The sequence below is a fragment of the Streptomyces sp. NPDC012508 genome (assembly GCF_042902595.1).
Lineage (GTDB): Bacteria > Actinomycetota > Actinomycetes > Streptomycetales > Streptomycetaceae > Streptomyces.
The window spans coordinates 715,879-815,269 of record NZ_JBIBEO010000003.1 but is presented as its reverse complement, the minus strand read 5'-3'; the positions used below and the strand labels follow the sequence as shown (position 1 = coordinate 815,269).

Here is a 99,391-nt window from a genome sequence, read left to right as displayed (position 1 = left end):
GACCTCGCCGAGGACGGCATGACGATGATCGTCGTCACCCACGAGATGGGCTTCGCCCGCGAGGTCGGCGACAACCTCGTCTTCATGGACGGCGGCGTGGTGGTCGAGTCCGGCCACCCGCGCGACGTCCTGGGCAACCCGCAGCACGACCGGACGAAGGCATTCCTGTCCAAGGTGCTGTAGTCCGCAGGCAAGGGGAAGGGGCGGTACGGGGATCCCGTACCGCCCCTTCCGCGCACGCGCTACTTCACGGCCAGCACGAGGGTGTCCGAGGGCGAGGCCCAGACCGGCCGGGCCTCGGCGAAGCCGGCGGCGCGGAGGATCTCGGCGTGGCGGCGGGAGGACGGCATGTCGCCGTCGGCGTGCTCGCCGTAGATCTCGAAGCGGCGGGCGGTCGGTTCGGCCAGGACCGGGTCCTGGGCGGCGACGGCCCACCACGAGGCCCAGTCGAGGGCGCCGGCGGCCTTGGCACGGTCCATGGCGGCGTGGCGGTGGGCGCGCTCGGCGGCGTTGATCCGGGGGGTGGTCTCGTCGATCATGTGGTCGGCGTTCATGAAGACACCGCCGTCCCGGACGAGGCCGGCGAGCTGTCCGTAGAGCGCGGTGAGCGGTTCGGTGTGCAGCCAGTGCAGCGCGGTGGCGGTGAGCACGGCGTCGTACGAGTCGTGCGGAAGCGTCGTGACCCACTCGGGGTCCTTGAGGTCGGCGGTCACGAAGGTGACGCGCTCGTCGCCCTCGAAGTACCCCTCGGCGATGGCGAGGAGGGCGGGGTCGAGGTCGACGCCGACGCTGGTCGCCTTCGGGAACCGCTTGAGCAGCCGATCCGTAATACTCCCTGTACCGCACGCCAGGTCCAGGACGCGGGGCTCCGGCCCCACCACGGCCTCGACCATGTCGAGCATCACGCGGAACCGCTCCTCGCGGTCCGGCATGTACCACTCCTGCTGACGGTCCCAGCTCTCCTGCCAGGCCGCCCAGTCGGTTCCGGTCGTCGCCGCGTCCGTCATCCCTCGACCTCACCCTCTTCGTAATACCCTCGGAGGGGGAACATCCATTACCCCCTCCGCACCCGACACTAGACCTCCGCCGTAAGGACTACAAGTGGAACTGGCCTATTACTCGGATTACGCCGTGCGTCTGGTCAACACCGAGGAGCCGGCCCGCAGCAAGGACGCCCTCACGTCGGTCGAGGCGGTCCGGGAGCTCTTCGGCACGGCCTCGCAGATGGCCCGGCGGGTGACGGACGCCGATGTGACGCGGTTCCGTTCGGTACGGGCCCGGCTGCGCGCGGTCTTCGCCGCGGCGGACGAGGGCGACCACACCCAGGCGGTGGACCTGCTGAACTCGCTGCTCCTGGAGTTCCCGGTCAGCCCGCAGATCTCGGGCCACGACTATCTGGACGAGGAGGGTCATCCGCGCTGGCACATGCATCTCGCCGACCACCCCTCGAACGCGACCTCGGGTTACGCGGCGATCGCGGCGATGGGGCTGGCCTTCCACCTCACGGAGTTCGGCGCCGACCGGCTCGGTCTCTGCCAGGCGTCACCGTGCCGCAACGCCTACCTCGACACCTCGACCAACCGCTCCCGGCGCTACTGCTCGGACCGGTGCGCGACACGCGCCAACGTGGCCGCCTACCGGGCCCGCAAGCGCTTGGAGGCCGAACGGTCGGACCGGACGGGCCTCAGCGCGGAGAACAGCCAGGCGAGCACCACCGGGACCGACCGCTGACGCCCGGGCGTGACGGGCCGGTACCGCGCCCGTACCCGCCCGAGGACCAGCTCGGCCGGTACGGCGCCGAAGACGCGGCTGTCGCCCTCGGCGTCCGGGTTGTCCCCGAGCACCCACCAGCCGGCGGCCTGTCGCTCGATCAGACGCTTCACGATGAGCAGATCCTGCTGGAGGGGGTGACGCAGCACGGCCACACTCCCGGGCCGCAGCCGCCCGCCGTAGTGCACGAGGAGCTGGTCGCCGTGGAGCAACGTGGGCACCATGGACACCCCCGTCACCTCGGCGATCCCGAACAGGGGCCCGGCCCCCCGCCCCGGCTCCCGCCCCACGTCCGTCATTCCGGCACCTCCTGATCCGATCGTCCACTCGTACACGAGTCGCATGGTGACCCTGGACTTTTGTCCTAAGCCCTAGGGGGCGCTCGCGAAAACAGCCTTCTCGGGGAGTAATCTCCCACCTGAGAAGACGATCACGAGGAAGGACAGCTCAATGCTCTCCCGCCTGTTTGCCCCCAAGGTGAAGGTCAGCGCCCACTGCGACCTCCCCTGCGGTGTCTACGACCCGGCCCAGGCCCGGATCGAGGCCGAGTCGGTCAAGGCCGTCCAGGAGAAGTACCAGGCCAACGAGGACGCGCACTTCCGCGCGCGTGCCACGGTCATCAAGGAGCAGCGCGCGGAGCTCGCCAAGCACCACATCTCGGTGCTGTGGAGCGACTACTTCAAGCCTCCGCACTTCGAGAAGCACCCGGAGCTGCACCAGCTCATCAACGACACCCTGAAGGCCCTCTCGGCCGCCAAGGCGTCGACGGACCCGAAGACGGGCGAGAAGGCGCTGGAGCTCATCGCCGAGGTCGACCGCATTTTCTGGGAGACGAAGAAGGCCTGACCTCCGGTCACGCCCTCGGACCTGCGGCCCCCCTCGGCCGCCGGGTCTCCTGCCCGCACCCGGCCCGCAGGCCGCCGAACACGGCGACCCTGACGGTCCGGGTGCGGTCTTTTTCACCGAGTGCCCCTCAGCGGGGGCCGCTCGGCTCCGGCGGACGCGGTACAGCCGGTGCCGGCAGGTCGAGCGCGCGGGCGAGAGCCGCGCACACGGGGGCGGCGAGGCCGGGCAGGTGCGCGGGCGCCCAGGCGGTGGCCAGGTGGAGGAAGTCGGTCAGGTCCCGTTCGGCGTCGGCGAGCAGGCGGCGCAGATCGGGGACGGGAAGCTCGATCACCGGGCTGTCCGGCCGCTCGGTGTCCACGGTCAGGCGCACCACGTCGCCGACGCGTTCGGCGAGCGGGGAGGGGTCGTGACCGAAGGAGGCCCAACCGTCCCCGTCGAGCACGTCGCGCCAGTCACGGCGTTCGTCCAGCCCGTTGCAGCAGCCCGGCACCAGCACGACACCCGTCGCCGTGTCGGTCACGCGCAGGCCGCCGGCGGCGAAGAGGGTGTCCATCGTGAGCAGGCCGTGGAGGAAGCTCCCCAGCGGGTCGGCGGGCCGCGGCGGGCCACCGTCCTCCGGCTCCACGTCGTTGCACTCGACGACCCGCATGACGGCCGTGCCGACCTCGGCAGCGCTGAGTGCGCCGCTCAGCGCCATGAATCCGTGCGCACCGCACGCGGCCACCGGCCACAGACCGAAGCCGTCGGTGGCACTGGTCTCCAGGACGGGCTCCAGAACGATCACCCGGAGAGTCTGCGGCATCGCCCCCCGGCGGCGCACGGCCATATTCGCGGCGCGGGGCGCACCGTGCGCGCCCGAGGTCGCGTGGTCAGTCCTCGAACGGCTCCGGGGACCAGCGGAACCAGGCTTCGGGGCCCTCGATGTGGAGCAGGAACTCAGGGACCGGGACGCCGTCCGGGGACTCCAGGGTGACGGCGGATCTCACGGCGTCGTAGGCGGACTCCCAGGCTTCCGTCGCCGCATCGTCGTCGGGCCCTTCGAGGATCGGTTCGAGCAGGGCCAGTTCGCGCACGAAGAGGTCCTTCACCGTGTCGTACGCCGGCCCCTGCGTGAAGTGGCCGTGGAGCCACGGGAAGTCGCCGCCGGTCACCGTGATCTCGCCGACGAGGCCAGCGGCGGTGCGGGCGCGCCACAGGGTCATCGGGCGGGCTCCACCGGGAGGGTGTAGCGGAGTTTCGGTTTCGCCGTGGCGCCCAGGCGGTCGTAGAAGCGGATCGCGCCCTCGTTCCAGGCCGGCGTCTGCCACTGGATCTCCGTCAGGCCGAGTGCCCGGGCCTCGGTCCGCAGGGCGGTCATGAAGAGCGGGCCGAGGCCCAGGCCGCGTTCCGTCGGGGCGAGGTAGAGGCAGTCCATGTGGAGGTACTCGGCGCCGTCCCACGTGGAGAGCTCCGGGGCACAGGTGGCGTAGCCGGCCAGGCGGCCGTCGGGGAGTTCGGCCACCAGGCAGCGCAGGCGGGGCGGTTCCGGACCGAAGAGGAGACGGCTCAGGCGTTCCGCGAGGCCCGGGGCGGGTGGGGCGGCCTTCTCGTACGCGGCGTGTTCCGCTGCCAGTTCGGCCACCCGGTCGAGGTCCTCGGGCCGCGCGTGCCGCACGCGTGCGGCGGTCGACCGGGGGGTCGGGCCGTGGCCGGTCGCCTCTGGTGCGCTGCCTCCGTGATCCGTCATGCCGTCATCATGCCCGCCCCCACTGACATCCCGTGCCGGCGGAGCCACTGGCGGTACGGAGAGGCGCGTAGGGCCGCCTCGCGGTAGGCCGCCGTGAGGTCGGCGTACAGGGGGTCCAGGAGGGCCTCCTCCCGGGCGTACAGGAGGAGACGTACGGCCAGGGGGTCGTCGCGCAGGGGGCGGATCGCCATGTCCTCGCGCGGCAACGATGTCGGCTGGCAGGGCGCCACCGCCTCGCCGAGGGCGATCAGCGACGCCGCCGTGTGGTAGTCGCCGTGGAGCAGCGGCGGGTCGATGCCGGCCTCGCTCAGGACGCGCCGCAGCCCGTCCCATTCGCCGTCCACCGTCGGGTCGACCATCCAGCGGTCCTCCGCGAGGTCGGTCAGTTCCACCACCGGCAGCGCTGCGGCCGGATGGTCGCGGGCCAGCGCCACGAACTGCGGCTCCCGTTCGACCAGGACGCGCACCAGGAGGCCGTCCGGTACCCGCAGCGGACAGCCCTCGACCTCGTGGACGAAGGCCACGTCCAGCTGGCCCACCGCGACCGACCGCAGCAGCGCGTTGGCGGAGACGTCCATGTGGAGCGCGATGTCCGTGCCGACGAGACCCTGGCGCAGTCGGCGCAGCCAGCCCGGCAGGGCCCTGCTCGCCGTCGATCCGACCCGCAGCCGCGGTCCGTCGCTGCGCGCCGCCGCGGCCCGGGCCTCGGTGATCAGCGTGGCCATCTGGTCGACCAGCGGACGGGCCCTGCTGAGCACCGAGCGGCCGAGCGGTGTGGGCCGGCAGCCGGTGCGCCCACGCGTGAAGAGCTCCGCGCCGAGGGAGTTCTCGATCCGCCGCAGCTGGGTCGTCAACGAGGGCTGGCTCATGCCCAGTTGCCGCGCCGCCTTGTGCAGGCTGCCCGTCTCCGCGATGGCGCAGAGTACGCGCAGATGCCTCACCTCCAGCTCCATGCCCCGAGGGTAGGGCGGCACCCTGCGCCGCACCAGACACCCACATCACTCCAATTACCCTTCAATCACAGGGAGTTGGTACCTATCCCTTGGCCCAGTCCCTGCGCGGCGGTGATGCGTTCGCGTTATCCCCTGCTGCCATCATCCGCACCCGCCCCGGCTCCCCCGACACTCTCCCCAACCGACCAGGAGGAGCCCCCCCCATGAGACACCCCAAGGTCCTCACCGCCTCGCTCGCCGCCACCCTCGGCCTCGGACTCGCCGCCGCGCTCGGTGCCGCACCCGTCGCCTCCGCCGCACCCGTAACCTCCGCCGCGCCGACCGGCTACGCGGCCTACGCCGGGTCCGCCGAGGACGCCAAGGCGACCAAGGCCTTCCACGAAGCCGTGATGAAGTCCGTGGCGAAGAAGCGGGCCGCCAACCCCGGCGTGGCCGCCGTCACCGTCGTCTACAGCGCCTCCAACGCCCCGAGCTTCCGTACGCAGATCTCCCGCAGCACCCAGATATGGAACAGCTCGGTGGTCAACGTACGGCTGGTGGAGGGCAGCAACCCGGACTTCCGCTACTACGAGGGCAATGACCCGCGTGGCTCGTACGCCAGCACCGACGGCCACGGCAACGGCTACATCTTCCTCGACTACCGGCAGAACCAGCAGTACAACTCCACCCGCGTCACCGCTCACGAGACCGGGCACGTCCTCGGCCTCCCCGACCACTACTCGGGCCCGTGCAGCGAGCTGATGTCCGGCGGCGGTCCGGGCACCTCCTGCCAGAACGCCCAGCCCAACGCCCAGGAGCGGGCGCGCGTCGACCAGCTCTGGCGCAACGGCCTCGCTACGGCCTTCAAGGCGTTCTGAGCCCTCTGGCATCCGAACCGGGACCCGCGCCTCGGCGGGGCGGACGGCAGCGGCCGCCGTTCGCCCCGCCGAGAGCGAACATCCTTGGATCCCGGGGATGTTGTGTGAAAGCTGGGAGGACACATCCCGGATCCCGGAGGCGTTCATGACCGCCGAGCACACGAACACCCTGTACGAGGCCGTGGGCGGTGCCGACGCGCTGCGCCGGCTCTCCGAGACGTTCTACGAAGGGGTCCTGGCCGACCCCCTCCTCGCGCCCGTCTTCGCCGACTTCACCGCCGCCCACGTGCAGCACGTCGCCGTCTGGCTGGCGGAGGTCTTCTCGGGGCCCGCCGAGTTCACGGCGGAGCTCGGGGGGCATCAGGCTCTGCTCCGCGCCCATCTCGGCCTCGGCATCACGGAGGAACAGCGTCTGCGCTGGATGGAGTTGATGACGGCGGCCGTGGAGAAGGAGCTGCCGGACGACGCCCTGCTGCGCAGCCGGGTGGTGGAGTACTTCGACTGGGGGACGCGGATCGCCAAGGACGTGTCGGCCTCGGCACCGGGCACGGATCTCGGCGAACCCGGCCCCACCCCGCGCTGGGGCTGGGACGGTCTCGCCTGACGACCGCCTGACGACCGCCCCACCAGGTGGTGGTGTCCCATGAACCTGCCACGGGGCGCCTGCCACGGGAGCCGGGGTACGGCCGCGCTCGCGTTCAGGGCAGGAACGCCGGCGCCCCCGGCATCAGCTCCCCGGACTTCGGACCCACCGTCGCGGATCCTTCCGGAGCGGCCGTCGGCCCGCGGTCAGGCCGTCTGGAGCAGGCGGCGGCCGAACGCCGCGCCGTCCGGCAGTTGGCGCCTCACCCGGTCGAGCGCCTCCTCGAAGTCGCCGCCCGCGATGCCCGACTCGTAGGCCGTACCGCCGTAGTGCAGCGTCAGGCTCAGGTCCGTTCGCTCGCCGAGGGTCAGCAGGCAGCCGAGCGTGGCCTGCTGGGCGACGCCGTCCACGACGACGGGGAGCGGCAGGTCCCACTCCAGGACGCAACCGGTGAGGACCTGGCCGCCCTTCTCCGCCGCGCTCAGGGCGGCGAAGCTCGCGCCCGTGTACTCGACTCCCCTGATGCGGGCGGACACCTGCCGTCCGTCCACCGTGATCACGATCGCTTCCGCGCCGCTGCGGTCCCGGTACCAGCCGGTCCAGACTTCCGTCGACTCCGATGACATGCGCGGACTGTAGCGGTCTGACCGGCTCCTTCGCGCGGCCGGTCACCCTGTGGCCGGACTTCTCCCGGTCTCGCCGTTCTTGCCGGTCACGTGCGGGGTAGCGGCTTCCGTGCCGCCCTCGGGGGCTCCCGCCGGGGTCCCGTTCGCGGCCGCTCCCGCGGTCTCCGCCGCGGCACCGCCCGCCTCCCGGCCCTCCCCGTCGGCGTGATCAGGCCGGACGTAGAGCGCGCACCGCGGGTTACGGCACGGCTGCACTTCCCACTCCGGCACCCAGGCCCCCAGGACCTTGTGCCGCTTCGCGACGATACCGAGGGGCTGTCCGCAGGCCGCACACGAGGGCGTGGCCTGCGGGTCCCGTACCGTACGCGGGGTTTCGCTGCCCATACCTCCCAGGGTAGGGCGCGCCCCTGGTCACCGCTTCCTGGTGTACGTACGGACGAGCACGCCGTTGTCGAAGGTGCGCACCTCGCCCAGTTCGAAGTCGCGGGGCTCGAAGCCGGCACCGAACATCGGCATGCCGGAGCCGTAGACCTGCGGGTACGTCTTGATGACCAGCTCGTCGATCTCCTCGATGAGCTCGCCGGCGATCTGCGAACCGCCGCAGAGCCAGATGCCGAGCGGGCTGTCCTCGGCCTTGAGCTCGCGGACCCGGCCGACCAGGTCGTCGGAGATCAGCTCGACGTTCGCGTCGGGCGACTCGGTCAGCGAGCGGGTCGCGACGATCTCCCGCAGGTGGGCGAAGGGGCTGGTGACGCCGACGTCGAGGGCGACCTTGTAGGACTTCAGGCCCTGGATGACGGTGTCGAAACGCTTGTTCTCGGAGTCGATCCCGAGGGCCTCACGCCCTTGCGTCGAGATCGTCTCGGCGTACTCGCCCTTCAGGAACTCCAGGAACGGCGCGTCCACGAACTGGTACATGGAGGCGGCGTCACCATCGGGGTCGCCGATGAAGCCGTCGATGGAGCAGGCGATGAAATAGGTGAGCTTGCGCAAACCGGTCCTTTTCGTCTTCCGAGAGGTGAGCTGCGATCGCAACCACGACGGTTATAGTGCTTCACCTGTAGTGGTTACGCAAGAGCTATCTTCCGAAGAAATCCGAAAAGAAGCGGAACCAGGAGGTCCGGTGGCCAGGAACCAGGAACGCCGTACGACCCTGCTCGACGCGGCGATCGAGGTGCTCGGGGACGAAGGCGCCCGAGGGCTCACCTTCCGGGCGGTCGACGCCCGGGCCGGCGTCCCCACGGGCACCTCGTCCAACTACTTCCCCGACCGGGACCAGCTGCTCTCTCAGGTCGCGGACCGGATCTTCGTCCGCATGACCCCGGAGCCGGACTCGCTGGTCGCGGCCATGCGGCCGAAGCCCAGCCGTGAGCTCGTCGTCGAGCTGATGCGCTGGCTCGCCCGGCGGATGGCCGCCGAGCGCACCTGCTATCTGGGCCTCTTCGAACTCCGGCTGGAGGCCACGCGACGCCCGGAGCTGCGCAAGCAGCTCACGAAGGTGCTGCGCGCCGATCTCGACTACAACATGCGCACGCACGTCGAGAGCGGAATGCCGGGCGACGCGGACACGGTCCGGCTGCTCTACTTCGCCCTGACCGGACTGCTCTTCGATCACTTCACGGTTCCCGGGCTCCACGACGACCGCGAACTGGACGCCCTCATCGAGACCGTGGTCCGCCGGATCGTCCCGGAGGGCTGACCGGTCAGCGCGTCCGGCGCGTGACGAACTCCGCCAGGGCGAGCAGGTCCCCGGCCGCGGCGAGATCGGGGACCGCCCGGGAGAGCTGCTGCACCGCCCGGGCCATCCGGTCGGCCGCCTGGGCCTGCGCCCAGTCCCGGCCGCCCGCCCGCTCGACCGCGTCCGCCGCCGCCCGTACGGCCGGGGCGTCCAGTTCCTTACGGGAGTACAGCTCGGCCAGCTCCTTCCCCGCCGCTGTCCCCGAGGCGAGCGCCGCCACCACCGGCAGCGACTTCTTGCGGGCGACAAGATCCGCTCCGGCGGGCTTGCCCGTCCGCTCCGGGTCGCCCCAGATACCGATCAGGTCGTCGATGAGCTGGAACGCGAGGCCGGCCTCGCGACCGAACGCGTCCATCGCCGCGACCTCCTCCTCACCCGCCCCCGCGTACAGCGCACCGAGGGCACAGGCACAGCCGAGCAGGGCGCCCGTCTTGGCGGTGGCCATCGCCACGCACTCGTCCAGGGTGATCTCGTGCGGGGCGCGCCGCTCGAAGGCGCAGTCCATCTGCTGCCCGGCGCAGAGCTCGATGACACATGCGGCGAGCCGGGCCGAGGCGGCGGCCGCGACCGGGTGTCCGTCCTCGGCGAGCAGCCGCAGCGCGAGGGCGAGCACGGCGTCGCCCGCGATCAGCGCTTCGGGGATGCCGAACACCGTCCAGGCCGTGGGCCGGTGCCGGCGGGTCGGGTCCTCGTCCACGATGTCGTCGTGGAGCAGGCTGAAGTTGTGCGCGAGCTCCACCGCGGCGGCGGCCCGCACGGCGGGCGCCGGGTCACCGCCGAGCGCGCGGGCGGCGGCGAGCACCAGGGCGGGCCGGATGGCCTTGCCCGCCTGCCCGTCGGCCGGGGAGCCGTCGGCCTGCTCCCAGCCGAAGTGGTACATCGCGACTCTCCGTATGGAGCCCGGTAACGCCTCGATGGTGGTCCGCAGTTGGGGATCGACGACGCTCCGCGTCTGGTCGAGGAGCGCCACGGCGTCCTGGGGGTCGGCCACGGCGTCCGCCCGGGTGATGGTCACAGTTCCCTCTCTCGTCAGGGGTCGGTGCTCCTACGGCGGTCGTGACGGGGGCCCGGTCGGCACGGCCCCCCGTCACGGTCATCGGGGCCGGCGCGTCAGCGCCAGCGGCTGACCTCCACGTTCTCCAAAACTCCCAGGGCGTCGGGCACGAGGATCGCCGCCGAGTAGTAGGCCGTGACCAGGTAGGAGATGATCGCCTGCTCGTCGATGCCCATGAAGCGGACGGAGAGGCTCGGCTCGATCTCGTCCGGGATGCCCGTCTGGTGCAGCCCGATCACACCCTGGTCGGACTCGCCCGTACGCATACAGATGATCGACGTGGTCCGGGCGTCCGAGACCGGGATCTTGTTGCACGGGTAGATCGGCACGCCGCGCCAGGTCGGGATCCGGTTGCCGTTGATCTCGATGGACTCGGGGACGAGTCCGCGCCGGTTGCACTCGCGCCCGAAGGCGGCGATGGCGCGCGGGTGGGCGAGGAACATCTTGGAGCCCCGGCGGCGGGAGAGGAGCTCGTCCATGTCGTCCGGGCTGGGCACGCCGTCGTGGGGCTGGAGGCGCTGTCCGTAGTCGCAGTTGGAGAGCAGACCGAACTCGCGGTTGTTGATCAGCTCGTGCTCCTGGCGCTCGCGCAGCGCCTCGACCGTGAGCCGCAACTGCTGCTCGGTCTGGTTCATCGGCTGGTTGTAGAGGTCGGCGACCCGGCTGTGGACCTTCAGGACGGTCTGCGCGACCGACAGTTCGTACTCACGCGGCGCGGCGTCGTAGTCCACGTACGTGTGCGGGACGGTCGCCTCGCCGACATGGCCGGCGGAGAGGTCGATCTCGGCCTCGCCGTATTTGTTGGTGCGCTGGTGGGGCAGTGCGGCGATGCTCGCGAGGTGGTCGGCGAGGGAGGTGGCCCGCTCGGCCAGGTTGCGCACGTCGTCACGGGTCAGTTCGAGGACGGTGCAGGCGGTGGCCGCGCGGGCGGTCCACTCCCAGGTGGCGTCCGCGTGGGTCAGCGCGCTGTCACCGAAGTACGAACCGTCGGCGAGGACTCCGAGGATCGCCTCGTCGCCGTACGGCCCCTCGCCGATCTGCTCGATCTTGCCGTGCGCCAGGAGGTGGACGCGGTCGGCGGCCTCGCCGGCGGTGGCGATCACCTGACCCGCCGCGTACTCCCGCTGGCTGCACCGCGAGGCGAGCTCGGCGAGGGCCTCCTCGTCCTCGTAGCCTCGCAGCGCGGGGAGTTCGCCGAGTTCGGCGGGGATCACCGCGACACGCTCTCCGGTCTGCACGAAGGTGACGCGACCGTCACCCACGGAGTAGCTGAGCCTCCGGTTCACCCGGTACGTACCGCCCTGGACCTGCACCCACGGCAGCATGCGGAGCAGCCACCGCGAGGTGATCTCCTGCATCTGGGGCGCGGACTTGGTGGTGGTAGCCAGGTTCCGCGCGGCGGCGGTACCGAGACTCTGCTGCGGCGCTGTCTGTTCCGCGCGGACCTCGTCGCCAACCGAACCAACGGACATGGAACTCCCTCTCGATGTGAATGACCTGCGAGAGGAAGCCTTTCAGCACGGAGAGTGTCCGCGCCATTACACAAATGAGTGGGAGTGATCGGCTTCCGGCTGGGCATGCCACTCGGTTTCCACTCGAACAGCGCAGCCCCGCCCGCCCCATGGCCCGGTGTCCGGATCGGCTCGCACGCGGTCCGAACGGATGGCCGCGGAGTCGCTCGCTCCGGTACTCCGTTGTCCGGGGCGCTTCGCTCCCCGTCCCGTTCCGCTCATCCCGAAGGAGGCGGTCATGGCCCCACCCATGTCGGCGAGCAGATTCCTCGAAGCCCTCCGCGCCGAGGGCCTCTCGGTCGTCCAGGTCGGCGCGTGGCGTACGCACAACCGCAACCACAAGGGCCCCTGGGGCCCGGTCCATGGCGTGATGATCCATCACACGGTCACCCGGGGCACCGCGAACACCGTCCGGATCTGCCGGGACGGCCACGCCGGCCTGCCCGGGCCGCTCTGCCACGGCGTGATCGCCAAGGACGGCACGGTCCATCTGGTCGGCTACGGCCGCGCCAACCACGCGGGGGCCGGTGACGACGACGTCCTGCGGGCGGTCATCGCCGAGCAGGGCCTCCCGCCGGACAACGAGGCGAACAGGGACGGCAACCGGCACTTCTACGGGTTCGAGTGCGAGAACCTCGGGGACGGCGAGGACCCCTGGCCGAAGGTCCAGCTGGAGGCCATCGAGAAGGCCGCGGCGGCGGTCTGCCGGGTGCACGGCTGGACCCAGCACTCGGTGATCGGCCACCTGGAGTGGCAGCCGGGGAAGGTCGATCCGCGCGGCTTCACGATGGCCTCGATGCGCGAACGGATCGGCGAGCGCCTGCGCTAGACGGGGCGGCCCGCCAGCGCGGGGCGGTCCGGCCGCACGGGGGTCCGGCCGCACGGGACGGCCGCAGGTGACCGGGACGGCCGCAGGTGACCGGGGCGGCCGCAGGTGACCGGGACGGCCGCACGGGACGGCCAAGGCGGCGGCAGCGCGCCCTGGCCACCCCGGCGGCGACAATGGCCGGGTGAACGCGTTCGACCTCTCCCGCCTGCGGCCCCGGCTCCCTTCCCCCCTGGAGCCGGTCGAGGACGAGCGCTTCACCCGGCGCGGCCTGCGCCTGCTGCTCAAGCGTGACGACCTGATCCATCCGGATCTGCCGGGCAACAAGTGGCGCAAGCTGGCGCTCAACCTCCGGGCGGCCGACGGCCGTCCCGTCCTCACCTTCGGCGGCGCGTACTCCAACCATCTGCGCGCGACGGCCGCCGCCGGCCGGCTGCTCGGCTTCGACACCATCGGGGTCGTACGCGGGCAGGAGCTGGCCGACCGCCCCCTGAACCCCTCGCTGGCCCGGTGCGCGGCGGACGGGATGCGGCTGGTGTTCGTGGACAGGGCCACGTACCGCGCCAAGTCGGAACCCGAGGTGCTGGCAGGCCTGCTCGCACAGTCACCTACGGGGACGTACGTGGTCCCGGAGGGCGGCAGCAACGCGCTCGCCGTCGAGGGCTGTGCGGAGCTAGGTCGCGAGCTGCGCGGGGCGGCCGACGTGGTCGCCGTCGCCTGCGGCACAGGGGGCACGCTCGCGGGCCTGGCGGGCGGTCTGGGCCCCGGGCAGAGGGTGCTCGGTGTCCCGGTCCTCAAGGGCGGCTTCCTGGGCGAGGAGATACGCGCCCTGCAGCGCGCCGCGTTCGGCGGCCCCCGGGGCGAGTGGAGCCTCGACGAGCGCTTCCACGGAGGCGGTTACGCCCGTACGACACCGGCTCTCGACGCGTTCGCCCGGGAGTTCGAGGCCTGGCACGGACTCGCCGTCGAGCGGCTGTATGTCGCCAAAATGCTCTACGGACTTTTCGCCCTGGCCGAGGAGGGCGCGTTCGCCCCGGGCACGACCGTCGCCGCGGTGATCACCGGCGCCCCGCAGTGACAGCCCGTCGGGACCCCGCTCCCCGCCTCAGGGCGTCCCCTCCCGGTACGCCGCCGCCTCCTCCAGGTCGAGGCGGCGCAGCAGCGTCCGCAGCATCTCGTCGTCGATGCGGCGCTCGTCCCTGAGGCGGACGAACACCTCGCGCTCGGCTTCGATCATCTCGCGGGCGAGCCGGCGGTAGGTGTCGTCGGCCGTCTCCCCCGTGACCGCGTTGACCGCGCCGAGGCGCTCCCACACCGCGTTGCGGCGCCGTTCGAGGACCGTGCGGAGCCGGTCGGCCAGCGGCTGCGGCAGAGCGTTGCGTTCGTCGCTCAGCAGGGCGTCCAGACGCTCCTCCGCGGCCTGGGAGGCCTCGCTCTGGGCCTGCGCCTCGGCCAGGGTCTCCGCGTACGTGTCGCGACCGGGCAGCTTCAGGAGGCGGATCAGCGGCGGCAGGGTGAGGCCCTGGACCACGAGCGTCCCGATGACGGTGGTGAAGGTGAGGAAGAGGACGAGGTTGCGGGCGGGGAACTCCACGCCGTGGGTCATCACCGGGATGGAGAAGGCGATGGCCAGCGAGACCACGCCCCGCATGCCGGCCCAGCCGACGATCAGCGGCGCCCTCCAGTCCACCCCCGGCTCCCGTTCCCTGATCCGCTCCGACATCCAGCGCGGCAGGAAGGTGGCGGGGTAGACCCAGATGAAGCGGACGACGACCACGGCCACGAAGACCCCGAGGGCGTATCCGATCGCGTCGCCGATCCCGTACCGCCCGAGGCCCTGGACGACGTACGGCAGCTGCAGGCCGATGAGGGCGAAGACGGCGGACTCCAGGATGAAGGCGACCATCTTCCACACGGCCTCCTCCTGGAGGCGGGTCGCGAAGTCCACCTGCCAGTTGCGGTGCCCGAGGAAGAGGCCGACGACGACCACGGCGAGGACACCGGAGGCGCCGACCTCCTCGGCGGCCGCGTAGGCGATGAAGGGGATCAGGAGCGAGAGGGTGTTCTGGAGCAGCGCCTCGCCGAGCCGACAGCGGAGCCAGTGGATGGGGGCCATCAGGACCAGCCCCACGCCGATGCCGCCGATCGCCGCGAGCGCGAACTCGCCGATGCCGCCCGCCCAGCTGATGCCCTCGCCGACCGCGGCGGCGAGCGCGACCTTGAAGGCCGTGATGGCGGTGGCGTCGTTCACCAGGGACTCGCCCTGGAGGATGGTGGTGATCCGGTTCGGCAGGCCCAGCTTGCGGGCGATCGCCGTCGCGGCGACCGCGTCCGGCGGCGCGACGACCGCGCCGAGCACGAGCGCGGCGGTCAGCGGCAGGTCCGGGACGAGGACGTACGCGAGCCAGCCGACCGCCACGGTGGCGAAGAGGACGTATCCGACCGAGAGCAGGGCGACGGGCCGGATGTTGGCCCGCAGATCGAGGTACGAGGAGTCCACCGCCGCCGTGTAGAGGAGCGGGGGCAGGATGAGCGGCAGGATGATGTGCGGGTCGAGCGTGTAGTCCGGGACGCCGGGCACGTACGAGGCGGCGAGGCCGGCGGCCACCAGGAGCAGCGGCGCCGGTACCGGTGTCCTGCGGGCCACTCCCGCCACCACGGCACTTCCCGCGACGAGTGCCACCAGCTGCAGTGCGTCCATCCCTCGGTCCCCGTCCCCGGCTCGTTCGTCCACGTAACCTGGCCATCATGAGCGAGTGCCCTCACGTTGCCGAAATGCCGCGCCCCGAACCGGTGCCGCTGACCGACACCTGCCCTGAATGCCTGACCGACGGCACGCACCCCGTCCAACTGCGGCTCTGCCTCAGCTGTGGGCACGTGGGATGCTGTGACTCCTCGGCGGGGCGCCACGCCACCGGGCACTTCTCGACCACCGGCCACCCGGTGATGCGGACCTTCGAACCGAACGAGCGCTGGCGGTGGTGTTTCGTGGACGGTTCGATCGTCTGAGGGGTGGGTACGACAATCCTCCGCCGGTCGCTCGCAATTGGGCCCCGCAGACCTCTAGCCACTGTCCGTACTCATGGCCTTACCATGAGTGACAGATGGGGGCAGGGTCCCGACCGGGGCCCCCGGCGACACGGCAGCATGGATCGCGATAGCGTCACGGCGGATTGCGCAACCGACTGCGTACCGCCCGGTTCGGGGGGCTTTCTCCCCCGGACCCCGAATGAGCTTGTGCCACCTTGGAGGTGAGGGTGTCCCAGATCGCAGGCGAGCCCGGGTCCCAGGACTTCGTGGAAGTCCGGCTGCCCGCTGCGGGTGCCTACCTGTCCGTGCTGCGTACGGCCACGGCCGGCCTCGCGGCGCGCTTGGACTTCACCCTCGACGAGATCGAGGACTTGCGGATCGCGGTCGACGAGGCGTGCGCCATCCTGCTCCAGCAGGCCGTACCGGGCTCCGTCCTCAGCTGTGTCTTCCGGCTTGTGGACGACTCGCTCGACGTGACGGTCTCGGCGCCGACGACGGACGGGCGGGCTCCCGAGCGGGACACCTTCGCCTGGACGGTGCTCTCCGCGCTGGCCGGGAAGGTCGAGTCGTCCGTGGCGGACGACAAGACCGTCTCCATCAGCCTGTACAAACAGCGCGGCGCGGGGCCAGGCCCGGCGTGAGGAGCGGGGACGCGACGGCCGGCATCCCTGAGCAGCAGGCGCGGCCGCATCCGGAGGTCGGGGTCGAGGTCGCTACGGAGCAGGCGGTCCAGATGAGCGAGCACGAGCAGCACAACGAGGTCCTCAAGGACGCCGAGAACGCGGAGCACGCCGAGGTCTCCGGGGCCACGGCTGTCTCCGGGGCCACGGAGGTTCCTGAGACCGCCGAGGTCTCCGGGGCCGGCGAGGTCTCCGAGGTTCATGAGGCTTCCAAGGACTCCGAGGTCCACGAGGTCTCCGAGTCGCACGAGGCCCCGGATCCGCACGACCGGAGCGCGGCGCGCGGGCTCTTCGTCCAGCTGCGCAAGCTTCCGGAGGGTTCCCCGGAGAAGGCGGAGCTGCGCAATCAGCTGGTACGGATGCACCTGCCGCTGGTCGAGCACCTGGCCCGGCGGTTCCGGAACCGGGGCGAGCCGCTCGACGACCTGACGCAGGTCGCGACGATCGGTCTGATCAAGTCGGTGGACCGCTTCGACCCGGAGCGGGGTGTCGAGTTCTCGACGTACGCGACTCCGACGGTCGTCGGCGAGATCAAGCGGCACTTCCGGGACAAGGGCTGGGCGGTGCGCGTGCCGCGCCGGCTGCAGGAGCTGCGGCTCTCGCTGACGACGGCGACGGCGGAGCTCTCCCAGCTGCACGGCCGGTCGCCGACGGTGCACGAGCTCGCGGAGCGGCTCGGGATCTCGGAGGAGGAGGTCCTCGAGGGCCTGGAGTCGGCGAACGCCTACTCGACGCTCTCCCTGGACGTGCCGGACACGGACGACGAGTCCCCGGCTGTCGCGGACACGCTCGGCGCCGAGGACGAGGCCCTGGAGGGGGTCGAGTACCGGGAGTCGCTCAAGCCGCTCCTGGAGGACCTGCCGCCCCGGGAGAAGCGCATCCTGCTGCTGCGGTTCTTCGGGAACATGACCCAGTCGCAGATCGCGCAGGAGGTCGGCATCTCGCAGATGCACGTCTCCCGCCTGCTGGCGCGCACGCTGGCCCAGCTCCGGGAGAAGCTGCTCGTCGAGGAGTAGGAGCCGTCACGCCTCGCCGCGGCGACCGATGCCCAGGGCTTCGGTCGTCGCGGGGTTGACGAGGAGGACCAGGCCGCTGACGGCGAGGGCGGCAAGGGCGATGCCGGCCGGGATCATGGCGCTGTTCGCCTGGAGGAGCTGCCAGGCGACCGGCAGCGCCAGGATCTGGGTGATGATCGCCGGCCCACGGCTCCAGCTCCGCCGCAGCAGAAGACCGCGTGCCGCGACCCCCGGGATCAGGCCGAGCGCGATCAGCGTCGCGCCGCCCATCAGCGCCTGCGTCAGGCCGTCCGGGTCGCCGGTGAAGGCCGTCACGAGCACGTACACGCCCCCGATCACCAGCGCGAGGGCTTCGATTCCGGCCACCGCCGCCGCCGCGGTCAACCGGGCGGGGCGGGGAGTCTGCTCCGTACTGCTCATACCAGGCAGGGTAGCCGGGCCCTGGGTGCGCTCCGTGGCCCAGGGGCCGTCCCGCGGGGGCGTCCGCCTGATGGCCACGACTGGGATCGGTACCGCCGGGTAGGTACGCTGGCGGCCATGCGCGCACTTCTTGTGGTCAATCCGGCAGCCACCACCACCAGTGCCCGCACGCGTGACGTCCTCATCCACGCCCTCGCGAGCGAGATGAAGCTGGAGGCCGTCACCACCGAGTACCGCGGGCACGCCCGGGACCTCGGTCGCCGGGCCGCCGAGTCCGAGGACATCGAGATGGTCGTCGCTCTCGGTGGCGACGGGACGGTGAACGAGGTCGTCAACGGACTCCTTCACGGTGGTCCGGATCCGGACAGGCTTCCGGGGCTCGCGGTCGTCCCGGGCGGCTCGACCAATGTCTTCGCCCGGGCGCTCGGACTGCCCAACGACGCCGTGGAGGCGACCGGCGCTCTGCTCGACGCGCTCCGTGAGCGCCGTGCACGCACAGTGAGCCTCGGGCTCGCGTCCGGTACGCCCGGGACGGAGGACGAAGGGGTCCCGTCCCGCTGGTTCACGTTCTGCGCCGGATTCGGTTTCGACGCGAGTGTCATCGGGCGAGTCGAACAGCAACGGGAACGCGGCAAGAGATCCACGCACGCGCTGTACCTCCGGCAGGTGTTCCGTCAGTTCCTTGAGGAGCCCAACCGCCGGCACGGAACGATCACCCTGTCCCGCCCCGGCGAGGCGCCGGTCGAGGACCTGGTCCTGTCCATAATCTGCAACACCTCCCCCTGGACCTACCTGGGCAATCGTCCGGTGTACGCGTCTCCGGAGGCATCGTTCGAGACGGCCCTCGACGTGCTCGGACTGAGCCGGCTCTCGGCCCCCGCGGTGGCCCGGTACGCCACTCAGCTGCTCACTTCCAGCCCCGAGCGCGGCCCGCACGGCAAGCACGCCCTGACTCTTCACGACCTCACCGACTTCACCTTGCATTCGAAGGTTCCACTCCCCCTCCAGATGGACGGAGACCACCTCGGACTGCGTACGAGCGTGACGTTCACAGGCGTTCGCCGTGCACTGCGTGTGATTGTGTGAGTGGAAGGGCCTAAAGTCCTTTCACTCGAACGTTTAGGCTGCCATCCACCCCTTAGAAGTACGGCTGTGACCTAGTCGACACCGAGGAATCAAAAAAAACTTTCCGGAAGGGGTTGTATCCGCTGCCGAGGTTTGCGAGTCTCTTCTTGGCGATCGGGACGGCCCGCAAGACCGGCCTCCACTGAGAGCCAGAACCCCTCCTCAGTCCAAGGACCACACCAGTTCATCTGGCAGTCGGCCCTTCACTTACGGGGGGATTCGTGAAAGCGTTCACATTCACAAGCAACCAGCTTGTAACACTCAGAGAGGTAGCAGCCATGGACTGGCGTCACAACGCCGTTTGTCGTGAGGAAGACCCCGAGCTGTTCTTCCCCATCGGCAACACCGGTCCTGCGCTGCTGCAGATCGAGGAAGCCAAGGCCGTCTGCCGCCGCTGCCCCGTCATGGAGCAGTGCCTGCAGTGGGCGCTCGAGTCCGGCCAGGACTCCGGCGTCTGGGGTGGCCTCAGCGAGGACGAGCGCCGCGCGATGAAGCGCCGTGCCGCTCGTAACCGGGCGCGCAACGCCAGCGCCTGAGCACCCTGAAGAGCCTGAGGCAGGCGGCGCGTACATCGCGTACGCAATCACCGCTCCCGAGCCGCAGCGCGCAGAAGTAACCCACAGCATTCGAGCCCCGGACCGTTCCCTCGGTCCGGGGCTCGCTGCTGTGCGCCTGCTCATCGGGTGGTAGACGCCGCGGCGTTCGATGGCGTGCGCCAGGCGGCTCGGCTACTTCTGGGAACGTACGGGGATGTCGAGGACCACCCTGGTCCCGCGCTCCGCGCCCGGCTGCATGTCGAACGTGCCGCCCAACTCCCCCTCCACCAGGGTCCGTACGATCTGCAGGCCCAGGTTGCCGGCGCGCTGCGGGTCGAAGCCCTCGGGCAGACCGCGGCCGTCGTCCTTGACCGTGATCAGCAGCCGGGCGTCGGCGCGGGGTTCGCCGCGGACGGCCGTGACCTCGACGGTGCCGTGCTCACCCTGCGCGAAGGCGTGCTCCAGGGCGTTCTGGAGAATCTCGGTGAGGACCATGGAGAGGGGGGTGGCGACCTCGGCGTCGAGGATGCCGAAGCGGCCGTTGCGCCGGCAGGTCACCTTGCCCGGGGAGATCTCGGCGACCATCGCGATCACCCGGTCGGCGATCTCGTCGAACTCCACCCGCTCGTCCAGGTTCTGAGACAGGGTCTCGTGCACGATGGCGATCGAACCGACCCTGCGTACAGCCTCGTTGAGAGCCTCGCGCCCGCGGTCGGAGTCCATCCGGCGCGCCTGGAGGCGCAGCAGCGCGGCGACGGTCTGGAGGTTGTTCTTCACCCGGTGGTGGATCTCCCGGATGGTGGCGTCCTTGGTGATCAACTCTCGCTCGCGGCGGCGCAGTTCGGTGACGTCGCGGAGCAGGACGAGCGAGCCGATGCGGGTGCCCTTGGGCTTGAGCGGGATCGCGCGGAGCTGGATCACGCCCCCGTTGCCCTCGACCTCGGCCTCGCGCGGGGCGTAGCCGGAGGCCAGTTTGACCAGGGCCTCGTCGACGGGGCCGCGGGAGGGGGCGAGTTCGGCGGTGATCTGGCCGAGGTGCTGGCCGACGAGGTCGGCGGCGAGGCCGAGCCGGTGGTACGCGGAGAGGGCGTTGGGCGAGGCGTACTGGACGATGCCGTCGGCGTCGAGCCGGATCAGTCCGTCGCCGGCCCGCGGCGAGGAGTCCATGTCGCTCGCCTCCCCGGGGAAGGGGAAGGTGCCGGCGGCGATCATCTGGGCAAGGTCGGAGGCGGACTGGAGGTAGGTGAGCTCCAGACGGGAGGGGGTCCGCACGGTGAGCAGGTTGGTGTTGCGGGCGATGACACCGAGGACGCGGCCCTCGCGGCGTACGGGGATGGACTCGACCCGCACGGGAACCTCCTCACGCCACTCCGGGTCGCCCTCGCGCACGATCCGGCCCTCATCGAGGGCGGCGTCGAGCAGCGGGCGGCGGCCGCGCGGAACCAGATGGCCGACCATGTCGTCCTGGTAGGAGGTCGGGCCGGTGTTGGGCCGCATCTGGGCGACGGAGACGTAGCGCGTGCCGTCCAGGGTGGGGACCCAGAGAACGAGGTCGGCGAAGGAGAGGTCGGAGAGCAGCTGCCACTCCGAGACCAGCAGGTGGAGCCACTCGAGGTCGGACTCACTCAGAGCGGTGTGCTGGCGGACGAGGTCGTTCATGGAGGGCACATGAGCGAGCGTACCTGCGGAATCGATGGGCGATGAACCTGGATCTCGCGGCCTTCGTGTTGGAGGATGGACCGGGAACGCAGCCTTGCCGATGGATGGACAGACGAGAATGGTCTAGTCCACAATGGCGAGGCAGCATTCTTTCGATACCTCCGCCCTCCCCGCACAGGAGGGCGGACGAGGTGATCGGCGCTCTCTGCCCTGACTGCGCCGAGACCTCCCATCACGGCCGTGGGACCGCACATCCTCGGCCGGGCAACTCCGGGCTGCGGTGCCGGACGGGTTGAGGGTCCCGTCGGGCGCCGTAGCCCGCGGGTGTTTTCGGGGCCTGTGGGTACTGCCGGGCCGACTTCCGGGGCTGTGTGCCGCCGGGACTGTGGGGACCTACGGGACTGCAGGGGCCTACGGAGGCCCGGAGGGCTCAGCTCGCGGCCGGGGCGGCCGGCCAGGCCAGCATCGCCGCCTCCGCGACCGCCTCCAGCTCTGCCCTGGTGGCACCGTCCCTGGACTGCTGGGACATGCCCTGGAGGACCGCTCCGTACAGCCGGGCCAGCGCGCCCGCGTCGGTGTCCGCCGGGAGCTCGCCCGCGTCGACACCCTGCCGGATCCGCTCCTCGAACGACGCCAGGTTGCTGTTGCGCCGATCGCGCAGGGCCTCCTCGACCTCCGGGGTCGAGCAGTTGGTGGCGGCGGAGATCATCAGACAGCCGCGCGGATGGGACGGGTCGGTGAAGACGTCCGCCGCCTCCACGAGCATCCGGCCGAGCGCGCCACGCGCCGTCGGCTCCTCCTCGAACGCCTGGCCGCCATACGCGCCGTAACTGACGGCGTACGCCTCCACGACCTCCTCGAACAGGGCCTTCTTGTCGCCGAAGGCCGCGTAGAGGCTCGGGGCGCTGATGCCCATGGCGCGGGTGAGGTCGGAGACGGAGGTGGTCTCGTAGCCGTGCTCCCAGAACGCCATCGTGGCCTGCTCCAGCGCCGTCAGGCGGTCGAAGGAGCGGGGGCGGCCGCGCTGTTTCGTCGTCATGGCGCCAATTCTATAGCGGGCATTACGAAAGGGTGCTACGGTTCTTTCTGTAACGACCACTACGGAAGTGAGGGGGGCGTCCGATGGGTGCGCTCACGGGGAAGACGGCGCTGGTCACGGGCGGAAGCCGGGGCATCGGGCGGGGCATCGCCGAGCGGCTCGGGCGGGACGGCGCGCGGGTCGCGGTGCACTACGGGACCAATGAGACGGCCGCGAAGGAGACCGTCGCGGCGATCGAGGAGGCGGGCGGCGAGGCCTTCGCGATCGGCCAGGAGCTGGGGGTACAGGGGGACGCGGCTGCGCTCTGGGAGCGGTTCGACGATCTGGCCGACGGGCTGGACATCCTCGTCAACAACGCCGGGATCGGGACCTCGCGGCCGTTCGCCACCATCGACGAGGCGGAGTACGACCGGGTCTTCGCGGTGAACACCAAGGCCGCGTTCTTCCTGGCGCAGCGGGGGGCCGAGCGGCTGCGCGACGGGGGACGGATCATCAACATCTCCACCGGGCTGAGCCACGCGGCGATCATGCCGGAGCTGATCGCGTACGCGATGTCCAAGAGCGCCCTGGACACCTTCACGCGCTATCTGTCCAAGGTGCTGGGCGGCCGGGGCATCACGGTCAACGCGGTGGCGCCGGGGATCGTGGACACGGACGTCAACGCGGACTGGCTGCGGGGGAACGAGGAGGCGTGGGCGGGCGCGGCGGCGCTGTCGACACTCGGGAAGGTCGGCACTCCCGCGGACATAGCCGATGTGGTGGCCTTCCTGGCCTCGAACGACGGGCGCTGGGTGACGGGTCAGTGGATCGACGCCACGGGAGGCTCGATCGCCTGACGGAGGGGGGAGGGCTCGGGTGGCTGCGTGGGGCGCGCCGTTCGACCATGGGGAGGGCACCCGCCGGCATCGTCCGCGGGTCGGAAGGGCCTGAGCGAACGGCCATCGCTCTGCTAGATTGAACTTTGATTGGTCTATACCACCAGGCCCCTCACCAGCCCCTCACCAGATCGGCAGGCAAAGCGTGGAAGTTGTCATCGTCCCGGACGCCAGGGCAGGCGGAGAGCTCATCGCGGACGGCATCGCCGGCCTCCTGCGCCGCAAGCCCGACGCGCTGCTCGGCGTTGCCACCGGCTCGACTCCGCTGCCCATCTACGAGGCCCTGATCGCCCAGGTCAAGGCCGGTTCCGTGGACGCCTCGCGCGCCCGGATCGCTCAGCTGGACGAGTACGTCGGGCTGCCCACCGGGCACCCGGAGTCGTACCGCTCCACCGTGCTGCGCCAGGTCGTCGAGCCGCTCGGGCTCTCCGCGGGCGCCTTCATGGGCCCCGACGGCTCGGCCGACGACGTGCAGGCGGCCTGCGAGGCGTACGACCAGGCCCTGCGCGACGCGGGCGGGGTCGACCTCCAGATCCTCGGCATCGGGACCGACGGCCACATCGGCTTCAACGAGCCCTGCTCGTCTCTCGCGTCGCGGACGCGGATCAAGACGCTCACCGAGCAGACCCGTGTCGACAACGCGCGCTTCTTCGACAACGACATCGAGCAGGTGCCGCACCACGTCATCACCCAGGGCATCGGCACGATCCTGGAGGCCCGTCACCTGGTGCTCCTGGCCACCGGCGAGGGCAAGGCCGACGCCGTGGCCCAGACCGTCGAGGGTCCGGTCGCCGCGCTCGTACCGGCGTCCGCGCTGCAGCTGCACCCGCACGCCACGGTCGTCGTGGACGAGGCCGCCGCGTCCAAGCTGAAGCTCGCGGACTACTTCCGCCACACCTTCGCCAACAAGCCCTCCTGGCAGGGCATCTGAAGGCCGGTACGGCGAGAGGGGCCCGGCACCTGGATCCAGGTGCCGGGCCCCTCCGCGTACGCCGCTCATAAGCCGGTCTCAGACCCCGGCGATGACCTCCGCCGCCGCGCGGCCGCAGACCCGGGCGGCGCCGTGCGTGGCGATGTGCAGTGCGCCCCGGGGCTCGGCCTGGTTCAGGCCCATCTCCACCACGACCGTGTCCGGTCGGGCCGCGAGAAGGGCGTCGAGGGCCTCGGTCATCCACGCGTGCCGGTGGGCGTCCCGTACGACCGCGACGATCCGGCGCTCCCCCGCGGCGGCGAGCACGGCGTCCACCGAGGGCTCGTCGTACGCGCCGGTCTCGGTGCCGGGCAGCAGCCGCTCCAGCTCCGCCGCGACCCCCCAGGGCGTCTCGTCGCCCACGGCGAAGTTGGCGACCGGGGTGAAGGCGGCGACGTAGGGGGCGCTGGTGACCGGGGTGTACGGCCCCTCCCCCGTCGTGACCGCCAGGGCCCGGCGGGCCGCGACGAGTCCGATCTCGGTGCCGGGCGCGGTCCCCTCCTGCACTGCCGCGCCCGGCCCCGATACAGCCCCCCTGGCCCGGTGCGCCTGGGTCCAGGCCGCCAGGGCGCGTACGCGCGCCGCGGCGTCGGCCAGCCGCTCCTCGGGCAGTTCACCGGTCCGTACCGCTGTGACCAGCGCGTCGCGCAGCCGCAGTACGGTGTCCTCGTCGGCCAGCCCGCCGCCGACGCAGATCGCGTCGGCGCCCGCGGCGATCGCGAGGACGGATCCGCGCTCGATGCCGTACGTCGACGCGATGGCCTGCATCTCCATGCCGTCGGTGACGATCAGCCCCTCGAAGCCCAGCTCCTGGCGCAGCAGACCGGTGAGGATCTGCGGGCTCAGGGTCGCCGGGCGGTCCGGGTCGAGCGCGGAGAGCAGGATATGCGCGGTCATGACTGCTTTGGTACCCGCGGCGATCGCGGCGCGGAAAGGTACCAGCTCACGGGCGTGCAGTGTGGCGAGGCCCACATCGATCCGGGGCATCGCGTGGTGCGAGTCCACGTTCGTGTCGCCGTGCCCGGGGAAGTGCTTGGTGCAGGCGGCGACACCGACGGCCTGGAGGCCCTCGACGTACGCCACGGTGTGCCGGGCGACCAGGTCGGGGCCGGCGCCGAAGGAGCGGACGCCGATGACCGGGTTGTCGGCGTTGGAGTTGACGTCGGCCGACGGCGCCCAGTTGAGGTCGACCCCGCAGGCGGCGAGCCGACGGCCGAGCTCCTCGGCGACGGCCCGGGTGAGGTCGACGTCGTCGACCGCGCCGAGAGCGTAGCTGCCGGGGAAGGAGGAGCCGTTCCGGACCTCCAGGCGCGTGACGTCCCCGCCCTCCTCGTCGATGGCGACCAGGACGTCGTCGCGCTCGGACCGCAGCCGCGCGGTGAGGGCGGCGAGCTGCTCGGGGGAGGCGATGTTCCGGCCGAAGAGCCCGACGGAGGAGAGGCCTTCACCGATCCTGCGGAGCAGCCAGTCGGGCGCGGTGGTGCCGAGGAAGCCGGGCTGGAGGACCGTGAGCGCGTCCCGGGTCAGGGTGTCCGAGGCGGTTGCGACTGTGGTCATGGGCGGCGTCATCCCTTCACCGCGCCGGCCGTCAGGCCCGCGGCCATCTTGCGCTGGACGAGGAGGAAGAGGATCACGATGGGAACGGCCATCATCGTGGAGCCCGCCATCATCGGGGCGTACTCGGTGCCGTTCTTCGTGATGAAGTTGCCGAGCCAGACGGTGGCCGTCTGGTTCTGCTGGCTCATCAGCATCAGCGCGTAGAGGTACTCGTTCCACGCCTGGATGAAGCCGTAGACGGAGGTGGCGACCATGCCGGGGGCGAGCAGCGGGAAGACGACCCGGACGAACGCGCCGGTGCGGGTGCAGCCGTCGACCTGGGCGGCTTCCTCCAGCTCCTTGGGGATGTTGACGATGAAGCCGCGCAGCGTCCACACCGTGAAGGGGAGGATGAACGTCAGGTACGTGATGATCAGGCCGCTGATCTTGTCGTACTGGCCCAGGTCGTTGAGCATCAGGAAGACCGGGATGATCATCGCGACGAGCGGGACCATCTGGACGGCGAGGATGCCGACGATCACGATCTTGCGGCCGCGGAAGGCGAAGCGGGATATGGCGAGCGCCGCCAGCATGCCCACGATGATGCCGATGACGACGACCACGGACGAGACGATGAGGCTGCGGGTGACCGGGCCCCAGAAGTCGGCGATGTCCAGCGCGCGCTTGAAGTTCTCCAGCGTGAAGGTGGAGGGGAAGAAGTGCGGGTCGGGGTCGATGGCGTCCTTGGCCGGCTTGAAGGCCGTGTTGACCATCCAGTAGACCGGGAAGCCGATCGTCACGAAGACGAGGAGCCCGACGAGGTTCCAGCCGAGCTTGGACTTGCGTCGCCGGGTGACGGGGCGCGGGGCCACGGCGGGGGCGGCCGCGGGGACGGCGGGAGCAGCGGTGTCCGTGGTCACTCCACTTCTCCGATCTTGAGCATCTGACGCATGTACACGGCGACCACGCCGAGCAGCAGGACGACGGTGACGAGCGCGATCGCGGAGCCGGTGCCGTAGTCGTTGACGACGAAGGCCTTGTCGAACGAGTACGTGGTGAGCAGCTGGAACTCCGCCTCGGGGTGGCCGTTGCGCATCACGTAGACCTGCGGGAAGACGCCCATGTCCCAGATCACCGAGAGCGTCGTCAGCATGACGATGATCGGCTTGAGGATGGGCAGCGTGACGAAGCGGAAGACGCCCCAGGCTCCGGCGCCGTCGAGGCGGGCGGCCTCCTCCAGCTCCTTGGGGACCTGGGTCAGGCCGGCGCTGAGCGTGATGACGACGAAGGGAACGGCGCCCCAGACGACGAGCAGCATGATCACGGCCAGGCCCTGGGGGCCGTTGGCGAACCAGTTGTGGCCGATCATGTCGACGCCGGGCACCTTGCTGAGCAGCCAGTTGAGGACGCCGTAGTCGGCGTCGAAGAGCCACTTGAAGATGGCGGTGGCGACGATGATGGGCATGCCCCAGCTCGCCACGAGCACGATGTTGATGAGCGCCTTGACCCAGCCGGAGACCCGCTGGAGCAGCAGCGCGATCAACATGCCGAGGACCATCGTGAGGACGACGCAGCCGCCCGCGAAGATCACGGTGCGCAGGACGACGGCCCAGAACTCGCCGTCACCGAGGATCTTGGTGAAGTTCTCGACACCCGACCACTCCGCCTCCTGGAAGCCCCAGAGCTGGGGCTGTCCGAAGGCCTGGAAGGAGAGGGTGACCAGGCGTACGAGCGGATAGCCGAGCACCAGGAGCAGGACGAGCAGGCAGGGCGCGAGCAACAGCCAGGGGATCCCACCCCCGCCCACGGTCGGCTTCTTCCCGGGCTTCGGGGTACCGGCCCCGGAGCCGGATGGTGGCGATTGCCGCGCCGGCGGCACCTTCGCGGTGGTTGTGTCTGCGGCACTCATCCCGTGCTCCTCAGCGATCCCTCTCGTGGTACGGGCAGCAGGGCCCCGTCGTCGTGACGGGGCCCTGCCCATAGGTCACTTGGTGTTGATGACCTTGTCGATCGCGGCGTCCGCGTCCTTCGCGGCGGCGTCGACCGACTTCTTGCCGTTGGCGATCTCGATGAGCATCGTCTTGAGGATCTGGGCCTTCTCGACCTGGCCCCAGCCCGGGGCGGTCGGCACGAACCAGCTGGACTCGGCGGCGGTGGCCGGGACCGTGGTGGCCGGGTCGGCCTTCAGCGGGGCGAGGTCCTTCTTGTTGTTGGGCAGGTTGCCCTTGGCGGCGAGACCCTTCTGGCCCTCGGCACCGGTGAAGGCGGCGATCCACTCGGCCGCGACGCCCTGCGCCTTGGACTTGACCGGGATGGCCAGGTCCGAGCCGCCGAGGAAGACCGGGAGGGCCTTGCCGGACGGGCCGGGCATGACGAAGTTCTCGACCTTGTCGGCCAGGCCGCCGACCTTGTCGTTCTCGGGGGTGGCGGAGGTGGCACCCTCCCAGCCGGCGGCGAACATCGTCGCGGCGTTGCCCTGGCCGAAGACGACGGGACGGTCGGACTCGTCCTTCGTCTTGTCGCCGTGCATGTACTTGTCGAGGATGCCCTTGTACTCGTTGAGGCCCTTGAGGGACTCGGGCGAGGACAGGTTCGCCTTCCAGGTCTCGCCTTCCTGCTTGGCGATGGAGCCGCCGGCGCCGTAGACGAAGGCCATCGCGCCGTACCAGTCCGGTGCCGGCTGGTACCAGGCGCTGAACTTGTCGCCCTTCTTCTTCTGGATGGCGTCGAGCGCGGCCGTCAGCTCGGCCCAGGTCTTCGGGGCGGCCTTGACGCCCACCTCGGCGGCGATGTCCTTGCGCCAGGTGCCCACACGGCCACCGGCGTAGTAGGGGACGCCGTAGGTCTTGCCGTTGTAGGTGACCGACTCCTTGAGGGCGTCGAGCCACTGGTCCGAGTTCTCGAACTTGGAGGCGTCGACCTCGGCGAAAGCACCCTTGGCCATGTAGCTGATCATCTCGGAGTTGCCCATCTCGACAACGTCCGGGGCCTTGTCCGTTGCGAGCACCGCGTCGAGCTTGGTGTTCTTGTCCGGCCAGCCGTAGTACTCGTGCTTGATCTTGATGCCCGGGTGCTTCTTGGTCACCGCGTCGTCGGCGGCCTTGACCAGCTCCGGCCAGTTGTTCTGGGCGTCGACCGTCAGCCAGACGGTCAGCTCCTTGGCGTCGCCGCCGGCGTTGTCCCCGCTCTTGTCGTTCCCACCACACGCCGCGATGGAGACCATGATGCCCGCGACGCCGATCGCCGCGATGAGCTTGCGCTTCACGCCACCCTCCTCAGGGATGCCTGCAACCCCCCCACCGCGCGAAGACATACGTCGAGTAGTGCTCGTGGGGCTGGGACCTGGTCTTTAATGGTTTAGACCAGTACCCGGAGCTTGGCCTAGACCTTTAGGGGTGTCAAGGGTGTATAAGAAGGGCAGTCGGGTCCGTTATCGGACCGACACCTGAGGGAGGGCGACGACCCGTGACCGGTCCGTGCCACCATGTGAGCCGCGACAGACGGAGGAGCCGGTGACGGCAGCAGCACAGGAGTCGGGAAGGCAGGCCATGGCCACGGACGCGGGCAGCACGGAGAAAGAGGGCGGGGTCGCCACCCGCACCGCCCGCGTGCCCAAGTACTACCGACTGAAGCGGCATTTGCTCGACATGACGGAGACCCTGCCGCCCGGCACTCCCGTCCCGCCGGAGCGCACACTCGCCGCGGAGTTCGACACCTCGCGCACCACCGTGCGCCAGGCCCTGCAGGAGCTGGTCGTCGAGGGCCGGCTCGAAAGGATCCAGGGCAAGGGCACGTTCGTCGCCAAGCCCAAGGTCTCGCAGGCGCTCCAGCTCACCTCGTACACCGAGGACATGCGGGCACAGGGCCTCGAGCCCACCTCGCAGCTGCTGGACATCGGGTACGTGACGGCCGACGACACCCTCGCCGGGCTGCTCGACATCTCGCCCGGCGGACGCGTGCTGCGGATCGAGCGGCTGCGGCTGGCGAGCGGTGAGCCGATGGCGATCGAGACCACGCACCTTTCGGCCAAGCGCTTCCCGGCGCTCCGCCGTTCCCTGGTGAAGTACACCTCGCTCTACACGGCGCTGGCCGAGGTCTACGACGTGCACCTCGCCGAGGCCGAGGAGACCATCGAGACCTCGCTGGCGACCCCGCGCGAGGCGGGCCTGCTCGGTACGGACGTGGGCCTGCCGATGCTGATGCTCTCCCGCCACTCGCTGGACGCCCAGGGCGAGCCGGTCGAGTGGGTGCGCTCGGTGTACCGCGGCGACCGGTACAAGTTCGTGGCCAGGCTCCAGCGACCCAACGGCTGAGCGGAACACGCCATTTCGGCGTGAACCGATGCCCCGGCACATCCGTGAGGAGTGTCGGGGCTTTGTCGTGTCCGCAGGGCCGCAGAGATCGACACCCGTCCGTTATTCGGACGGGGGTTCCAGGGAACGAAACAGTCCCCTAGATTTCACGCGCATTACGCAGGTGATCCATGCGATCCATGGTGTTCAGCGAGGGGACGGAGTCGCCGTATGTCTGAAGTGACACAAGGGAAACAACCGGTCGTCACACCGGTCCGCGTGGTGGTGGCGCTCTGTCTGATCGCGCCATTCGTGGCGATGCTCTGGGTGAGCTCGTACGCGAAGGTCGAACCGACCTTCGCCGGCATCCCGTTCTTCTACTGGTACCAGATGGCCTGGGTCGTCATCTCGACCGTGCTGACCATGATCGCTTACAAGCTGTGGCAGCGTGACCAGCGCGCCCGCAAGGAAGGTGCGTCGAAGTGAAGGACGGCGTGAACGGCGTAGCGCTCGCCGTCTTCATCTTCTTCTTCCTGGCCGTCACGGTCATGGGCTTCCTGGCCTCGCGCTGGCGCAGAGCCGAGAACGAGAACAGCCTCGACGAATGGGGTCTCGGCGGCCGCTCGTTCGGCACCTGGGTGACCTGGTTCCTGCTCGGCGGCGACCTGTACACCGCGTACACCTTCGTCGCCGTCCCCGCGGCGATCTACGCGGCGGGCGCGGCGGGCTTCTTCGCCGTGCCGTACACGATCCTGGTCTACCCGCTGATCTTCACCTTCCTGCCCCGCCTCTGGTCGGTGTCGCACAAGCACGGATACGTCACCACCTCGGACTTCGTCCGTGGCCGGTTCGGCTCCAAGGGCCTCTCGCTCGCGGTCGCCGTCACCGGCATCCTCGCGACCATGCCGTACATCGCGCTCCAGCTGGTCGGCATCCAGGCCGTCCTGGACGTGATGGGCGTGGGCGGCGGCGAGACCACGCACTGGTTCATCAAGGACCTGCCGCTGCTCATCGCCTTCGGTGTCCTCGCGGCGTACACCTACTCCTCGGGTCTGCGCGCCCCGGCGCTCATCGCCTTCGTGAAGGACACGCTGATCTACATCGTCATCGCGGTGGCGATCATCTACATCCCGATCAAGCTGGGCGGCTTCGACGAGATCTTCGCCAAGGCCGGCGAGGCGTACGCGACGATCAACCCGGCGACCGAGAAGCCGCGCGGCGCGCTGGTCCCCGGCGAGATGGGCCAGTGGGGCTACGCGACGCTCGCGCTCGGCTCGGCGCTCGCGCTCTTCATGTACCCGCACTCGATCACGGCGACGCTCTCCTCGCGCAGCCGTGACGTGATCCGCCGCAACACCACGATCCTGCCGCTCTACTCGCTGATGCTGGGCCTGCTGGCGCTGCTCGGCTTCATGGCGATCGCCGCCGGGGTCAAGGTCTCCAACGGCCAGCTGGCGATCCCGCAGCTCTTCGAGAACATGTTCCCGGACTGGTTCGCGGGTGTGGCCTTCGCCGCCATCGGCATCGGCGCGCTGGTGCCGGCCGCGATCATGTCGATCGCCGCCGCCAACCTCTTCACCCGCAACATCTACAAGGACTTCCTGAAGCCGGACGCCACGCCGGAGCAGGAGACCAAGGTGTCCAAGCTGGTGTCGCTGCTGGTGAAGGTCGGCGCGCTCGCCTTCGTCCTCACCATGGACAAGACGGTCGCGATCAACTTCCAGCTGCTCGGCGGCATCTGGATCCTGCAGACCCTCCCGGCGCTGGTCGGCGGTCTGTTCACCCGCTGGTTCCACCGCTGGGCGCTGCTCGCCGGCTGGGCCGTCGGCATGGTCTACGGCACGGCGGCGGCGTACGGCGTGGCCAGCCCGACCCAGAAGCACTTCGGCGGCTCGTCCGCCGAGATCCCGGGCATCGGCGAGATCGGCTACATCGGCCTCACCGCCTTCGTGATCAACGTGATCGTCACCGTCGTCCTGACCTTCGTCCTGAGGGCCGTCAAGGCGCCGGACGGCGTGGACGAGACCTCGCCGTCGGACTACACGGCGGACGCGGGCGACGCGGGCGTCAAGCCGCTGCCGAAGGTCGGCGCCGGTCACTGACCGTTCCGGTACGCGCGAGGGCCCGGGATCTCCGAGAGGAAATCCCGGGCCCTTCGCCGTACCCGCGAGGCAGACTGCGCCCATGGACCTCACCATCAGGGCGGTACGGCCCGAGGAGCACGAAGCCCTCGGCGACATCACCGCGCGCGCCTATCTCGACGACGGACACCTCGACTTCGGCGAGGACGACGACTACCTCCATCTGCTGCGGGACGTCACCCGGCGGGTCGCGGAGGCGGAGGTGCTCGTCGCCGTGGACGGCGCCGGCGCCGTGCTCGGCGGGGTGACCTTCGCCCGGGGCGGCGAGGAGTGGGCCGACATCGCGGGCGAGGGCGAGGCCGAGTTCCGGATGCTCGCCGCGGCGAAGGACGCGCGGGGCCGGGGTGTCGGCGAGGCGCTCGTACGGGCCTGTGTGGAGCGTGCGCGGGAGAGCGGGGGCTGCCGTCGCGTGGTGCTCTCCACGCAGCCCCGGATGGCCTCGGCGCACCGGATCTACGAGCGGATGGGCTTCGTCCGCACGCCCGGCCGGGACTGGACACCCGTGCCCGACATGGACCCGCTGCTCACCTATGCCCTGGAGCTCTGACTCCCCAACGACACAACATGTGGGGGGTGCTTCGAGGAGCGCCCCCCACATGTATGCTCATGCTCGCTGTCCTCGCAGGGGAATCCGGTGGAAATCCGGAACTGTCCCGCAACGGTGTGGTTTCTGCGTGCTTGTGCGCGCGGGCCGAGTCCGAAGACCTGTGGGCAGCGCGCCCGGTCCGTCCGTTCCGGGTGCCACAGACGTCCGGGCCTCGCGGAGTGGGCCGTGGCGCGGCCCTCCCCTGTCTACGGGTTGGCCGCCGCCCGCCTCCCTCCGCCGGCCCCGAGCCGAGCGAGGAGAGCCCCCACGTGACCATCGCGCCCGCCGATCCGGCCGCAGCGATCGAGAGCGACGGCAACGAGAGCGACGGACCCGGGACCGTGCTTCTGCGGACCCTGACCGACCTCACCGCCGACCTCACCGACACCGACCCGGGCAAGGTCGCCGCCGCCGCGCTGCGGGGCCGCAACGCCGGTTCGGACGAGGCGGAGCTGCGCGAACTGGCCACGGAGGCGGCCGCGGGTCTGATCGCCGAGGACCCGGCGTACTCCCGGCTCGCCGCCCGGCTGCTCACGATCACGATCGCCGACGAGGCGGCCTCGCAGGGCTCGGTCACCTTCTCCGCCTCCGTCACGGTCGGTCACCGCGAGGGCCTGATCGCCGACCGTACGGCCGAGTTCGTCCGGCTGCATGCCGAGCGGCTCGACGCGCTCATCGACGCGGCCGCGGACGACCGCTTCGGCTACTTCGGTCTGCGGACCCTCTACTCCCGCTACCTCCTGCGCCACCCGATCACCCGCCAGGTGATCGAGACCCCGCAGCACTTCATGCTGCGCGTCGCCTGCGGCCTCGCCGAGGACGACTCCACGCGCGCGCTGGACGAGGTCGCCGCGCTCTACGGGCTGATGAGCCGGCTGGACTACCTGCCCTCCTCCCCCACGCTCTTCAACTCCGGCACCCGCCACCCGCAGATGTCGTCCTGCTACCTCCTCGACTCCCCGCTGGACGAGCTGGACTCCATCTACGACCGGTACCACCAGGTCGCGCGGCTCTCCAAGCACGCGGGCGGCATCGGGCTCTCGTACTCCCGCATCCGCGCGCGCGGTTCGCTCATCCGCGGCACCAACGGGCACTCCAACGGCATCGTGCCGTTCCTGAAGACGCTGGACGCCTCGGTGGCGGCCGTGAACCAGGGCGGGCGGCGCAAGGGCGCGGCCGCGGTCTACCTGGAGACCTGGCACGCGGACATCGAGGAGTTCCTGGAGCTGCGCGACAACACCGGCGAGGACGCCCGGCGTACGCACAACCTGAACCTGGCCCACTGGATCCCGGACGAGTTCATGCGCCGGGTCAACGCGGACGCCGAGTGGTCGCTCTTCTCCCCGGCCGACGTGCCCGAGCTGGTCGACCTGTGGGGCGACGAGTTCGACGCCGCCTACCGGGCCGCCGAGGCGAAGGGCCTGGCCCGCAAGACCATGCCGGCCCGTGATCTGTACGGCCGGATGATGCGGACCCTGGCCCAGACCGGCAACGGCTGGATGACCTTCAAGGACGCCTCGAACCGTACGGCCAACCAGACCGCGGAGCCGGGCCACACGGTCCACTCCTCCAACCTCTGCACGGAGATCCTGGAGGTCACGGACGACGGCGAGACCGCCGTCTGCAACCTGGGGTCCGTCAACCTCGGCGCTTTCGTCGTCGGTTCGGACATCGACTGGGAGCGGCTCGACGCGACCGTCCGTACGGCCGTCACCTTCCTCGACCGGGTCGTGGACATCAACTTCTACCCGACCGAGCAGGCGGGCCGCTCCAACGCCCGCTGGCGGCCGGTGGGCCTGGGCGCGATGGGCCTCCAGGACGTCTTCTTCCAGCTGAAGCTGCCCTTCGACTCCGCCGAGGCGCGGGCGCTGTCGACCCGTATCGCGGAGCGGATCATGCTCGCCGCGTACGAGGCATCCACCGACCTCGCCGAGCGCAACGGGCCGCTGCCGGCCTGGGACAAGACCCGCGCGGCCCGCGGTGTCCTGCACCCCGACCACTACGACGTGGAGCTGAACTGGCCCGAGCGCTGGGCGGCCCTGCGCGAGCGGATCGCCGCGGTCGGCATGCGCAACAGCCTGCTGCTCGCCATCGCGCCGACGGCGACGATCGCCTCGATCGCGGGCGTGTACGAGTGCATCGAGCCGCAGGTCTCCAACCTGTTCAAGCGCGAGACGCTCTCGGGTGAGTTCCTCCAGGTCAACTCGTACCTGGTGGAGGAGCTCAAGAGGCTCGGCGTGTGGGACGCGCAGACCCGTGAGGCGCTGCGCGAGTCCAACGGCTCGGTGGCCGGCTTCACCTGGGTCCCTGCCGAGGTGCGCGAGCTGTACCGGACGGCGTGGGAGATCCCGCAGCGCGGTCTGATCGACATGGCGGCGGCCCGTACGCCGTTCCTGGACCAGTCGCAGTCCCTGAACCTGTTCCTGGAGACGCCGACGATCGGCAAGCTGTCGTCGATGTACGCGTACGCCTGGAAGCAGGGCCTGAAGACGACGTACTACCTGCGCTCCCGTCCGGCGACCCGGATCGCCCGCGCGGCCCAGGCCAGCGCCCCCATCCCCGTACAGGCGACCCCCGAAGAGGCCGTCGCCTGCTCTCTCGAGAACCCCGAGTCCTGCGAGGCCTGCCAGTAATGAGCTCCAACGAACAGAAGAACCTGCTGGACCCGGGCTTCGAGCTGACCCTGCGTCCGATGCGCTACCCGGACTTCTACGAGCGCTACCGGGACGCGATCAAGAACACCTGGACGGTGGAGGAGGTCGACCTCCACTCCGACGTCGCCGACCTCGCCAAGCTGACGCCGGGTGAGCAGCACATGATCGGCCGGCTGGTGGCGTTCTTCGCGACCGGCGACTCGATCGTCGCCAACAACCTCGTGCTGACGCTGTACAAGCACATCAACTCCCCCGAGGCGCGGCTGTACCTCTCGCGCCAGCTGTTCGAGGAGGCCGTGCACGTCCAGTTCTATCTGACGCTGCTCGACACCTACCTGCCCGACCCGGAGGACCGCGCGGCGGCCTTCGACGCGGTGGAGAACATCCCCTCCATCCGCGAGAAGGCGCAGTTCTGCTTCAAGTGGATGGACTCGGTCGAGAAGATCGACCGCCTGGAGACGCAGGCCGACCGCCGTCGCTTCCTGCTGAACCTGATCTGCTTCGCCGCGTGCATCGAGGGCCTGTTCTTCTACGGCGCCTTCGCCTACGTGTACTGGTTCCGGTCCCGCGGTCTGCTGCACGGCCTCGCGACCGGCACCAACTGGGTGTTCCGCGACGAGACGATGCACATGAACTTCGCCTTCGAGGTCGTGGACACCGTCCGCAAGGAGGAGCCGGAGCTCTTCGACGACGCGCTCCAGCAGCAGGTCACCGACATGCTGAAGGAGGCCGTCGAGGCCGAGCTGCAGTTCGGCCGTGACCTGTGCGGCGACGGACTGCCGGGCATGAACACCGAGTCGATGCGCGAGTACCTCCAGTGCGTCGCCGACCAGCGCCTCCAGCGGCTGGGCTTCGCCCCGGTGTACGGCTCCGAGAACCCGTTCGCGTTCATGGAGCTCCAGGGCGTCCAGGAGCTGACGAACTTCTTCGAGCGCCGTCCGTCCGCCTACCAGGTGGCGGTCGAGGGCTCGGTGGACCTGGACGAGGACTTCTAGTCCCGCCGGCACGGCGAAGGGCCCCGCTCCGGGGGGAGCGGGGCCCTTCGCCGTACGCCGAGGTCAGTCGTTGGGGACCGTCTCGTAGCGCGGGGTGCCCTCTTCCATCTGGCGCAGGGCGTCCTTGCGGTCGCGCTTGGAGAGCTTGTCGATGTACAGGAAGCCGTACAGGTGGTCCGTCTCGTGCTGGAGGCAGCGCGCGAAGTAGCCGGTGCCCCGGACCTTGATCGGGTTGCCCTGGGCGTCCTGTCCGTGGACCTCGGCGTAGTCCGGGCGGGCCAGCGAGGCGTACGCGGTCGGGACCGAGAGGCAGCCCTCGTTGGAGTCGTCCAGATTGCGACGGTCGGCCGGCAGGTCCTGGAGCACCGGGTTGACGACGACGCCGGTGTGGCGGACGCCCTCGTCGTCGGGGCAGTCGTAGACGAAGACCTTCAGGTCGACGCCGATCTGGTTCGCGGCCAGGCCCACGCCCTCGGCGGCCTTCTGGCTGGCGAACATGTCGTCGATCAGCGCCGCGAGCGTGTCGTCGAACTCCGTGACGTCCTTGCACTCCCGGTGGAGCACCGGGTTGCCGACGACCGTGATCGGGCGCGCCGTACCGCGCTCGCGGTACGCGAGCTCGCGCGCCTCGCAGTCCTCCGTGTCGACGACGAAACCGTCGTTGATCTGCTCGTCAGTCTCCTGCTGCGCCATTCCGCCGCACGCCTTCCTCAGAACCCCAGTCGATGGTCCCGTACAGCCTAAGGGCAGGATCCGGGCAGTTCAGCAGACCTCTTCGAGATCCCGCCACTCACGGCTGTCGGGGCTGTCCGCCACCCAGCCGTCCAGCAGGCCGCGGACCAGACCCACGGGCGCGGCGATCCCGCACTCCCGTTCGGGGACCCAGAGCTCGCCGGGCGAGCGGTGGCCGAGCGGGCCGGGGTGGCCCGGCTCGCTGTGGTCGTGCGGGTCAAGGTGCTCGCCCTCTCCCTCGGCGCTGGGCATCGTCGACTCCGAGCAGGCGCGGCAGAGCAGCCGGACCGACGAGGACCAGTCCTCCGCGGCGAAACCGGCGTCGGCGGCGAGCTGCTCCAGGGCGTCCCGGTCGGCCTCGGTGGCGGCCTCCAGGAGGACCACCCAGGTGGGGACGGGCGAGGGCGCCCAGAGCTCGATCTCGTCGAAGACGGGATACGACGGGCCGGCGCTGGTCGTGCGCTCGCCGTTGGGCACGCCGTCGTGGAGGACGACCTCGCCCCAGCGGCGGCCGGAGGACGGCAGCGGGATGGAGAGGACCTCGATACGGGCCGGGTCCAGCCTGCGGCCCCACACGACCTCGGCCTCGCCCTCCGGCGAGAGCCGGACGGCCGCGCTGCCCAGCTCCATCCCGGCGGGCTCACCTGTCCCGGCGGAGGCTCCGGGCACCTTCAGGCCGTACGCCTGCCAGGCGCGGCGGGCCAGCGGCCAGTCCTGGAGCGCGGTGGCGGCGATACCGACGTTCCACCAGTCGGGGGCGCCGGTCTCCTTGTCGAGGAGCGCGACGGCGCGCAGCCCGGCGGCCCGCGCCTGCTCCCAGTCGTGGCGGAACTTGTGCAGCAGCGCCAGGTTGAACCAGGACTCCGAGAGCCAGGGCTCCAGGTCCGCCGCGCGCGTCAGGAGCGCGCCCGCGTCCTCGTACCGGCCGTCGCCGATCAGCGTGAACGCGCGGTCGGTGGCCTGCCGCCACGAGGCGGAGGGCCGATGCCGTACCTTCCCGAAGATCCTCACGATTCCCGCCTGCCGGTCGCTTCACCCTCTTGTTCGCATCCAACCATGCCCGGTTGGACGCGCGCTCATTACCCATGGGTTACCCAGGAGGGGCGGGGGCGATGCCCCCGGTCACACCGCCTCGCGCGAGGACCCTGGCGAGGGATTCGACGACCTCGGGATGGTGGTCGCGGGCGGTGGAGAAGCGGAGTCGTTCGAGGGCGGCGAGCGACCCGGCGGCCCCGGCGTCGGCGCCCGTGAGGTCGTCGTAGGCGTTGACGGTCCGGACGATCCGGGCGGGCAGGGGCTGGTCGCGGTACGGGTCGGCCTGGCGCTCCACGACGACGGCGACGGCCGCGGGGACGCCGGTCTGGCGGACGACGGCGCCCCCGAGGAGGGCGATCCGGCGCTGCTCCTCGGCCGGGAGGAGGGCGGTGGCGCCGTCGGGGACGGGGTCGACGAGGGAGAGCTGCCCGATGTCGTGCATGAGGGCGGCGTACTCCAGGACGGTCAGGTCGGGCCCGGAGAGGCCCAGCTCGCGGCCGACGGCGCCGCTGAGCGCGGCGACACGGCGGGCGTGCCCCGGTGAGGTGCAGCCGGCGATCTCGGTGGCGCGGGCGAGCGAGGCGATGGTCTGCCGGTTGGTGGCGCGTACGGCCTCGTACCGCCGGAAGGAGACCTGGGTGAGCAGCAGCGGCACGCAGAAGACGGGGAGGGCCCAGAGCCCGGCGGCGGCCACGCCGAGGGCCATGACGGCACCGGTGGCGCAGACGGCGGAGCCGATGCCGATCAGGGCGCGGAGCTCGTCGCGGAGCAGGGGACCGTACGGGAAGCCGGTGCGGGCGCGGAGCATCAGGGCGGCGAGGACGGCGCCGCACAGGGCGGTGAGGACGAGGAGGAGCGCGAGGAAGAGGGCGTAGGCGGGGCCGTGGCCGAGGCGGGCGGTGACCTCGCCGGAGTTGTAGAGCGGCTGGAAGCAGAGGGCGGCGAAGCCGACGGTGAGGATGCGGCGGGCCTGGTGGTCGAGGTCGGGTTCCTTGCCGCGGGCGATGTGCGGGACGGTCCCGACGAGCCCGCCGGCGACGACGACGGCGATGATCTGGAGGACGCCGTGGGCGGTGGCGTGCCCGGCCTGTTCGCCGAGGAGGGCGTACGCGAAAGCTCCGGCGGCGGCGAGCGGCGCGGGCTCGCGTCCCCGCGTCTCGCCGAGCCCGGGGGATGCCCCGCCCCCCGGCGGGGCGCCCCAGCGGGTGAGCTCGCCGACGGCGATGAGGACGCCGAACGCGAGGGCGTTCCCCGGATCGCTGACCCCGTTCCAGAGCGTGAAACCGAAGCCGGCGCCGGTGAGCACGAGCGCGGCGCCGTGGACCGCGCCGAGGGTGAGTCGTCCGGGCCGGCTCACGCACGGCCGCCGGGGGGCACGCGCGCGTGGGGCGCGACGCGGGCGCCGGGGCGCCGTGCCGGGAGCGCCGCGCGGCCGCCGGGGGCGGCGCCCCCGTCGGGCGCGGGCGGCGGTCCGGCCTCCGCCCGAGGCGCCCGCACGGTCTTCGGCGCCGCGACGGGGAGACGCGCGGGCGGAACGTTTCCGGGCGGGCCGCCGGGAGCGGTGACGCCGTGCGCCCGCGCGGCGGCGGCCGCGGCCCCTGCGCGGGCCGGGGACGGGCTCGCGCTCGGTGCGGGCCTGCGCGACGGTGGGGCGGCCGTGCCCGCCGGGTCGGGCTCGTCGGCCGTGACCGTCGTCTGCCAGCCGTGCCGGTCGAGCGCGCGGACCAGCGCACCCACCATCCGGGGGTCGAAGTGCGTACCCGCGCACCGTTCCAGCTCCGCCACCGCCGTCGCCACCGGACGGGCGCGGCTGTAGGACCGGGTCGAGGTCATCGCGTCGAAGGCGTCGGCGACCGCCACCACCCGGGCGAACTCGGGGATCTGGCTCCCGCTGAGCCCGTACGGGTATCCGCTGCCGTCCATCCGCTCGTGGTGGTGCAGGATCGCCGCCCGCGCCTCTCCGAGGAAGCCGATGCCCCGGACCATCTCGTGTCCGTACTCCGGATGCAGTTCGATGATCCGGCGCTCCTCCGGGGTCAGCGGCCCGTCCTTCCGCAGCACCCGGGTCGGTACCCCGAGCTTGCCCACGTCGTGCAGGATCCCCGCGAAGCGGAGGATCTCCAGGCGCTCCTCCGCCATGCCCAGTTCATGGGCGATCAGCGCCGACGCCCGGCCGACCCGTTCGCTGTGCCCGCGGGTGTACTTGTCCTTGATGTCGACGGCCTGCACGAGGGCGCGGATCGTCGCCTGGTGCGCGCCGCGTTCGCGGTGGTACTGGGCGAAGACCCAGCAGGAGATGTGCATCGGCAGCAGGACGAAGAGCGCGGCGACGGGGCCGTACGTGCTGCGCCAGAGCACCGCCATCATCAGCCCGGCGAGGCCGTGCACCGCGTACGGGGCGAGCGCGCGGCCGAGCTGCCCCCGCCAGGCCGTGCGCGGCGGGATCCTTTCGGCGGCGATCCGGATCCCGCCGTCGAGGGCCGTGAGGACCAGGCAGAAGGTGAGCGCGGAGGCCGCGGCCGGGAACAGGGCGTACGGGAAGTCGGGGGTGTGCGTTCCCTTTCCGAGGGCCTCGTCCCGGCCCAGGGTCTCCGCGACGAGCGCGGCGGTCCAGACGGCGATCAGGAGCTGGGACGTCCGCCAGATCCGGCGTACCCCGGCCGGCCGCTGCTCGACGCGGGCGACCAGCGCTCCGGGCAGCGCGGTGAGCGCGGCGGCGGAGGGCGGGAGGAGCAGCGCCGAGGCGAGCAGGACGGGGAAGAAGGAGCCGGCGCCCATGGACCCTGTGGCGCCACCGAGCAGCCGGCCGAGGATCGGGCAGCGGGCGGGGAGCTCGCACAGGGCGTACAGCCCGGCGAGGAGCGCGACGGCGCTCCAGGGGGTGGGCGTGCCGGGGCGCAGCGCGGGCAGCGCGCAGCCGACGGCGCCGACGAGGGCGCAGCCGATGTACACGCGTGCCGCTCGCGGAATCACCATCAGGCCCATCACGCCTGTCACGCTAGCGAGTTGAGCGGGGCGCGCGGGGCCACGGCGGCCGATTCGCACCATCGGGTGATACAAGCTGATGTATGCGCGAGGGCCGCCGTGATCACTTCACGGCGGCCCTTCGTCGACGCGCGGGGCTACTCCTGAGCGGTCGCCGTGACGTCCTGAGCGGTCGCCGTGACGTCCTGCTCGGGCACGGCCTGGCCCGAGCGGATCAGGTCGATGCGGCCCATCACCTTGGCCCGCAGATCGGTGGGCACGTCGTCACTGCCGCAGCAGCGCTTGACGAGCTTCTTCACCGCCTGCTCCAGGCCGTACTTCTCCAGGCACGGGGAGCACTCCTCGAAGTGCACCTCGAACTTCGTGCAATCACTGTCGGGCATCTCTCGGTCGAGGAACTCGTAGAGATGATCCAGGACCTCTGAGCAATCCGTCTCGTGCGGCTCTCCGCAGCTCATGAGCCCGAGCCTTTCAGATCGTTCGACGACTCTCCGGCGCCCGCGGGAACGAGCCCGCGGTCGCGGGCGTAGTCCTCGAGCATGCCGCGCAACTGGCGGCGGCCCCGGTGCAGTCGGGACATCACCGTACCGATGGGTGTCCCCATGATGTCCGCGATCTCCTTGTACGCAAAGCCCTCGACATCCGCGAGATAGACGGCGATGCGGAATTCCTCGGGGATCGCCTGAAGCGCTTCCTTGACGTCGGAGTCCGGCAGGTGGTCGAGGGCCTGCGACTCGGCGGAGCGCAGTCCGGTCGACATGTGCGACTCGGCTCGGGCGAGCTGCCAGTCCTCGATCTCCTCGGCGGCGCTGCGCTGGGGCTCGCGCTGCTTCTTGCGGTACGAGTTGATGAAGGTGTTGGTGAGGATGCGGTACAGCCACGCCTTCAGATTCGTACCCTCGCGGAACTGGTGGAACGAGCCGTACGCCTTGGCGTACGTCTCCTGCACCAGGTCCTCGGCGTCCGCGGGATTGCGCGTCATGCGCAGCGCGGCGGAGTACATCTGGTCGAGGAATCCGAGGGCGTCCCGCTCGAAGCGCGCGTTGCGCTCCGCGGTCGTCTCCTCGGGGCCGTCGTCGGTCCCTGTGTCGGTCCCAGTGACCGGACCCACCTCCTCCAGCGCTGCGGCGAATCCGAACGCGGACCCGCTCGATTCGGAGGATAGACGAGGAACCGCTCCGCCCGCCGCCCGAATAGGGGCGGTCTTGGGAGCGGGCAGCACTGTCCAGTCGAGGTCAGCGGCCTGCGCGCGCTCGGGGCAGATGGTCGAACCCATGCGACGGACTCCCTCTTCCTTGCTCTCACACCGACATGGGGCACAACCGTGGTCGCACGCTCAGCATTCCCGCCCTCAGGAGCGGAGTGACGCGACCCACGAAGTGACCTCGTCGACGATGAGCGCGAGGGTCCCTTCCGGTGTCACGGGGGCGCGCTTGGCGGTGGCGAAGCCGTGATCGCCGTACGGCACCTCGACGAGCCGGTACGGCCCTTCGGGGAATTCCCCGGGCTTCCCGAAGGAGTCGTTGCCGCCCTGGACGACGAGGGTGGGCAGGCCGGTCCCGAGCAGTTCGGCGGCCCGGGACTTCTCGGGCCTGCCCGGCGGATGCAGTGGGAAGCTCAGCGCCAGGACGGCGGCGGCGCCGAGCTCCTTCCCGGTCCGGCAGGCGACCCGCGCCCCGGCGCTGCGGCCGCCGGCGATCACGGGGAGGCCGGGCCCGGCGAGAGCGGGCCAGATCCCGCGCCAGCCGGTGTCCAGGGTCTTCGGCGCCGGCGCCACCTTCTTCCCGGCGACCCGCCACGGCTGCTCGACGAGCGCGACGGTCACTCCCTGCCCGGGCAGCGCCCCCGCCAGGGCCTGGAGGTCGCGCGCCTCGATCCCGCCCCCGGCCCCATGGCTGAGGGCGAGCACCGCCCATGGCTTCTTCCCGGGGTACCAGGTGATCCGGGCGTCCCCGGCGTCGGTCGGAACGATCTCGCTCTTGGTCACGCCCCCATCCTGCCGCGCGGGGACGTCCCCGGCCGTGCTCAGAACAGCGTGCCGACCTCCGGGCCGTCCAGTTCCTTCAAGAGCTCAGGCCCGTTGTTGCGGACGTTGCTCACCGCCGTCGCGACCGGGAACGCCCGCATCAGCCCCTCGCGCGGTGCGTCGAGGAGCCCCTTGAGCTCCTCGATGTCCGTGCGCCGCGGGTCCAGCCAGGCGTCCCAGCGGTCCGGGGTGAGCATGAGCGGCATCCGGGGGTGGATGGCGGCCAGCGAGTGGGGGCCCTCCTCGGGGGCCACGCCGAGCGGTCCCTGCTCCGCCTCCGTCGTGACGACCGAGCACGTCACCCACCAGGCCGCCGGATGGTCGTCGGGCAGGGTGCGGTCGCGCCAGAACTCGTACAGGCCCGCCATGGCGAAGACGGATCCGTCCGCGGGGGTGACGAAGTACGGCTGCTTCCGCGTCCGCTTCTTCTTCCCCTCGACCTCCAGCTCGCGCTCCCCTGCCCCGGTGACCCACTCGTAGTAGCCGTCAGCGGGCAGGATGCACCGGCGCGCGGCGAAGGCCCGCTTGAAGGACGGCTTCTCGGCGATCGTCTCCGCCCGCGCGTTGATCATCCGGGCGGCGCCCTCCGGCGTCTTCGACCAGGAGGGCACGAGGCCCCACTTCAGTGTCCGCAGCTGGCGAACCGGCCGCGGCGAATCCGCGTCTTTGAGAGGACGCTCCAGTACCGCGTGGACCTCCTTGGTCGGGGCCACGTTCCAGTCGGGAGCCAGGGTCTCCTCGGGCTCCCACTTCTCGACCTCGAAGATCCGCACCAGGTCCTCGGGCCGACGACTCGCTGCATACCGTCCGCACATACGTGCCACACTGCCACGACCCCGATCCCGTCCGAGGAGCCAGTCCAGAAATGACCGAAGTCCTCGGTACACAGCCCGCCCCGGAAGAGTGGCTGGTGATCGTCACCGGCGTGGCCGCGCTCCTCGCCACCGTCCCCCGCGCGATATGGCGGCTCTCGCGGAACGCCGTCACCATCGCCCACGAGGGCGGCCACGGTCTGATCGCGCTCCTCACCGGCCGCCGGCTCCAGTCCATCCGGCTCCACTCGGACACCAGCGGGCTGACCGTCTCGCGCGGCCGCCCCACCGGCATCGGCATGATCCTCACCGCCGCCGCCGGCTACACCGCCGCCCCGCTGCTCGGCCTGGGCGGCGCCTGGCTCCTCGCCGACCACCGGATCACCCTGCTCCTCTGGGTGGCGACCGCGCTGCTCCTGGCCATGCTGGTGATGGTCCGGAACGCGTACGGGATCTTCACCGTCCTGCTGACGGGCGCCGCGTTCCTGCTGGTCTCCTGGCTCACCGGTCCGGACGTCCAGTCGGCGTTCGCGTACTCCGTCGTCTGGTTCCTGCTCCTCGGCGGGGTGCGCCCGGTCTTCGAGTTGCAGGGCAAGCGGCGCCACGGCGGGGCTCCGGACTCGGACGCCGACCAGCTCGCGCGGCTCACCCATGTCCACCCGGCGCTCTGGCTCTTCTTCTTCCACGCGGTCGCGATCTGCTCCCTGATCGGCGGAGGCCGCTGGCTGCTGGGGCTGTAGCCGCCGCGTGCCCCACTAAAGTGAGGGCATGACCGATACCTCCCCGCACTCCGACCTGCACACCGACCTCTGGCCCGCCCCCTATGCGAGCGGTGCCGTCGACGCGACCGTCACCGTGCCCGGATCGAAGTCGGTCACCAACCGCGGTCTGGTCCTCGCCGCGCTCGCCGCCGAGCCGGGCTGGCTGCGCCGCCCGCTGCGCTCCCGCGACACGCTCCTCATGGCGGAGGCCCTGCGCACGCTGGGCGTGAAGATCGAGGAGGGCGTGGGCCCGGACGGTACGGGCGAGGCCTGGCGGATCATCCCGGCCGGGCTGCACGGCCCGGCGACCGTGGACGTCGGCAACGCCGGCACGGTCATGCGCTTCCTGCCGCCGGTCGCGGCCCTCGCCGACGGCCCGGTGCACTTCGACGGCGACGCGCGGTCCCACGAGCGTCCGCTGCACGGGGTGATCGACGCGCTGCGCGTGCTCGGAGCCCGGATCGACGACGACGGGCGTGGCGCGCTGCCGATGACCGTGCACGGCGGCGGGGCGCTGGACGGCGGCCCGGTGGAGATCGACGCCTCCTCGTCCTCCCAGTTCGTCAGCGCCCTGCTGCTCTCGGCGCCCCGCTTCAACCAGGGGGTGGAGGTACGTCATGTGGGCGCGAAGCTCCCCTCCCTCCCGCACATCCGGATGACCGTCGACATGCTCCGGGTGGTCGGCGCCCAGGTCGACGAGCCGGAGACCGGCGGCGAGCCGAACGTCTGGCGGGTCTCCCCCTCCGCCCTGCTCGGCCGTGACCTGACCGTCGAGCCCGATCTGTCGAACGCTCAGCCGTTCCTGGCCGCGGCCCTGGTCACCGGAGGCCGGGTGACGGTCCCCGACTGGCCGTCCAGGACCACCCAGCCCGGTGACGCGCTGCGGGAGATCTTCACCGAGATGGGTGGCTCCTGCGAGCTGACCGAGGCGGGGCTCACCTTCACCGGCACCGGCCGGATCCACGGCATCGACGTGGACCTGAGCGAGGTCGGCGAGCTGACGCCCGGCATCGCGGCGGTCGCGGCGCTCGCCGATTCGCCCTCGACGCTGCGCGGCGTCGCGCATCTGCGGCTCCACGAGACGGACCGGCTGGCCGCGCTCACCAAGGAGATCAACGAGCTCGGCGGCGATGTGACGGAGACCGAGGACGGGCTGCTCATCCGCCCGCGCCCGCTGCACGGCGGGGTCTTCCACACGTACCACGACCACCGGATGGCGACCGCGGGCGCGATCATCGGCCTCGCGGTCGAGGGTGTGGAGATCGAGAACGTGGCGACGACGGCCAAGACCTTGCCCGACTTCCCCAGGATGTGGACCGAAATGCTCGGAGTCTGAGCCATGCGGCGCTACGGCAAGCACACCGACGAGGACGACATCCGCCAGCGGCCCAACCGCAAGGGCAACCGCCCCCGTACCAGCATCCGTCCCAAGCACGAGGACGCGGTCGAGGGCATGGTCCTCACCGTGGACCGCGGCCGGCTCACGTGTCTCGTCGACGACCGGATCGTCCTGGCGATGAAGGCGCGCGAGCTGGGCCGCAAGGCCGCGGTCGTCGGCGACCGGGTCTCGATCGTGGGCGATCTGTCCGGCGAGAAGGACACGCTGGCCCGGATCGTACGGATCGGTGAGCGCAGCTCCGTGCTCCGCCGCACGGCCGACGACGACGACCCGTTCGAGCGGGTGGTCGTCGCCAACGCCGACCAGCTGGCGATCGTCACCGCGCTCGCCGACCCCGAGCCGCGCCCCCGGCTGATCGACCGCTGTCTGGTCGCCGCGTACGACGGCGGGCTCACCCCGCTCCTGGTCCTGACGAAGTCGGACCTGGCGAAGCCCGACGAACTCCTGGAGATGTACGGCGCGCTGGGTGTGCCGTACGTGGTCACCACGCGCGACGAGTTCGTGGACGGGGTCGCGGCCGAGCGGGTGCACGAGCACCTCAAGGGGCGGACCACCGCGTTCGTCGGGCACTCCGGTGTCGGCAAGACGACCCTGGTCAACGCCCTGGTCCCGGAGGACCGGCGGCGGAGCACCGGCCATGTCAACGCGGTGACGGGGCGCGGCCGGCACACCACGACCTCGGCGCTGGCCCTCCCGCTCAACGACAAGGAGGGCGGCTGGGTGATCGACACCCCGGGCGTGCGCTCCTTCGGCCTCCACCACGTCGACCCGTCCCGGGTGATCCTCGCCTTCCCCGATCTCGTACCCGGCACGGAGAACTGTCCGCGGGCCTGCAGCCACGACGAGCCGGACTGCGCGCTGGACGCGTGGGTGGCCGAGGGGCACGCGGACCCGGCGCGGCTGTACTCGCTGCGGCGGCTGCTCGCGACCCGGGAGCGACGCGAGGGTGACTGACTCGCGCACGTTTGCTCCCCACCGCCGCCGGTAAGTGCATAATCGCACCAAGTGCGACGAAGCAGTCACCTACGGCGTGGGAGGCACTGACAATGGCGTGGCTGCTCGTGGTGGTCGCCGGATTCCTGGAAACGGGATTCGCGGTCTGCCTGAAGCTCTCGCACGGGTTCACCCGGCTGTGGCCGACGATCGCGTTCGCCTGTTTCGCCCTGGGCAGCTTCGGACTTCTGACGCTGGCGCTGCGGAAGCTGGACGTGGGTCCCGCGTACGCGGTGTGGACCGGCATCGGCGCGGCCGGGACCGCGATCTACGGGATGGTCTTCCTCGGTGACGTCGTGTCGACCCTGAAGATCGTGTCGATCACGCTGGTGATCGTCGGTGTCGTCGGACTCCAGCTCTCGGGATCGGCGCACTGACCCTCCCCGCAGACGGGCGCCGGGGCGACGACGTAGGAGAGCGCGAGCCGCAGGACGATCTCGCAGGAGTTCCGCACGTCTCCGTCACGGTCCTGGAGCGCCGCCGCGGCGCGGTCGCGGGCGAGGCCGAGGAGGTCGGTGGGGGACGGTACGCCCGCGTCGGCACGGCGTTGCGCGGGCACGGCGGAGGCGCGTGATCCGGCCCTGGCCGGGCGGGGCACGGGGAGCCGCTCCCCCCAGCAGCCGGTGAGCAGGGCCCGCAGAACGGGCCGGGTGAAGGCCTGGGTGACGGTCCACTCGGCGACGGCGGCGAGGTTGCGCCGGGGCGACGGGGGTCCCCCCGGAGATCCGGGGGAGGGTGCGGCCAGGACCCGTTCGACGCCTTGGAGGTACGCGTCGGCCTCGCGCCGTACCAGCGCGCGGGCCAGGCCCTCCTTGCTGCCGAACTCGTTGTAGAGGGTCTGCCGGGAGACGCCCGCGGCGGAGGCGACGTCGACCATCCGGACCGCGGACCAGGGCAGCCCCGAGAGCGACGCGAGGGCGGCATCCAGCAGGGCCTCACGGGCAGTCGGCATCGTCGCCTCCCGGCCAGAACGGTTCTGCGCTCAGAGTTGACGGGCCGCCACGCACTGTCAAGGGCTCCCGTGGGGCCACGTCCCTTCGAGGGATAGAGTTTCGACCATGGCCGACTACCACGACGATCTGCGTCTCGCCCATGTCCTCGCGGATGCCGCCGACGCGGCCACCATGGACCGGTTCAAGGCGCTCGACCTGAAGGTCGAGACGAAGCCGGACATGACGCCGGTGAGCGAGGCGGACAAGGCCGCCGAGGAGCTGATCCGCGGTCAGCTGCAGCGGGCGCGGCCGCGCGACGCGATCCTCGGCGAGGAGTACGGCGTGGAGGGCACGGGCCCGCGCCGCTGGGTGATCGACCCGATCGACGGCACGAAGAACTACGTGCGCGGGGTGCCGGTCTGGGCGACCCTGATCGCGCTGATGGAGGCCGGCGACACCGGCTTCCAGCCGGTGGTGGGCGTGGTGTCGGCACCGGCGCTCGGGCGCCGCTGGTGGGCGGCGAAGGGCGCGGGGGCGTACACGGGCCGCAGCCTGACCTCGGCGACACGGCTCCAGGTCTCGAAGGTCGCCGACCTCGGTGACGCCTCGTTCGCGTACTCCTCGCTCAGCGGCTGGGAGGAGCGGGGCCGCCTGGACGGCTTCCTCGACCTCACGCGCGCGTGCTGGCGGACCCGGGCGTACGGCGACTTCTGGCCGTACATGATGGTCGCCGAGGGCGCCGTGGACCTCTGCGCCGAGCCGGAGCTGTCGCTCTGGGACATGGCGGCGACGGCGATCGTGGTCCAGGAGGCGGGCGGCACGTTCACCGGCCTCGACGGCCGGCACGGTCCGCACAGCGGCAACGCGGCGGCGTCGAACGGTCTGCTCCACGGCGAACTGCTGAGCTACCTCAACCAGAAGAGCTGACGCACCCGGCCGGCCCGAGGGGGCGCCTCGCGGCACCTCGCGCACCCCCTCAGGCCGCCTCGCGCGCCCCCTTGTCAGGCCCTCGGCCCGCTGCGACTCTGAGAGTCCCCCCACTTGTGAACTTGTGAATTCGTTCTCGTTGAAAGCGGGAACGAATCACCGAGGAGGTGGCTCCCTTCATGCTCGTCCGTGACGCCATGAGCACGGTGGTCCTGACCATCGGCCCCGCCCACACCCTCCGCCAGGCCGCTCGGCTGATGTCGGCGCGCCGCGTCGGCGCGGCGGTCGTCCACGACACCGATGCCGGCGGGTTCGGAATCCTCACCGAACGCGACATCCTCAACTCGATCGGCGCAGGCCAGAACCCCGACCACGAGACCGCGGGCTTCCACACCACCACCGACGTCGTCTTCGCCGCCCCCACCTGGACCCTGGAGGAGGCGGCCGCCGCGATGACCCACGGGGGCTTCCGCCACCTCGTCGTCCTCGACGGACACGGGCCGGTGGGCATCGTCTCCGTACGCGACATCATCCGCTGCTGGACCCCGGCACACCGCCACGCGACGACCATGGCCAGCTGACACGAGAGAGGACCGGGACGCGATCGCGTCCCGGTCCTCTCCCTCTTCACCGACAAGCGCACCCTCGGCCACGCAGGGCCTGGACCGCGGCCTCCAGCCGCTTGCCGGTCGATCCCATGATAGACAATGTCTAAGTCAAGCAGGCATCCAAAGTCACACCCGTTCGGGATCTTGGACCCCCGCTGTTACTCTGGCTCCTATGAGTGACCTGTTGGAACGTCTGCGCGGCCGCGGCTGGCGAATGACCGCGCAGCGGCGCGTCGTGGCCGAGGTCCTCGACGGAGATCATGTCCATCTGACCGCCGACGAGGTCCACGCCCGTGCCGTGGAGCGGCTGCCGGAGATCTCCCGGGCGACCGTCTACAACACGCTGGGCGAGATGGTCACGCTCGGCGAGGTGATGGAGGTCGCGACGGACGGTCGCGCCAAGCGGTACGACCCGAACGCCCATCGCCCGCACCAGCACCTGGTCTGCGGCGGTTGCGGCGCGATCCGTGACGTCCATCCCTCCGGCAACCCGCTGGCGGACCTCCCGGACTCGGAGCGCTTCGGCTTCACGATCTCCGACGTCGAGGTCACCTACCGGGGCCTCTGCCCGAACTGCGCCACGATCGCCTGAGTACGACGCGCCACTGAAGCCCCTCACCTCGGTGGGGGGCTTCTTCGTGCGCCCGCCGGCTGCCGGGGTGAACGCGCACACGACGAAGGCCCGGATCCAGTGACTGGATCCGGGCCTTCGCTGTTACTGAGTAGCGGGGACAGGATTTGAACCTGCGACCTCTGGGTTATGAGCCCAGCGAGCTACCGAGCTGCTCCACCCCGCGTCGGTGAACACAACCCTACGGGACGGCCACGACCAGCGCAAATCCCTTAAGCGGTGAGCTCCTGGTGCAGCGCCTCGCTCAGACGCGCGGCCCGCTCGGCCACCTCCGCCGGACCGAGTTCCACGGCCCGCGCGCACCAGCGCCGGCCCTCCGTCAGCTCTCCACGCCGTGCGGCGAGCAGCGCGAGCCGCAGCGCGGCACGGCCGTGCCCGGCACGGGCGGCGCGGGTCCACCACAGAGACGCCTCGCGCTCGCTGCCCTCGCGGGCCAGGAGCAGACCGAGGTTGAAGGCGCCGTTGCGGCTGCCCGCCTCCGCGGCCTCCCGGTACCAGTGGGCCGCCTCCGCCACGTCACCGCGGGCCGCGGCCAGCATGCCCACCCGCACCTGGGCGCGCCGGTGCCCCTGCTGGGCGGCGCGCTCGTACCACTCCTCGCACTCGGTCTTCTCCTCGCGCGGGGCGCCGAGCGCGGGCGGGCCGGGCTCGGGGCGACGAGCGTCGAGCACGCTCGCGAGCCGGAACGCCGCCTCGGCGCTGCCGCCGCCCGCGGCGCACCGCAGATGGCGCTCGGCGGTCTGCTCGTCGCCGTCGCGCAGGCTGGCGATGCCGACCTGGAGGGCGGCCTCGGTGTGCCCGGCCGCCGCCGCGCGCTCGTACCAGCTCAGCGCCGTACGGTCGTCGTCGCGACCCGCGTAGAGGATGCCGAGGTTGAAGGCGGCGTCGACGCTGCCGGCCTCGGCGGCCTTGGAGAACCAGGGCTCGGCGCCGTTCGCGTCGCCGGCCTGGAGGAGGAGCACGGCGAGCGCGTTGGCGGCCTCGCGGTGCCCCGCGTAGGCGGCGCGGCGGTACCACTGCTCGGCCTGCTGGTTGCGGTCCTGGGCGGCGCAGAGCAGCCCGAGGTTGTACGCCCCGTTGACGTCGCCCGCGTCCATGGCGGCGCGGTACCAGCGCTCCGCGGTCTGCTGCTCGCCGCGGGCGGCATGCAGGGCGCCGAGCGCGTTGGCGGCGTTGCCGTCGCCGTCCTGGGCGGCGCGCAGCCACCACACGGCGGCGCTCTCCTCGTCCCCGGCGTCACGCAGCAGGAAGCCGAGCGCGCAGGCGGCCTTGGCCTCGCCCTCCTTGGCCGAGCTCAGGTACCAGCGGCCCGCCTCCTTCAGTTCGCCGCGCTTCTCCAGGATCGCGCCGAGGTGCAGCGCGGCCCGGCGGTGCCCCCGGGCGGCCGCCTGCCGGAACCACTGCTCGGCCTCGCCGAGCTCGCCGGCGGGCGGGGCGGAGGCACCGGCCGCGGGGGCGTTCGCCGTACCGGCGCTCGTGCCGCGGGCGGCATCGCCACGGGAGGCCGCGCCTGCGGCCGCAGCGGACGCAGCGGGCGCCGGGGCCGTGCCGGGGCCCGTGGCCGGGGCCGTAGCCCCTGCCGTGCCGCTCAGGCGGGCCGGGCTGTCGGTCTCCGTCGCGCGCCGCTCCAGGGCCAGGGCGAGGCGGTACGCGGCCTCGCGGTGGCCCTGTTCGGCGGCGGCGCGGAGCCAGCGCTCGGCGCCGACGTCGCTGCGGTGCTCCAGGAGGTCGGCGAGGGCGTACGCGCCCAGGGCGTGGCCCTGCTCGGCGGACTGGCGCAGCCAGTACTCGGCGGCGGGCTCGTCGCCACGCTCGCGGTGGTGGCGGCCGAGTGCGTGGGCGGCGGGAGCGGAGCCCGCGACGGCGGCGACCCGCCACCAGCCGGCGGCCTCCTCCGCGTAGCCGCGCTGGTGCAGCAGGACGCCCAGGTTGTTGGCGGCGGCGCGGTCCCCCGCGGCCGTCGCGCCGCGCAGATAGGGCTCGGCGCCGTCGAGGTCGCCCCGGCGCAGCAGCAGCGCGCCGAGCACGCTCATGGACGCGGCATCGCCGTTCTCGGCGGCGCGACGGTGGCGTGCCTCGGTCTCCGTGTCGCTCTCGGTCTCCGTGTCGGCGGTGGTGTCGACGGCGGCATCGACGGCCACCGCGGCCTCGATGATGTCATCCGCGGCACGTCGCGCGTGCCGCTGCACAAACCGCCCTGTCTCCAACAGAGTTGCCCTGTCCCCCATAAAAACCATCGTCGCACCACCCGCAACGCGCGTACACCTGGTATACCGCAGCCAGTGAGGTCACTTCAGCGTTTTGTCGACATGCCCACAGAGAGATAAGTCAAACACGACTCACCCCAACTCGCCCCATCCCCACCGCTCTTCGGGGCGTCGCGCGCCCCCTCGGGGAGGCACGACAAGGGCCCGGATCCTGAAGGATCCGGGCCCTAATCTTCAGTAGCGGGGACAGGATTTGAACCTGCGACCTCTGGGTTATGAGCCCAGCGAGCTACCGAGCTGCTCCACCCCGCGTCGTTGTTCCTCAAAGGTATCACGACGCGGGGTGGCTCCCGACCACGGCGATCAGCCGGCCGGTGGGCTCGCGCTCGAGGACGGCGTCGGCTCGGTCGACGGGGTCGCCCCCGGCTTCGGCTCCGTTCCGCCCGGCTTCTGGTCCGTCGAGGGCAGCTTCGCGCCCGCCTCCGCGGCCCGCTGGAGGGCGTCCTGCAGGGCGTCCTGGGCCTTGCCGTAGGCGGTCCAGTCCCCCTTCTGCAGAGCCGCCTCACCGTCGTCCATCGCCTTCTGCGCATCGGCGATGGCCTGCTTCAGCGCCGCGTCGTTCGTGGTCGGCGTCGTCGGCGGCTTGGTACCCGGCTCCTCGGGCTGCTCGGGCGGTGTGGCGCCGTCCACCCCGAAGACCGCATTCAGGGCGGCGGTGAGGTTGTCCTCGAACACCGTGGTGTCCTTGGTCGTGTCACCGTCCGGCTGGTCCGCGTCCACGTACGACACCGCGACCTTCTTCAGCAGCGGGTAGTGCGCGTTGCGGCCCTGGGCGTAGACCGGTTCGACGTACAGGAAGCCGCCGTCGAGCGGCACCGTGAGCAGGTTGCCGTACTGGATGTCGGAGTCGGCGCCCTTCATGTCCCGGACGAAAGTCGCCACCGACGGGAGGCTGTTGAGCTTGTTCTGCACCTGCTCGGGTCCTGGGACCTCGGAGGTGACTCTCAACAGCCTTATGCGGCCGTAGTCCTTGCTGCCCGCGTCGGCGTCGACCGCCATGAAGCCGCCCAGGTTGGGCCGCCCGTTCGGGGTGAACGTCGTCGTGAGCGAGAACTGCTGCTGCTTGTCCCCGGGCATCTTCATGCTCAGGTAGTACGGCGGGACCGCGTTGCCGTCCTTGTTGGTCGGGTCGTCCGGCACCTGCCAGGCGTCCGAACCGCTGTAGAACTGCGCCGGGTCCTTCACGTGGTACCGGGTGAGCAGTTCGCGCTGGACCTTGAACATGTCCTGCGGGTACCGCAGATGCTGCATCAAGTCGGGCTTGATCGCCGCACGCGGCTGCACGGTGTCCGGGAACGCCTTCATCCACGTCTTGAGGACCGGGTCCTCCGTGTCCCACTGGTAGAGGGTCACCGTGCCGTCGTAGGCGTCGACGGTGGCCTTCACCGAGTTGCGGATGTAGTTGACCTGGTTCTGCTGGGCCACCACCGCGCGCTGCTGGTTGCCCACGGTCAGGGAGTCCGCCGTGGTGTCGCCGAGCGTGGTGCGCGAGGCGTACGGGTAGCCGTTGGTGGTCGTGTACGCGTCGACGATCCACTGGATCTTGCCGCCGACGACGGCCGGGTAGGCGTCGCCGTCGATGGTCAGCCAGGGTGCGACCGCCTCGACGCGCTCCTTGGGCGTGCGGTTGTAGAGAATCCGCGAGCCCTCGCCGATGGCCCCCGAGTAGAGGATCTGCGGCTCGCTGAAGGCGACCGCGTACGCGGCGCGGTTGAAGGTGTTGGAGAGGTTGACCCCGCTCTTGCCCTCGTAGCTGGTGGTCTTCTCGCCGTTCTCCTCGTAGTCCAGCTCCTTCTGCGGCCCGCCGACGATCGAGTACTGGTCGGTCTTCTCGCCGTAGTAGATCCGCTGCTGGTACGGGCCGAGCATGCCCGTGGTCGGCAGGCCGGCCTCGGTGAAGACCGGGGAGCCGTTGGCGTCCGTCTGCGTGCCCGCGGCCATGATCGCGCCATAGCCGTGGGTGTACGTGAAGTGGTCGTTGATCCAGTTCCGCTTCGGGATGCCCTTGATGTTGAGCTCACGCAGGCCGACGACGGTGTCCTGGCCCTTGTAGCGGTCGACGTCGAGGGTCGTCGGGAACTGGTAGTACTTCCGCTTCTGCTCCAGCTGCTGGAACGTCGGCGAGACGATGTTCGGGTCGATCAGCCGGTAGCTGGCCGCCGTGTCGGAGTTCGCCCGGAGCTGGTCCTTGGCCTTGACCGTGGACTTGCCCGAGTAGTTCTCCGGCTCGGTGGAGTCGATGGCGTACGCCTTGCGCGTGGCATCGATGTTCTTCTGGATGTACGGCGCTTCCTTGGCCTGCTCGTTCGGCTGGACCTGGAACTTCTGCACGATGGCCGGGTACAGGCCGCCGATCAGGATCGCCGACAGGACCATGAGGCCGAAGCCGATCACCGGCAGCTGCCAGGTGCGGCGCCACAGGGTCGCGAAGAAGAGCACGGCGCAGATCACGGCGATGCAGAACAGGATCGTCTTCGCCGGGAGGTACGCGTTGGCGTCGACGTACCGCAGACCCGTCCAGTTGCCGGCGGCCTTGAAGTCGCTGGACTTCACGGCGAGGCCGTACCGGTCGAGCCAGTACGCCACGGCCTTGAGGGAGACGAAGACGCCGAGGAGCACCGACAGGTGGCCCGTCGCGGCGGCGGTGGCACGGGCACCGGGGCTGGTGACGCGCAGGCCGCCGTACAGGTAGTGCGTCAGGGCGGCGGCCACCAGCGACAGGATGGCGGCGGCGAAGCCGAACGCCAGCATGGAGCGGTACCAGGGCAGGTCGAAGGCGTAGAACGACACGTCCAGCTGGAACTGGGGGTCCTTCTGGCCGAAGGGCACGCCGTTGACCCACATGAGCCAGGTCCGCCACTGGCCGGAGGCCGAGGCGCCGGCGATCAGGCCCACAAGTGCGGTGATCGCGAGGAGCACCCACTTCTTGTAGGGCGCCAGACCCATCCGGTACCGGTCGAGGCTCTGCTGCTCCAGCGACATCGCGCTCAGCGGCGGCCGGAGGCGGTACGCCAGCCAGATGTTGAACCCGACGGCGAGCGCCATGAGCAGACCGAAGACGGCGAACAGGCCGATCTTGGTCCACAGCGTGGTGGTGAACACGGACGAGTAGTGGACGGAGCGGTACCAGAGCCAGTCCGTCCAGAACCCGGCGAACATGACGAACGCCATGGCCAGGACGGCCAGCACACCCAGGGTCATGAGCAGCGTGCGGGCCCGCCGGGACGGCCGGCCGACTCTGATCCTTGGCCCGGACGGACCTCCGCCGCCTCCGCGGTCCGGCATCTGGAAAGCCAACGTGCGCCCCTCGAGGTTGATGCGTCGATAAAGCAGGCCCCGCGATCGTAGAGCCCACTGGTGCAACTTACTGAGGCTTTACCTAGTTCCCGTCTTCGGGGGAAGAGGAGGCAGGATGTTGTCCATGTCCAACGTTTCCCCCTCCGGCACCCCCATGGCCGCGAGCCCCCTCACCCGCGCGGTGCTCGAGATCGACGAGTACGCCTCCGGCCTCGGCTGGGACCGTCCGGCCCGGCTCTTCGCCCTGGTCGACACCGCCCGACTGCGTGCCCAGGAGCCGGGACTCGCCTCCCAGCTCGGCCTCGAGAACGACGAGGCGGCCGCCGCCTACACCCCCATCGAGCAGGAGGAACTGCCGAAGGGGAAGCCTCTCGACGAGTTCCTCGGCACCATCGCCTGGCCGGACGCCGTGGTCGGCTGCGCACTGACCGTGGAGCGGCTGATGCTCCCGCCGTCGGCCGAGGCCTCCGTGCCGGAGGGCCTGAACGAGGCCGCTCTGGCGAAGTGGGTGGCCCGGCACCCCGACCGCCAGGAGGTCCGGATGACCGTGGCCGTGCTCCGTAACGGCGCGCGGGAGGCGGCGATCCGGCTGCGCGAGAAGGACTCGCCGAACGAAGTGCTGACCGGCGCGGACCTGGTGCCGGGGCTCGCGGAGGCCCTGGCGGCGACCTTCGAGGGCTGAGGCCGGCCGCGTACGCGTGACGAAGGGGGCGCCCCGGTCCGTGACCGGGGCGCCCCCCTTCGTCCGTACGGACCGTCCTAGCTCTTCGAGCAGCTGGGCAGGTTCTTCGTGTCGCCGTTGCGGAGCTTCTCCAGCGACTTCGTCGCGTCGTCGATGGTGTTCACCTTGATCAGGGTGAGGCCGTCGGGGATGTCGGAGGCGGCGGTCGCGCAGTTGTCGGCCGGGGTGAGGAAGTACTCGGCTCCGGCGTTGCGGGCGCCGACGAGCTTCATCTCGATGCCGCCGATCGGGCCGACCTGGCCCTTCTCGTCGATGGTCCCGGTTCCGGCGACGAACTTGCCGTCGGTGAGGCTCTCGGGCGTCAGCTTGTCGACGATGCCGAGCGCGAACATCAGTCCGGCGCTGGGGCCGCCGACGTCGGCGAGCTTGATGTCGATCGTGAACGGGAAGACGTGGTCGGTTCCGGCCTGGATGCCGACGATCGCCCGGTCGCCCTCCTGGGACTTCACCGTCGTGACGGTGACCTTCTCGGTGGCGGTGGGCTCCTTGCCCGCCTTCTCCGCCGCCTCGGCCTCCTTGGTGGGGACGATCGTGAACACGACCTTCTCGCCCGGCTGGTGCGTGGTCACCTGCTTGGCGACGTCTCCGGGCTCCTTCACCGGCACACCGTCCACGGCCTTGATGACGTCCCCGGCATGCAGCTGCCCCTGGGCGGGGCTGTCCTTGACGACGGAGGCGACGACGACCCGGGTGGTCACCGGGATGCCCAGCTCACCGAGGGCGGCGACCTTGGCGCTCTCCTGGGACTGGCTGAACTCCTCGGCGTTCTCCTGGGTCGACTCCTCCTCGGTCTTGCCGTCCGGGTAGAGGGTCTCCTTGGGGACGACCACGTTGTCGTGGGCGAGCCAGCCATAGACGGCCTCGACCACGTTCATCCGGTAGTCCGCGCTCGTGACGCGGACGGTCGTCATGTTGAGATGCCCGTCGGTCGGGTACGTCTTGCGACCCGAGATCTGCAGGACGGGTTCGCCCGCGGCCTCCCCGAGGGTGTTGACCGTCGGGCCGGGGCTCATCTCCGCGTACGGCACCGGTACAAGGACGCCCACACAGAGCAGGGTGATCAGGACCAGAGTGGAGGCGAGCATCGTCGCAGTGCGGCGTGGCATGGAACGACAGTACGGGACCGGCCTGTGAGTGCACCCGTGGGGCGGGTCCGTACGAGGCGGTCGGCGGGGGGAACTCAGCCGGAGACGTGACTACTGCGAACGGGGGACGAGGGTGCGGCCGGAGCCAGATCGCGTTCGGCGACTTCGAGGCCCGCGTGGGTCCGCTCCATGGCGTCCCTGAACCGTGCGTAGCCGGCGAGCTCGGCGACGTCTCCGATGGTCTTGTTCCGCTGGGCCCAGCTTCCCCATATCGCCGCGCCGACGACTGCGAAAAGCGGAATCAGCAACCAGGCGAGCGCTGCCATCCCGACCTCCCATCCCCAAATGAGCGACCGCAACCGACCGTGACCGGTCGATCAGCAGACTAACGATCTGCAGCATCAACGCTGCTGCCGGGGGGCCGGTTACGCAAATCGGGGCGTTCGGCTACGGGACGTCGGCGCGGCGCCTTGCACAGCCCGCCTGTGCCCGAGGCTCAGCAGGCGCCCACCCTCCCCCAGACTCCGTCCGGGGGGGCCCAGGCCTGTGCGCGAGGCTCAGCAGGCCCCGACCCACTCCTCAGTGCCGTCGGAGAACTTCTGGTGCTTCCAGATGGGGACCTCGTGCTTGAGGTCGTCGATGAGCTTGCGGCAGGCCTCGAAGGCCTCGCCGCGGTGCGGGCAGGAGACCGCGACGACGACCGCGAGATCGCCGACCGTCAGATCGCCCACACGGTGGACGGCGGCCAGCGCGCGGACCGGATAGTCGGCGACGACCTTCTCGGCGACCCGGCGCATCTCGTCCTCGGCGGAGGGGTGGCAGGAGTACCCGAGCGCGTCGACGTCCGCGCCGCCGTCGTGGTTGCGCACCGTGCCGACGAAGAGCGTCATGCCGCCCGCCGCGTCGTCGCCGACGGCCCGGAAGACCTCGTCGACCGAGAGCGGGGTGTCACGGATCGCGAGGAGCTTGATCGGGTCCGCCGCGGTCTGCTCGCCGGGGTGGTCATGGGTGCGTGCCATGCGCCCATGGTGCCGTACCGCACGGACATCGCGGAATAGCGCTTTCCACCGGTGGACCCGAGCCTCCGTAGGAGGGTCCTACATGCCGCGCCGCTTCCGCATCTGGCGTACCAGCGCCGCCGTGCCGAGCAGCGCCACCGTCGCACCGGCCGCTCCCGCCGCCGTCGCGTCCTTGCGGCCGAGCCGGCGGCCCGCGACGGTGTGCCGGCCCTGGACCTCCTCCAGGAGCGCGGCGAGCACCTCCTCGTTGGTCCATGTCGGCCGCCAGCCCGCGTCGTGCAGCCGTCCGACGCTGACCACCCACGGGTGCATCGTGTACGCGAGGTCCCCGGCCGGGGACGGGGTGAGCCCGATCCGGTGCAGCCGGGCCGCCGCACCGAGGGCGACCGCCGAGGGCAGCTCCATGCGCCGGATCCCGGAGAGCTCCTCGACCTCCTCCTGCTCCAGCCAGCCGTCGCAGCCGACCGCGAACTCCCCGTCGACCTTCTCGAGCGCCGCGTACTCCAGCGCGCTGACCAGGTCCTCGACGTGGCAGAACTGCCAGGTGGGGCGGGAGCCGGCCACGACGAGCAGGCGGGGCGACTCGAAGTAGCGGGTCAGGGCCGTGTCCGTGCCGCCCACCAGGACCGCCGGCCTGACGACCGTGACCTGGAGGCCGGGGTGGGCGCGGGGCGCGCGGCGGCCGAGCCGCTCGATCTCCAGCATGTCGCCGACGCCGGTGGCCTCGGCGGTCGCCCGCAGCTCGGCGTCCTCGGAGAGCGGGATGTCGTTGTCGGGCAGTGCGCCGTAGACCATCGCGGAGGTGCAGAGCACCACCCGGCGCACGCCCGCGGCCGCGGCCGCCGTGAGGACGGTCTGCGCGCCGCGCACGTTGTAGGCCGTTCGGGCGGCCGCGTCGGATTCCAGGTCGAGGTCGACGGCGAGGTGCACGACCACGTCGGCGCCGCGCAGCTTCTCGGCGATCGCCGGGTCGCGGACGTCGAGGATGTGCCACTGCGCCTCGGAGACCTCGCCGCGGCGCTCGTCGATCGCGATGACCTGCTTGATCTCATCGGACGCGGCGAGGCGCCTGGTCAGCAGGTCGCCGACCCCGGAGGCGGCGCCCGTGACCGCGACCACGGGGCCGCGCCCGGCGGGCCGGGTCGAGATGTTTCGCGCTGCGCGAACCTGAGGATCTGGGGAACTCACCGGGCGTCTCCAGCGGTTGTCTTCAGTACGTACCCGAATGACGCGTACGTACCAGGTGGCGTCCATCCTGCCGCAGGCCACGGCCCGGCGGAGCACCGAGCCCAGATCCGGCCCGGATGTCTACGCTGGTGGTGTGCAGCCGGGCATCGAGCCGAGCCAGGAAAGCCGCCGTCGGAAGGAATCCGGCGGCCCTACGAGCCGAGGAAACCTGTGAGTGACTCCCCATTCGGATTCGGCCTTCCGCCGGAGGAGCCGGAAGACGGCGACGAGGGCAAGAAGAAGGACCCCGCCGGAGGTGGCCAGGGGTCCGGTGGCCAGGGTGGCGGCAACCCGTTCGGGGCCAATCCGTTCGGCTTCGGCGGTCTGCCGGGTATGGGCGGTCCGGGTGGCGCGGACAACCCGTTCGCGGCGATGTTCGGCTCGCTGAACCCGAACGACCTGGGCGCCGCCTTCCAGCAGCTCGGCCAGATGCTCTCGTACGAGGGCGGTCCGGTGAACTGGGACATGGCCAAGCAGATCGCGCGCCAGGTGGTCGCCCAGGGCACGGCCGACGGCACCAAGGACGCCAGCGTGGGTCCGGCGGAGAAGGCCGCGGTCGAGGAGGCCGTGCGCCTGGCCGACCTGTGGCTCGACGGTGTGACGTCGCTGCCTTCCGGGGCGAACACGGCCGTGGCGTGGAGCCGCGCGGAGTGGGTCGAGGCGACGCTGCCGGCCTGGCAGCAGCTGGTCGACCCGGTCGCCGAGCGGGTCGGCACGGCGATGGGCGATGTGCTGCCCGAGGAGATGCAGGCCATGGCGGGCCCGCTGATCGGCATGATGCGGTCGATGGGCGGCGCCATGTTCGGCCAGCAGATCGGGCAGGCCGTCGGCGCGCTCGCGGGTGAGGTCGTCGGCTCGACGGATGTCGGTCTGCCCCTGGGCCCGGCCGGCAAGGCGGCGCTGCTGCCGCTGAACATCGAGACGTTCGGCAAGGACCTGGGCGTCCCGAAGGACGAGGTCCGGCTCTACCTGGCCCTGCGCGAGGCCGCCCACCAGCGGCTCTTCGCCCATGTGCCGTGGCTGCGCTCGCATCTGTTCGGCGCGGTCGAGGGCTACGCCCGTGGGATCAAGGTCGACACGTCGAAGCTGGAGGAGGCGGTGGGTCAGCTCGACCCGACGCACCCGGAGCAGCTTCAGGAGGCGCTCCAGCAGGGCATGTTCCAGCCCGAGGACACGCCGGAGCAGAAGGCCGCGCTGGCCCGCCTTGAGACGGCGCTCGCGCTGGTCGAGGGCTGGGTGGACGCGGTGGTCCACGAGGCCGCGAAGTCCCGGCTGACCTCGGCGGACGCGCTGCGCGAGACGCTGCGCCGGCGCCGGGCGAGCGGGGGCCCCGCCGAGCAGACCTTCGCCACGCTGATCGGTCTCGAACTGCGTCCGCGACGGCTGCGGGACGCCTCGCGCCTGTGGGCCTCGCTCACGGACGCGCGCGGGGTCGACGGCCGTGACGACCTCTGGGAACACCCGGACATGCTGCCGACGGCGTCCGACCTGGACGACCCGGACGGCTTCGTCCACCGCGAGCACCTCGACTTCTCGGAGATCGACAAGATGCTCGGCGAGGCCGCCCGCGGGGACGGCGACGACGAGGGCAAGGACGACAGCGCCAAGTGAGCCTGCACGACGACGCCGTTCTCGTACTGAAGTCGTACGAGAGCCAGGACGAGCTGCGCGAGCTCTATCTGGACCATCTCGCGGCGCATGAGGACGGCATGTGGAAGGCGTGCGAGGCCGGGCATCTGACGGCCAGCGCGCTGGTGGTGGACCCGGAGCGCGGGCGGGTTCTTCTGACGCTGCACAAGAAGCTCGGCATGTGGCTCCAGATGGGTGGCCACTGCGAGCCGGGAGACGCGACGCTGGCGGAGGCGGCGCTCCGGGAGGCGACGGAGGAGTCCGGGATTCCGGGTCTGACGCTGCTGAGGGGCGGGCCTGTGCGGCTCGACCGGCATCCGATCCCGGCGCCGTGCCACTGGCATCTGGACGTGCAGTACGCGGCGCTGGCGCCCGCCGGTGCGGTGGCGGCGATCAGCGAGGAGTCGCTGGACCTGCGCTGGTTCGCGTACGACGAGGTGGCCGCGGTGGCCGACGCCTCGGTGGTGCGGCTCCTGGAGGGCACTCTCGCCCGCCTGTAGGCGCGCGTGACGAACGGCAGACATGCGTAAGGGGCGGCCTCCTTGGAGACCGCCCCTTACGTCTGCTTCCGCTCCCAGTGCGTCAGTTCCAGGCGTTGTTCTGGTTCTGGGCGCGGGAGCCGTGCTGGCCGGCGCCGAACTGGGCGGCGATGCCCTGCCCGATGGCGGCGTTCTGCGGCGGCATGACCTCGCTGGGCTGGACGAGGGCGAAGCCCTGTCCGAGGAAGCTGAGCTCCCAGCCCTCACCCGTGTCGCCACGGCGGCGGCGGATGTTCGAGTTGTGCGTCTGCGCCTGCATCTGCACTCGCAGCCCGGTGGACCAGGCGACGATCGCGTCCGCGTCGACGTTGACGTACTTGTCCGGCGTGACGTGCATCATCAGCGGCTGACCGGAGGTCATCAGGGCGACCTTGCCGCGGCCGGAGATGTTGAGCTGGTACTTGCCGGTGCCGGAGACGCCGTACTGGCTGTCCACGGCGATGACCTCGGTGTGCAGCGTCGAGTCCAGCGCCAGCACGTAGGCGCTGTCGACGGTCATGCCCTCCTGCTCGACGTCCACGACGTGGATGTACTGGGCGAGGTTGGCGAGGTAGACCGTGCCCTGGCCGGAACAGCGCATGAGGTCGAGGCCCTCACCGGTCCTGGCCTGGGCGCGCCGCTGGCTGGGGGTCTTGTACTCGCCGTCGAAGTCGACAAGTCCCTGGTAGGCGACCATGGCGCCCTTGCGGGCGAGGACGTCGTCCGAGCCGGTCAGCGAGACCCGCAGCATCTGCGGGTTCTGGATGACGTACCGTTCCTGGCTCTGCTGCTCGGCGTAGTTGAAAAGCGGGCTCTGCATGGTGTGTTCTCGCTCCCCCTCAGCCCCGGACCCGCAGGCGGTCGGTGCTGTCCTCGCTCGGCTGTACGACGACGATGCCCTGGCCGGAGAAGGCCATCTGGAACGCCTCGCCGCTGCCCCGCCCGATCAGGGAAGAGGCCTTGAAGCTGCGCTTGCCCTTGACCTTGAGCGCCGGCGACCAGGCGACGAGCGCGTCCGGGTCGACGTACGTCTCGTCCTCGCCGCGGCCGCAGTCGACGACGATCGGCGTGCCGCGCGAGGTGATCGCGACCCATCCGGTGCCGGCGATCTCGACGTTGAACAGGCCCTGGCCGGCGAACTTGGCGAGGCCCTTGACCTTCTCGACGCCCCACTGGAGGTGGGCGTCGAAGGCCAGCAGGTTGGTGCCGTTGACCGAGAGCGAGTCGTTGTTGAGGTTGATCACGACGACGTCCGCGCCGTAGTCGGCGAGGTAGAGCAGACCGTCACCGGAGCACTTCATGATGGGCGCGCCCTCGCCGGTGATCCACTGCTGGGCGACCTGGCGGGCGGCCGGCGGGTTGGGCTCGTAGGTGACGAAGCCCTCGTAGGCGACCATCGAGCCGGTGCGCGCGTACAGGTCGTGACCGGACGCCATGGCGACCTTGAGCATGGTGCGGCCGTGGTTCTCCATCCGGGCCGCCATCGGGGTCGGGGCGTAGCCCGCGAGTTGCTGGTTCATTCTTCGGGCTCCCTCAGACCTCGTACGGCTGGACGACGATGAAGTTGCCGGGAGCGCCCCGGAACTGGAGGTTGACGGTCTCTCCGCTGTGTCCGGGGTACGCGTTGCGGCGCAGCCTGACCTGGCTGGAGAGGATCACCTGGGACGCGGACGACCAGGCGATGACCGCGTTGCAGTCGGCGAAGGTGGTCGGCGTGACGGGCAGGACGACGGGGACGCCGTGCGTCTTCACGACGACGGTGCCGGTGCCCTGGAACTGCATCGTGAACAGGGCTCCGCCGGGGATGCCGTGACCCTCGATCCTCCGTACTTCGTACTGGAGGGACTCGTCGAAGGCGAGCACGTTCTCGGCGGAGACGCAGATGCCGTCGCCCTGGAGCTCGATCGGGTGCAGGTGGGCGCCTTCCTCTGCGAGGAAGACCTGACCGCGACCGGTGCAGCGCATGAGCTGCATCTCCTGGCCCGTGGCGTTGCCGACGATCCGGCCGGTGAAGCCGGCGCCCTTGTGGCTGAAGTCGACCTTGCCCTGGTACATGACCATGCTGCCCTGGCGGGCGAGGACGGGGACGCCGCCCATCTGCAGGTCGACCCGCATGAGCTGCTGGTTCTGCGGGGCCCAGCGGGCGCCGGTCGCGGTCTCCTTGAAGGGCTGGAGCGCGGCGGCGAGCCCGGCGCCGGTGGCGGGAGCGCCCTGGGGCATTCCCTGCGGCATTCCGGGCGGCATGCCGTGGGGGGCTCCGCCCATCTGGCCGGGAACCTGCCCGAACTGGGGCTGCGGCTGGCCGTACGGGGGCTGACCCGGGACCTGGCCGCCGGGGACCTGGCCGAACTGCGGGGCCTGTGGAGCCTGCGGCGGCTGGCCGTACGGCGAGGGGGCCGGAGGAGCCATCGGGGCGCCCATGGTGGGCGCCGCGTGCATCGGCTGGACCGGAGCCTGCGGGGCAGGGGCCGGAGCGGGCGCCGGTACGGGTGCGCCCTGCGGGGCGCCGAACTGCGGCGCGGGCTGGGGCGCCTGGGGTGCGGCGGGCGCACCGAACGCCGGAGGCGCGGCGGCCTGCGGCGGCGCGCCGAAGCCGGGGGCCGCCTGCGGTGCCTGCGCCGCGGGCTGCTCCTCGGCGACCTCGCCGCCGAAGTTCTTCAGGAGCGCGTCCAGGCCGCCGTCGAAGCCCTGGCCGATGGCGGCGAACCGCCAGACGTCCTTGAGGTAGAAGTCGCCCAGCATGACGGCGCGCTCGGTGGAGAACTCCGCACCCGTGAACGGGTATCGGACGACCTCCTCACCGCCCGCCACGATCCGGATGTAGCCGGGGCCGATCTGCGACATCTGGCCGGCGCCGTCGATGGTCGCGGTGAACGACAGCTTGTGGATGTTCGCCGGGATGCGGTCCAGCGTGACCCGGAAGGATTCGGTGTCGCCCGACTGCGCGCCGAGCAGCTGGATGGACTCCTCCGGTGACTTCGGCTGGTTGAAGAAGATGAAGTACCGGTCGTCCGAGAGCTGCTCGTTGGCGTCGAGGCCGAAGCAGCTGATGTCGAAGGTCAGCCCGGGCGCCGCGATCTGCACACCCACGTACAGATCGGTTCCCGGTGTGAGATCACTGATCTTGGCCTTGTGGCCGCGTTGGAATTCCCTGGCCATGCGTAACGACCGTCCCCCATCCCGAAATGTGAATGCGTCGCGTCAGGCTAACGGCTACGTGCGACATTGAGCCAAGCCGGTACGTATTCGGTACAGGACTGAAGCGGTCCTGGCTACTCCTCGCGGGCGGTGGGCGGGTGGGGCAGCCGGTCGGCGGCGACGACTCCTTCGAGGTAGCCGCGGGCACGCTCGGTGCGCGGGTACGCCTCCAGGAGCCGCCAGAACCGGGGGCCGTGGCCGGGCACCAGGAGATGCGCCAGCTCATGGACGAGCACGTAGTCGACGACGTACTCGGGCATCCCCTGGAGCCGGTGCGAGAGGCGGATGCTGCCCTCCGAGGGAGTGCACGAGCCCCAGCGGGTGTTCTGGTTGGTCACCCAGCGCACGGATGTCGGCCGCGCCCGGCCACCGAAGTACTGGTCGGACAACCGCTCGGCACGCTCGGTGAGTTCGGCGTCGCCGAGGACGCTCTTGCTCTCCTGGGCGGCCAGCTTGTCCAGCATGACCGTCACCCAGCGTTGTTCCTCGGCCTCGGACATCCGGGCCGGGATGAGCACGATGGTCCGGTCGCCCTCGCGATAGGCGGAGACGGTTCTCCTCCGCCGGGAGCTTCTGCGGACCTCGACCGCACTCGTCCCCGAACCGCGGGGCGGCTGGCTTGTCACGCTGCGCTGTGGGTCGGCGGGCACGGCCCCGACGTTACCCGCTGTCAGCGTGGGAAGTCCTGCCTCCGGGACGGTTTCGGCGGTGATCGCGTCGCACCGTGCACCATTTGAATGATTAATACCCCACCCCTGTGGACAACTTTCCGCGTCCGCTTCGACTCCCGGGCAATCTGACGACGGAGGGAAGAGTCGACCGATCAAGATCACGGGGGCGGAAATGCATCCGATGCTGAAACCCGCGCTGCGAAGGGCGTGGCGCGATCTGCAAAGTGTGCAGTTCGGGGCGACGGCCTCGCACGCGGTGGTGGTGGGCCCGCTCGACACGACCACCGGCAGCCTGCTCGGGCTGCTCGACGGCACACGCGGAATGACGCTGTTGCAGGCCGAGGCACGGGCCCTCGGAGTGCCGGACGGATGGCTGGAAGGGCTGCTCGACCGGCTCGCGCGGGCCGGGCTGATCGCGGACGCCTCGGCCGGCCGGCCCGGCAAGGCGGCAGGCGCAGGGCGCACGGACGGCCCGCTCGACCCCCTGCGCGCCGATCTGGCCTCACTCTCCGTGGTCCATCCTGAGCCGGACGGGGCGTTACGGCGCGTGGCCGCCCGGCGGGCGGCGAGCGTCCAGGTCCGGGGCGCGGGGCGGGTCGGTGCCACGGTCGCCGCCCTGCTCTCGGCCTCCGGTGTGGGCAGGGTGGAGGTGCTGGACTCCGGATGCGTGCGGCCCTGGGAGGTGGCGCCGGGCGGGCTGCCGGCCGAGGCGGTGGGCGAGCGCCGGGCCGCGGCTGCGCATCGGCTCGTGGCACGGTCGGCGCCGGGCGGCCGGCCGCCACGGGCGGGCAGACGGGTGACGGGTGAGGGTGGACAGGAGCCAGGGCTCTCACTCGTCGTGGTGACACCCCGGGACGGCCTCGCCGCCTACCTCCCCGATCCCCTCCCCGCCGAGGCCTGGATCACGACGGGCACGCCTCATCTCTACGCGGGGGTTCTGGAGGCGACCGGTGTGGTCGGGCCGCTGGTGCTGCCCGGCGGGACGGCCTGCGCCCGGTGTGCGCAGGAGGAGCGGACGGACCGGGAGCCGGTGTGGCCCCGCATGCTGGCGCAGTGGCGTTCGGGCCCGCCCCCTCAGGTGCCGGCCTGTGATCTGGGTCTCGCGACCGCGGTCGCCGGGCTGGCCGCGGCTCACGCACTGGCCTTTCTCGACGGCGAGTTGCCTGCCAGTACAGGGGCCCGCTGTGAGGTGTCGCTGCCGCTCCTCGAGTGGCGCGTGGAGCGGATGAGACCGCATCCGGCGTGTCCGTGCGGGGCGGTACGGCGCGAAGAGGGGGAGCATGCCTCGGGGGCGGGAACCCCGCAGGACACAATGGCGAGGTAACGGTCCTGTGGGGCACGGCAGTCTGGGAACTGGAGGGGCGCATGTCTGATCTTCCCCGGAAGGCGGTCACTCGGACCGCCAGGTTGGCCGCGTTGCCCCTGGGCTTCGCCGGACGGGCAACCTGGGGTCTGGGCAAGCGGATCGGTGGCAAGTCCGCGGAGCTGGTCGCCCGAGAGCTTCAACAGCGGACGGCCGACCAGCTGTTCAAGGTGCTCGGTGAGCTCAAGGGCGGGGCGATGAAGTTCGGGCAGGCGCTGTCCGTCTTCGAGTCGGCGCTCCCCGAGGAGGTGGCCGGCCCCTATCGGGCCGCCTTGACCAAACTTCAGGACGCGGCGCCCCCGATGCCGACGCGGACGGTCCACGCGGTCCTGGAGGAGCGGCTCGGCGAGGAGTGGCGGGAGCTGTTCCTGGAGTTCGAGGACAAGCCGGCGGCGGCCGCGTCGATCGGGCAGGTGCACCGCGCGGTGTGGCACGACGGCCGCGAGGTCGCGGTGAAGGTGCAGTACCCGGGGGCGGGCGAGGCGCTGCTCTCCGACCTGACGCAGCTCAGCCGTTTCGCCCGACTGCTCGGCCCGCTGATCCCCGGTATGGACATCAAGCCCCTGATCAACGAGTTGCGCGATCGGGTCTCGGAGGAGCTGGACTACAGCCTGGAGGCGCAGGCACAGCGGGAGCACGCGGAGGTGTTCGCGGGCGATCCCGATGTCGTGGTGCCGTGTGTGGTGCACCAGAGCGATCAGGTGCTCGTGACGGAGTGGATCGACGGGATACCGCTGTCGGAGGTGATCGCGGACGGTACGGAGGAGCAGCGGAACCGGGCCGGTCAGCTCCTGGCGCGGTTCCTCTTCTCCGGCCCGGCCCGGACGGGGCTCCTGCACGCCGATCCGCACCCGGGGAACTTCCGGCTGCTGCCGGGCGCCGACGACGAGGAGGGGCCGGAGAGCTGGCGGCTCGGCGTGCTGGACTTCGGCACGGTGGACCGGCTGCCGGGCGGGCTGCCCGAGACGATCGGCACCTGTCTGCGGCTGACCCTGGAGGGCGACGCCGAGACTGTCTACGAGCTGCTGCGCGAGGAGGGGTTCGTCAAGGAGTCCATCGCTCTCGACCCGGACGCCGTCCTCGCGTATCTGCTGCCGATCATCGAGCCGGCCCAAGCCGAGGCGTTCGAGTTCACCCGGGGCTGGATGCGGACCCAGGCCGCCCGGATCGCCGACATCCGCTCCCCCGCACATCAGCTGGGCAAGCAGCTCAATCTGCCGCCGTCGTATCTGCTGATACACCGGGTGACCCTGAGCACGATCGGTGTGCTCTGCCAGCTGAACGCGACGGTGCGGCTGCGCGACGAACTGGAGGAGTGGCTGCCGGGCTTCGTCCGGGCCGAGTAGCGGCCCGGCGTGCGCCGGGCGGAGGGGCGGGGGCCGTCACCACCAGGAGGAGTCGAGGCGGCCCTCGATGGACCTGATGTTCTCGCGCGCGCAGGCCTCGCAGAAGTACTGGCGCGCGCCGTTCTCCACCGAGCAGGTCCAGGTCACCGGGAGTTCCTCCGCCGTCGTGCCGCAGCGGGCGCAGACGAAGGGCTCCTCGGGCTTCCGGGCGTCGTTCACCCTCCTGACGATAGTCCGGCCGGGGCCGGGCCGCGCAGCAACGCACCGCGGGGGCCGGTCCGTTCGGACCGGCCCCCGCGTGGTTCTTTCGGGTCAGTGCATGACAGCCATGGCGAGCGCGCGCCGGGCGCGCAGCGAGACGCGCTCGGCTCGCTTCTGCATCCGCCGGGCGGCGACCAGGCGCAGGGCCTGGCGTTCCGCGTCGGCTTCCCGCAGAAGGTCGTGCATATGAGCACGAGCCAGGGCTTCTGGGATGAGTTGCATTTCACGGGTCCTGTTCTGACGCGAGGCGTTCGCGCCGGAGATGGTGACGTCTGTGGTGGCGGAGCCGGACGGCTCGCTGGTGGAAGGGGTCATCGGGGCCAGCTTCTGGGGATCGTGCGTGAGGGGTCGGTCGATGGTTCCGGTGACGTTCATGCCGCGACCGGGTTCTTGCGCGGGCGGCCACGCGGCCGCTTGCGGGCGACGACCACGCCCTGGACGAACAGCTCTCCGCCCCAGACGCCCCACGGCTCACGCCGCTCCTTCGCGCCGGCGAGGCAGGCCTCCATCAGCGGGCAGGTACGGCAGAGGGACTTGGCGTACTCGACGTCGGCCGGGGACTCGGCGAAGAAGACCTCCGGGTCGAACGAGCGGCAGGGGACGGGTACGCCGAGGTTCTCGATGGCGTCGTCGAGCGCGGTGAGCGCGGTGAGGGGGGTCAAGGTGGAGTCCTCCGTGAGGCCGGGCGGGGGGATCGTTTCGGAAGGCGGTACGGACGGGGCGTGCGCTTCGAGTTGCACGGGTGTTTTTCCTCGTCTGGTCGTTCCGGCCTGGTGGGCCGGGGTTTCGGCTGGTACCGGGTGGTGCTGGTCCCGAGGCCCCTTCGCTCCGTCGTCCCCGTTCGGGGACAAACAGAAGGGCCGCGGATCCCGGGTGGGGTTCCGCGGCCCTGAAGGCGCCGGCCTGATTTCAGATCAGGCTGGATCACTCCAGGGTTCGAGCCCACGGAAGGCCCACATCGTGTGGTGCTGCGTCGTCTGCTGCTTGGTTTCGGCACCGGTCGCCGCGAAGCCATAGGCCGTGGCCTTGACTGCTGCTACTCCTGCTTCCAGTGCCTTGGTCGGTCGCTCGTCGCGCTCCATGACGGGAAGACCCGCAAGGTCGGCAGCCGGCCGCAGGGAAGCGGCGGCGCCGGCCACGCCGGCGCCGGACAGACCGGTGCCAGGAAGACCGCTGCCAATGAACGCCGAGCCGGAGAGGCCGAGCGAGCAGGCGGAGACGACCGAGCGATCGGTCATTTTGTCGGTGCTGACGAAGCTGACGGTGGTGCTGTTGATGTTGCTGATCACTGGAATCGCCTCCTCTCGGCGTCTCGGAGGGCTCGGTGTGAGCCGGACCCTCATGTTTATTTGGACAAGTACAGCACGAAGACAGGGCTTCGGAGAAGCCGCTGTTTCCGTGGTTAAGAACCTATGGGGCTTGACGGGGCGGGCGCAAACTATTTTTTCGACGAGTTTTCCTCAGGTCTCCTCGTCGACTCCTCCACCACCCTCACCTGGCTCTTCGCCCGCGCAGAGGGCGAGAACGTCGGCTCCGAACCGGTCCAGCTTGCGTGCGCCGACCCCGGCGATTCCGGCGAGCTCGCCGCCCGTGGCGGGCACGCGCTCGGCGATCGCCATCAGTGTCTTGTCGGTGAACACGCAGTACGCGGGCTGCCCGAGCTCCTTGGCCCGGTCGCCGCGCCAGTCCCGGAGCCGCTCGTAGAGCGCCTCGTCCATGTCGGAGGGGCAGTCCTCGCAGCGCATCAGCTTCATCTCGCCGGCCTCGGTGAGCGTGGCACCGCAGACACGGCAGAGCACCGGGCCCCGGCGCTTGCGCTTCCCGCCGCCGAGGCCCCGTTCCAGGGAGCCGGAGCCGCTCGACCCGCCCACGCCGCCCGTGCCCGCGCCGAGGGCGCCCGAGCCGGGCCGCAGCCCCTTGAGGAAGCGGGTGGGGCGGCGGGAGGGGCGGCCGCCCGGGGAGCGGGAGAGCGCCCAGGAGAGCGTGAGGTGGAGCCGGGCGCGCGTGACCCCGACGTACAGCAGGCGGCGTTCCTCCTCGACCTGCTCGTCGGTCTTGGCGTAGGTGATCGGCATCATGCCCTCGGTGAGGCCGACCAGGAAGACGGCGTCCCACTCCAGGCCCTTGGCCGCGTGCAGGGAGGCGAGGGTGACGCCCTGGACGGTCGGGGCGTGCTGGGCGGCGGCCCGCTCGTCGAGCTCGGCGACCAGGTCGGAGAGGGTGGCGCCGGACCTGGCCCGGGCGAAGTCCTCGGCGAGTCTGACCAGCGCGGCGAGGGACTCCCAGCGGTCCCGGACGGCGCCCGAGCCGGCGGGCGGCTCGGTGGTCCAGCCCTTGGTGGAGAGCACGGCGCGGACCTGGGAGGGCAGGTCCCCGGCGTCGTCGAGCAGCGAGTCGTTCCCTCCGGCGCGGGCGGCGCCGCGCAGGGCGATGCCGGCCTCCCGTACCTCCTGGCGCTCGAAGAAGCGCTCGGCGCCGCGCAGCTGGTAGGGCACACCGGCGTCGGCGAGGGCCTGCTCGTAGACCTCGGACTGGGCGTTGATGCGGTAGAGCACGGCGATCTCGCCGGCCGGGACGCCGGCGGCGATCAGGTCGCGGATGCGGCGGGCGGTGCCCTCGGCCTCGGCGGGCTCGTCGGCGTACTCGGTGTAGGCGGGGTCGGGACCCGGGTCGCGCTGGGAGATCAGCTCCAGGCGGTGCTCGGCGGCCCGGCCGCGGGCCTGGCTGAGCAGCCCGTTGGCGAGGTGGACCACCTGGGGCGTGGAGCGGTAGTCGCGGACCAGCTTGACCACCGTGGCGTTCGGGTGCCGGGTGCGGAAGTTCAGCAGGTGGTCGGGGGTGGCGCCGGTGAAGGAGTAGATCGTCTGGCTGGCGTCGCCCACGACGCAGAGGCTGTCGCGGTCGCCCAGCCAGAGATCGAGGAGCCGCTGCTGGAGCGGGGAGACGTCCTGGTACTCGTCCACCACGAAGTGCTGGTACTGGCGGCGGATCTGGTCGGCGATGTCGTGCCGGTCCTGGAGGATGCCGACCGTGAGCAGCAGCACGTCCTCGAAGTCGATCACCGAGCGGTCGCGCTTGAGCTCCTCGTACATCGCGTAGATCTGCGAGATCTCGGCCGGGTCGCGCGGCGCCTCGCGGACGGACTTGGCGACGACGGCCGGATAGTCGGCGGGGACGGTCTGGGTGACCTTGGCCCACTCGATCTCGCTGGTGACGTCCCGCAGCTCGTTCCGGTCGAGCCGGACGCGGCAGCGCGCGGCGGCCTCGGCGACGAGCTGGACCTTGCGCTCCAGGAGCCGGGGCAGGTCGCCACCGACGACTTTCGGCCAGAAGTACTGGAGCTGACGGAGAGCGGCGGAGTGGAACGTACGCGCCTGGACGCCCCCCGCGCCCAGCTGCCGGAGCCGGCCGCGCATCTCTCCGGCGGCCCTGTTGGTGAACGTGACGGCCAGCACACTGCCGGACTGGAGTATCCCCGCCCGCACCCCGTAGGCGATGCGGTGCGTGATCGCCCGGGTCTTGCCCGTGCCGGCTCCCGCCAGCACGCACACCGGACCGTGCAGGGCGAGGGCGACCTCGCGCTGCTCGGGGTCGAGCCCGTCGAGCACCGCGTCGGCCGACTCGGGGACCTGCGGGAAGAGAGTGGAGTGCGTTGCTGCTGTCACCCCGCCATGCTGCCAGGTCGGAGGAGGTGGATGCCGTGCGTTGTCCACAGGGCGGGGCGGCCGGTCATACGAATCGGGAATGGCCGCGGGACCCCGTACGTTCTCACTGGGCGGACCCACCCGACCCACCCGCATCCGCTAAGAAGAGGAGCGCCTGGCCATGCAGGGCACTGTGACGATGTACAGCACCACGTGGTGCGGCTACTGCCGTCGGCTGAAGAGCCAGCTCGACCGCGAGGGCATCGCGTACACGGAGATCAACATCGAGCAGGACCCGGACTCGGCCGCGTTCGTGGAGAAGGCGAACGGAGGCAACCAGACGGTGCCGACCGTTCGCATCCTTCCCACCGCCGGGGGCGGCGAGGTCGTGATGACGAACCCGAGCCTCGCGCAGGTGAAGCAGGCGCTCAGCGCCTGATCGCACACGGTCGGACACGGAAGGCCCTCAGCCGGTGAGCACCGGCCTGGGGGCCTTCTCGCATCCGGGGCGGCGACCGCGTGTACCCCACATCGCCGCGCGCAGACACCAGTTCACCCGTGAACAGCATCACACCTGCGAAGTTGTTGATCGACCCCCGACCTGGCACCTATGCTCTCCCCCCGACCGTGATTTGCGTCTGCACAGCCAGGTGGGGAAACAGTGCTCATCCAGAAGACCCCCGTCGCCACAGCGCCACGCGAACCGGCCTTCGCGCCGAGCGTCCCGCCGCTCCCGACGAGCGGAAAGCCCGGACGCCTCCACGTACTCGACGGCATGCGCCTCGCCGCGGCGGTCATGGTGGTGATGTACCACTACATGGCGTACGGCGGCTGGCCCAGGCCGGTCGCGGAGATCTTCCCCGAGACCTTCCCCACCGCCTCCTACGGCTACCTGGGCGTGGAGCTCTTCTTCCTCATCAGTGGCTTCGTCATCTGCATGAGCGCCTGGGGCCGGCCGCTGAAGGACTTCTTCGTCTCGCGTGTGGTGCGCCTCTATCCCGCGTACTGGTTCGCCGTCATCGCCACCAGCGTCGCCGTCGCGCTGATCCCCGGCGGCCGCGACCACCTGCCCTGGAACGACATACTCACCAACCTGACGATGCTGCAGGAGCCGCTGGGGGTCGCCCCCGTCGACGCCGTCTACTGGACGCTCTTCGCCGAGCTCCGCTTCTACCTGCTCTTCTCGCTGCTCGCCTGGTGGGGACTGACGTACCGCAGGGTGCTGCTGTTCTGCTGCGTGTGGGGGGCGGCCACCATCCTGGTCGCCCAGGCGCCGCCCGGCCCGCTGCGTCTGCTCCTCATGCCGGAGCACAGCTGGTACTTCATCGCGGGCATGGCGTTCTACCTGATGCACCGGTTCCGCCCGAACCTGATGCTCTTCGGCGTCATCGGGGTCTCCTACTGCGCCTCCCTCGCGTCCGCGATCGACACGCACAAGCGGCTCACCTTCCTCGGTGACCGGCCGGCCTGGCCCGTGCTCGTCCTGCTCGCCGCCTTCTTCGGGCTGATGGCGCTGGTCGCCACGGGCAAGCTCTCCGGCATGCAGTGGAAGTGGCTGCCGATCGCGGGGGCGCTGACGTACCCGCTGTATCTGCTGCACGAGTTCATCGGCTGGGAGTTCTTCCGCTACTTCAGCCATGCCACGCCGCATGTCTCCCCCTGGGCGCTGATCACCGCCGTGTTCGTGGGGATGCTGGCGCTGTCGTACCTGGTGCACCGTCTCGTCGAGCGGCCGCTCGGCCGGTACCTGAAACGCAATCTCGCCCAGGTCTGAGCCCCATGCGGCGAGGCCCCGCCCGGCAGTGCCGGGCGGGGCCTCTTTTCAGCCACAGGAGCCGATGCGGCCCCGACGGATCAGACCGCGTCGCCGGGCTTCGGGAGCGGCTTGCCGTACCAGAGCTCGATCAGCCGGGAGGCGATCGAGATGCCGTACGGGGGAAGCACCTCGCCCGACTCGAAGCCGGCGGCCAGCTCCTCGCGCGAGAACCAGCGGGCCTCGTGGATCTCCTCGCCGTCCACGTTTATCTCCGAGGACGTGGCGTGCGCGAAGAAGCCCAGCATGAGGCTCGACGGGAAGGGCCAGGGCTGGCTGGCGACGTACTCCACCTCGCCGACCGTGACACCGGCCTCCTCGAAGACCTCGCGCACGACCGACTGCTCGATCGACTCACCGGGCTCGACGAAGCCCGCGAGGGTCGAGAAGCGGCCCTCGGGCCAGTGGACCTGGCGGCCGAGGAGGATGCGGTCCTGGTCGTCGGTGACGGCCATGATGACCGCCGGGTCCGTCCGCGGGTAGTGCTCGGCGCCGCAGGCCTGGCAGCGGCGGATGTGACCGGCGGCCGCGATCACCGTGCGCTCGCCGCAGCGGGAGCAGAAGCGGTGGAGCCGCTGCCAGTTCTCCAGGGCGACGGCGTGCACCATCAGGCCCGCGTCCCGCGGCGAGAGCAGCAGACCCGCCTCGCGAAGCCCGGCGGGCCGGGCGGACTGGTCCATGCGGCCGGGCAGGGCGTCCTTCTGGAGGGCGAAGTAGGAGACGCCGTCGGCGTCCGTGCCCAGGAAGTAGCGGTGCGTCTCGGTGACGGGGGCCTCGAAGGCCGGGGTCATGACGAGTTCGGTACGGCCGTCCGGGGCGTCGTCGATCAGCACCTGACCGCCCGAGACCACGAAGACACGGGTCGTCGGGTGGCTCCAGGCCGCCGCGAGCCAGGCCTCGTCGAGACGGTGGTGAGCGGCACGGTCGATGCCGCTCGGGGCGGTGAGCGAGATCGGCCGGTCCGCGAACTGGCTCTTCAAGGTGGACACAGGTACTTCCAACTCCCCCGGATCGTTGTGTGGGTTCATCGCGCGGCGGTGTGCAGGGCGGCGGGCAGGTCGTCCCACAGATGGGCGGCGGTCTCGACGCCCTTGAGGAGGAGATCGAGCTCGATCTTCTCGTTGGGGGCGTGCCAGCCGTCGGACGGTACGGAGATGCCGAGGAACAGCACCGGCGCGCCCAGGACGTCCTGAAGGTCGGCGGCCGGGCCCGAGCCGCCCTCGCGGGTGTAGCGGACCTTGGCGCCGTCGAAGGCGCGGCTCATGGCGGCCGCGACCGCCTTGAGGGCCGGGTGGTCCAGTGGCGTGAGGCAGGGCCGGGTCGGGGCGCCGAAGACGATCTCGTACCGGATGCCTGCGGGGACACGGGCGGCGAGCCAGTCCCGTACGGCGATTTCGATCTTGGCCGGATCCTGACCTGCCACCAGCCGGAAGGAGAGCTTCAACTGGGCGGAGGCGGGGACGATCGTCTTGCCGCCGGGGCCCTGATAGCCGCCGCCGATGCCGTTGACCTCGGCGGTGGGCCGGGCCCAGACGCGCTCCAGGGTCGAGAAGCCGGCCTCGCCGAGGGTTCCGTGCGACTTGGCCGTGGTCAGCCAGGCGGCCTCGTCGAAGGGCAGCTCGGCGATCAGGGCGCGCTCGGCGTCGGAGAGCTCGGTGACGCCCTCGTAGAAGCCGGGGATGGCGACGTGCTCGTCCTCGTCGTGCAGGGCGGCGACCAGGCGCCCGGCGACGGCGGCCGGGTTGGGCACGGCGCCGCCGAACGAACCGGAGTGGATGTCCTGGTCGGGGCCGTACAGCGCGATCTCGCAGTCCGCGACGCCCCGCATGCCGGTGCAGACCGTCGGGGTGTCCTCGGACCACATGCCGGTGTCGGAGACGATCACGGCGTCGGCGGCGAGCCGGTCCGCGTGGGCCTCGACCAGGGCACGGAAGTGCGGCGAGCCGGACTCCTCCTCGCCCTCGACGATCAGCTTGAGGTTGACGGCGGGCGCGGTGCGACCGGTCGCGGCGAGGTGGGCGCGGACCCCGAGGGTGTGGAAGAACACCTGGCCCTTGTCGTCGGCGGCACCGCGCGCGTACATCCGGCCGTCGGTGACGTGCGGCTCGAACGGGTCCGTACGCCAGCCGTCCTCGCGGGCGGCGGGCTGGACGTCGTGGTGACCGTAGACGAGGACGGTCGGGGCATCCGGGTCGCCGGACGGCCACTCGGCGAAGACGGCGGGAGCGCCGCCGGTCTCCCAGATCTCGACCGTCGTGAAGCCGGTCCCGGACAGCTTGTCCGCGAGCCACCGCGCGCTGCGCCGTACGTCCTCGGTGTGGGCGGGCTGAGCCGACACGGAGGGGATGCGCAGCCAGGCCATGAGGTCGTCGAGGAAGGCGGCACGGTGCTGCTCGATGTACGTGCGCACAGCCTGGGTACGTACGGTCTGGACGGCGCTGTCCGGGGTGTCGCTCATGCTCCTGAGCCTATCCGGCGTCCGGGGTGGCTCTGTCGGGGGCCGGTCCGCCCAGGAGGATCGCCTCCAGCCCGGCACGGCCGGGGAGGGCGCGGGGGCGGACGACCTCACCTGTACGGACGTAGACGAACGCGGCGGCGATGTCGTCCGGGTCGAGGCCGTGCTGCTCGGCCCAGGCGAGGCGGTAGATCGCCAGCTGGAGCGGGTCGGCGGTACGGAGGTGGCTGGTCTTCCAGTCGACGATCTCGTACGCGCCGGTGTCCGGGTCGCGGTAGACGGCGTCGATCCTGCCCCGGACGACCCGGCCCGCGAGGGTGAGGTGGACGGGGACCTCGACGCGGTACGGGGTGCGGTGGGCGTACGGGGTGAGGGCGAAGGCGTCCTTGAGCGCGTCGAGGTCCCGCTCGTCGGCGATCTCCGGTTCGCCGGCGAACTCCTCGCCGCCGGGGAGCTCGTCCGGGCCGAGCATCGGGAGCGGGAGCTCCTCGAACCGGGACTCCACCCACGCGTGGAACCGCGTACCGCGCCGGGCGGCGGGCTGCGGCGGCCGGGGCATGGGCCGTGCCAGCTCCTGCGCGAAGCCGTCGGGGTCGGCGGCGAGGCGGAGGACCTGGGAGGCGGACAGGTAGGCGGGGAGGAGGACGTCGCGGGTGGTGGCGCGGGAGCGGCGGAGTTCTGTGGCGAGGGCGGTGATGTCGCGGTCCCAGGAGGCGATCGTTCTCTGGTCCTCGGGGGTCGTTCGGGTCTCCGGCGCCCGGGGGGCGGGGATCCCGTCGGCCGGGGGCTCCTCGTCCCGGAAGCCGGCCGGGGGCTCCTGGCCCCAGAGGGGTTCCTCCTCGTCCCAGCGGGGTTCTTCGTCGTCCCAGGGGGGTGCCTCCTCGTCGCGGACCGGTTCCTCGTCGGGCCAGAGGTCCTCCGGGTCCCGGGGCGCGGACCCTTGCGCGGGCAGCGCGTTCGTGGGTTGCGCCCACAACGCGGCGCGGACCTGCTCCGCCGCCTTCCTCCGGCGGCGGAGGGAGGTTTCGTCCAGGGGGAGGGGCCAGGCCTGGTCCGCGAGGTGTTCGGTCAGGGACGGGTTCTCGGCGTCCTTCTCCGGTTCGTCCGCCCAGGCCTCGATCTCGCCGAAGCCCGCCGCGCAGTGGTCGTACAGGGCGTGGAGGAAGTCCGAGGGGCCTCGGGGCTTCTTCTGGGCCGGGCCCCACCAGTGCGCGGAGCCGAGGAGGAGGGAGCGGGGGCGTGTGAAGGTGACATAGCCGAGGCGGAGCTCCTCGGTGTGCTGGTGGTCGCGCATCGCCTCCTTGAAGCCCTTCAGGGAGGCGGCGTCCCAGCTGTCGATGCCCGGCAGGGTCGCCGCGTCGCCGCGCAGCGCGTGCGGGAGCACCTGCGGCTGGGAGGTCCAGGACTCGCGGGACCTGGTGCTCGGGAACTGGGCGGAGACCAGACCGGGCACCGCCACGACGTCCCACTCCAGGCCCTTGGACTTGTGTGCCGTGAGGACCTTGACCGTGTTCTCGCCGCCCGGGAGCGCGTTGTCGAGGCCCTTCTCGTACTGCGCGGCCGTGCGCAGGAAGCCGAGGAAGGCCAGGAGTGTCGCCTCGCCGTCGAGGGAGGCGAAGCCGGCGGCTATGTCGAGGAAGTTCGACAGCGTCTCGCGGCGCCGGGCGGCGAGGGCGTGCGGGGAGGCGGAGAGTTCGACCTCGAGGCCCGTGGTGGCGAGGACCCGGTGCAGGACGTCCATCAGGGGGTCGGCGAGCGAGGAGCGCAGTGAGCGCAGCTCGGCGGCGAGCCGCGCGAAGCGGACCCGGGCCTCCGCCGAGAACGGCAGGCCGTCGTCCTCTCCGCCGGAGTCGAGAAACGTGTCGAGAGCGTCTGCGAGCGAGATGACCTCGGCCGGGTCGACGCCCTCGACCGCCGCCGCGAGCCGCAGGTCGGTGTCGGCGTCGTCGTCCCCGCCCCGCTCCCGATGGACGAGCACGCGGGCTCGTCGGCCGAGGAGGGCCAGGTCGCGGGGGCCGATGCGCCAGCGGGGGCCGGTCAGGAGGCGGACCAGGGAGGCGTTGGCCCCGGGGTCCTGGAGGACCTCACAGACGGCGACCAGGTCGGCGACCTCGGGGAGGTGGAGCAGGCCGGAGAGGCCGACGACCTCGACCGGTACGTCACGGGCGACGAGCGCGGCCTGGATGGCGGGGAAGTCGGTCGCCGTACGGCACAGGACGGCGATCTCGCCGGGCTCCCTGCCCGTACGGACCAGGTGGGCGAGGGAGTCGGCGAGCCAGTCGATCTCCTCGGCGTGGGTGGGGAGGAGGGCGATCCGTACCGAGCCGTCGTGCTCCGCGCCGGGCGCCGGGCGCAGCGCCTCCACGCCCGCGTGCATGGCGCGCAGGGGCGTGGCGAGGCCGTTGGCGAGGTCGAGGAGGCGGCCGCCGCTGCGCCGGTTCTCGGAGAGCGCGAAGCGGGTGGCGGGGCTGCCGTCCTCGTACGGGAAGTGGGCGGGGAAGTCGTCCAGGTTGGCGACGGAGGCGCCGCGCCAGCCGTAGATCGCCTGGCAGGGGTCGCCGACCGCGGTGACCGCGTGGCCCGTGCCCCCGCCGAACAGGCCGGAGAGCAGGAGTCGCTGCGCGACAGACGTGTCCTGGTACTCGTCGAGCAGGACGACCCGGAACTCGTCGCGCAGGAGGGCGCCGACCTCCGCGCGCGTGGTGGCCAGTTCGGCGGAGAGGGCGATCTGGTCGCCGAAGTCGAGGAGGTCGCGGGAGCGCTTGGCGGCGCGGTAGCGGACGACGAGGTCGAGCAGCTCGCGGCGGGCGGTGGCCGTCTCGGGAACCTTGCGCAGGTCGGCGTTGGTCAGCTTGGCCCGGGAGAGCGCGTCGAGCAGCTCGGAGTCGTACGTCCTGAGGTCCTCGGGCCGTACGAGGTGTTCGGCGAGCTCGGCGTCGAGGGCGAGGAGGTCGCTGACGAGGGTCGGGAAGGACTTGGTGAGCGCGGGGTACGGTCCGGGCGCCTCGCGGAGCACGCGCGCGGCGAGCTGGTAGCGGGTGGCGTCGGCGAGGAGGCGGGAGGTGGGCTCCAGGCCGATGCGCAGACCGTGGTCGGTCAGCAGCTGCCCGGCGAAGGCGTGGTAGGTGGAGATGCGGGGCTCGCCCGGGGGGTTGTCCGGGTCGATGACGTCGGGGTCGGTCACGCCGGCGCGGACCAGGGCGGTGCGGACCCGTTCGGCGAGTTCGCCGGCGGCCTTGTTGGTGAAGGTCAGACCGAGGACCTGTTCGGGCGCGACCTGGCCCGTGCCGACCAGCCAGACCACCCGGGCGGCCATCACCGTCGTCTTGCCGGAACCGGCTCCGGCCACGATGACCTGCGGGGCGGGCGGCGCGATGATGCAGGCCGTCTGCTCCGGGGTGAACGGGATGCCGAGAAGCTCCTTGAGCTGCTCGGGGTCGGTGATGCGTGCGGTCACCTCAGAGAGGCTAACCGGCCCCACCGACAGAGCCGACCGACCGCGAGGCTTCCCGCAGCGCCCGGGCCGACCCCGCGCCCAGGTCCGGGGGCCTCAGGCGGGCATGCCCGGGTGGGCCTCAGGCGGGCATGCCCGGGTCCAGCTTCGCGATGTCCACCGTCTCGTTCGCCGGCGGTACGACGACCTTGACGGGCTTGTCGTAGTCGGACAGGAGGAGCGTGCTCGGCTCCTCACCACCCGTCTTGACGATCTTGAGGATGTAGGGCTTGCCCTCCTGCGCGACGGAGACCGTGGTCGCCTCGCCGCCCGGCCGCTTCTTCACGAGGGTGGCGACGGGTGCTCCCTCGACCTCGGCGTCCGGCCCCCGGGTCATGCCCTTGCGATCGTCCTTGTCCTCACCGAGGTCGTCCAGCACGGCGTCGAGGTCGCAGACCCCGCTCAGATCGCTGCCGCCGGGCTGCCCGGGCGTGAGTTTCAGCCAGCGTCCCTGGACGAGCTCGATCGTCGCGTCGATCTGGGGCGGGGGCACGCCCTGGGAGGTCATGGAGACCCGCCAGAACTTCTCGTCGCCCTTCAGATACGTGATCCGGTCGGCCTGGCGCAGTTCGCCGGTGCCGCCGTCGACCTTCATCAGCCCCGTGCAGTTGTTCTTGTCGTCGAGCGCGATGTCGAGGTCCAGGGGCTGCCCCTCGGACACGACCCGCCCCGCCATACGGAGGGATGTCGCGGACTGGGTGGCCTGGACGGCCCGGTCGGCGATCGCGTCGGGCGTGAGGTCCTCGAAGGGGTCGGGCGTGGGGGCGAGGGCCGGGGCGGCGGCCACGGCCGGCGGGGCTGTCCGTGCCCAGGCGGCGGGGCCGGCGAACCCGGCTGTCGCGACCGCCGCCGCCGTGCAGACGGCGGCCGCCGCGGTACGGGCCCTGCGGTGGGTGGACGGCGCCATGCGAGCCTCCTCGCGGATTCCCCGTTCACCCACCAGGGTGAGCCCCGAGGCGTGCGCCCGCGACTTCGCCGGGCAGGCGCACACCGTAAAGGGGCTCCGTCGACGGCGATCGTCGGCCGCGTTCGCCGGCGGCCTCAGCCGCGTGGGTCGGCCGCGTTCGTCAGCCGCCGAGCTTCGCCGGGTCCACCACCTGGTCGGCCGGCGGGGCGGTGGCCGTCACCGGCTCGTCGTAGTCGGAGAAGACGATGGTTCCCGGCTCGTCGCCGCCCGCCTCGACGGTCTTGAGGATGAAGGGCTCGCCCTCCTTGGCGACGTACATGGTGAACGTCTCGCCCTTGCTGTCCTTCTTCGTCAGGGTGGCGGCGGGCTTGCCGTCCACCTCGGCGTCGGGGCCCTTGGTCATGCCCTGTCGCTGGTCCTTGTCCTTGTCCATCTGCTTGATCAGGGCCTTGATGTCGCAGAGGTCGGCCAGTTCACCGGCGTTCTTCTTCGACATCTTCATCCAGCGGCCCTTGAGGAGCTCGGCCATGGTCTTGCCCTCCTCGGCGGAGGCGCCGCCCTCACCGGCGGAGACCTGCCAGAACTTCTCGTCGCCCTTCATGTACATGATCTTGTCGGCCTGCAGGATGTCGGCCTTGGCGTCCTTGAGGCCGATGTTTCCGGTGCACGCGCCCTTGTCGTCCAAGGCGAGGTCGATCGTCATCTGCTCGCCGTCGGCCTTGCCGTCGCCGACCATGTGCAGCGAGGACGCGCCCTTCGTGGCCCTCACGGCCCGGTCCGCGATCGAGTCGGCGTCGAGACCCTCGAACGGGTCGACCGGGGCCTTCGTGGTGGTGGCGGAGGCCGCGGGCGTCTTGGTCCCGCCCTGAGCCTTGGTGTCGTCCTTGTCGCCCTTGGAACAGCCCGTCGCAGCGACGACGGTGGCCGCGCAGACCATCGTCGCGACCCAGATCTTCCGGTTGGCCCGCATTGTGCACTCCCTGTGGTTCTTCTTGACTCCCGGGACTGTCCGACCTCTGTGAGGTCCCTATGGATGCATGGCGGGAATGTGACCTCGGCCACGGGGGCCACAGCGGCGTGCGCGGCGCTGCCGGACGGGGCGCGCTACTCCACGACGTGGCGGCCCTCCGGCTGGGCGCTGCAGGCGGACCGGAAGGTGCAGTGGGTGCAGTGCTGGCCGGTGGTGGGGGTGAAGCGCTCGTCGAGGACGCGGCCGGCCGCGGTGGCCAGGAGGTCGCCGACCCACTCCCCCGCCAGAGGCTCCTGGGCCTGGACCTTCGGGAGCGTGTCCCCGCCCTCCTTCTTGGGGGCGGGCTGGCGGAGCTGGACGAGTTCGGCGCCGCCGGGGTCGGGGCGGTTGCCGTCGAAGACCTCGTCCAGGGCTCCTTCGCGTACCGCGAGCTGGTAGACGGCGAGCTGCGGGTGGTGCGCCACCTCGTCCCTCGTCGGCGCGGACTTGCCGGTCTTGAAGTCGACGACGTACGCGCGGCCGTCCTCGTCGGTCTCCACGCGGTCCATGGAGCCCCGGATCCGGACCTCGTACGCGCCGGCTTCGAGGGTCACGTCGAAGTCGTGCTCGGTGGCGGCGGGTGTGCGGCCGCCGCGGTCCATGACGTGCCAGCGCAGGAAGCGTTCGAGCGCCACGCGCGCGTGCTCCTTCTCCTGCGCGGACTTCCAGGGCGCGTCGAAGGCGAGCGCGTCCCAGACCGAGTCGAGGCGCGCCATGAGGACGTCGAGGTCGGCGGGGGTACGGCCGGAGGCGACCTCGTCGGCGAGGACGTGGACGACGTTGCCGAAGCCCTGGGCGGCCGTGGCCGGGGCGGCGGCCTTGACCTCGCGGCCGAGGAACCACTGGAGGGCGCAGGTGTTGGCGAGCTGGTCGAGTGCCGAGCCGGAGAGGGCGACGGGGTGGTCCCGGTCGCGCAGCGGGACCCGGCTGCGGGTGGGCTCGAACAGGCCCCACCAGCGGTCCGGGTGGGCGGCCGGGACCAGCGGCTGGCCCTCGTCGTCGGTGAGCGCGGCCAGCTGGGCGAGGCGCTGTGCGGCGGCGTCGCGAAGCGCCTCGGAGGCGGCCGGGTCGACGGTGGTGGCGCGCAGTTCGGCGACGAGCGCGGCCACCGCGAGGGGGCGGCGGGGGCGGCCGGAGACGTCCTTGGGTTCGGCGCCGAGTTCGGTGAGGAAGCGGGAGGGCTGGTCGCCGTCGTCGGCGGGGGCCTTGACGGCGGTGACGACGAGGCGGTCGCGGGCGCGGGTGGCGGCGACGTAGAAGAGGCGGCGCTCCTCGGCGAGGAGGGCGCCGGGAGTGAGGGGTTCGGCGAGGCCGTCACGTCCGATGCGGTCGGCTTCGAGGAGGGAGCCGCGGCGGCGCAGGTCGGGCCAGAGGCCCTCCTGGACACCGGCGACGACGACGAGACCCCATTCGAGGCCCTTGGAGCGGTGGGCGGTCATCAGGCGGACGGCGTCGGGGCGGGACTGGCGCCTGGAGAGGGTGTCGGCGGCGATGTCCTGGGCGTCGAGCTCCTCGAGGAAGTTGAGCGCGCCGCGGCCTCCGACGCGGTCCTCGGCGCGAGCGGCGGTCTCGAAGAGGGCGCAGACTGCGTCGAGGTCGCGGTCGGCGTTGCGGCCGGCCGCGCCGCCGCGGAGGGCGGCGCGCTCCAGGCGGCCGGGCCAGGGGGTGCCGTTCCAGAGCAGCCAGAGCGCCTCTTCGGCGGTGCCGCCTGCGGCGAGGCGGTTACGGGCCTGCTGGAGCAGCTCCCCGAGCCGCTTGGCGCCACGGGCGTACGACTGGTCGTGCGCGACGAGCCGCTCGGGCTCGGCGAGCGCACGGGCGAGCAGCACGTCGGAGGGTGGCGGCACCTTGTTCCCGCCGGCCCGCTCCTCGTCCCGCAGCGCACGCCCGAGCCGCCGCAGGTCGGCGGGGTCCATGCCGGCGAGCGGCGAGGCGAGAAGGGAGAGCGCGGTCTCGGTGTCGAGCCAGGCGGGGAGGTGCGGGCCGGTGCGGACCGCGTCCGTACGCGGCCGATCCGTACCGGCCACGTCGGCACCAAGCCCGTCAGGGCCGGCCGGGTCCGTGGCCGTACCGGCCGAATCCGTACCGGCCGAATCCGCGCCGGCCGAATCCGCGGCCCTGCCGGCCGGGTCCGTGGCCGTACCGGCCAGGTCGGCGCCAAGCCCGTCCTTGCCGGGCCGCTCCGTACCAAGCCCGTCCGTGCCCTGCCCGTCCGTGCCGGCCTTCGAGGCCGCGTCCGTCAGCTCGTCGGGTCGGACGGTGTCCGGAGTCGTCGGGTCGGCGGCGGCAGACCCCTCGCCGCTCTGGTCCGCCGGGTCCGCGGACTCCGCGGCCTCACGGGGGTCGGGCGCGCGGTCCGTCGGGGTGGCTGCCGCTCGGAGGGCCAGGAGCAGGGGGGCGACCGCGGGCTCGTGGCGGAGGGGGGTGTCGGCGGTGTCCGTCTCCAGGGGGACGCCCGCCGAGGTGAGGGCGCGACGGAGGGTGGGGACGGAGGCCGTCGCCCGGACGAGGACCGCCATGTCGTGCCAGGGGACGCCGTCCTCCAGATGCGCGCGGCGCAGAAGGTCGGCGATGTTGTCGGACTCCGTGGAGGCGGTCGGGTACGTGAAGACCTCCACCCCGCCCCCGCCGCGCACGGCCCCCAGGTCGCGGTGGGCGCGGACCTTGTCGCCGGGCAGCCGGGGCAGCGGCATTCTCCGGGTGAGCTCACGGGTCGCGCCGAGGAGTTTCTCGCCCGAGCGCCGGGACCGCGTCAGGACCCGGACCTCCGCGGGGCGCCCGTCCGCGCCCACGAACGTGTCGGGGAAGTCCAGGATGCCGTTCACGTCGGCGCCCCGGAACGCGTAGATCGACTGGTCGGGGTCGCCGAAGGCGACCACCGTCCTCCCGCCGCCCGCCAGCGCCCTCAGCAGCCGCACCTGCGCCGGGTCCGTGTCCTGGTACTCGTCGACGAAGACCGCGTCGTAGTCGGGCAGCGTCGTCCGTTCCGACAGCAGCACCGCCCGGTGCACCAGTTCCGTGTAGTCGAGCACCCCCTGGAGGTCCAGGACGTCCAGGTACTCCGCCAGGAAGCCGGCCGCCGCCTTCCAGTCCGGCCGCCCCACCCGCTGGGCGAACTCCGCCAGCGCCCGCGGCCCGAGCCCCAGCTCGCGGGAGCGCGCGAGGACCGCCCGTACCTCGTCGGCGAAACCGCGCGTGGTCAGGCAGGCCCTCAGCTCGTCGGGCCACCGCACCCGCGCGAGCCCCGACTTCTCCAGGTCGAGCTGGCCCGCCAGCAGCTCCCGTACGGCGAGGTCCTGCTCCGGTCCCGACAGCAGCCGCATCGGCTCGGCGAACAGCTCCGCGTCCTGGTGCGCGCGGATCAGGGCGTAGCAGTACGAGTGGAAGGTGGTCGCCTGCGGCGGCCGCACCTGGCCCACCCGTCGCCCACCGCCACCCTTGCCGGAGAGCGCTGCGCGCTCGCCCCCTCCGATGCGCGTCGCCATCCGGTCGCGCAGTTCCACCGCCGCCTTGCGGCTGAACGTGAGCACGAGGATCCGCTCCGGGTCCGCGCCCTTCTCGATCCGGGCGGCGACAGCCTCCACCAGCGTCGTCGTCTTTCCGGTGCCCGGTCCGGCCAGGACCAGAAGCGGTCCGCCCGCGTGGTCAACCACTTCCCGCTGCGTTGCGTCAAGGACAGGGGGATCCACCCGCTCCGGCGCGGTACGCACCAGTCGGTACGCGCCCGTGGTCCGCCCCTGGTACGGCGTACGCCGGGTGGTGGAGGAGGAACTCACGTGGATCGACCGGTCCTGAGCGAAGTGGTGGAGAGGTGGAGAGGTGTACGGGGCGAACGACGACGTTACGGGATACGGAGGGCACCCGTGCCGTACTCCGTCCGGGCCTCCGTACCGTCATCGGACCGCTCGGCCTCTCCGGCCATGGGCGAAGCTGTCACGTGTGAGTTCCCGCACGCGGCTCCAGGCCCGCGCCGCCGGCGCCGTCCGCGCCGCCCACCTCATGCGCACCGCCGCCCACCTCATGCGCACCGCCGCCCACCTCATGCGCACCGCCGTCCCCCGCGCTCGCCCCGTCCCAGCGTGCTCGTCGCATGTCGAGCTTCGGCACATGCCCCTCGGCCGAGCGCCCGGCCTGGCGCAGAGGGGTGCCCTCGTCCCGGTAGTGACCGAGGGCGCGCAGCTCGCTGCCCGGCAGCAGCGTGCCGTCCGCCCGCACCACACGCCACCACGGCACGCCCCCGCCGTAGAGGGCCATCACCCGGCCGACCTGGCGCGGTCCGCCCTCACCCAGCCATTCGGCCACGTCGCCGTAGGTCATCACTCGGCCCGACGGGATCAGCTCCGCTACCTCAAGGACCCGCTCCGCGTATTCCGGAAGCTCCTCAACGCTCATCCGCCCCATCCTGCCTCACCCCACCGACAACGCCCCGTTGCCTCCGCAGGCCTCCGCTTCATGCCACCATCGTCCGGGCGGTGACTGGTGATACGAGATCAAGAGCGACAAGACGAACAAGAAGAACAAGAATTCGTACAAGCCGACGAACGTGCGGAACGTACGACACAGGCAGAGACGGACATGGTGATGGGGCACGACGCTCAGCCTCCTGAGGAGGAGGCGCGCCCCGGCATGCCCGCCCATGGCACGCCCGCCCCGGAGAGCGCGACGGAGAGCGCCCCCGACAGCACCCCGGGGAGCGCCCCCGAGATCGTTCCCGGCGGCCGCGAGGCACACGGCCGCGGGCCTGGGCACGGCCACGCGCACGGTCCCTCCCCCGAGCTCCTCCCCGACACCGTCACCGAGGGCGAGCCGAGCGAGCGCGTCTCCCAGGACGAGCCGCTCCTCGCCGCACGGGTGCACCGCCCGTCCGACCTGATGCGGCTGCTGATCGGCGTCGTCGCGATCGCGCTGGTCATCGCCATCGCGGCCTTCGCCCACGGCACGACCTCCGGTCTGGAGGAGGACATCAACAAGGGCGCGGGGGGCGCCCCCGACGTCTTCGTCAAGATCGCCGGACTGGTGTCCAGCATCGCCGTGCTCCTCGTGCCGGTCGCCTTCGCCATCGAGCGGCTGATCAAACGGGACGGGCTGCGGATCGCCGACGGCGTCCTCGCCGCCGTCCTCGCCCACGGAGTGACCCTCGCCACCGACCTCTGGGTCGCCAAGGCCGCGCCCGGCACCATCCAGGACGCGCTGACCCAGGCCGCGACCGGGGGCGGACTCACCGACCCGGTGCACAACTACCTCGCGCCCGTCATCGCGTACATGACCGCCGTCGGCATGGCGCGGCGGCCGCGCTGGCGGGTGAGCCTGTGGGCGGTGCTGCTGCTCGACGCGTTCACGATGCTGGTCGCCGGGTACACCACCGCGTTCTCGATCATCCTGACCGTGCTGATCGGCTGGACCGTCGCGTACGGAACGCTGTACGCCGTCGGCTCCCCCAACGTCCGCCCCACCGGTCAGACCCTCCTCGCCGGATTGCGCCGGGTCGGCTTCCGGCCGGTCACGGCGCTGCGCGCCGAGGGCGCGGGCGTGCCCGACTCCGCCGACAGCGGGGACCGGGGCCGCCGGTACATCGTCACGCTGGAGGAAGGGCCGCCGCTCGACGTCACGGTCGTGGACCGCGAACAGCAGGCGCACGGATTCTTCTACCGCGCGTGGCGGCGGCTGACCCTGCGGGCGATCACCACCCGCCGTTCGATCGTCTCGCTGCGCCAGGCGCTGGAGCAGGAGGCGCTGCTCGCGTACGCGGCGATCGCCGCCGGAGCCAACGCGCCCAAGCTGATCGCCACCTCGGAGCTCGGTCCGGACGCCGTGATGCTCGTCTACGAGCACCTGGGCGGCCGGACCCTGGACTCCCTGGACGACGAGGACATCACCGACGAGCTGGTGCGCAGCGCCTGGCGCCAGGTGCGCGCGCTCCAGTCGCGCCGGATCGCGCACCGGAGGCTCGCCGGGGACGCGATTCTGGTGGATCGTTCCGGCAAGGTGATCCTGACCGATCTGCGGGGCGGTGAGATCGCCGCCGGCGATCTGATCCTGCGGATGGACATCGCCCAGTTGCTCACCACCCTCGGTCTGCGGGTGGGGGCCGAGCGCGCGGTGGCCGGCGCCGTGGACATCCTCGGGCCGGACGCCATCGCCGACTGCCTCCCCCTGCTCCAGCCGATCGCGCTGAGCCGCTCCACGCGCGCGACGCTCAGGCGACTGGCCAGGGAGCGGTCGAAGCGGGAGCGCGAGGCCGTCCTCGCGGCCTCGGAGGCGGCGAAGCGGGCCCGGGTGGAGGCCGCGGCGGCCGCCCCGGAGGCGGCGACCGCCACCGAGCTCAAGGCGGAGCGCAAGTCCGACCGGAAGCTGGAGAAGGCGGAGAAGCAGGCCGAGAAGCGGGCCATCGACGAGGCGCTCGACGACGCCCGCGAGGAGGATCTGCTGGCGCAGATCCGTCAGCAGGTGCTGCTGATCCGGCCGCAGGCGCCGGTCGAGCCGGTCCGTCTGGAACGGATCAAGCCGCGGACCCTCATCAGTCTCATCGCCGGTGCCGTCGCCGCGTACTTCCTGCTCTCGCAGATCGCCCGGACCCCGCTGTCGACGATCAGCTCCGCCGACTGGCGGTGGGTGGCGGCGGCGGTGCTGTTCTCGGCGCTGAGCTACATCGCCGCCGCGATGAGCCTGCTCGGCTTCGTACCGGAGCGGGTCGGGTTCTGGCGGACGGTGGTCGCGCAGGTGGCCGGGTCGTTCGTGAAGATCGTCGCTCCGGCGGCGGTCGGCGGTGTCGCGCTGAACACGCGGTTCCTCCAGCGCTCGGGGGTGCGGCCGGGGCTCGCGGTGGCGAGCGTCGGCGCGTCGCAGCTCTTCGGGCTCGGGGCGCACATCCTGTTGCTGCTCGCCTTCGGCTATCTGACCGGTACGGAGAAGTCGCAGTCGTTCACCCCGTCGAGGAGGGTCATCGCCGGGCTGTTGACGGTGGCGGTGCTGGTGCTCGTGGTGACCGCGATCCCCTTCATGCGGAAGTTCGTCTCGACGCGGCTGCGGTCGCTGTTCGCGGGTGTCGTGCCGCGCATGCTGGACGTCCTCCAGCGGCCGATGAAGCTGCTGACGGGCATCGGCGGAATGCTGCTGCTGACCGGTGTGTTCGTGCTCTGTCTGGACGCGTCGATCCGGGCGTTCGGGCACGACAGCCAGGGGCTGAGTTACGCGAGCGTGGCGGTCGTCTTCCTGGCCGGCAACGCGCTCGGCTCGGCGGCGCCGACGCCCGGTGGCGTGGGTGCGGTCGAGGGTGCGCTGACGTTCGGTCTGGTCGCGGTCGGCCTGCCCCTGGAGGTCGCGACTCCGGCGGTGCTGCTGTACCGGCTCCTGACGCTGTGGCTGCCGGTGCTGCCTGGGTGGCTGTGCTTCAACTGGCTGACGAAGCGGGGCGCGCTCTAGCCCGAGGGCCGCGGGTGGCCGACGCGCGTGGTTCCCCCCGCCCCCGCGGCGGGCGGGACACCCGTGTGGGTGTTCCCCCGCGCGGGGGTGGTTCGTACGGCTCACCATGGGTTCATGCCGACTTCCGCCGCGCAGCGCGCCGCCCTGCTCCTCGCGACCACCGTGTTGCTCGCCGCCGGGGTCACCGGATGTTCGGACAGTGACAGCGACTCCGCCTCCGACGGCCCCACGGACCTCGCCGGGCTCGGCGCGCAGCAGCTGGAGTGGGCGCCCTGCCCACCCCCGTCCGCCGCCGAGGGTGGCGGCCCCGCGCCGTCCCCGCTGCCCGGCGGCACGCCCTGGGAGTGCTCGTTCATGGACGCGCCGCTCGACTACTCCGACCCCGACGGCGAGACCATCGAGCTGGCCCTGATCCGTGCCCGGGCCCGGGACCAGGACCGCCGCATCGGCTCCATGATCTACAACTTCGGCGGCCCCGGAGGATCCGGCGTCACCGGTCTGCCGTCCTTCGCCCCGGACTACGAGAAGCTCCGCTCCCGTTACGACCTGGTCTCCTTCGATCCGCGCGGTGTCGGCCGGAGCGCGGATGTCCAGTGCCTGACCGACAAGGAGCTGGACGCCTACTACGCCATGGACTTCACCCCGGACGACGCCGCCGAGGAGCGGACCCTCTCCGAGGCGCAGAAGAAGTACGCCGCCGGCTGCGAGAAGGAGTCCGGCACCGTCCTCCCCCACGTCGGCACCGAGAACGCCGCCCGCGACCTGGACCTGATGCGCCAGGTCCTCGGCGACGACAAGCTCCACTACTTCGGCATCTCGTACGGCACGGAACTCGGCGGCGTGTACGCGCACATGTTCCCGAAGAACATCGGCCGTGCCCTCTTCGACGCCGTCGTCGACCCGAACTCCGGGACCGAGGCGGGCGCCCTCGGTCAGGCCAGGGGCTTCCAGCTCGCCCTGGACAACTTCGCGAAGGACTGCGTGGAGCGCGGCGACGAGTGCACGCTGCCCGGCTCGACGGTCGACGAGGTCGAGGCGTACATCCTCGACCTCCTCGCCGAACTCGACAAGAAGCCCATCCCCGGGATCGGGGACCGCAAGCTCACCCAGACGCAGGCCACCAACGGCATCGCGCAGGCGCTGTACTCCAAGGAGTTCTGGCAGTACCTGGAGCAGGGTCTCGACGCGGCCGACGGCGGCGACGGCGCGCTGCTGCTCGCCCTCTCCGACTCGATGAACGGGCGCGACCAGAACGGCAGTTACAGCAACATCCAGGCGGCCAACGCGGCCATCAACTGCGTGGACTTCAAGGAGCGCTACACCCTCGGCCAGGCCAAGGAACGGCTCCCCGAGTTCCGTGAGGCGTCGGCCGTCTTCGGCGACTACATGGGCTGGGGCCTGTCGAGCTGCTCCCAGTGGCCGGTCCCGGGCACCTGGGAGCACCCCGACGTCTCCGCGCCCGGCTCCGCCCCGATCCTGGTGCTGGGCACGACGGGCGACCCGGCCACGCCGTACGAGGGCACACGCGCGATGGTGAACGCGCTGGGCACGGGTGTCGGCGTGGAGCTGACGTACGAGGGCGAGGGCCACGGCGCGTACAACGGCGGCAACGCCTGCGTGCAGGACACGGTCAACGCGTACTTCCTGGACGGGAAGGTGCCGGCCTCGGGGACCGTCTGCGAGTAGCCCCCGCCGCGCCGCCTAGGATGGCGGCTTTCCGGTACGGATCACGGGGGTTGCGCGACATGTCCATACGGATACGGGTGGCGGCGCTGGCCGTCACCGGGCTGCTGGCCGCCGGCTGCACGAGCCCCTCCGGCGAGACCGCACGGCCGTCCACCGACGGCAAGCCTTCGCGGGAGGCCGCCTCGCCCTCGCCCCCGGGCACGCTCCCCGCCTCGCTGACCGGCCAGCGCCCCTCGTGGAAGCCCTGCGCCGCCCCCGAGGGCGGTGAGAAGCCCGGCGCCGACTGGCGCTGCGCCGACGTCCGGGTCCCCCTCGACCACGGCCGGCCCGACGGCGAGACGATCGAGATCGCGCTGATCCGCAAGGAGGCCCGCGACAAGAGCGGGCGGATCGGCTCGCTGCTCTTCAACTTCGGCGGCCCTGGCGCCTCGGGCGTCGACATCCTCCCCCGCGCGGCCCAGGAGTACGGCGGGCTGAACCGCCGTTACGACCTCGTCGGCTTCGACCCGCGCGGCGTCGCGCGGAGCTCCGGCGTCGTGTGCCGGGACGACAAGGAGCTGGCCGCCGCCGAGGCCGGTACGGACGTCACGCCGGACACGGCGGCCGAGGAGGCCGCGTTCGTCGAGGACGGCGCCTCCTTCGGCGCCGGCTGCACCCGCCGCTCCGGCACGGTCATCCCGCACACCACGACCAGCAACACCGCCCGCGACCTGGACCTCATCCGGCACGTCCTCGGCGACGACAAGCTGAACTACTTCGGCATCTCCTACGGCACCCAGCTCGGCGCCGCCTACGCCCATCTCTTCCCGTCGCGTGTCGGCCGGACCGTCCTCGACGCGGTCGTCGACCCCACGGCCGACGGCACGGGCCACGCCCGGAACCAGACGATCGGCTTCCAGCGGGCCCTGGACAACTACTTCAAGAGCACCGGCGAGAGCCCCGCCGAGGGGACCGCACGGACCGTCCGTCTCCTGGAGAGGCTGGACCGGGAGCCGCTGCGCGTGGGTGACCGGAAGCTGACCGAGGGCCTCGCCGTCACGGGCATCGCGATCACGCTGTACGCGCAGAGCAACTGGCCCCTGCTCACCTCCGCCCTGGAGAAGGCCGAGCGCGGCGACGGCTCCGAGCTGCTGCGCCTCGCCGACTGGTACAACGACCGGGACGAGAAGGGCCATTACGGCACCCAGTCCCACTCCCAGCGGGCGATCTCCTGCGCCGACTCCAGCGAGCGCCCCACGAGCGCGCAGGCGAAGGCCCTGCTCCCCGAGTTCCGCAAGCTCTCGCCGGTCTTCGGAGCCTTCCTGGCCTGGGACACGGCCGGCTGGTGCGCGCAGTGGCCGGTGAAGGGCGAGCGGGTCGACCCGGACGCGAGCGCACCTGGCGCCGGGCCGATCCTGGTCGTCGGGACGACCGGTGACCCGGCCACCCCGTACGAGGGCGCCGAGCGGATGGCGAAGGAGCTGGGCGCCGGCGTCGGCATCCTGGTCAGCAACGAGGGCGAGGGGCACGGCGCGTACGGCACGTCCTCCTGCGTGACGAAGACGGTCGACGCCTACCTGCTCGACGGCAAGGTGCCGGCGTACGGCACGCGCTGTTCCAGCGGGACGGCGCGCAGCGGGGCATGAGAGAGGGCCCGGACCTGATGTCAGGTCCGGGCCCTTCCGCATGGTCCCTACGGGTTCCTAGTAGACCGGCTTCTCGGGCTCGATCTGGTGCACCCAGCCGATCACGCCGCCGCCGACGTGCACCGCGTCCGCGAAGCCCGCGGACTTGAGCACGGCAAGGACTTCCGCACTGCGGACACCCGTCTTGCAGTGCAGGACGATCCGCTTGTCCTGCGGCAGGTCCTGGAGGGCGGTGCCCATCAGGAACTCGTTCTTCGGGATCAGCCGCGCGCCGGGGATCGAGACGATCTCGTACTCGTTGATCTCCCGGACGTCGATGATGTCGATGTTCTCGCCCTCGTCGATCCACTCCTTGAGCTGCTTGGGAGTGATCGTCGAGCCGAGCGCCGCCTCCTGGGCCTCCTCCGACACGACGCCGCAGAACGCCTCGTAGTCGATGAGCTCGGTGACGGTCGGGTTCTCGCCGCAGACCGCGCAGTTCGGGTCCTTGCGGACCTTCACCTGGCGGTACTGCATCTCCAGGGCGTCGTAGATCATCAGCCGGCCGACCAGCGGGTCGCCCACGCCGGCCAGGACCTTGATCGCCTCGGTGACCTGGATGGAGCCGATGGACGCGCAGAGCACGCCCAGGACGCCGCCCTCGGCGCAGGACGGGACCATGCCCGGCGGCGGGGGCTCCGGGTAGAGGCAGCGGTAGCAGGGACCGTACTCCGACCAGAAGACGGAGGCCTGGCCGTCGAAGCGGTAGATCGAGCCCCAGACGTACGGCTTGTTCAGCAGCACGCACGCGTCGTTGACGAGGTAGCGCGTGGCGAAGTTGTCCGTGCCGTCGACGATCAGGTCGTACTGGCTGAAGATGTCCATCACGTTCTCGGCCTCGAGCCGCTCTTCGTGGAGGATCACGTTCACGTACGGGTTGATGCCGAGGACCGAGTCCTTGGCGGACTCCGCCTTGGAGCGGCCGATGTCCGCCTGGCTGTGGATGATCTGGCGCTGCAGGTTCGACTCGTCGACCTCGTCGAACTCCACGATGCCGAGCGTGCCGACACCGGCCGCGGCCAGGTACATGAGGGCCGGCGAGCCGAGGCCACCGGCGCCCACACAGAGCACCTTGGCGTTCTTCAGCCGCTTCTGCCCGTCCATCCCGACATCCGGGATGATCAGGTGGCGGGAGTACCTGCGGACCTCGTCTACGGTGAGCTCGGCAGCCGGCTCGACCAGGGGTGGCAGCGACACGGGGGCTCCGTTGGTCGGTATGTCAGTACGGTTGTTCTCCCCGTAACACTGCCACGGCCCTTCTCATTCCGAGACACCCGGTCCAATGCGCGAGACGATTTCGTCCCAGTAGCCGGGCAGAGTCTGGAATGCACCGGTATGCCCGAACCGGTCTGCGTGACCCGCGTGACCTGTGTGATCGGTGAAGAAGATCGTGCCCGCGCCCTGCCAGCGGGCGATCCGCATCGCCTCGTCGAGGTGGCTGCGCGGCACCCCGTGGACGAGGTGGACGAACTTCTCCGGCGGGTACTCGGCCGTCCACTCGGCCACCTGTGACCAGCGGTAGTCGGCCCACGCCCCGGAGAAGGTGACCAGCTGGTCGGCGGCCTCGGCATAGCCCGGGTACGGATGGGTGCCCTGGCTCAGGACGAGATGCGCCGAGCCGTCGAGCACCGCCTCCAGGGTCGCCGTGAGGCGCCTCACCTCGGGCAGGTCGGCCCGGTCCGTGGGACAGCGATCCAGATAGAAGCCGTCGACCTTGTACCAGTCGAGGAAGCGGTGGGCGTCCGAGACGATCTCGCCGAAGGCGCGCGAGCCGTGGCTGAGGTCCAGATGCCCGAGGACCCTCACGCGCGCGTTCTTGAGCCTGCCGGCCGCCTCCAGACAGTGCGGGTCGGGCCGGTCTCCCGGCCCCTCGGCGACGTTGAGCACGGCCCAGTGCAGGGGGGTGCCGGGGCGGGTCAGCTCGGCCCATTCGACGCGGGCGAGGAGCGGGTGGGCGTAGCCGGGGACGCCGACGCCCATCTCCTGCTCCTGGACGGCGCCGGCGGTCGTCGTGGGGGTGATCAGATGCGGCATGCCGCCTCCATCCAGATGTCGGCGAGGGATTCCTCGAGGTTGATCCGGGGCCGCCAGCCCAGCCGGTCGCGGGCGGTGCGCACGTCGGCCTGCTGCCAGCTGCCGCAGCCGTCGGGGTACGGGTAGGGCGCGGCGGCCAGCTGCTCGGCGATGCTCTCGGTGCGGGGGGCGCCGATCACGGGCCGCTGGGGCGGGCCGTCGAGTTCGTGCAGGGTCCCGGCGTAGCCCGCGACCCTGGCGAGGACGGCGGCGGCGTCGCGGAGCTTGACGGCACGTCCGGTGCCGATGTTGACGACGCCCTGGGCGGCGGAGAGCGAGGCCGCGTGGACGGCGCGGGCGACGTCGCGGACGTCGACGAAGTCGCGCTGGACCCCGAGGCCGCTGAGCTTGAGCTCGCCGTCGCCGGCCTGCATGGCGCGGCGCATCGCCTCGGCGAGGCGGCCGAGCGGGGAGCCGGCGGGGGTGCCGGGGCCGACCGGGGAGAAGACCCGGAGGACGACGGCGTCGAGTCCGGACCCGAGGACGAGTTCGGTCGCGGCGAGCTTGGAGACGCCGTACGGGCCGCCGGGGCGGGGCACGGCGTCCTCGGCGGTGGAGGAGCCGGGCTGGGAGGGGCCGTACTCCGAGGCGCAGCCGACCTGGACGAGCCGCGCGCCGCAGCCGCTGCGGCGCAGGGCCTCGCAGACGGTGGCGACGGCGACGGTGTTGTGCCGGGTCAGGTCGCGGGCTCCGCCGCGGGTGGCGCCGGCGCAGTTGACGACGACTCCGGGGTGGACGGCGTCGAGGAAGCGGGTCAGGGCGCCGGGGCTGCCCCCGGCGAGGTCGAACCGCACGTCGGCGTCGTCGCCCCGGCCGAGGGCCGTGAGGTGCACGGCCGGGTCGGCGAGCAGCCGGTCGGCGACGAAACGTCCGAGGAATCCGTTGGCTCCGAGCAGCAGCACCCTCATCGTGCGGCCCCTTCGTGCCGACCGGCCGTTGCTGGAAGTTGGGAGGTCATGTCTCTTTCGTCTCCTTGGGATGGGGTCCTGCGCGGTGGGTGCGCCCGCGGCGTCGGCTCCGCGGGTGCGCCGGGGTTCAGGGGGTCTGGTGGCGGTCCGGCCGGATCAGGGGGCGGGGGCCGGCGCCTGGGCATGGGCCGAGGCCCGGGAGAGGGTGGCGGTGGCGTGGACGAGGAGGCCCAGCGCCGCGCCGCCGCAGACGAGGGCGGGTACGGCTCCGGGGCCCCAGGTGTCGACGAGGGCGCGGACGGGGGCGGCGAGGAGGTCGCAGCCGGGGATGCGGCCCGTGAGGACGCTCGCGAGGGCGAGGGCCTCGGCGGCGCAGGCGGCGGCCAGGCCGCTCGCGGCGGTCTCGGGGAAGCCGTGGACGGTGAGGAGCCGGGCGAGCAGGAACAGGGTGCCGAGGGCGAGGGCGCCGGGTGCGAAGCCGGTCAGGGTCAGCAGGCCGGCGAGGACGGCGAGATGGAGCGCGACGGTGGCGAGGAGCACCGGGCGCGTGCCGGCGGCGAAGTCCTCCAGCCCGCGGCTGACGGCGAGCCTGCGGCGGGCCCTGATGGCGAAGAGCCGGGCGCACCAGGCGGCGGGGGCGACGGCGAGGGCGAGGCCGAGGAGGGGGGCGGGGGTGACGGGCCAGGCTCCGTCGGGTCCGCCCGTGAGGGTGGCCTGGAGGAGACCGTCCCCGCCGAGCGCGTACGCGAGGAGCCAGACGGTCCAGACGCGGGCGGCGGGGACGGTGCGGCCGGCGGCGCGCAGGGGGCCGCGCCGTACGGCGACGGCGAGCGCGGCGGCCAGGCCGAGGACCCCGGCCGCGCCGACGGCGAGGCGCACGGGCCCTTCTGTGAGCGCGAGTCCGGTGACGGTGAGGGCGGCGACGGCGCCGGGCGCCAGGGCGGCCAGGGTCCACCCGGCCCACCCGGCGTGCGCCTCCCCCTCCGGCGCGGGGCGCGCGGGCGCCCCGGTTCCACGCGGCACGCGCGCGTACAGCTCTTCGGCGAGCGAGAAGACGTCCCGGTGCCGGAAGCGGGCGGCGGTCCGGTCGGTGACGCCGTGCGCTTCGAGCCCGGCGGCGATCTCCAGCGGATCGACGGCCCGCTCGCACAGCTCCCGGTGCCGGTGCATCAGCGCCTTGACCGGGTCGGCGGGGCCCCGCCGAGCGGGCTTCGGCGGGACGTCGCCGGGCGCCTCGGGGGCCGGGGCGCCCAGGCCCGGGCCCCCCGGAGCAGCCTCCGGGGCGCCGCCCCTCGGGTGCGCGGCGACCCCGGCCTCCGGGGGCGTGGTGCCCCCGGCCTCGAACGCCTCCGGCGCGGGAGCGGCGGGCGGGTCGCCCTGCGGGCGGACGCCCTCGGTGCGCGGGCCCGGGACGGCACCGGACTGCGGGTCGGATGTCCGCCGCGCGCCCCCCGGCGACCGAAGGTCGAGGCCTTCACCGCCCGACAGGGGCGCCGCGGGGGGCGGGGGTCCGGGGACGAGCGCCTCCGTACGCCACTCTCCGCCGCTCGGCGCCTCCGGACGCGCGATCGAGGGGCTCGACGCCGTCGGACGCGCGATTCCGGCGCTCGACGCCGTCGGACGCGCGTGCCCGGGCTCGGGCGCCACCGGACGCCACTCTCCGGCGCCGGGGTCGGGGCGGCAGGTCGCTCCCGAACCAGAGCCTGCATTCGTGCCCGCGCCCGCGCCCGTACCCGTGCCCGTGCCCGTGCCCATACCTGCGTCCGTGCCCGCGCCCCTGCCTGACCCCGTGCCCGTGCCCATACCTGCGCCCGTGGCCACCGTGGCGGAGCCCGCGTGTCCGGCGTCGGTCCCGCGTCCCAGGGGGCCCGGCCTCTCGGGGCCTTCCGTCGTGACGGAGACCGTCACGGCCACGGTCAGGGCCGTCGTCTCGAGGAGCGCCTCGGAGCGGGAGTCCCAGGGGCCGGGGGTCATGGGGGCGGCGGGGCCGCGCATGGGGGTGCCTCCTTCAGGCATCGGGGTCTCCCGGTCCGGTGGTCGCGCTCACGGGCTGGTCCGCCCAGGTGCCGGGGACGTACGCCTCCGCCGGGTGCGCGAAGGGCACGCCCTCCGCGGCACGGCGGCGCACCGGCGAGTGGGAGAGCAGTTCGAGGTAGATGCCGCGGAACGCGGCCAGGTTCTGCTCGACGGTGAAGAGTTCGAGCGCCCGGGCCCGCGCTGCCGCCCCAAGCCGGTACCGGCGCTCGGGGTCGCGCAACAGCGCCAGGCACGCGTCGGCGAGCGCCCGCGGATTGCGCGGGGGCACGACGAGTCCCGTGCCGCCGATGACCTCGACGACCGCGCCCACGTCCGTCGAGACCGTTGCCCGCGCGCAGAACATCGCCTCGACCAGGCTGATCGGGAATCCCTCCACGACGCTGGAGAGGACGACGACCGCGCCCGCCGCGTACGCCTCGGCGAGCGTCGGCGCCTCCGGCCCGCCGATCTCCTCGAAGGAGACCGGGTTCTCGCCGACGGCGTGCGCCCCCGGCGCCTCGTCGGGGAAGAGCTGGGCGGCGAGCGCCTTGCAGTGGGCGACGTACGCGTCGGCCCCGGGCTCGCGCACGGGCGCGGCGATGATCCGCAGCCGTACGTCCGGCTGGGCCTTGCGCACCTCCGCGAAGGCGTGCAGCAGGGCGATCAGGTCCTTGGCGGGTTCGACCCTGCCGACCCAGACGAGGGTCGCCGGGTCACCGCTCTCCTCGTCCTCGCCGACCTCGGTGAACCGATCGATCTCCATGCCCGGGTAGACCGTGCGCAGCTTGGCGCGGTCGGCCCCGCACCTCTCCTGCCAGCGCCGGGCGTGCGTGTTGCCGGGGGTGAGGAGCGCGGCCTGCCGGTAGACCTCGCCGGCCAGCCGGCCCTGGAAGGCGGCGAGCAGCGCACGGACGGGAGCGGACCGGGGCGCCTCGGTGGTGGCGAGGTAGTGCGCGCGCAGCTGGACTCCGTACTCGGTGACCAGCAGCGGAGTGCCGAAGAAGCGTTTGGCCAACAGGCCGGGCAGCGCCGCGGAGCCGCCGGACGCGGCGTGGCAGAGGTCGACGGCGCCGAGGCCGTCCTCGCCGTACCAGTCGAGCGACAGCGGGCGCAGGGCGCGCTCCAGTTGGTCGACGGTGTCGAGGTAGTCGGGCACGGCGGCGTCGGCCACGCCCCGGCGTGCGCCGGGCGCGCGGCAGGCGGACTCCAGTGTGCGGACGGCGAGTTCGGAGCGCAGGGCCGCGTAGAGGCCGCCGCGCTCGCCGGCGAGTTCGGCCAGACCGTAGAGTCCGTCGGCGAAGCAGCGGGCGGCGGTCGTGTCGTCCTCGGCGCAGACGCCGGTCACGAGCGCGCCGAAGTTCTCGGCGAAACGGCGTCGTTCGCGCCGCCCGTAGGTGTGGCCGTCGTCCTCGGGGGCCCAGAGCGAGGCCGTGCGGACGCGCTGGACCTGCGGGGGCAGGTCGACCCAGCCGCTCTCCTCCTGCCGGGCGGTGCGGCTGAGGGCGTACACGTGGAACTCGTGCGGAGCGAGCCCGCGCACGAGCCGGTCGCACCAGAGCCTGGACTCACCCGTGGCGTACGGGTAACCACCCTCCGTAAGCAGTCCGATCCGCATGAGTACACCCCCGATCTCGCTTGACTCCCGGCCGCCGTGGGTTCGGCGACTCGCAGCGGGAAGAACGTAAGCGGATGTAGCGGTGGGGGGGGGGGGGGGGGGGGGGGGGGGGGGCCGCCGCGGGGGGGGGGGGGGAGAAGTTCACAAAAACAACCACCCCCAACAAGAGACGGGAGGC

90 protein-coding genes, 2 tRNA genes, 2 pseudogenes and 1 riboswitch are annotated in these 99,391 nt (G+C 71.6%); of the genes and pseudogenes, 38 read left to right on the top strand and 56 right to left on the bottom strand.

Annotated elements, in window-relative coordinates; genetic code table 11:
- Positions 1-183 (top strand): annotated as a pseudogene (locus ACFY8U_RS14245) (ectoine/hydroxyectoine ABC transporter ATP-binding protein EhuA); the annotation flags it as partial.
- Positions 184-242: 59 nt separating this feature from the next.
- Here the strand turns inward: ACFY8U_RS14245 and ACFY8U_RS14240 are convergent.
- Positions 243-1,007 (bottom strand): class I SAM-dependent methyltransferase, encoded by a 765-nt coding sequence (locus ACFY8U_RS14240; RefSeq protein ID WP_389569685.1) that lies wholly within the window; start codon positions 1,005-1,007, stop codon positions 243-245.
- A 94-nt stretch (positions 1,008-1,101) separates the two neighbouring features.
- Here ACFY8U_RS14240 and ACFY8U_RS14235 point away from each other — a divergent pair, with 94 nt between their 5' ends.
- On the top strand, positions 1,102-1,731 hold the full coding sequence (locus ACFY8U_RS14235; RefSeq protein WP_361436560.1) for a CGNR zinc finger domain-containing protein: 630 nt from the start codon (positions 1,102-1,104) through the stop codon (positions 1,729-1,731).
- Here ACFY8U_RS14235 and sodX read toward each other — a convergent pair.
- Positions 1,635-2,069: a nickel-type superoxide dismutase maturation protease gene (sodX, locus tag ACFY8U_RS14230; RefSeq protein WP_389569682.1), complete on the bottom strand. Its 435-nt coding sequence runs from the start codon at positions 2,067-2,069 to the stop codon at positions 1,635-1,637. The two genes, ACFY8U_RS14235 and sodX, sit on opposite strands and share 97 nt — an antisense overlap.
- Positions 2,070-2,220: 151 nt before the next feature.
- Between sodX and sodN the strand changes: the two genes are divergently transcribed.
- Complete coding sequence (gene sodN, locus ACFY8U_RS14225; protein ID WP_352187010.1) at positions 2,221-2,616, top strand: superoxide dismutase, Ni; 396 nt, start codon at positions 2,221-2,223, stop codon at positions 2,614-2,616.
- 127 nt (positions 2,617-2,743) lie between these two features.
- Here sodN and ACFY8U_RS14220 read toward each other — a convergent pair whose 3' ends face one another.
- From ACFY8U_RS14220 to ACFY8U_RS14205, 4 genes are all read right to left on the bottom strand, one after another.
- The gene (locus ACFY8U_RS14220) at positions 2,744-3,400 is read right to left on the bottom strand and encodes a hypothetical protein (protein WP_389569679.1); all 657 of its coding nucleotides are present in this window, start codon (positions 3,398-3,400) and stop codon (positions 2,744-2,746) included.
- A gap of 85 nt (positions 3,401-3,485) precedes the next feature.
- Entirely contained in the window at positions 3,486-3,818 is a 333-nt protein-coding gene (locus ACFY8U_RS14215; protein WP_389569676.1) for a hypothetical protein, read from the bottom strand.
- Positions 3,815-4,342 (bottom strand): GNAT family N-acetyltransferase, encoded by a 528-nt coding sequence (locus ACFY8U_RS14210; protein WP_389569673.1) that lies wholly within the window; start codon positions 4,340-4,342, stop codon positions 3,815-3,817. Before ACFY8U_RS14210 ends, ACFY8U_RS14215 begins: the two co-directional genes overlap by 4 nt.
- On the bottom strand, positions 4,339-5,295 hold the full coding sequence (locus ACFY8U_RS14205; protein ID WP_361606415.1) for a LysR family transcriptional regulator: 957 nt from the start codon (positions 5,293-5,295) through the stop codon (positions 4,339-4,341). Before ACFY8U_RS14205 ends, ACFY8U_RS14210 begins: the two co-directional genes overlap by 4 nt.
- Positions 5,296-5,498: 203 nt before the next feature.
- Between ACFY8U_RS14205 and snpA the strand changes: the two genes are divergently transcribed.
- Complete coding sequence (snpA, locus tag ACFY8U_RS14200) at positions 5,499-6,152, top strand: snapalysin (RefSeq protein WP_389569670.1); 654 nt, start codon at positions 5,499-5,501, stop codon at positions 6,150-6,152.
- Between the two features lie 145 nt (positions 6,153-6,297).
- On the top strand, positions 6,298-6,756 hold the full coding sequence (locus ACFY8U_RS14195) for a group II truncated hemoglobin (protein ID WP_389569667.1): 459 nt from the start codon (positions 6,298-6,300) through the stop codon (positions 6,754-6,756).
- A 185-nt stretch (positions 6,757-6,941) separates the two neighbouring features.
- On the opposite strand, the gene ACFY8U_RS14190 is transcribed toward ACFY8U_RS14195, so the two are convergent.
- Together ACFY8U_RS14190 and ACFY8U_RS14185 are read right to left on the bottom strand one after the other, a co-directional pair.
- A complete protein-coding gene (locus tag ACFY8U_RS14190) occupies positions 6,942-7,361 on the bottom strand; it encodes a DUF6304 family protein (protein WP_389569665.1) in 420 nt (139 codons plus the stop codon).
- A gap of 411 nt (positions 7,362-7,772) precedes the next feature.
- Positions 7,773-8,354: a dihydrofolate reductase family protein gene (locus ACFY8U_RS14185; RefSeq protein WP_389569662.1), complete on the bottom strand. Its 582-nt coding sequence runs from the start codon at positions 8,352-8,354 to the stop codon at positions 7,773-7,775.
- Positions 8,355-8,484: 130 nt separating this feature from the next.
- Here ACFY8U_RS14185 and ACFY8U_RS14180 point away from each other — a divergent pair, with 130 nt between their 5' ends.
- The gene (locus ACFY8U_RS14180) at positions 8,485-9,060 is read left to right on the top strand and encodes a TetR/AcrR family transcriptional regulator (protein ID WP_389569660.1); all 576 of its coding nucleotides are present in this window, start codon (positions 8,485-8,487) and stop codon (positions 9,058-9,060) included.
- A gap of 4 nt (positions 9,061-9,064) precedes the next feature.
- Here the strand turns inward: ACFY8U_RS14180 and ACFY8U_RS14175 are convergent, their stop codons facing one another.
- Both ACFY8U_RS14175 and ACFY8U_RS14170 read right to left on the bottom strand, forming a co-directional pair.
- Positions 9,065-10,114 (bottom strand): family 2 encapsulin nanocompartment cargo protein polyprenyl transferase, encoded by a 1,050-nt coding sequence (locus ACFY8U_RS14175; protein ID WP_389569658.1) that lies wholly within the window; start codon positions 10,112-10,114, stop codon positions 9,065-9,067.
- A 95-nt stretch (positions 10,115-10,209) separates the two neighbouring features.
- Positions 10,210-11,625 carry a family 2B encapsulin nanocompartment shell protein gene (locus ACFY8U_RS14170; RefSeq protein ID WP_389569656.1) on the bottom strand — a complete coding sequence of 472 codons (1,416 nt, stop codon included), beginning with the start codon at positions 11,623-11,625 and terminating at the stop codon, positions 10,210-10,212.
- 277 nt (positions 11,626-11,902) lie between these two features.
- Between ACFY8U_RS14170 and ACFY8U_RS14165 the strand changes: the two genes are divergently transcribed.
- Together ACFY8U_RS14165 and ACFY8U_RS14160 are read left to right on the top strand one after the other, a co-directional pair.
- On the top strand, positions 11,903-12,493 hold the full coding sequence (locus tag ACFY8U_RS14165) for an N-acetylmuramoyl-L-alanine amidase (protein ID WP_389569653.1): 591 nt from the start codon (positions 11,903-11,905) through the stop codon (positions 12,491-12,493).
- A gap of 181 nt (positions 12,494-12,674) precedes the next feature.
- Positions 12,675-13,568, top strand: coding sequence for a 1-aminocyclopropane-1-carboxylate deaminase/D-cysteine desulfhydrase (locus ACFY8U_RS14160; RefSeq protein WP_389569650.1), 894 nt, complete (start codon positions 12,675-12,677; stop codon positions 13,566-13,568).
- A gap of 27 nt (positions 13,569-13,595) precedes the next feature.
- Here the strand turns inward: ACFY8U_RS14160 and ACFY8U_RS14155 are convergent, their stop codons facing one another.
- Positions 13,596-15,191 carry a Na+/H+ antiporter gene (locus ACFY8U_RS14155; RefSeq protein WP_389569648.1) on the bottom strand — a complete coding sequence of 532 codons (1,596 nt, stop codon included), beginning with the start codon at positions 15,189-15,191 and terminating at the stop codon, positions 13,596-13,598.
- A gap of 47 nt (positions 15,192-15,238) precedes the next feature.
- On the opposite strand from ACFY8U_RS14155, the gene ACFY8U_RS14150 reads away from it, so the two are divergent.
- From ACFY8U_RS14150 to ACFY8U_RS14140, 3 genes are all read left to right on the top strand, one after another.
- Entirely contained in the window at positions 15,239-15,499 is a 261-nt protein-coding gene (locus tag ACFY8U_RS14150; RefSeq protein WP_361436512.1) for a UBP-type zinc finger domain-containing protein, read from the top strand.
- 248 nt (positions 15,500-15,747) lie between these two features.
- Entirely contained in the window at positions 15,748-16,161 is a 414-nt protein-coding gene (locus ACFY8U_RS14145; RefSeq protein ID WP_361436509.1) for an anti-sigma regulatory factor, read from the top strand.
- Positions 16,158-17,216 carry an RNA polymerase sigma factor SigF gene (locus tag ACFY8U_RS14140; RefSeq protein ID WP_389569644.1) on the top strand — a complete coding sequence of 353 codons (1,059 nt, stop codon included), beginning with the start codon at positions 16,158-16,160 and terminating at the stop codon, positions 17,214-17,216. Before ACFY8U_RS14145 ends, ACFY8U_RS14140 begins: the two co-directional genes overlap by 4 nt.
- A gap of 6 nt (positions 17,217-17,222) precedes the next feature.
- Here the strand turns inward: ACFY8U_RS14140 and ACFY8U_RS14135 are convergent, their stop codons facing one another.
- Entirely contained in the window at positions 17,223-17,636 is a 414-nt protein-coding gene (locus tag ACFY8U_RS14135) for a hypothetical protein (protein ID WP_361606453.1), read from the bottom strand.
- Positions 17,637-17,753: 117 nt separating this feature from the next.
- On the opposite strand from ACFY8U_RS14135, the gene ACFY8U_RS14130 reads away from it, so the two are divergent.
- On the top strand, positions 17,754-18,722 hold the full coding sequence (locus ACFY8U_RS14130; protein ID WP_389569642.1) for a diacylglycerol/lipid kinase family protein: 969 nt from the start codon (positions 17,754-17,756) through the stop codon (positions 18,720-18,722).
- Between the two features lie 317 nt (positions 18,723-19,039).
- Positions 19,040-19,297 carry a WhiB family transcriptional regulator gene (locus ACFY8U_RS14125; RefSeq protein ID WP_003953983.1) on the top strand — a complete coding sequence of 86 codons (258 nt, stop codon included), beginning with the start codon at positions 19,040-19,042 and terminating at the stop codon, positions 19,295-19,297.
- Positions 19,298-19,489: 192 nt separating this feature from the next.
- Here the strand turns inward: ACFY8U_RS14125 and ACFY8U_RS14120 are convergent, their stop codons facing one another.
- Positions 19,490-20,956: a PAS domain-containing sensor histidine kinase gene (locus ACFY8U_RS14120; RefSeq protein WP_361436702.1), complete on the bottom strand. Its 1,467-nt coding sequence runs from the start codon at positions 20,954-20,956 to the stop codon at positions 19,490-19,492.
- A 430-nt stretch (positions 20,957-21,386) separates the two neighbouring features.
- Positions 21,387-21,995, bottom strand: coding sequence for a TetR/AcrR family transcriptional regulator (locus ACFY8U_RS14115; protein ID WP_389569640.1), 609 nt, complete (start codon positions 21,993-21,995; stop codon positions 21,387-21,389).
- An 83-nt stretch (positions 21,996-22,078) separates the two neighbouring features.
- On the opposite strand from ACFY8U_RS14115, the gene ACFY8U_RS14110 reads away from it, so the two are divergent.
- Positions 22,079-22,831, top strand: a complete 753-nt coding sequence (locus tag ACFY8U_RS14110; RefSeq protein WP_389569637.1) for an SDR family oxidoreductase — start codon at positions 22,079-22,081, stop codon at positions 22,829-22,831.
- A gap of 184 nt (positions 22,832-23,015) precedes the next feature.
- A complete protein-coding gene (nagB, locus tag ACFY8U_RS14105; protein ID WP_389569634.1) occupies positions 23,016-23,801 on the top strand; it encodes a glucosamine-6-phosphate deaminase in 786 nt (261 codons plus the stop codon).
- Positions 23,802-23,879: 78 nt separating this feature from the next.
- Here the strand turns inward: nagB and ACFY8U_RS14100 are convergent, their stop codons facing one another.
- The 4 genes from ACFY8U_RS14100 to ACFY8U_RS14085 all read right to left on the bottom strand — a co-directional run bounded on the left by ACFY8U_RS14100 (position 23,880) and on the right by ACFY8U_RS14085 (position 28,641).
- Complete coding sequence (locus ACFY8U_RS14100) at positions 23,880-25,397, bottom strand: glycoside hydrolase family 3 protein (RefSeq protein ID WP_389569632.1); 1,518 nt, start codon at positions 25,395-25,397, stop codon at positions 23,880-23,882.
- 8 nt (positions 25,398-25,405) lie between these two features.
- Positions 25,406-26,248 carry a carbohydrate ABC transporter permease gene (locus tag ACFY8U_RS14095; protein WP_389569743.1) on the bottom strand — a complete coding sequence of 281 codons (843 nt, stop codon included), beginning with the start codon at positions 26,246-26,248 and terminating at the stop codon, positions 25,406-25,408.
- A gap of 44 nt (positions 26,249-26,292) precedes the next feature.
- Positions 26,293-27,285, bottom strand: coding sequence for a sugar ABC transporter permease (locus ACFY8U_RS14090; protein ID WP_361436485.1), 993 nt, complete (start codon positions 27,283-27,285; stop codon positions 26,293-26,295).
- Between the two features lie 75 nt (positions 27,286-27,360).
- Complete coding sequence (locus tag ACFY8U_RS14085) at positions 27,361-28,641, bottom strand: extracellular solute-binding protein (RefSeq protein ID WP_389569629.1); 1,281 nt, start codon at positions 28,639-28,641, stop codon at positions 27,361-27,363.
- 283 nt (positions 28,642-28,924) lie between these two features.
- On the opposite strand from ACFY8U_RS14085, the gene ACFY8U_RS14080 reads away from it, so the two are divergent.
- The 6 genes from ACFY8U_RS14080 to ACFY8U_RS14055 all read left to right on the top strand — a co-directional run bounded on the left by ACFY8U_RS14080 (position 28,925) and on the right by ACFY8U_RS14055 (position 36,044).
- Complete coding sequence (locus ACFY8U_RS14080) at positions 28,925-29,689, top strand: GntR family transcriptional regulator (protein ID WP_361436696.1); 765 nt, start codon at positions 28,925-28,927, stop codon at positions 29,687-29,689.
- Between the two features lie 210 nt (positions 29,690-29,899).
- Positions 29,900-30,154, top strand: coding sequence for a DUF3311 domain-containing protein (locus ACFY8U_RS14075; RefSeq protein ID WP_361436479.1), 255 nt, complete (start codon positions 29,900-29,902; stop codon positions 30,152-30,154).
- Positions 30,151-31,770 (top strand): monocarboxylate uptake permease MctP, encoded by a 1,620-nt coding sequence (mctP, locus tag ACFY8U_RS14070; protein ID WP_361606474.1) that lies wholly within the window; start codon positions 30,151-30,153, stop codon positions 31,768-31,770. Before ACFY8U_RS14075 ends, mctP begins: the two co-directional genes overlap by 4 nt.
- A gap of 82 nt (positions 31,771-31,852) precedes the next feature.
- Complete coding sequence (locus ACFY8U_RS14065) at positions 31,853-32,356, top strand: GNAT family N-acetyltransferase (RefSeq protein WP_389569625.1); 504 nt, start codon at positions 31,853-31,855, stop codon at positions 32,354-32,356.
- A 46-nt stretch (positions 32,357-32,402) separates the two neighbouring features.
- Positions 32,403-32,537: riboswitch (cobalamin riboswitch) on the top strand.
- 127 nt (positions 32,538-32,664) lie between these two features.
- The gene (locus ACFY8U_RS14060) at positions 32,665-35,028 is read left to right on the top strand and encodes a ribonucleoside-diphosphate reductase subunit alpha (RefSeq protein WP_389569622.1); all 2,364 of its coding nucleotides are present in this window, start codon (positions 32,665-32,667) and stop codon (positions 35,026-35,028) included.
- Entirely contained in the window at positions 35,028-36,044 is a 1,017-nt protein-coding gene (locus tag ACFY8U_RS14055; RefSeq protein ID WP_361767451.1) for a ribonucleotide-diphosphate reductase subunit beta, read from the top strand. Before ACFY8U_RS14060 ends, ACFY8U_RS14055 begins: the two co-directional genes overlap by 1 nt.
- 63 nt (positions 36,045-36,107) lie before the next feature.
- Here the strand turns inward: ACFY8U_RS14055 and def are convergent, their stop codons facing one another.
- From def to ACFY8U_RS14015, 8 genes and pseudogenes are all read right to left on the bottom strand, one after another.
- Positions 36,108-36,737 (bottom strand): peptide deformylase, encoded by a 630-nt coding sequence (def, locus tag ACFY8U_RS14050; RefSeq protein ID WP_361436468.1) that lies wholly within the window; start codon positions 36,735-36,737, stop codon positions 36,108-36,110.
- A gap of 69 nt (positions 36,738-36,806) precedes the next feature.
- Positions 36,807-37,787: a hypothetical protein gene (locus tag ACFY8U_RS14045; RefSeq protein WP_260228954.1), complete on the bottom strand. Its 981-nt coding sequence runs from the start codon at positions 37,785-37,787 to the stop codon at positions 36,807-36,809.
- 79 nt (positions 37,788-37,866) lie between these two features.
- On the bottom strand, positions 37,867-39,168 hold the full coding sequence (locus ACFY8U_RS14040; protein ID WP_389569617.1) for an HD-GYP domain-containing protein: 1,302 nt from the start codon (positions 39,166-39,168) through the stop codon (positions 37,867-37,869).
- A gap of 272 nt (positions 39,169-39,440) precedes the next feature.
- Positions 39,441-40,790 (bottom strand): annotated as a pseudogene (locus ACFY8U_RS14035) (HD-GYP domain-containing protein); the annotation flags it as partial.
- Positions 40,791-40,933: 143 nt separating this feature from the next.
- On the bottom strand, positions 40,934-41,254 hold the full coding sequence (gene rsrA, locus ACFY8U_RS14030; protein WP_361606486.1) for a mycothiol system anti-sigma-R factor: 321 nt from the start codon (positions 41,252-41,254) through the stop codon (positions 40,934-40,936).
- On the bottom strand, positions 41,251-41,907 hold the full coding sequence (locus tag ACFY8U_RS14025) for a sigma-70 family RNA polymerase sigma factor (RefSeq protein ID WP_055641410.1): 657 nt from the start codon (positions 41,905-41,907) through the stop codon (positions 41,251-41,253). The genes rsrA and ACFY8U_RS14025 overlap by 4 nt, the downstream gene beginning before the upstream one ends.
- 240 nt (positions 41,908-42,147) lie before the next feature.
- Complete coding sequence (locus ACFY8U_RS14020) at positions 42,148-42,783, bottom strand: alpha/beta family hydrolase (protein WP_389569615.1); 636 nt, start codon at positions 42,781-42,783, stop codon at positions 42,148-42,150.
- 38 nt (positions 42,784-42,821) lie between these two features.
- Positions 42,822-43,637, bottom strand: a complete 816-nt coding sequence (locus ACFY8U_RS14015; protein ID WP_389569612.1) for an SOS response-associated peptidase — start codon at positions 43,635-43,637, stop codon at positions 42,822-42,824.
- 50 nt (positions 43,638-43,687) lie between these two features.
- Between ACFY8U_RS14015 and ACFY8U_RS14010 the strand changes: the two genes are divergently transcribed.
- The 4 genes from ACFY8U_RS14010 (at position 43,688) to ACFY8U_RS13995 (ending at position 47,164) form a co-directional block, all read left to right on the top strand.
- A complete protein-coding gene (locus ACFY8U_RS14010; protein ID WP_361606495.1) occupies positions 43,688-44,374 on the top strand; it encodes a M50 family metallopeptidase in 687 nt (228 codons plus the stop codon).
- Between the two features lie 28 nt (positions 44,375-44,402).
- On the top strand, positions 44,403-45,731 hold the full coding sequence (gene aroA, locus ACFY8U_RS14005; protein ID WP_361436456.1) for a 3-phosphoshikimate 1-carboxyvinyltransferase: 1,329 nt from the start codon (positions 44,403-44,405) through the stop codon (positions 45,729-45,731).
- A gap of 3 nt (positions 45,732-45,734) precedes the next feature.
- Entirely contained in the window at positions 45,735-46,748 is a 1,014-nt protein-coding gene (gene rsgA / locus ACFY8U_RS14000; protein WP_361606498.1) for a ribosome small subunit-dependent GTPase A, read from the top strand.
- Positions 46,749-46,840: 92 nt separating this feature from the next.
- On the top strand, positions 46,841-47,164 hold the full coding sequence (locus ACFY8U_RS13995; protein WP_361436452.1) for a multidrug efflux SMR transporter: 324 nt from the start codon (positions 46,841-46,843) through the stop codon (positions 47,162-47,164).
- Here ACFY8U_RS13995 and ACFY8U_RS13990 read toward each other — a convergent pair.
- A complete protein-coding gene (locus ACFY8U_RS13990) occupies positions 47,056-47,739 on the bottom strand; it encodes a TetR/AcrR family transcriptional regulator (protein WP_389569609.1) in 684 nt (227 codons plus the stop codon). The genes ACFY8U_RS13995 and ACFY8U_RS13990 overlap by 109 nt on opposite strands.
- A 106-nt stretch (positions 47,740-47,845) precedes the next feature.
- Between ACFY8U_RS13990 and hisN the strand changes: the two genes are divergently transcribed.
- The 3 genes from hisN (at position 47,846) to ACFY8U_RS13975 (ending at position 49,846) form a co-directional block, all read left to right on the top strand.
- A complete protein-coding gene (gene hisN, locus ACFY8U_RS13985; RefSeq protein WP_361643243.1) occupies positions 47,846-48,646 on the top strand; it encodes a histidinol-phosphatase in 801 nt (266 codons plus the stop codon).
- Positions 48,647-48,825: 179 nt separating this feature from the next.
- Positions 48,826-49,227 (top strand): CBS domain-containing protein, encoded by a 402-nt coding sequence (locus ACFY8U_RS13980; protein ID WP_361606507.1) that lies wholly within the window; start codon positions 48,826-48,828, stop codon positions 49,225-49,227.
- A gap of 199 nt (positions 49,228-49,426) precedes the next feature.
- Complete coding sequence (locus ACFY8U_RS13975; protein ID WP_389569604.1) at positions 49,427-49,846, top strand: Fur family transcriptional regulator; 420 nt, start codon at positions 49,427-49,429, stop codon at positions 49,844-49,846.
- Positions 49,847-49,977: 131 nt separating this feature from the next.
- Here ACFY8U_RS13975 and ACFY8U_RS13970 read toward each other — a convergent pair.
- From ACFY8U_RS13970 to ACFY8U_RS13955, 4 genes are all read right to left on the bottom strand, one after another.
- A tRNA-Met gene (locus tag ACFY8U_RS13970) sits at positions 49,978-50,051 on the bottom strand.
- 46 nt (positions 50,052-50,097) lie between these two features.
- Positions 50,098-52,122 (bottom strand): tetratricopeptide repeat protein, encoded by a 2,025-nt coding sequence (locus ACFY8U_RS13965; RefSeq protein ID WP_389569601.1) that lies wholly within the window; start codon positions 52,120-52,122, stop codon positions 50,098-50,100.
- A 208-nt stretch (positions 52,123-52,330) separates the two neighbouring features.
- Positions 52,331-52,404: transfer RNA gene (locus tag ACFY8U_RS13960), tRNA-Met, on the bottom strand.
- Between the two features lie 51 nt (positions 52,405-52,455).
- Positions 52,456-55,437, bottom strand: coding sequence for a UPF0182 family protein (locus ACFY8U_RS13955; RefSeq protein ID WP_361606513.1), 2,982 nt, complete (start codon positions 55,435-55,437; stop codon positions 52,456-52,458).
- 136 nt (positions 55,438-55,573) lie between these two features.
- Here ACFY8U_RS13955 and ACFY8U_RS13950 point away from each other — a divergent pair, with 136 nt between their 5' ends.
- Complete coding sequence (locus ACFY8U_RS13950) at positions 55,574-56,131, top strand: PPA1309 family protein (RefSeq protein ID WP_361606516.1); 558 nt, start codon at positions 55,574-55,576, stop codon at positions 56,129-56,131.
- Positions 56,132-56,208: 77 nt separating this feature from the next.
- On the opposite strand, the gene ACFY8U_RS13945 is transcribed toward ACFY8U_RS13950, so the two are convergent.
- From ACFY8U_RS13945 to ACFY8U_RS13930, 4 genes are all read right to left on the bottom strand, one after another.
- Positions 56,209-57,297 carry a PDZ domain-containing protein gene (locus tag ACFY8U_RS13945; RefSeq protein ID WP_389569597.1) on the bottom strand — a complete coding sequence of 363 codons (1,089 nt, stop codon included), beginning with the start codon at positions 57,295-57,297 and terminating at the stop codon, positions 56,209-56,211.
- Between the two features lie 74 nt (positions 57,298-57,371).
- Positions 57,372-57,602, bottom strand: coding sequence for a hypothetical protein (locus ACFY8U_RS13940; RefSeq protein WP_361668623.1), 231 nt, complete (start codon positions 57,600-57,602; stop codon positions 57,372-57,374).
- A 231-nt stretch (positions 57,603-57,833) separates the two neighbouring features.
- Complete coding sequence (locus ACFY8U_RS13935) at positions 57,834-58,295, bottom strand: molybdenum cofactor biosynthesis protein MoaE (RefSeq protein ID WP_389569594.1); 462 nt, start codon at positions 58,293-58,295, stop codon at positions 57,834-57,836.
- 78 nt (positions 58,296-58,373) lie between these two features.
- Positions 58,374-59,483: an SDR family oxidoreductase gene (locus ACFY8U_RS13930; RefSeq protein WP_389569592.1), complete on the bottom strand. Its 1,110-nt coding sequence runs from the start codon at positions 59,481-59,483 to the stop codon at positions 58,374-58,376.
- A gap of 210 nt (positions 59,484-59,693) precedes the next feature.
- Here ACFY8U_RS13930 and ACFY8U_RS13925 point away from each other — a divergent pair, with 210 nt between their 5' ends.
- Positions 59,694-61,133, top strand: a complete 1,440-nt coding sequence (locus ACFY8U_RS13925; protein WP_361606528.1) for a zinc-dependent metalloprotease — start codon at positions 59,694-59,696, stop codon at positions 61,131-61,133.
- Positions 61,130-61,651 (top strand): NUDIX hydrolase, encoded by a 522-nt coding sequence (locus tag ACFY8U_RS13920; RefSeq protein WP_389569589.1) that lies wholly within the window; start codon positions 61,130-61,132, stop codon positions 61,649-61,651. Before ACFY8U_RS13925 ends, ACFY8U_RS13920 begins: the two co-directional genes overlap by 4 nt.
- A gap of 82 nt (positions 61,652-61,733) precedes the next feature.
- Here the strand turns inward: ACFY8U_RS13920 and ACFY8U_RS13915 are convergent, their stop codons facing one another.
- From ACFY8U_RS13915 to ACFY8U_RS13900, 4 genes are all read right to left on the bottom strand, one after another.
- On the bottom strand, positions 61,734-62,489 hold the full coding sequence (locus ACFY8U_RS13915; protein WP_389569586.1) for an AIM24 family protein: 756 nt from the start codon (positions 62,487-62,489) through the stop codon (positions 61,734-61,736).
- A gap of 19 nt (positions 62,490-62,508) precedes the next feature.
- Positions 62,509-63,189, bottom strand: a complete 681-nt coding sequence (locus ACFY8U_RS13910) for an AIM24 family protein (RefSeq protein ID WP_389569584.1) — start codon at positions 63,187-63,189, stop codon at positions 62,509-62,511.
- A 13-nt stretch (positions 63,190-63,202) separates the two neighbouring features.
- Positions 63,203-64,828, bottom strand: a complete 1,626-nt coding sequence (locus ACFY8U_RS13905; protein ID WP_361606540.1) for a TerD family protein — start codon at positions 64,826-64,828, stop codon at positions 63,203-63,205.
- Positions 64,829-64,941: 113 nt separating this feature from the next.
- Positions 64,942-65,517, bottom strand: coding sequence for a M48 family metallopeptidase (locus tag ACFY8U_RS13900; protein WP_361766722.1), 576 nt, complete (start codon positions 65,515-65,517; stop codon positions 64,942-64,944).
- A gap of 193 nt (positions 65,518-65,710) precedes the next feature.
- On the opposite strand from ACFY8U_RS13900, the gene ACFY8U_RS13895 reads away from it, so the two are divergent.
- Positions 65,711-66,862, top strand: coding sequence for a TOMM precursor leader peptide-binding protein (locus tag ACFY8U_RS13895; protein WP_389569582.1), 1,152 nt, complete (start codon positions 65,711-65,713; stop codon positions 66,860-66,862).
- 41 nt (positions 66,863-66,903) lie between these two features.
- The gene (locus tag ACFY8U_RS13890) at positions 66,904-68,247 is read left to right on the top strand and encodes an ABC1 kinase family protein (protein WP_389569579.1); all 1,344 of its coding nucleotides are present in this window, start codon (positions 66,904-66,906) and stop codon (positions 68,245-68,247) included.
- Positions 68,248-68,283: 36 nt separating this feature from the next.
- Here ACFY8U_RS13890 and ACFY8U_RS13885 read toward each other — a convergent pair whose 3' ends face one another.
- The 5 genes from ACFY8U_RS13885 to ACFY8U_RS13865 all read right to left on the bottom strand — a co-directional run bounded on the left by ACFY8U_RS13885 (position 68,284) and on the right by ACFY8U_RS13865 (position 72,173).
- Positions 68,284-68,466 (bottom strand): hypothetical protein, encoded by a 183-nt coding sequence (locus tag ACFY8U_RS13885; RefSeq protein WP_361766713.1) that lies wholly within the window; start codon positions 68,464-68,466, stop codon positions 68,284-68,286.
- Between the two features lie 93 nt (positions 68,467-68,559).
- Entirely contained in the window at positions 68,560-68,883 is a 324-nt protein-coding gene (locus ACFY8U_RS13880) for a hypothetical protein (protein WP_361606555.1), read from the bottom strand.
- On the bottom strand, positions 68,880-69,248 hold the full coding sequence (locus ACFY8U_RS13875) for a WhiB family transcriptional regulator (protein WP_137993472.1): 369 nt from the start codon (positions 69,246-69,248) through the stop codon (positions 68,880-68,882). The genes ACFY8U_RS13880 and ACFY8U_RS13875 overlap by 4 nt, the downstream gene beginning before the upstream one ends.
- A 174-nt stretch (positions 69,249-69,422) precedes the next feature.
- Positions 69,423-69,797, bottom strand: coding sequence for a hypothetical protein (locus ACFY8U_RS13870; RefSeq protein ID WP_389569576.1), 375 nt, complete (start codon positions 69,795-69,797; stop codon positions 69,423-69,425).
- Between the two features lie 171 nt (positions 69,798-69,968).
- On the bottom strand, positions 69,969-72,173 hold the full coding sequence (locus ACFY8U_RS13865; protein WP_389569573.1) for an ATP-dependent DNA helicase UvrD2: 2,205 nt from the start codon (positions 72,171-72,173) through the stop codon (positions 69,969-69,971).
- A gap of 160 nt (positions 72,174-72,333) precedes the next feature.
- Between ACFY8U_RS13865 and ACFY8U_RS13860 the strand changes: the two genes are divergently transcribed.
- Complete coding sequence (locus ACFY8U_RS13860) at positions 72,334-72,591, top strand: mycoredoxin (protein ID WP_361436404.1); 258 nt, start codon at positions 72,334-72,336, stop codon at positions 72,589-72,591.
- A gap of 222 nt (positions 72,592-72,813) precedes the next feature.
- On the top strand, positions 72,814-73,926 hold the full coding sequence (locus tag ACFY8U_RS13855; RefSeq protein WP_389569570.1) for an acyltransferase family protein: 1,113 nt from the start codon (positions 72,814-72,816) through the stop codon (positions 73,924-73,926).
- 80 nt (positions 73,927-74,006) lie between these two features.
- Here ACFY8U_RS13855 and nudC read toward each other — a convergent pair whose 3' ends face one another.
- The 7 genes from nudC to ACFY8U_RS13820 all read right to left on the bottom strand — a co-directional run bounded on the left by nudC (position 74,007) and on the right by ACFY8U_RS13820 (position 86,221).
- Positions 74,007-74,993, bottom strand: coding sequence for an NAD(+) diphosphatase (gene nudC / locus ACFY8U_RS13850; RefSeq protein WP_389569567.1), 987 nt, complete (start codon positions 74,991-74,993; stop codon positions 74,007-74,009).
- Positions 74,990-76,423 carry a dipeptidase gene (locus tag ACFY8U_RS13845; protein ID WP_389569564.1) on the bottom strand — a complete coding sequence of 478 codons (1,434 nt, stop codon included), beginning with the start codon at positions 76,421-76,423 and terminating at the stop codon, positions 74,990-74,992. Before ACFY8U_RS13845 ends, nudC begins: the two co-directional genes overlap by 4 nt.
- A 10-nt stretch (positions 76,424-76,433) precedes the next feature.
- The gene (locus ACFY8U_RS13840) at positions 76,434-79,877 is read right to left on the bottom strand and encodes a UvrD-helicase domain-containing protein (RefSeq protein ID WP_389569561.1); all 3,444 of its coding nucleotides are present in this window, start codon (positions 79,875-79,877) and stop codon (positions 76,434-76,436) included.
- 118 nt (positions 79,878-79,995) lie between these two features.
- Positions 79,996-80,820, bottom strand: a complete 825-nt coding sequence (locus ACFY8U_RS13835; protein ID WP_389569558.1) for a hypothetical protein — start codon at positions 80,818-80,820, stop codon at positions 79,996-79,998.
- Positions 80,821-80,980: 160 nt separating this feature from the next.
- Positions 80,981-81,790 (bottom strand): hypothetical protein, encoded by an 810-nt coding sequence (locus ACFY8U_RS13830; RefSeq protein ID WP_389569555.1) that lies wholly within the window; start codon positions 81,788-81,790, stop codon positions 80,981-80,983.
- A 134-nt stretch (positions 81,791-81,924) separates the two neighbouring features.
- The gene (locus tag ACFY8U_RS13825; RefSeq protein WP_389569552.1) at positions 81,925-85,605 is read right to left on the bottom strand and encodes an ATP-dependent helicase; all 3,681 of its coding nucleotides are present in this window, start codon (positions 85,603-85,605) and stop codon (positions 81,925-81,927) included.
- 157 nt (positions 85,606-85,762) lie between these two features.
- Positions 85,763-86,221, bottom strand: coding sequence for an MGMT family protein (locus tag ACFY8U_RS13820; protein ID WP_389569549.1), 459 nt, complete (start codon positions 86,219-86,221; stop codon positions 85,763-85,765).
- Between the two features lie 183 nt (positions 86,222-86,404).
- Between ACFY8U_RS13820 and ACFY8U_RS13815 the strand changes: the two genes are divergently transcribed.
- The 3 genes from ACFY8U_RS13815 to ACFY8U_RS13805 all read left to right on the top strand — a co-directional run bounded on the left by ACFY8U_RS13815 (position 86,405) and on the right by ACFY8U_RS13805 (position 92,562).
- Positions 86,405-89,251 (top strand): lysylphosphatidylglycerol synthase domain-containing protein, encoded by a 2,847-nt coding sequence (locus tag ACFY8U_RS13815; RefSeq protein WP_389569546.1) that lies wholly within the window; start codon positions 86,405-86,407, stop codon positions 89,249-89,251.
- Positions 89,252-89,365: 114 nt separating this feature from the next.
- Entirely contained in the window at positions 89,366-90,937 is a 1,572-nt protein-coding gene (locus ACFY8U_RS13810) for an alpha/beta hydrolase (RefSeq protein WP_389569544.1), read from the top strand.
- A gap of 59 nt (positions 90,938-90,996) precedes the next feature.
- Positions 90,997-92,562 carry an alpha/beta hydrolase gene (locus ACFY8U_RS13805; RefSeq protein WP_389569541.1) on the top strand — a complete coding sequence of 522 codons (1,566 nt, stop codon included), beginning with the start codon at positions 90,997-90,999 and terminating at the stop codon, positions 92,560-92,562.
- A 57-nt stretch (positions 92,563-92,619) separates the two neighbouring features.
- Here ACFY8U_RS13805 and moeZ read toward each other — a convergent pair whose 3' ends face one another.
- The 5 genes from moeZ to pelF form a co-directional block, all read right to left on the bottom strand.
- The gene (gene moeZ, locus ACFY8U_RS13800; RefSeq protein WP_189600485.1) at positions 92,620-93,798 is read right to left on the bottom strand and encodes an adenylyltransferase/sulfurtransferase MoeZ; all 1,179 of its coding nucleotides are present in this window, start codon (positions 93,796-93,798) and stop codon (positions 92,620-92,622) included.
- 63 nt (positions 93,799-93,861) lie between these two features.
- Entirely contained in the window at positions 93,862-94,635 is a 774-nt protein-coding gene (locus tag ACFY8U_RS13795) for a spherulation-specific family 4 protein (RefSeq protein WP_389569538.1), read from the bottom strand.
- On the bottom strand, positions 94,623-95,582 hold the full coding sequence (locus tag ACFY8U_RS13790) for an NAD-dependent epimerase/dehydratase family protein (protein ID WP_361436375.1): 960 nt from the start codon (positions 95,580-95,582) through the stop codon (positions 94,623-94,625). Before ACFY8U_RS13790 ends, ACFY8U_RS13795 begins: the two co-directional genes overlap by 13 nt.
- A gap of 156 nt (positions 95,583-95,738) precedes the next feature.
- Entirely contained in the window at positions 95,739-97,577 is a 1,839-nt protein-coding gene (locus tag ACFY8U_RS13785; protein WP_389569536.1) for a hypothetical protein, read from the bottom strand.
- A 13-nt stretch (positions 97,578-97,590) separates the two neighbouring features.
- Positions 97,591-99,213: a GT4 family glycosyltransferase PelF gene (gene pelF, locus ACFY8U_RS13780; RefSeq protein ID WP_389569534.1), complete on the bottom strand. Its 1,623-nt coding sequence runs from the start codon at positions 99,211-99,213 to the stop codon at positions 97,591-97,593.
- Between the last annotated feature and the right edge of the window lie 178 nt (positions 99,214-99,391).

What these genes read in the sequence shown, in the direction of transcription:
- ACFY8U_RS14240 (WP_389569685.1), bottom strand. Translation starts at nt 1,007, where the DNA reads ATGACGGACGCGGCGACGACCGGAACCGACTGGGCGGCCTGGCAGGAG.
- sodX (WP_389569682.1), bottom strand. Translation starts at nt 2,069, where the DNA reads ATGACGGACGTGGGGCGGGAGCCGGGGCGGGGGGCCGGGCCCCTGTTC.
- sodN (WP_352187010.1), top strand. Translation starts at nt 2,221, where the DNA reads ATGCTCTCCCGCCTGTTTGCCCCCAAGGTGAAGGTCAGCGCCCACTGC.
- ACFY8U_RS14215 (WP_389569676.1), bottom strand. Translation starts at nt 3,818, where the DNA reads ATGACCCTGTGGCGCGCCCGCACCGCCGCTGGCCTCGTCGGCGAGATC.
- ACFY8U_RS14210 (WP_389569673.1), bottom strand. Translation starts at nt 4,342, where the DNA reads ATGACGGATCACGGAGGCAGCGCACCAGAGGCGACCGGCCACGGCCCG.
- ACFY8U_RS14205 (WP_361606415.1), bottom strand. Translation starts at nt 5,295, where the DNA reads ATGGAGCTGGAGGTGAGGCATCTGCGCGTACTCTGCGCCATCGCGGAG.
- snpA (WP_389569670.1), top strand. Translation starts at nt 5,499, where the DNA reads ATGAGACACCCCAAGGTCCTCACCGCCTCGCTCGCCGCCACCCTCGGC.
- ACFY8U_RS14195 (WP_389569667.1), top strand. Translation starts at nt 6,298, where the DNA reads ATGACCGCCGAGCACACGAACACCCTGTACGAGGCCGTGGGCGGTGCC.
- ACFY8U_RS14190 (WP_389569665.1), bottom strand. Translation starts at nt 7,361, where the DNA reads ATGTCATCGGAGTCGACGGAAGTCTGGACCGGCTGGTACCGGGACCGC.
- ACFY8U_RS14170 (WP_389569656.1), bottom strand. Translation starts at nt 11,625, where the DNA reads ATGTCCGTTGGTTCGGTTGGCGACGAGGTCCGCGCGGAACAGACAGCG.
- ACFY8U_RS14165 (WP_389569653.1), top strand. Translation starts at nt 11,903, where the DNA reads ATGGCCCCACCCATGTCGGCGAGCAGATTCCTCGAAGCCCTCCGCGCC.
- ACFY8U_RS14155 (WP_389569648.1), bottom strand. Translation starts at nt 15,191, where the DNA reads ATGGACGCACTGCAGCTGGTGGCACTCGTCGCGGGAAGTGCCGTGGTG.
- ACFY8U_RS14150 (WP_361436512.1), top strand. Translation starts at nt 15,239, where the DNA reads ATGAGCGAGTGCCCTCACGTTGCCGAAATGCCGCGCCCCGAACCGGTG.
- ACFY8U_RS14135 (WP_361606453.1), bottom strand. Translation starts at nt 17,636, where the DNA reads ATGAGCAGTACGGAGCAGACTCCCCGCCCCGCCCGGTTGACCGCGGCG.
- ACFY8U_RS14130 (WP_389569642.1), top strand. Translation starts at nt 17,754, where the DNA reads ATGCGCGCACTTCTTGTGGTCAATCCGGCAGCCACCACCACCAGTGCC.
- ACFY8U_RS14125 (WP_003953983.1), top strand. Translation starts at nt 19,040, where the DNA reads ATGGACTGGCGTCACAACGCCGTTTGTCGTGAGGAAGACCCCGAGCTG.
- ACFY8U_RS14120 (WP_361436702.1), bottom strand. Translation starts at nt 20,956, where the DNA reads ATGAACGACCTCGTCCGCCAGCACACCGCTCTGAGTGAGTCCGACCTC.
- ACFY8U_RS14115 (WP_389569640.1), bottom strand. Translation starts at nt 21,995, where the DNA reads ATGACGACGAAACAGCGCGGCCGCCCCCGCTCCTTCGACCGCCTGACG.
- ACFY8U_RS14110 (WP_389569637.1), top strand. Translation starts at nt 22,079, where the DNA reads ATGGGTGCGCTCACGGGGAAGACGGCGCTGGTCACGGGCGGAAGCCGG.
- ACFY8U_RS14100 (WP_389569632.1), bottom strand. Translation starts at nt 25,397, where the DNA reads ATGACCACAGTCGCAACCGCCTCGGACACCCTGACCCGGGACGCGCTC.
- ACFY8U_RS14090 (WP_361436485.1), bottom strand. Translation starts at nt 27,285, where the DNA reads ATGAGTGCCGCAGACACAACCACCGCGAAGGTGCCGCCGGCGCGGCAA.
- ACFY8U_RS14080 (WP_361436696.1), top strand. Translation starts at nt 28,925, where the DNA reads ATGGCCACGGACGCGGGCAGCACGGAGAAAGAGGGCGGGGTCGCCACC.
- ACFY8U_RS14075 (WP_361436479.1), top strand. Translation starts at nt 29,900, where the DNA reads ATGTCTGAAGTGACACAAGGGAAACAACCGGTCGTCACACCGGTCCGC.
- ACFY8U_RS14065 (WP_389569625.1), top strand. Translation starts at nt 31,853, where the DNA reads ATGGACCTCACCATCAGGGCGGTACGGCCCGAGGAGCACGAAGCCCTC.
- ACFY8U_RS14055 (WP_361767451.1), top strand. Translation starts at nt 35,028, where the DNA reads ATGAGCTCCAACGAACAGAAGAACCTGCTGGACCCGGGCTTCGAGCTG.
- def (WP_361436468.1), bottom strand. Translation starts at nt 36,737, where the DNA reads ATGGCGCAGCAGGAGACTGACGAGCAGATCAACGACGGTTTCGTCGTC.
- rsrA (WP_361606486.1), bottom strand. Translation starts at nt 41,254, where the DNA reads ATGAGCTGCGGAGAGCCGCACGAGACGGATTGCTCAGAGGTCCTGGAT.
- ACFY8U_RS14015 (WP_389569612.1), bottom strand. Translation starts at nt 43,637, where the DNA reads ATGTGCGGACGGTATGCAGCGAGTCGTCGGCCCGAGGACCTGGTGCGG.
- ACFY8U_RS14010 (WP_361606495.1), top strand. Translation starts at nt 43,688, where the DNA reads ATGACCGAAGTCCTCGGTACACAGCCCGCCCCGGAAGAGTGGCTGGTG.
- aroA (WP_361436456.1), top strand. Translation starts at nt 44,403, where the DNA reads ATGACCGATACCTCCCCGCACTCCGACCTGCACACCGACCTCTGGCCC.
- rsgA (WP_361606498.1), top strand. Translation starts at nt 45,735, where the DNA reads ATGCGGCGCTACGGCAAGCACACCGACGAGGACGACATCCGCCAGCGG.
- ACFY8U_RS13995 (WP_361436452.1), top strand. Translation starts at nt 46,841, where the DNA reads ATGGCGTGGCTGCTCGTGGTGGTCGCCGGATTCCTGGAAACGGGATTC.
- ACFY8U_RS13990 (WP_389569609.1), bottom strand. Translation starts at nt 47,739, where the DNA reads ATGCCGACTGCCCGTGAGGCCCTGCTGGATGCCGCCCTCGCGTCGCTC.
- hisN (WP_361643243.1), top strand. Translation starts at nt 47,846, where the DNA reads ATGGCCGACTACCACGACGATCTGCGTCTCGCCCATGTCCTCGCGGAT.
- ACFY8U_RS13980 (WP_361606507.1), top strand. Translation starts at nt 48,826, where the DNA reads ATGCTCGTCCGTGACGCCATGAGCACGGTGGTCCTGACCATCGGCCCC.
- ACFY8U_RS13975 (WP_389569604.1), top strand. Translation starts at nt 49,427, where the DNA reads ATGAGTGACCTGTTGGAACGTCTGCGCGGCCGCGGCTGGCGAATGACC.
- ACFY8U_RS13965 (WP_389569601.1), bottom strand. Translation starts at nt 52,122, where the DNA reads ATGGTTTTTATGGGGGACAGGGCAACTCTGTTGGAGACAGGGCGGTTT.
- ACFY8U_RS13955 (WP_361606513.1), bottom strand. Translation starts at nt 55,437, where the DNA reads ATGCCGGACCGCGGAGGCGGCGGAGGTCCGTCCGGGCCAAGGATCAGA.
- ACFY8U_RS13950 (WP_361606516.1), top strand. Translation starts at nt 55,574, where the DNA reads ATGTCCAACGTTTCCCCCTCCGGCACCCCCATGGCCGCGAGCCCCCTC.
- ACFY8U_RS13945 (WP_389569597.1), bottom strand. Translation starts at nt 57,297, where the DNA reads ATGCCACGCCGCACTGCGACGATGCTCGCCTCCACTCTGGTCCTGATC.
- ACFY8U_RS13940 (WP_361668623.1), bottom strand. Translation starts at nt 57,602, where the DNA reads ATGGCAGCGCTCGCCTGGTTGCTGATTCCGCTTTTCGCAGTCGTCGGC.
- ACFY8U_RS13935 (WP_389569594.1), bottom strand. Translation starts at nt 58,295, where the DNA reads ATGGCACGCACCCATGACCACCCCGGCGAGCAGACCGCGGCGGACCCG.
- ACFY8U_RS13915 (WP_389569586.1), bottom strand. Translation starts at nt 62,489, where the DNA reads ATGCAGAGCCCGCTTTTCAACTACGCCGAGCAGCAGAGCCAGGAACGG.
- ACFY8U_RS13910 (WP_389569584.1), bottom strand. Translation starts at nt 63,189, where the DNA reads ATGAACCAGCAACTCGCGGGCTACGCCCCGACCCCGATGGCGGCCCGG.
- ACFY8U_RS13905 (WP_361606540.1), bottom strand. Translation starts at nt 64,828, where the DNA reads ATGGCCAGGGAATTCCAACGCGGCCACAAGGCCAAGATCAGTGATCTC.
- ACFY8U_RS13895 (WP_389569582.1), top strand. Translation starts at nt 65,711, where the DNA reads ATGCATCCGATGCTGAAACCCGCGCTGCGAAGGGCGTGGCGCGATCTG.
- ACFY8U_RS13890 (WP_389569579.1), top strand. Translation starts at nt 66,904, where the DNA reads ATGTCTGATCTTCCCCGGAAGGCGGTCACTCGGACCGCCAGGTTGGCC.
- ACFY8U_RS13880 (WP_361606555.1), bottom strand. Translation starts at nt 68,883, where the DNA reads ATGAACGTCACCGGAACCATCGACCGACCCCTCACGCACGATCCCCAG.
- ACFY8U_RS13860 (WP_361436404.1), top strand. Translation starts at nt 72,334, where the DNA reads ATGCAGGGCACTGTGACGATGTACAGCACCACGTGGTGCGGCTACTGC.
- nudC (WP_389569567.1), bottom strand. Translation starts at nt 74,993, where the DNA reads ATGAACCCACACAACGATCCGGGGGAGTTGGAAGTACCTGTGTCCACC.
- ACFY8U_RS13845 (WP_389569564.1), bottom strand. Translation starts at nt 76,423, where the DNA reads ATGAGCGACACCCCGGACAGCGCCGTCCAGACCGTACGTACCCAGGCT.
- ACFY8U_RS13835 (WP_389569558.1), bottom strand. Translation starts at nt 80,820, where the DNA reads ATGGCGCCGTCCACCCACCGCAGGGCCCGTACCGCGGCGGCCGCCGTC.
- ACFY8U_RS13830 (WP_389569555.1), bottom strand. Translation starts at nt 81,790, where the DNA reads ATGCGGGCCAACCGGAAGATCTGGGTCGCGACGATGGTCTGCGCGGCC.
- ACFY8U_RS13820 (WP_389569549.1), bottom strand. Translation starts at nt 86,221, where the DNA reads ATGAGCGTTGAGGAGCTTCCGGAATACGCGGAGCGGGTCCTTGAGGTA.
- ACFY8U_RS13815 (WP_389569546.1), top strand. Translation starts at nt 86,405, where the DNA reads ATGGTGATGGGGCACGACGCTCAGCCTCCTGAGGAGGAGGCGCGCCCC.
- ACFY8U_RS13810 (WP_389569544.1), top strand. Translation starts at nt 89,366, where the DNA reads ATGCCGACTTCCGCCGCGCAGCGCGCCGCCCTGCTCCTCGCGACCACC.
- ACFY8U_RS13805 (WP_389569541.1), top strand. Translation starts at nt 90,997, where the DNA reads ATGTCCATACGGATACGGGTGGCGGCGCTGGCCGTCACCGGGCTGCTG.
- ACFY8U_RS13795 (WP_389569538.1), bottom strand. Translation starts at nt 94,635, where the DNA reads ATGCCGCATCTGATCACCCCCACGACGACCGCCGGCGCCGTCCAGGAG.
- ACFY8U_RS13790 (WP_361436375.1), bottom strand. Translation starts at nt 95,582, where the DNA reads ATGAGGGTGCTGCTGCTCGGAGCCAACGGATTCCTCGGACGTTTCGTC.
- ACFY8U_RS13785 (WP_389569536.1), bottom strand. Translation starts at nt 97,577, where the DNA reads ATGCGCGGCCCCGCCGCCCCCATGACCCCCGGCCCCTGGGACTCCCGC.
- pelF (WP_389569534.1), bottom strand. Translation starts at nt 99,213, where the DNA reads ATGCGGATCGGACTGCTTACGGAGGGTGGTTACCCGTACGCCACGGGT.